Origin of the sequence: Marinitoga piezophila KA3 (genome assembly GCF_000255135.1) — a bacterium.
Lineage (GTDB): Bacteria > Thermotogota > Thermotogae > Petrotogales > Petrotogaceae > Marinitoga > Marinitoga piezophila.
In genome coordinates this window covers 1-115,343 of the sequence record NC_016751.1, presented here as the reverse complement: position 1 = coordinate 115,343, position 115,343 = coordinate 1, and the positions used below count along the sequence as shown (strand labels likewise).

112 protein-coding genes, 3 tRNA genes, 1 other RNA gene and 2 pseudogenes (1 of these 118 running past the window's edge) are annotated in these 115,343 nt (G+C 28.5%); 30 read left to right on the top strand and 88 right to left on the bottom strand.

The window, feature by feature from the left end; genetic code table 11:
- The 4 genes from MARPI_RS00595 to MARPI_RS11275 all read right to left on the bottom strand — a co-directional run.
- Positions 1–371, bottom strand: the 5' end (the start) of a protein-coding gene (locus tag MARPI_RS00595) for an ABC transporter permease (RefSeq protein ID WP_014295647.1). 376 nt of this gene lie to the left of the window's left edge; only the first 371 of its 747 coding nucleotides appear in the window; its start codon is at positions 369–371; its stop codon lies beyond the left edge, outside the window.
- A complete protein-coding gene (locus MARPI_RS00590) occupies positions 371–1,384 on the bottom strand; it encodes an ATP-binding cassette domain-containing protein (protein ID WP_014295646.1) in 1,014 nt (337 codons plus the stop codon). Before MARPI_RS00590 ends, MARPI_RS00595 begins: the two co-directional genes overlap by 1 nt.
- Entirely contained in the window at positions 1,323–2,054 is a 732-nt protein-coding gene (locus MARPI_RS00585; protein ID WP_014295645.1) for a hypothetical protein, read from the bottom strand. The genes MARPI_RS00590 and MARPI_RS00585 overlap by 62 nt, the downstream gene beginning before the upstream one ends.
- A 219-nt stretch (positions 2,055–2,273) precedes the next feature.
- Complete coding sequence (locus tag MARPI_RS11275) at positions 2,274–2,405, bottom strand: hypothetical protein (RefSeq protein WP_014295644.1); 132 nt, start codon at positions 2,403–2,405, stop codon at positions 2,274–2,276.
- A 272-nt stretch (positions 2,406–2,677) separates the two neighbouring features.
- Between MARPI_RS11275 and MARPI_RS11370 the strand changes: the two are divergent.
- Positions 2,678–4,269, top strand: a pseudogene (locus MARPI_RS11370) (hypothetical protein).
- Between the two features lie 42 nt (positions 4,270–4,311).
- On the opposite strand, the gene tpiA reads toward MARPI_RS11370, so the two are convergent.
- From tpiA to MARPI_RS00465, 23 genes are all read right to left on the bottom strand, one after another.
- Entirely contained in the window at positions 4,312–6,279 is a 1,968-nt protein-coding gene (gene tpiA / locus MARPI_RS00570; protein WP_014295641.1) for a triose-phosphate isomerase, read from the bottom strand.
- A gap of 66 nt (positions 6,280–6,345) precedes the next feature.
- Complete coding sequence (gene gap, locus MARPI_RS00565; protein WP_014295640.1) at positions 6,346–7,350, bottom strand: type I glyceraldehyde-3-phosphate dehydrogenase; 1,005 nt, start codon at positions 7,348–7,350, stop codon at positions 6,346–6,348.
- Between the two features lie 135 nt (positions 7,351–7,485).
- Positions 7,486–7,869, bottom strand: a complete 384-nt coding sequence (locus tag MARPI_RS00560; RefSeq protein ID WP_014295639.1) for a YbaB/EbfC family nucleoid-associated protein — start codon at positions 7,867–7,869, stop codon at positions 7,486–7,488.
- Positions 7,870–8,011: 142 nt separating this feature from the next.
- A complete protein-coding gene (locus MARPI_RS00555) occupies positions 8,012–8,950 on the bottom strand; it encodes a radical SAM protein (protein WP_014295638.1) in 939 nt (312 codons plus the stop codon).
- Positions 8,951–9,051: 101 nt separating this feature from the next.
- Positions 9,052–9,489, bottom strand: coding sequence for a hypothetical protein (locus MARPI_RS00550; RefSeq protein WP_014295637.1), 438 nt, complete (start codon positions 9,487–9,489; stop codon positions 9,052–9,054).
- A gap of 108 nt (positions 9,490–9,597) precedes the next feature.
- Positions 9,598–10,974, bottom strand: a complete 1,377-nt coding sequence (locus MARPI_RS00545; protein ID WP_014295636.1) for an aspartate ammonia-lyase — start codon at positions 10,972–10,974, stop codon at positions 9,598–9,600.
- 14 nt (positions 10,975–10,988) lie between these two features.
- Positions 10,989–12,230 (bottom strand): [FeFe] hydrogenase H-cluster maturation GTPase HydF, encoded by a 1,242-nt coding sequence (hydF, locus tag MARPI_RS00540; protein WP_014295635.1) that lies wholly within the window; start codon positions 12,228–12,230, stop codon positions 10,989–10,991.
- Positions 12,205–13,329 (bottom strand): [FeFe] hydrogenase H-cluster radical SAM maturase HydE, encoded by a 1,125-nt coding sequence (gene hydE / locus MARPI_RS00535; RefSeq protein ID WP_014295634.1) that lies wholly within the window; start codon positions 13,327–13,329, stop codon positions 12,205–12,207. Before hydE ends, hydF begins: the two co-directional genes overlap by 26 nt.
- Positions 13,330–13,332: 3 nt before the next feature.
- On the bottom strand, positions 13,333–14,748 hold the full coding sequence (gene hydG, locus MARPI_RS00530; protein ID WP_014295633.1) for a [FeFe] hydrogenase H-cluster radical SAM maturase HydG: 1,416 nt from the start codon (positions 14,746–14,748) through the stop codon (positions 13,333–13,335).
- A gap of 20 nt (positions 14,749–14,768) precedes the next feature.
- The gene (locus MARPI_RS00525; RefSeq protein ID WP_014295632.1) at positions 14,769–15,017 is read right to left on the bottom strand and encodes a TM1266 family iron-only hydrogenase system putative regulator; all 249 of its coding nucleotides are present in this window, start codon (positions 15,015–15,017) and stop codon (positions 14,769–14,771) included.
- A 198-nt stretch (positions 15,018–15,215) separates the two neighbouring features.
- The gene (locus tag MARPI_RS00520; RefSeq protein ID WP_014295631.1) at positions 15,216–15,572 is read right to left on the bottom strand and encodes a class II SORL domain-containing protein; all 357 of its coding nucleotides are present in this window, start codon (positions 15,570–15,572) and stop codon (positions 15,216–15,218) included.
- 12 nt (positions 15,573–15,584) lie between these two features.
- A complete protein-coding gene (locus MARPI_RS00515) occupies positions 15,585–16,097 on the bottom strand; it encodes a rubrerythrin family protein (protein ID WP_041638405.1) in 513 nt (170 codons plus the stop codon).
- 118 nt (positions 16,098–16,215) lie between these two features.
- Positions 16,216–16,542: RNase P RNA component class A (gene rnpB / locus MARPI_RS10890), an RNA gene on the bottom strand.
- Between the two features lie 8 nt (positions 16,543–16,550).
- Positions 16,551–17,462, bottom strand: coding sequence for a tRNA modification radical SAM protein MnmL/YtqA (gene mnmL, locus MARPI_RS00510; protein WP_014295629.1), 912 nt, complete (start codon positions 17,460–17,462; stop codon positions 16,551–16,553).
- A 52-nt stretch (positions 17,463–17,514) separates the two neighbouring features.
- Positions 17,515–18,786, bottom strand: a complete 1,272-nt coding sequence (locus MARPI_RS00505; RefSeq protein WP_014295628.1) for an amidohydrolase — start codon at positions 18,784–18,786, stop codon at positions 17,515–17,517.
- A 24-nt stretch (positions 18,787–18,810) separates the two neighbouring features.
- Positions 18,811–21,015 (bottom strand): methyl-accepting chemotaxis protein, encoded by a 2,205-nt coding sequence (locus MARPI_RS10560; protein WP_014295627.1) that lies wholly within the window; start codon positions 21,013–21,015, stop codon positions 18,811–18,813.
- A gap of 33 nt (positions 21,016–21,048) precedes the next feature.
- Complete coding sequence (locus tag MARPI_RS00495; RefSeq protein WP_014295626.1) at positions 21,049–21,792, bottom strand: alpha/beta hydrolase; 744 nt, start codon at positions 21,790–21,792, stop codon at positions 21,049–21,051.
- A 21-nt stretch (positions 21,793–21,813) separates the two neighbouring features.
- Positions 21,814–23,133, bottom strand: a complete 1,320-nt coding sequence (rho, locus tag MARPI_RS00490; RefSeq protein ID WP_014295625.1) for a transcription termination factor Rho — start codon at positions 23,131–23,133, stop codon at positions 21,814–21,816.
- Between the two features lie 188 nt (positions 23,134–23,321).
- Positions 23,322–24,017, bottom strand: coding sequence for a hypothetical protein (locus MARPI_RS00485; RefSeq protein WP_014295624.1), 696 nt, complete (start codon positions 24,015–24,017; stop codon positions 23,322–23,324).
- A 10-nt stretch (positions 24,018–24,027) separates the two neighbouring features.
- The gene (gene polA / locus MARPI_RS00480; RefSeq protein WP_014295623.1) at positions 24,028–26,712 is read right to left on the bottom strand and encodes a DNA polymerase I; all 2,685 of its coding nucleotides are present in this window, start codon (positions 26,710–26,712) and stop codon (positions 24,028–24,030) included.
- 7 nt (positions 26,713–26,719) lie between these two features.
- Positions 26,720–26,917, bottom strand: coding sequence for a hypothetical protein (locus MARPI_RS00475; RefSeq protein WP_014295622.1), 198 nt, complete (start codon positions 26,915–26,917; stop codon positions 26,720–26,722).
- A 21-nt stretch (positions 26,918–26,938) separates the two neighbouring features.
- Positions 26,939–27,391 carry a D-aminoacyl-tRNA deacylase gene (gene dtd / locus MARPI_RS00470; RefSeq protein WP_014295621.1) on the bottom strand — a complete coding sequence of 151 codons (453 nt, stop codon included), beginning with the start codon at positions 27,389–27,391 and terminating at the stop codon, positions 26,939–26,941.
- A gap of 2 nt (positions 27,392–27,393) precedes the next feature.
- Entirely contained in the window at positions 27,394–29,547 is a 2,154-nt protein-coding gene (locus MARPI_RS00465) for a RelA/SpoT family protein (RefSeq protein WP_014295620.1), read from the bottom strand.
- 114 nt (positions 29,548–29,661) lie between these two features.
- Here MARPI_RS00465 and fabG point away from each other — a divergent pair, with 114 nt between their 5' ends.
- The 8 genes from fabG (at position 29,662) to MARPI_RS00420 (ending at position 36,309) form a co-directional block, all read left to right on the top strand.
- Positions 29,662–30,411 (top strand): 3-oxoacyl-[acyl-carrier-protein] reductase, encoded by a 750-nt coding sequence (fabG, locus tag MARPI_RS00460; protein WP_014295619.1) that lies wholly within the window; start codon positions 29,662–29,664, stop codon positions 30,409–30,411.
- A complete protein-coding gene (locus MARPI_RS00455; RefSeq protein ID WP_014295618.1) occupies positions 30,411–31,343 on the top strand; it encodes a radical SAM protein in 933 nt (310 codons plus the stop codon). Before fabG ends, MARPI_RS00455 begins: the two co-directional genes overlap by 1 nt.
- 1 nt (position 31,344) lies before the next feature.
- Complete coding sequence (locus MARPI_RS00450) at positions 31,345–32,994, top strand: sigma-54-dependent Fis family transcriptional regulator (protein ID WP_014295617.1); 1,650 nt, start codon at positions 31,345–31,347, stop codon at positions 32,992–32,994.
- Positions 32,995–33,003: 9 nt separating this feature from the next.
- On the top strand, positions 33,004–33,453 hold the full coding sequence (gene fliJ, locus MARPI_RS00445; protein WP_014295616.1) for a flagellar export protein FliJ: 450 nt from the start codon (positions 33,004–33,006) through the stop codon (positions 33,451–33,453).
- 69 nt (positions 33,454–33,522) lie between these two features.
- Positions 33,523–33,599: transfer RNA gene (locus MARPI_RS00440), tRNA-Cys, on the top strand.
- Between the two features lie 289 nt (positions 33,600–33,888).
- Positions 33,889–34,680 (top strand): MetQ/NlpA family ABC transporter substrate-binding protein, encoded by a 792-nt coding sequence (locus MARPI_RS00430; RefSeq protein ID WP_014295615.1) that lies wholly within the window; start codon positions 33,889–33,891, stop codon positions 34,678–34,680.
- Positions 34,681–34,685: 5 nt separating this feature from the next.
- Positions 34,686–35,663 (top strand): methionine ABC transporter ATP-binding protein, encoded by a 978-nt coding sequence (locus MARPI_RS00425; protein WP_238528148.1) that lies wholly within the window; start codon positions 34,686–34,688, stop codon positions 35,661–35,663.
- A gap of 1 nt (position 35,664) precedes the next feature.
- Positions 35,665–36,309 carry a methionine ABC transporter permease gene (locus tag MARPI_RS00420; RefSeq protein ID WP_014295613.1) on the top strand — a complete coding sequence of 215 codons (645 nt, stop codon included), beginning with the start codon at positions 35,665–35,667 and terminating at the stop codon, positions 36,307–36,309.
- 33 nt (positions 36,310–36,342) lie between these two features.
- Here the strand turns inward: MARPI_RS00420 and MARPI_RS00415 are convergent, their stop codons facing one another.
- The 26 genes from MARPI_RS00415 to MARPI_RS00290 all read right to left on the bottom strand — a co-directional run bounded on the left by MARPI_RS00415 (position 36,343) and on the right by MARPI_RS00290 (position 65,553).
- The gene (locus MARPI_RS00415) at positions 36,343–37,596 is read right to left on the bottom strand and encodes a hypothetical protein (RefSeq protein WP_041638401.1); all 1,254 of its coding nucleotides are present in this window, start codon (positions 37,594–37,596) and stop codon (positions 36,343–36,345) included.
- Entirely contained in the window at positions 37,491–38,225 is a 735-nt protein-coding gene (gene truA, locus MARPI_RS00410; RefSeq protein WP_014295611.1) for a tRNA pseudouridine(38-40) synthase TruA, read from the bottom strand. The genes MARPI_RS00415 and truA overlap by 106 nt, the downstream gene beginning before the upstream one ends.
- Before the next feature lie 13 nt (positions 38,226–38,238).
- On the bottom strand, positions 38,239–38,832 hold the full coding sequence (locus MARPI_RS00405) for a hypothetical protein (RefSeq protein WP_014295610.1): 594 nt from the start codon (positions 38,830–38,832) through the stop codon (positions 38,239–38,241).
- 17 nt (positions 38,833–38,849) lie between these two features.
- On the bottom strand, positions 38,850–40,529 hold the full coding sequence (locus MARPI_RS00400; RefSeq protein ID WP_014295609.1) for a phospho-sugar mutase: 1,680 nt from the start codon (positions 40,527–40,529) through the stop codon (positions 38,850–38,852).
- An 80-nt stretch (positions 40,530–40,609) separates the two neighbouring features.
- The gene (locus MARPI_RS00395) at positions 40,610–40,948 is read right to left on the bottom strand and encodes a YraN family protein (RefSeq protein ID WP_014295608.1); all 339 of its coding nucleotides are present in this window, start codon (positions 40,946–40,948) and stop codon (positions 40,610–40,612) included.
- A 2-nt stretch (positions 40,949–40,950) separates the two neighbouring features.
- A complete protein-coding gene (gatC, locus tag MARPI_RS00390; protein WP_014295607.1) occupies positions 40,951–41,250 on the bottom strand; it encodes an Asp-tRNA(Asn)/Glu-tRNA(Gln) amidotransferase subunit GatC in 300 nt (99 codons plus the stop codon).
- Positions 41,251–41,259: 9 nt separating this feature from the next.
- Positions 41,260–42,543 (bottom strand): ArsB/NhaD family transporter, encoded by a 1,284-nt coding sequence (locus MARPI_RS00385; RefSeq protein WP_014295606.1) that lies wholly within the window; start codon positions 42,541–42,543, stop codon positions 41,260–41,262.
- Between the two features lie 14 nt (positions 42,544–42,557).
- Positions 42,558–45,164, bottom strand: a complete 2,607-nt coding sequence (gene alaS / locus MARPI_RS00380) for an alanine--tRNA ligase (protein ID WP_014295605.1) — start codon at positions 45,162–45,164, stop codon at positions 42,558–42,560.
- Positions 45,165–45,179: 15 nt separating this feature from the next.
- A complete protein-coding gene (locus MARPI_RS00375) occupies positions 45,180–46,043 on the bottom strand; it encodes a phosphatidate cytidylyltransferase (RefSeq protein ID WP_014295604.1) in 864 nt (287 codons plus the stop codon).
- Positions 46,012–46,740 carry an isoprenyl transferase gene (locus tag MARPI_RS00370; protein ID WP_014295603.1) on the bottom strand — a complete coding sequence of 243 codons (729 nt, stop codon included), beginning with the start codon at positions 46,738–46,740 and terminating at the stop codon, positions 46,012–46,014. Before MARPI_RS00370 ends, MARPI_RS00375 begins: the two co-directional genes overlap by 32 nt.
- A complete protein-coding gene (gene frr, locus MARPI_RS00365; protein WP_050899172.1) occupies positions 46,737–47,258 on the bottom strand; it encodes a ribosome recycling factor in 522 nt (173 codons plus the stop codon). The genes MARPI_RS00370 and frr overlap by 4 nt, the downstream gene beginning before the upstream one ends.
- Positions 47,259–47,344: 86 nt before the next feature.
- Entirely contained in the window at positions 47,345–49,948 is a 2,604-nt protein-coding gene (locus MARPI_RS10555) for a glycosyltransferase (protein ID WP_014295601.1), read from the bottom strand.
- A 17-nt stretch (positions 49,949–49,965) separates the two neighbouring features.
- Positions 49,966–51,339, bottom strand: a complete 1,374-nt coding sequence (dnaX, locus tag MARPI_RS00355; RefSeq protein ID WP_014295600.1) for a DNA polymerase III subunit gamma/tau — start codon at positions 51,337–51,339, stop codon at positions 49,966–49,968.
- A 97-nt stretch (positions 51,340–51,436) separates the two neighbouring features.
- Positions 51,437–52,705 (bottom strand): HD-GYP domain-containing protein, encoded by a 1,269-nt coding sequence (locus MARPI_RS00350; RefSeq protein ID WP_014295599.1) that lies wholly within the window; start codon positions 52,703–52,705, stop codon positions 51,437–51,439.
- A gap of 9 nt (positions 52,706–52,714) precedes the next feature.
- Positions 52,715–54,862 (bottom strand): FecR family protein, encoded by a 2,148-nt coding sequence (locus tag MARPI_RS00345; protein WP_014295598.1) that lies wholly within the window; start codon positions 54,860–54,862, stop codon positions 52,715–52,717.
- A gap of 4 nt (positions 54,863–54,866) precedes the next feature.
- Entirely contained in the window at positions 54,867–55,520 is a 654-nt protein-coding gene (locus MARPI_RS00340) for a DUF3307 domain-containing protein (protein WP_014295597.1), read from the bottom strand.
- A complete protein-coding gene (locus MARPI_RS10550; RefSeq protein ID WP_014295596.1) occupies positions 55,513–56,712 on the bottom strand; it encodes an HD-GYP domain-containing protein in 1,200 nt (399 codons plus the stop codon). Before MARPI_RS10550 ends, MARPI_RS00340 begins: the two co-directional genes overlap by 8 nt.
- Entirely contained in the window at positions 56,684–58,693 is a 2,010-nt protein-coding gene (locus MARPI_RS00330) for a CHASE2 domain-containing protein (RefSeq protein ID WP_014295595.1), read from the bottom strand. The genes MARPI_RS10550 and MARPI_RS00330 overlap by 29 nt, the downstream gene beginning before the upstream one ends.
- Before the next feature lie 147 nt (positions 58,694–58,840).
- Positions 58,841–59,485 carry a TIGR00153 family protein gene (locus MARPI_RS00325; protein WP_014295594.1) on the bottom strand — a complete coding sequence of 215 codons (645 nt, stop codon included), beginning with the start codon at positions 59,483–59,485 and terminating at the stop codon, positions 58,841–58,843.
- Positions 59,486–59,532: 47 nt separating this feature from the next.
- A complete protein-coding gene (locus tag MARPI_RS00320) occupies positions 59,533–60,471 on the bottom strand; it encodes an inorganic phosphate transporter (RefSeq protein WP_014295593.1) in 939 nt (312 codons plus the stop codon).
- Between the two features lie 171 nt (positions 60,472–60,642).
- Positions 60,643–61,215 (bottom strand): TetR/AcrR family transcriptional regulator, encoded by a 573-nt coding sequence (locus tag MARPI_RS00315; protein WP_014295592.1) that lies wholly within the window; start codon positions 61,213–61,215, stop codon positions 60,643–60,645.
- A 158-nt stretch (positions 61,216–61,373) separates the two neighbouring features.
- Complete coding sequence (locus MARPI_RS00310; RefSeq protein ID WP_014295591.1) at positions 61,374–62,669, bottom strand: ABC transporter substrate-binding protein; 1,296 nt, start codon at positions 62,667–62,669, stop codon at positions 61,374–61,376.
- Between the two features lie 75 nt (positions 62,670–62,744).
- Complete coding sequence (gene coaE / locus MARPI_RS00305) at positions 62,745–63,317, bottom strand: dephospho-CoA kinase (RefSeq protein WP_014295590.1); 573 nt, start codon at positions 63,315–63,317, stop codon at positions 62,745–62,747.
- Entirely contained in the window at positions 63,314–64,681 is a 1,368-nt protein-coding gene (locus tag MARPI_RS00300) for a glucose-6-phosphate isomerase (RefSeq protein WP_014295589.1), read from the bottom strand. Before MARPI_RS00300 ends, coaE begins: the two co-directional genes overlap by 4 nt.
- Positions 64,682–64,714: 33 nt before the next feature.
- Positions 64,715–65,227 carry an adenine phosphoribosyltransferase gene (locus tag MARPI_RS00295; RefSeq protein WP_014295588.1) on the bottom strand — a complete coding sequence of 171 codons (513 nt, stop codon included), beginning with the start codon at positions 65,225–65,227 and terminating at the stop codon, positions 64,715–64,717.
- Between the two features lie 116 nt (positions 65,228–65,343).
- Positions 65,344–65,553 carry a hypothetical protein gene (locus MARPI_RS00290; RefSeq protein ID WP_014295587.1) on the bottom strand — a complete coding sequence of 70 codons (210 nt, stop codon included), beginning with the start codon at positions 65,551–65,553 and terminating at the stop codon, positions 65,344–65,346.
- Positions 65,554–65,631: 78 nt separating this feature from the next.
- Between MARPI_RS00290 and MARPI_RS00285 the strand changes: the two genes are divergently transcribed.
- Both MARPI_RS00285 and MARPI_RS00280 read left to right on the top strand, forming a co-directional pair.
- A tRNA-Ile gene (locus tag MARPI_RS00285) sits at positions 65,632–65,708 on the top strand.
- Positions 65,709–65,976: 268 nt separating this feature from the next.
- Positions 65,977–67,776, top strand: coding sequence for an outer membrane protein assembly factor BamB family protein (locus MARPI_RS00280; RefSeq protein ID WP_014295586.1), 1,800 nt, complete (start codon positions 65,977–65,979; stop codon positions 67,774–67,776).
- 31 nt (positions 67,777–67,807) lie between these two features.
- Here the strand turns inward: MARPI_RS00280 and MARPI_RS00275 are convergent, their stop codons facing one another.
- The 13 genes from MARPI_RS00275 to MARPI_RS00215 form a co-directional block, all read right to left on the bottom strand.
- Entirely contained in the window at positions 67,808–70,606 is a 2,799-nt protein-coding gene (locus MARPI_RS00275) for an AAA family ATPase (protein WP_014295585.1), read from the bottom strand.
- Positions 70,593–71,750: a metallophosphoesterase family protein gene (locus MARPI_RS00270; protein WP_014295584.1), complete on the bottom strand. Its 1,158-nt coding sequence runs from the start codon at positions 71,748–71,750 to the stop codon at positions 70,593–70,595. Before MARPI_RS00270 ends, MARPI_RS00275 begins: the two co-directional genes overlap by 14 nt.
- A 12-nt stretch (positions 71,751–71,762) precedes the next feature.
- Positions 71,763–73,031: a 3-phosphoshikimate 1-carboxyvinyltransferase gene (gene aroA, locus MARPI_RS00265; RefSeq protein WP_014295583.1), complete on the bottom strand. Its 1,269-nt coding sequence runs from the start codon at positions 73,029–73,031 to the stop codon at positions 71,763–71,765.
- On the bottom strand, positions 73,028–73,849 hold the full coding sequence (gene aroF / locus MARPI_RS00260) for a 3-deoxy-7-phosphoheptulonate synthase (protein WP_014295582.1): 822 nt from the start codon (positions 73,847–73,849) through the stop codon (positions 73,028–73,030). Before aroF ends, aroA begins: the two co-directional genes overlap by 4 nt.
- A gap of 139 nt (positions 73,850–73,988) precedes the next feature.
- Positions 73,989–75,059, bottom strand: coding sequence for an Rpn family recombination-promoting nuclease/putative transposase (locus MARPI_RS00255; RefSeq protein ID WP_014295581.1), 1,071 nt, complete (start codon positions 75,057–75,059; stop codon positions 73,989–73,991).
- A 65-nt stretch (positions 75,060–75,124) separates the two neighbouring features.
- Positions 75,125–75,742, bottom strand: coding sequence for a pyroglutamyl-peptidase I (gene pcp / locus MARPI_RS00250; RefSeq protein ID WP_014295580.1), 618 nt, complete (start codon positions 75,740–75,742; stop codon positions 75,125–75,127).
- A 113-nt stretch (positions 75,743–75,855) separates the two neighbouring features.
- Positions 75,856–76,746, bottom strand: coding sequence for an ACP S-malonyltransferase (fabD, locus tag MARPI_RS00245; RefSeq protein ID WP_014295579.1), 891 nt, complete (start codon positions 76,744–76,746; stop codon positions 75,856–75,858).
- Entirely contained in the window at positions 76,743–77,672 is a 930-nt protein-coding gene (locus tag MARPI_RS00240; RefSeq protein ID WP_014295578.1) for a nitronate monooxygenase, read from the bottom strand. Before MARPI_RS00240 ends, fabD begins: the two co-directional genes overlap by 4 nt.
- A complete protein-coding gene (locus MARPI_RS00235) occupies positions 77,665–78,546 on the bottom strand; it encodes a 3-oxoacyl-ACP synthase III family protein (protein ID WP_014295577.1) in 882 nt (293 codons plus the stop codon). The genes MARPI_RS00240 and MARPI_RS00235 overlap by 8 nt, the downstream gene beginning before the upstream one ends.
- 1 nt (position 78,547) lies before the next feature.
- Positions 78,548–78,967 (bottom strand): 3-hydroxyacyl-ACP dehydratase FabZ, encoded by a 420-nt coding sequence (gene fabZ / locus MARPI_RS00230; protein ID WP_041638659.1) that lies wholly within the window; start codon positions 78,965–78,967, stop codon positions 78,548–78,550.
- Positions 78,967–79,812 carry a DegV family protein gene (locus MARPI_RS00225; RefSeq protein WP_014295575.1) on the bottom strand — a complete coding sequence of 282 codons (846 nt, stop codon included), beginning with the start codon at positions 79,810–79,812 and terminating at the stop codon, positions 78,967–78,969. The genes fabZ and MARPI_RS00225 overlap by 1 nt, the downstream gene beginning before the upstream one ends.
- A 15-nt stretch (positions 79,813–79,827) precedes the next feature.
- Complete coding sequence (gene fabF, locus MARPI_RS00220; protein WP_014295574.1) at positions 79,828–81,057, bottom strand: beta-ketoacyl-ACP synthase II; 1,230 nt, start codon at positions 81,055–81,057, stop codon at positions 79,828–79,830.
- 192 nt (positions 81,058–81,249) lie between these two features.
- A complete protein-coding gene (locus MARPI_RS00215) occupies positions 81,250–83,199 on the bottom strand; it encodes an IGHMBP2 family helicase (protein WP_014295573.1) in 1,950 nt (649 codons plus the stop codon).
- 76 nt (positions 83,200–83,275) lie between these two features.
- On the opposite strand from MARPI_RS00215, the gene MARPI_RS10545 reads away from it, so the two are divergent.
- The 10 genes from MARPI_RS10545 to MARPI_RS00165 all read left to right on the top strand — a co-directional run bounded on the left by MARPI_RS10545 (position 83,276) and on the right by MARPI_RS00165 (position 92,070).
- Entirely contained in the window at positions 83,276–84,214 is a 939-nt protein-coding gene (locus MARPI_RS10545; protein ID WP_014295572.1) for a PD-(D/E)XK nuclease family protein, read from the top strand.
- A 51-nt stretch (positions 84,215–84,265) separates the two neighbouring features.
- Positions 84,266–84,341, top strand: a tRNA-Ala gene (locus MARPI_RS00205).
- A 72-nt stretch (positions 84,342–84,413) separates the two neighbouring features.
- Positions 84,414–85,241: a Cof-type HAD-IIB family hydrolase gene (locus tag MARPI_RS00200; RefSeq protein WP_014295571.1), complete on the top strand. Its 828-nt coding sequence runs from the start codon at positions 84,414–84,416 to the stop codon at positions 85,239–85,241.
- On the top strand, positions 85,204–86,016 hold the full coding sequence (locus MARPI_RS00195) for a hypothetical protein (protein ID WP_148265113.1): 813 nt from the start codon (positions 85,204–85,206) through the stop codon (positions 86,014–86,016). Before MARPI_RS00200 ends, MARPI_RS00195 begins: the two co-directional genes overlap by 38 nt.
- 19 nt (positions 86,017–86,035) lie before the next feature.
- Positions 86,036–86,626, top strand: coding sequence for a diguanylate cyclase domain-containing protein (locus MARPI_RS00190; protein WP_014295569.1), 591 nt, complete (start codon positions 86,036–86,038; stop codon positions 86,624–86,626).
- A 28-nt stretch (positions 86,627–86,654) separates the two neighbouring features.
- Positions 86,655–87,953: a UDP-N-acetylglucosamine 1-carboxyvinyltransferase gene (gene murA / locus MARPI_RS00185; RefSeq protein ID WP_014295568.1), complete on the top strand. Its 1,299-nt coding sequence runs from the start codon at positions 86,655–86,657 to the stop codon at positions 87,951–87,953.
- 176 nt (positions 87,954–88,129) lie between these two features.
- Positions 88,130–89,275: an aspartate aminotransferase gene (gene aspC, locus MARPI_RS00180; RefSeq protein ID WP_014295567.1), complete on the top strand. Its 1,146-nt coding sequence runs from the start codon at positions 88,130–88,132 to the stop codon at positions 89,273–89,275.
- Positions 89,275–90,642 carry a GlmL-related ornithine degradation protein gene (locus tag MARPI_RS00175; protein ID WP_014295566.1) on the top strand — a complete coding sequence of 456 codons (1,368 nt, stop codon included), beginning with the start codon at positions 89,275–89,277 and terminating at the stop codon, positions 90,640–90,642. Before aspC ends, MARPI_RS00175 begins: the two co-directional genes overlap by 1 nt.
- A 61-nt stretch (positions 90,643–90,703) precedes the next feature.
- On the top strand, positions 90,704–91,459 hold the full coding sequence (locus tag MARPI_RS00170) for a hypothetical protein (protein ID WP_014295565.1): 756 nt from the start codon (positions 90,704–90,706) through the stop codon (positions 91,457–91,459).
- Between the two features lie 59 nt (positions 91,460–91,518).
- Entirely contained in the window at positions 91,519–92,070 is a 552-nt protein-coding gene (locus MARPI_RS00165) for an NUDIX domain-containing protein (protein WP_014295564.1), read from the top strand.
- Positions 92,071–92,091: 21 nt separating this feature from the next.
- On the opposite strand, the gene MARPI_RS00160 is transcribed toward MARPI_RS00165, so the two are convergent.
- Genes MARPI_RS00160 through ltaE form a run of 3 tightly spaced genes read right to left on the bottom strand, consistent with a single transcriptional unit; the run spans position 92,092 to position 94,113 of the window.
- Entirely contained in the window at positions 92,092–92,592 is a 501-nt protein-coding gene (locus tag MARPI_RS00160; RefSeq protein ID WP_014295563.1) for a hypothetical protein, read from the bottom strand.
- Positions 92,589–93,080, bottom strand: a complete 492-nt coding sequence (locus MARPI_RS10540) for a permease (protein ID WP_014295562.1) — start codon at positions 93,078–93,080, stop codon at positions 92,589–92,591. The genes MARPI_RS00160 and MARPI_RS10540 overlap by 4 nt, the downstream gene beginning before the upstream one ends.
- A 4-nt stretch (positions 93,081–93,084) precedes the next feature.
- Complete coding sequence (gene ltaE / locus MARPI_RS00150) at positions 93,085–94,113, bottom strand: low-specificity L-threonine aldolase (protein ID WP_014295561.1); 1,029 nt, start codon at positions 94,111–94,113, stop codon at positions 93,085–93,087.
- Between the two features lie 85 nt (positions 94,114–94,198).
- Here ltaE and MARPI_RS00145 point away from each other — a divergent pair, with 85 nt between their 5' ends.
- Complete coding sequence (locus MARPI_RS00145; RefSeq protein ID WP_014295560.1) at positions 94,199–94,642, top strand: SRPBCC family protein; 444 nt, start codon at positions 94,199–94,201, stop codon at positions 94,640–94,642.
- A gap of 31 nt (positions 94,643–94,673) precedes the next feature.
- Here the strand turns inward: MARPI_RS00145 and MARPI_RS00140 are convergent, their stop codons facing one another.
- Entirely contained in the window at positions 94,674–95,249 is a 576-nt protein-coding gene (locus tag MARPI_RS00140; RefSeq protein WP_014295559.1) for an HD domain-containing protein, read from the bottom strand.
- Positions 95,237–95,917, bottom strand: coding sequence for a DNA/RNA nuclease SfsA (sfsA, locus tag MARPI_RS00135; protein ID WP_014295558.1), 681 nt, complete (start codon positions 95,915–95,917; stop codon positions 95,237–95,239). Before sfsA ends, MARPI_RS00140 begins: the two co-directional genes overlap by 13 nt.
- A 172-nt stretch (positions 95,918–96,089) precedes the next feature.
- Here sfsA and MARPI_RS00130 point away from each other — a divergent pair, with 172 nt between their 5' ends.
- On the top strand, positions 96,090–96,662 hold the full coding sequence (locus tag MARPI_RS00130; protein ID WP_014295557.1) for a sulfurtransferase TusA family protein: 573 nt from the start codon (positions 96,090–96,092) through the stop codon (positions 96,660–96,662).
- Between the two features lie 43 nt (positions 96,663–96,705).
- Here MARPI_RS00130 and lpdA read toward each other — a convergent pair whose 3' ends face one another.
- From lpdA to MARPI_RS00095, 7 genes are all read right to left on the bottom strand, one after another.
- Positions 96,706–98,067: a dihydrolipoyl dehydrogenase gene (gene lpdA / locus MARPI_RS00125; protein ID WP_014295556.1), complete on the bottom strand. Its 1,362-nt coding sequence runs from the start codon at positions 98,065–98,067 to the stop codon at positions 96,706–96,708.
- 135 nt (positions 98,068–98,202) lie between these two features.
- Positions 98,203–98,472: a sulfurtransferase complex subunit TusB gene (gene tusB / locus MARPI_RS00120; protein ID WP_014295555.1), complete on the bottom strand. Its 270-nt coding sequence runs from the start codon at positions 98,470–98,472 to the stop codon at positions 98,203–98,205.
- A 10-nt stretch (positions 98,473–98,482) separates the two neighbouring features.
- The gene (locus MARPI_RS00115) at positions 98,483–98,839 is read right to left on the bottom strand and encodes an intracellular sulfur oxidation protein (RefSeq protein WP_014295554.1); all 357 of its coding nucleotides are present in this window, start codon (positions 98,837–98,839) and stop codon (positions 98,483–98,485) included.
- 10 nt (positions 98,840–98,849) lie between these two features.
- A complete protein-coding gene (locus tag MARPI_RS00110) occupies positions 98,850–99,203 on the bottom strand; it encodes a DsrE/DsrF/TusD sulfur relay family protein (RefSeq protein WP_041638396.1) in 354 nt (117 codons plus the stop codon).
- A gap of 31 nt (positions 99,204–99,234) precedes the next feature.
- Complete coding sequence (locus MARPI_RS00105) at positions 99,235–99,705, bottom strand: rhodanese-like domain-containing protein (RefSeq protein WP_014295552.1); 471 nt, start codon at positions 99,703–99,705, stop codon at positions 99,235–99,237.
- A 40-nt stretch (positions 99,706–99,745) separates the two neighbouring features.
- Positions 99,746–100,765 carry a thiosulfate transporter TsuA gene (tsuA, locus tag MARPI_RS00100; RefSeq protein ID WP_014295551.1) on the bottom strand — a complete coding sequence of 340 codons (1,020 nt, stop codon included), beginning with the start codon at positions 100,763–100,765 and terminating at the stop codon, positions 99,746–99,748.
- Positions 100,766–100,789: 24 nt separating this feature from the next.
- Entirely contained in the window at positions 100,790–101,029 is a 240-nt protein-coding gene (locus tag MARPI_RS00095) for a sulfurtransferase TusA family protein (protein ID WP_014295550.1), read from the bottom strand.
- A 281-nt stretch (positions 101,030–101,310) separates the two neighbouring features.
- On the opposite strand from MARPI_RS00095, the gene MARPI_RS00090 reads away from it, so the two are divergent.
- Together MARPI_RS00090 and MARPI_RS00085 are read left to right on the top strand one after the other, a co-directional pair.
- Complete coding sequence (locus tag MARPI_RS00090; protein WP_014295549.1) at positions 101,311–101,640, top strand: ArsR/SmtB family transcription factor; 330 nt, start codon at positions 101,311–101,313, stop codon at positions 101,638–101,640.
- A gap of 20 nt (positions 101,641–101,660) precedes the next feature.
- Positions 101,661–102,665 (top strand): TDT family transporter, encoded by a 1,005-nt coding sequence (locus MARPI_RS00085; protein WP_014295548.1) that lies wholly within the window; start codon positions 101,661–101,663, stop codon positions 102,663–102,665.
- A 20-nt stretch (positions 102,666–102,685) separates the two neighbouring features.
- On the opposite strand, the gene MARPI_RS00080 is transcribed toward MARPI_RS00085, so the two are convergent.
- The 8 genes from MARPI_RS00080 to MARPI_RS00045 form a co-directional block, all read right to left on the bottom strand.
- Positions 102,686–103,930: a DUF1015 domain-containing protein gene (locus tag MARPI_RS00080; RefSeq protein WP_014295547.1), complete on the bottom strand. Its 1,245-nt coding sequence runs from the start codon at positions 103,928–103,930 to the stop codon at positions 102,686–102,688.
- 164 nt (positions 103,931–104,094) lie between these two features.
- A complete protein-coding gene (gene ybeY / locus MARPI_RS00075; RefSeq protein ID WP_014295546.1) occupies positions 104,095–104,526 on the bottom strand; it encodes an rRNA maturation RNase YbeY in 432 nt (143 codons plus the stop codon).
- On the bottom strand, positions 104,516–105,883 hold the full coding sequence (locus MARPI_RS00070; RefSeq protein WP_014295545.1) for an HDIG domain-containing metalloprotein: 1,368 nt from the start codon (positions 105,881–105,883) through the stop codon (positions 104,516–104,518). Before MARPI_RS00070 ends, ybeY begins: the two co-directional genes overlap by 11 nt.
- A complete protein-coding gene (locus MARPI_RS00065; protein WP_014295544.1) occupies positions 105,870–106,856 on the bottom strand; it encodes a PhoH family protein in 987 nt (328 codons plus the stop codon). Before MARPI_RS00065 ends, MARPI_RS00070 begins: the two co-directional genes overlap by 14 nt.
- A 22-nt stretch (positions 106,857–106,878) precedes the next feature.
- Positions 106,879–107,859, bottom strand: coding sequence for a 2-hydroxyacid dehydrogenase (locus tag MARPI_RS00060; RefSeq protein WP_014295543.1), 981 nt, complete (start codon positions 107,857–107,859; stop codon positions 106,879–106,881).
- Positions 107,860–107,875: 16 nt separating this feature from the next.
- Entirely contained in the window at positions 107,876–108,322 is a 447-nt protein-coding gene (locus MARPI_RS00055; protein ID WP_014295542.1) for an LPP20 family lipoprotein, read from the bottom strand.
- A 92-nt stretch (positions 108,323–108,414) separates the two neighbouring features.
- On the bottom strand, positions 108,415–108,720 hold the full coding sequence (locus MARPI_RS00050; RefSeq protein WP_014295541.1) for a ferritin family protein: 306 nt from the start codon (positions 108,718–108,720) through the stop codon (positions 108,415–108,417).
- 46 nt (positions 108,721–108,766) lie between these two features.
- Positions 108,767–109,630 carry a glycerophosphodiester phosphodiesterase family protein gene (locus tag MARPI_RS00045; protein ID WP_014295540.1) on the bottom strand — a complete coding sequence of 288 codons (864 nt, stop codon included), beginning with the start codon at positions 109,628–109,630 and terminating at the stop codon, positions 108,767–108,769.
- A gap of 127 nt (positions 109,631–109,757) precedes the next feature.
- On the opposite strand from MARPI_RS00045, the gene dnaN reads away from it, so the two are divergent.
- From dnaN to MARPI_RS00025, 4 genes are read left to right on the top strand one after another with little or no spacing between them, the layout of a single operon-like run.
- Complete coding sequence (gene dnaN / locus MARPI_RS00040) at positions 109,758–111,026, top strand: DNA polymerase III subunit beta (protein ID WP_014295539.1); 1,269 nt, start codon at positions 109,758–109,760, stop codon at positions 111,024–111,026.
- Positions 111,026–111,496 (top strand): 2-C-methyl-D-erythritol 2,4-cyclodiphosphate synthase, encoded by a 471-nt coding sequence (ispF, locus tag MARPI_RS00035; protein ID WP_014295538.1) that lies wholly within the window; start codon positions 111,026–111,028, stop codon positions 111,494–111,496. The genes dnaN and ispF overlap by 1 nt, the downstream gene beginning before the upstream one ends.
- A gap of 1 nt (position 111,497) precedes the next feature.
- Positions 111,498–112,199: an endonuclease V gene (gene nfi, locus MARPI_RS00030; protein ID WP_041638394.1), complete on the top strand. Its 702-nt coding sequence runs from the start codon at positions 111,498–111,500 to the stop codon at positions 112,197–112,199.
- A complete protein-coding gene (locus tag MARPI_RS00025) occupies positions 112,186–112,443 on the top strand; it encodes a hypothetical protein (RefSeq protein WP_014295536.1) in 258 nt (85 codons plus the stop codon). Before nfi ends, MARPI_RS00025 begins: the two co-directional genes overlap by 14 nt.
- Positions 112,444–112,468: 25 nt before the next feature.
- On the opposite strand, the gene MARPI_RS00020 is transcribed toward MARPI_RS00025, so the two are convergent.
- Positions 112,469–113,200 carry a SagB/ThcOx family dehydrogenase gene (locus MARPI_RS00020; RefSeq protein WP_014295535.1) on the bottom strand — a complete coding sequence of 244 codons (732 nt, stop codon included), beginning with the start codon at positions 113,198–113,200 and terminating at the stop codon, positions 112,469–112,471.
- Between the two features lie 142 nt (positions 113,201–113,342).
- Here MARPI_RS00020 and msrA point away from each other — a divergent pair.
- Positions 113,343–113,831: pseudogene (msrA, locus tag MARPI_RS00015) on the top strand (peptide-methionine (S)-S-oxide reductase MsrA); the annotation flags it as partial.
- Positions 113,832–113,865: 34 nt separating this feature from the next.
- Here the strand turns inward: msrA and dnaA are convergent.
- A complete protein-coding gene (gene dnaA, locus MARPI_RS00010; protein WP_014295533.1) occupies positions 113,866–115,230 on the bottom strand; it encodes a chromosomal replication initiator protein DnaA in 1,365 nt (454 codons plus the stop codon).
- Positions 115,231–115,343: the final 113 nt, after the last annotated feature.

The following is a 115,343-nucleotide window of genomic DNA, read 5'->3' as shown; positions in this document are numbered from 1 at the left end:
TGTAAGTGCAAATATAATACATTTACTAAAATTAATGTATATAACAATATCATTGTATTTAAAAGTCCCATCCTAAAAAATTTTCCGAATATTAATGTACTGATATTTAACGGAAGGCTTAATTCAAAATATATCTTTTTCTTTGTTACAAACTCTATCCCAAGCTCAATCCCACCAATTATCGATACAATAATCATCGCAAGAGATATTAACCCTATTGACAACGCCTGGGAATATGCTTCCATATTCGAAATTTTATTTAATCCATATGGTAATATAGTTATAGAAATAGTTTGGGATATTAACAATGAAAAAATTTTGGATTTTTCATAAAATAAATATTTAGCTTCATATTTATAATATTCAAGCATTAAATTACCTCCATATGCAATACCTGAACATTATTATCAATAAAGGTTTTTAAAATTAAATTTTGAATAGTTTCATGATCTTCTTTTAAAAATACTTTAATTATATATTCTACATTATTATTTTCTATTGCCACAGTTTGAACTTTTTCAACACCCAATTTTTCCAAAACATCATCTACGGTTATATCTGTATTTGATAAATCTATTATTTTCATATTCGCATTTCCGAATTTTTCCTGAATATTCTCTTTTACCTTCTCTATTTCAGCTTTAACTTCAACTTTTTCTACACCTTTAATTTCTTCTATAATTTCCTTTATATGCTTTTTCCAATTTTTCACTTTAAATTCCAATGTTTTCATTACTTTTACCCCCTCTATATCCTTAATTTCGCCATCTATTATTATTTTTCTTATCGTAGATAATTCTTTCATTTCCTGTTCAATGTTGGTTACCAATATTATTATTTTTCCTTCTTTTTTCAAATATTTTATATAATTCCATGCTTTACTTTGAGAATCCGGATCAAATCCTATTGTAGGTTCATCAAATAAATAAAGTTGAGCATCATTATTTATTACAGATTTCAAAAATTCTATCTTCTTCTTTGTTCCTCCAGAAAGTTGCGATATCTTTTTCTTTAAATCCTCATTTTTTATTCCAAAGTCTTTTGCAAAATCCATTATTTCATTTTTTTTATAATTACTTTTTACTATTTTAGAATAAAAAAGCAAAAAATCAATAGCTTTGAAATCTGATGGAATAAGATTTTCCTGAAATACAGAACATATTCTTTTCTTTACACTATTATTTTTAAATAAATCTTTTCCATTTAATAAAATTTTGCCTTTATCTGGCATCATTATTCCACTTAAAATCTTTAATAATGTACTTTTCCCACTTGCATTATGACCAAAAAGGCTAAAGATTTCTCCTTCTTTCACCTCAAAATTAATATTTCTCAGTACAATTTGTTTTTTTAAACTTTTCTGCAAATTTTTTACTTTCAGCATTAAAATTTACCTCCAATAATATTTCAATTAATTGGTCATGGTCATTTATATTCTCTAACTTTTTTATTATTTTTTCAAATATATTCGCATTAATCCCCATTTTATAGAATAACAAAAAAGAGTAATAATAGTTTTCTTTTTCTATTTCAGTTTCATGATATTCAAAAATATAATACTTTAAAGTTTTTAAAATATCATTTATATTATCACTTGGTATATTATTTATTATATCAAAAGCATTTTTCCAATTTTTCAATTGACAAATTTTTTTATTGTTAATTTTTTTTGAATTTCCATAATATTGATTTACTATTTCAAATGCTTTGTCTAAAGAATATAAATTTTTTATCATTTCAAAGCCATTAATTTGTGCAAATCCTTCATAAAACCATCTTTTGATATATCCATATCTTTTTAAGATAAAAAATTCCGTAATTTCATGTGTAATATACCATAAGATCCTTTCAACTGGATACATTAAGTATATGGGAATAGCAAATTCATCTCTTATAAGTAATGGTTTTTTTTCGTTAAGCGGAATTAAATATATATTTCTTTTATACTCCAAAAAATCTGTATTATAATACCATGACTTATAAATTTTTTCTAATTTTAAAATATCATCCTTTAAAATTTTGTTGATTTTTTCCGAATTATAAAAGACAAACATATTCTACCTCCAATACTAAACGGGGCCCCTAATATAAGTTTAGGCTAAATATTATTCTGATGCAACTATAACAGTTACACTTCCATCAGCATCAACAAAGATAATTATCATTCCACCCATTTTTTCACCTCACTTTATTTTTTCACCAGCCGGCTGAAAAATTTAAATTTTTGATATAATATCTACGTAGATATAAAATAGAAAATAGATTTTAGTTGATTACTCAGAAAATTCAATTTGGATTTGAGGATTGATTGAATTTGTTGAAGAGTAATCTTCCTCATCTCCTGCAAATACAATACCCGTTAATAATGAAACTATAATTAATGTTATTACCAGAAATTTTTTCATTTATGCCACCTCCGATATGAATTTTACTATTTCTAACATGATTTTCAAGTGTTACCACAAAGTTAACAGGTTGCTGTTTATCAGGATTTATTTTAAATATTAGATTTAATTATTATTACCATATAATTTGTAACATTACTTGTGAAGTATAAAATATCTTTAAATAATTTATTTTATCTTGTTTTTATTTTTATTTCACATTTTGATAATTAACAATATTTCTAAAGTTAAGAAAAGGTAAATATTGTAACAGTTTATAAAGGTGATTAATTATGAATATTAATAAATTGTTTCTCAAAAACATTGTAGAGATAATTGAATATGGAAAATTTTCTATACCTATTATTAATTATTTTGAAAATAATAATAAAGATATTTCTTTAAAATATTATTTTCACTTATTAAAATCAAAATGGAAAAAAGATTATTATTCTGCTATTGAATATGCAAATAAAGTTATTTCAACAACAACAACAACAATATTGAGGGAACTTGCAAGATATGAACTCGTATTAATTTATTCAAGAATGAAGAATTTTGATAAATCAAAAAAAATTTTTGTTTTGTTAAAAAACAATATAAGCAATATTTCTCCCTATGTAAGAAAAATAATTATACCTGGATTAAAAGCTTTAGCTGAAAAGTTAAATCAAGATTTTGAAGTTCTGAAATGTTATGGTGATTTATATGAGGAAAGTTATGTTCAAAAAGCAATAATTGAATATTCAAAAGCCAGGAAGTTATTAAATGAAAATAAATATAATAAAGCTTATAACTATTTTATTAATGGTTTTTTATATGCCAAAAAATTTAATCATCCTTCAATGATATGTGCAGGTTTAAATTCTGCTACCTGGTGGATAAGAAAGAATAATAAGAAAAAAGCATTATATACTGCAAATTTGTTGGAGTATTATACTGGTTATTATTTTGAGGATTTTAATTATATGTATAATTGGTTCGATACTATTATGAATATAAAAATATTGAATAATGATATAAGAATATATGAAATTGAAAATATTTATAGATATTCAAAGAAAAGTTCGAATGTAAAAGCATCTCTTGAAAATAATCAATACCCTGACTTTAAAATTGAGAAATATACATTAAATAAAAATTTGAGTTATTTTATATATAAAAAGAGCAAAAAAGATTGAAAACTAAAGATATAAATTCAAAAAATCTAAAGGATTTCATTCATAAATATAAATTATCATATAAGAAAACATATCCAATTGAAATAAAAAATGAGTTGTATAAGATGCATATAAATAAAACCTTTAAGGAAAATACAATTAAATTTAGAAAACAAAAAGAAGTAAATATTCCTGTATTATTTTTTTCAACATATACAGCATTAATAGAAAAACCATTTTTTACAAAGAGTCATATTTTAAAATTGATTTTTGAAGGAGATAAAGATAAAATCATTAAATACCTCTCAAGAGATTATGAGAAAATGTATTTTTTTAACTTAATACTTTCTGAGTTTAATGTTAAAGAAGCTGAGAAAAGGTTAATGAATCCTGTGGATTTTGAGGAAATAAAATCTGATGTATCTCCATTTTTTATAGCGAGAAAAAAACTCATCACTGAGCTTTTTAAGAAAACAAAGAACTTTAAGGAATTTGTTTTTAATTATTTTAAGCTCAGTGATGAGGAAATGAAAGTTTTTGATGTGTTTTTAAGAAATTGCGTTCGATACGATATTAAATGGCCCATTACTCCTTATCCAAAAGGAAAGGTTCGCGATTTTGCAATTAAATATGGTCTCGGTCAAAAACGTGTTGCTCTTGGTTATTACTCTTTTGAAGATGATGAAAGAGTTTTGATTGATGAGATTATTGAGAGGTTTTTATAACAAAATCCCCGTGAATAACACGGGGATTTTGTTATACTACTATTAAACTATTATTGTTCTCATAATATCTGCTAAGTCTATAAATGATTCTTTTAATGATGCGCCTCCAACAAGACCACCATCGATATTTGGTTTTGTAAATAATCCAAAGTAATTTTCTGGTTTTACACTACCTCCATATAATATTGTTACTGATTCTGCAACATCTTCATCAAACATTTCGCTTAATAATTTTCTTATATATGCATGAACTTCTTCAGCCTGTTCTGGTGTTGCTACTTTTCCAGTTCCAATTGCCCATACTGGTTCATATGCAATAACTATTTTTTTGACATCTTCTTTTTCTATTCCATATAATCCTTCTTTAACCTGTTTTTCTATTACATTAAAAGTTAAGTCTTTTTCTCTTTCTTCTAATTTTTCGCCAATACAGAATATAGGTGTTAAATCTTTTTCAAGAGCTTTCTTGATTTTTTTGTTTATTATTTCATCTGTTTCACCAAAAATATTTCTTCTTTCTGAATGTCCAAGAATTACATAGTTTACACCTAATGACTTTAACATGTCAGCTGATACTTCTCCAGTAAATGCACCTTTATCTTCAAAGTGCATATTTTGAGCTGCAACATTTATATTTGTGCTTGCTGTTAAATCCACAGCCTTTTCTAATGCAAGGAATGTTGGAGCTATTACAACTTCAAATTTCTTTTCCTTACCTATTTTTGCTGTTAATTTGGAAATGAATTCTGCTGCTTCAAGATTTGTTTTATTCATTTTCCAGTTTCCAGCAAGAATATATTTTCTTTTATTTATTTTTTTTTTAGATGCAATACTTGCTATACCTGGTAATTCTTTTCCTTCGAGGAATTCCAATGAAGCTCCTCCACCTGTTGAAACATGTGAAACCTTTCTTTCAAGACCGAATTTTTCTATGGCTGCTGCACTGTCTCCACCACCAATAATTGTTATTGCACCTTCATCTGTGATTTCAGCAACCATATTTGCAACTTCTTTTGTTCCTGTTGCAAAATCATCTATTTCAAATACACCCATTGGTCCATTCCATACAACAGTTTTTGCTCCAGCTAATTTTGACTTGAATAATTCTATGCTTTCAGGTCCAATGTCAAGTCCCATCCAGCCATCTTCAATGCCGTCTTCAATTTTTACTACTTTCTTTTCAACACCAGCTTCTAATTTCTGTGCAATAACTGCATCAACTGGCAATACTAATTCTACACCTTTTTCATTTGCTTTTTCCAATAATTCTTTTGCTAAGTCAACTTTATCTTCTTCAAATTTTGATGAACCTATTTCTTTACCTAATGCCTTGAGGAATGTAAACATCATAGCTCCACCAATTAATATTTTATCTGCAACTTCAAGTAAGTTTGTAATAACGCCTATTTTATCTGAAACTTTAGCTCCGCCAAGTATCACTACATATGGCTTTTCAGGATTAGCTGTAGCTTTTGAAAGGAATTTTATTTCTTTTTCCATTAAGAATCCTGCTACACTTGGTATATATTGTGCAATTCCAACATTTGAAGCATGTGCTCTATGTGCTGTTCCAAATGCATCATTAACATGAATATCTGCTAATTCTGCCCATTGTTTTGCAAGTTCAGGATCATTTTTTGTTTCGCCTTTCATATATCTTGTATTTTCAAGAACTAATACTTCACCTTCTTTTAATTCATCAACAGCTTTTTTAACTTCGTCTCCTACTACTTCTGGAACAAATTTTACTTCCTGCCCTAATAATTCTGCCAATCTTTCTGCTACTGGTTTTAATGAGAATTCTGGTTTTGGTTCTCCCTTTGGTCTTCCTAAATGTGATAATAATATCACTTTTGCGCCTTCATTTAAAGCATGTTTTATTGTTGGCAATGCAGCTTTTATTCTTTTATCGTTTGTAATTACTCCATCTTTCATTGGAACGTTAAAATCAACTCTCATAATAACCTTTTTACCTTTTAATTCAATATCTTTAATTGTCATTTTATCCATTTATTCTCCCTCCCTTGTGTATAATCAGTAAAGGGGACTAATTAAAGTCCCCCTATTAAACTTATATTATATTAATTCTGCCATTCTTTCTGCTAAATCTACAACTCTTGTTGAGTAACCGTATTCGTTGTCATACCATGAAGCAACTTTAACTAATGTGCCGTCCATAACCTTTGTTAATGTTGCATCAAAGATTCCTGAGAATGTTGTTCCGATTATATCTGAAGAAACAATCATATCTTCATTGTATCCTAAAATGCCTTTTAAATATGTTTCTGCTGCTTCTTTCATAACAGCATTTACTTCTTCTGCAGTTGTAGCTTTTTCAACAACAACTGTTAAGTCTGTAATTGATCCATCTGGTGTTGGAACTCTCATTGCAATACCATCTAATTTACCTTTTAATTCAGGAATAACTACCCCAACAGCTTTTGCAGCACCTGTTGTTGTTGGAATAATATTAACTGCAGCTGCTCTTGCCCTTCTTAAATCGCTATGTGGTAAGTCTAATACTCTCTGGTCATTTGTAAATGAATGTACAGTTGTTAATAATCCTGTTTTTACACCAAATTTATCGTTTAATACTTTAATTACTGGTGCAATTGAGTTTGTTGTACATGATGCGTTTGAAACTACAACATGTTCTTTCTTTAATAATTCATCGTTTACACCTAAAACAACTGTTAAATCAACTTCACCTTTTGCTGGTGCAGTGATTATAACCTTTTTTGCACCTGCTTCAATGTGTGGCATAGCTTTTTCTTTGCTTCTAAATACACCTGTTGATTCAATAACAATATCTACTCCTAAATCTCCCCAAGGTAAGTTTGCAGGATTCTTTTCAGCAAATACCTTTATTTTTTTACCATTTACTACAAATCCATCTTCTACAACTTCTACTGTACCGTCAAATTTTCCATGTACACTATCGTATTTTAATAAGTGAGCTAATGTTTTTGGATCTGTTAAATCGTTGATAGCAACAACTTCAAAATTATCCCTTTTCATCATTTCTCTAAATACAACTCTCCCAATTCTCCCAAAACCGTTAATAGCAATCTTAATAGCCATTAATAAACACCTCCTGATATGTAATGTGAATTTACTTTGTTATTTTTTTCTCTAATATCATTATATCCCTTATTTTTAAAATTTATATTTTGCAATTATAAATTTTTGAAGTTGATTATATTTAATTAATGTTAATTACATTCCTAAATTTAATCCACCGATGTATTTTTGAGTAATTTTTTCTGTTTCTTCTTCTTTAAATTGTTTTGCTTTATCAATAGCTTCATTTGTAGCAGCAATAATCATATCTTTTATAATTTCAAATTCTTCATCTGCTAATTCTTCTGATATTTCAATATCTTTTACCCTTAAATCTCCAGTAACTATTACTTTTACAACTCCTCCACCACTTGTTGCTTCAAATTCCTTTATAGCTAATTCATTTTCAAAATTTTTAAGTTCCTGTTCCATTAATTCCTGAGTTTTTTGAGCTTCCTGCATTAATTTCATTAAATCGTTTTTCTTTCCACCTGATGATTTTAAGCTTCTTCCACCAAGTCCTCTGATTTTTTTAGCCATAATAACCTCCTTTGTCACTCTATTATTCTTTATGCTGAATTATCAGTTATATTATACCATAAATCTCAAATTTTAATGATTATGTTTAAATAAATTAAAAATTCTCATTTTTTGTATGAAATTTTTTTCATTGTTATTATGACTATTTTTTTAGTTTTTTCAACAAATATTTATATCCATCATATTCTACTATTTTTATGCTTTTTTCTAACTCCTGAAACACCTTTTCTTTTTCATCGTTAAAATGATTTATTATTTTTTCAGCCTGATCATATCTCAAAGGATGTTTTTCTGTGATATCCAGTATCGCATCTAATGAATTGGTATATCTACTTACATCAAAATCGCCATCTTCCCTATATGCAATTGAGTATGCATTTGGTATTACAGATTGAGCATATTTTATTGCTTCTTCAGAAGGTATTTTCACCCATTTTTCAACCGGCGGTCTAACAGGTGTATTTATATATACCCTTTCCGGCAATGGATTAATAGAACCTATTATTTCAGCTAATTTATCTATATCTTTTCTGCTATCGTTTATTTCTTTCATTAACATTATTTCTATCCATATTTTTCCTGTATACTCTTTTGCAAATATCTTTAATCCTTCAATGATTTTTCCATATGAGATATTTTCAATAGGCCTATTTATTAACTTAAATTTTTTTTCATCTGGAGCATCAATACTCGGCAAAATAAGATCAGCAAGTTTTAATTCTTCTCTTACTTTTTCATCATACATTAAAAATCCATTTGTTACTACAGCTATTTTAAATTTTTCTTTATGTTGTTCCTTTATCCATTTTATTATTTCACCTAATCCCGAATGTAATGTTGGTTCTCCGTCACCAATAAAGGTAATATAGTCAATTGGCAATTCTGTATTTTCTATTGCATATTTAAGTTCTTTGATAATTTCTTCGGTTTTTATATATTCTTTCCTTTGATTTGTAAAGTTTGTTGTTTTTCCTAATTGACAATAGATACATGCATAATTACAGGTTTTTAATGGTGTTAGATTAATTCCAAGAGAATTTCCCAATCTTCTTGAAGGTACTGGACCAAATACATTACCCATATTTTCATCTCCTTATAATTATATATATATTACATATATAATTATATCACTATTTTGTAAAAAAATCCCCGACATTTTCATGTCGGGGATTGATGTTATTCTTAAAAAATTAATCCTCCATTGTTTCCGCCTTTTGGTGTTTTTTTCATCTGGTCAAGCTGATTAAGCAAGTCTGCTGGTGCAACACTAATATCTGGTGTATTCATAGCTTCTTGCTGCATTAAACTCTTTAATTGTTCTTCATATTCCTGCATTTTCTTTTTCATTTCTTCTAAATCATTTTTTACCCAGTTTAATATGTCATTTGACATTTCTTTTGCTTTGTCATCTGGAAGCTCAACTTTTTTACCTTCTAATTCTGTGTGTGCTTTAAATTCATCCTTAATTGCTTCTACTAAGTTTTCCTCTGTTAAGATTTCATTTTTGTATAATACCCTTAAAGCAATATTTGTTCTAAATTTTAAATCTTCCATTGACATTTCAATAGCTTCAAGTCTTGCCATAATGATGTTTATTAATTGATCTAATGATACCTGCATTTTAATACCTCCCTGATTTTCAAAAAGTTCATCTTTCTGCTAATAAATTATATAAATTCTTTTTTAAATTATTATTTCTTTTTATTTCAAAAGAAATAATTTTATATATCATTTTAGGTTGTATCCAAGCCCTGTCATTTTTTCTGGATTTATCATTTTTTTTAGTTCTTTAATATTTTTGTTGTATTTTTCAGAGAGGTATTTAATGACGTTTTCAACTTCATAATCGTTTTTTTCAAGTGCTTCTGATACTATTTCATATCCAAATAATTCTATTAATGGAGTAATAAAGGTATAAGAATTTATCAAATTTTTTTGACATTGCTTTTCATTGGCTTCTATTAGTTCTATATATCCTTTCAAAGCTGTAAGAGAATTATTAAGATATTCCATTGACTTCAATGTATAATGAATTATTAAAGGAGCAAGGTGGTTTAATTCAAGATTACCATTATAAGTTGCTGTTGTAATGAGGTTGTCAAACGAGATAACGCTTAGTGATAATTGAATTACATATTCTGGAATTACTGGATTAACTTTACCAGGCATTATTGAGCTTCCAGCTTGAATTTTGGGTAAAATTAATTCGTTATACCCTGATCTTCCTGATCCCAATAATCTTATATCATTTGATATTTTTATTAAATTTACAGCTAATGATTTTAATAATCCACTAATTTCCGAAAATACATCCCAATTTTGAGTGGCGTCAATAAGGTTTTCCGCTTTTGCAATTCCTATTTTTGTTATTTCTCTTACTACATTTACTATTTTTAAAACATACTCTTTTGGTGCCGCTATTCCTGTTCCTATTGCGGTTCCTCCAATGTTGACACTTCTTATTCTCTCTTCAACTTTGTACAATCGCCACCTGTCTCTACTCAATGCATCAGCCCATGCACCAAATTCCTGTCCAAGCATTATTGGTACAGCATCCATTAATTGAGTTCTCCCTATTTTTTTTATTTTCATAAACTCTTTTTCTTTATTTTGAATTATATCCTGTAATTTTATTACATTACTTACAACTTCTCTCAATTCTTTAATTATAGCTATTTTTCCTGCTGTTGGAAACACATCATTGGTTGATTGATGTAGATTTACATGATTCAATGGATTTACTATATATTCTCCCTTTTCTCCATTTAATATCTCTGTTGCTCGATTAGCAATTACTTCATTAAAATTCATATTAATAGATGTTCCAGCTCCTCCGGATAGAGGTTCAACAACTATATAATTTTTAAGGTTTTTCCATTCATCGCAGGCTTTTACAATTGCCTTTGCAATATCTTTTTCTAAATATCCAAGTTCATAATTTAAAATTGCAGCGGCTTTTTTTATCATGAAAAAAGCCCAGATAAAATTCTCATTGTATTTTTCACCTGTAATCGGAAAATTTTTTAATGCTCTTGCTGTGTGTATACCATAATAAACATTATCAGGTATTTCCAACTCGCCAATAAAATCTCTTTCAACACGCATTTGACCACCTCATATTAATCCAATAACAATGATTCATATCCTTTATGTTTATTTCTTGATATTTCGGGGAATATTTCCAACGCTCTATCTATTGCTCCATGTAAATATGAAATTAATACACCATAATTTACTATTGGTATATTATACATAGTGGCAATATTTATACGTCTTAACATTGCTTTTCTCGTTAATGTACAACCTCCACAATGAATAATAAGCTTTGCATTTTTAACTTTTTCATATTCAGGAAATTCTGTTCCAGCAATAAATTCAAAATTTATATTTATACCAAGATGATTTGTAAGCCAACGTGGAATTTTCACTCTTCCTATATCCTCTGTAAGTGGTCTATGAGAACAACCTTCCATTATTATCACAGTATCTCCATCTTTTAATTTTTCAATGGCTTCCACGCTTTTTGATAATATTTCAAGATCTCCTTTATGACGAGCTTCTAAAATGGAAAATGTTGTAAGAGGAATATCGCTATCTATATCCGAAACAACTTTCATTACACTTTGAGAATCTGTAACTACAAGATCAGGTTTCCTTTGCAAATTTTCTAAGGTATGTTTTAATTCTCTTTCTTTTGTTACTATAGCTATTGCTTCACGATCAAGAATTTCTCTAATGGCTGTAACCTGTGGCATTATTAAGCGTCCTTTTGGTGCGCCAAGATCTATGGGAACAACTAAAACTATTAATTGTCCTGGTTCTATTAAATCTGCTATTAAAGGTATTTCCTCTTCTTTCGGTAATACTTTCGCTATTAATTCTTTTAAATCTTCAATCCCTTCTTTTTTTAATGCTGAAATTGAAATTACATTTTTTGTGTATTGTTTATAACTATTTTCTATTTCTATTATATTTTTTATTATATCCTTTTTGTTTATTACAACGATAAATGGAATTTTTAAATCTTTAAATATCTCAATAAGTTTTTTTTCATATTTGCTAACTTTATCATTTGTTACTATTAATCCAATGTCCGCTTTATATAATGCTTTATACGCTTTTTTTACCCTAAATTCTCCTATTTTACCTTCATCATCTATTCCAGGTGTATCAATAATAGTAACAGGACCTATTGGCTGCAATTCCATTGTTTTGAATACAGGATCAGTAGTGGTACCGGGAATATCGCTCGTAATAGCAATTTCTTGATCAAAAAGTGCATTAATAAGCGTAGATTTACCAGCATTTCTTCTACCAGCAATTGCTATATATTTTCTATATCCTTTCATAGGAGTAGCCATTTCTTTTCGCCTCCAAAATCCTTCTATATGTATACGGACTTAATTTTAAACCTTCTTCAAGAATTCTTTCCGCAGTTTCATAAAACTCAACTTTTATTTTTTCATCATATATATTGTAATTTTTCCTATATTTATCAGGAGTAATGTTTACCATTATTACATTACAACCACTTCTCAAAGCCTTAAATTGATAATCTCTTTTTAAAGTTCCCAAAGCTGTTGTTGCAGGCATTAATGCATATGGAATTGTTAATCTTGTTGCTGCATATGCATTTAACGTTAAATCAGCAGAACCATCTGGATATCCTTCTAATGGCGTATTATGCGTTGATATAAATGGTCCCATGCCAATCATTTTTATTCTATGATCTCTCATAAATATGATGTCATCAGCTATGTCTTTTTCTGTTTGCCCTGGAAGACCAATTATATTACCTGAACCTGTAATATATCCCAGGTATACAAGATAATCTAACAATTCTATTCTATATTCATAATCTTTATCTGGATGTATCTCATTAAATATTTTTTTGTTTATTGTTTCATGTTTTAGTAAAACCTTTGAAGCACCAGCTTCTTTAAATCTTTTATATGCTTCCTTGCTTCTTTCACCAATTGAAAGGGAAACAGATGTTTTATATTCATGATGAATTTTATATATTATTCTTTCCAGTGTTTCATCAGAAAAATACTCATCTTCTCCTCCCTGTAAAATTATGGTTGTTAAACCCATATCTACTCCGTTTTTTGCTATTTTTAATATTTCTTCTTCTGGTATTCTATATCTTTTTATACAATTATTTTGTACTCTAATTCCACAATAATTACAACTTTTATTACAATAATTGGTAAATTCAATTATTCCTTTTAATGTAATAAAGTCTGTAGTCAATGTTCTTGTTACTATATCTGCTACTTTATATATTTCTTCTTTTTTATTTTCGTTTTCTAACCTTAAAATCCATAATATTTTTTCATAATCCAATGTGAAGTATTTCAAAAAATAGTTTATTATTTCACTTACTTCTGAAGAAACATCATTTTGAATTTTTTTTAATTTCTCAATTAATCTTTCAAACCGTTTTGAAATATAAATCACCCCTTAGAAATATAAATCTCTTTCTCCAGCTTTTATTTTTTCTATTTTTTGAAGTAATTCTTTTTTTAACGGGGAATCTTGCATATTTTTAATTTCTTCTTCTATTCTTTTTGCACCAATTTTCTTTGTTGATTCTGGTGCATAGTCTTCTAAATATTCAAGAAATGTCAAAACAGCATTAGGAGTACAAAATCTCTTTACAAATCCCGGTATAGCAAATTCCATAAAATGTTCTCCTGTTCTTCCCAATCTATAGCATCCTGTACAGAATGAAGGCAAGTAACCTTCTTCACAAAGTTCTTCAATAATTTGATCTAATGTTCTATTATCTCCAAGCAGGAATTGACTTTTCTTTATCTTTTCTTCATCGGTTTCAGAATAACTTCCTACGCCTATACTTGAACCACCATCTATTTGGGAAACTCCAAACTTTAATACTTCATTTCTTATTTCCACAGGTTCTCTTGCTGTTAGTATTAATCCTGTATATGGTACTGCTAATCTTAAAATAGCTACCAGCTTTTTAAAATTTTTATCATCCAGTGCATATGGCGGTCTTTCTGCAATTGGTGTATCAAGTGCTGGTTCTATTCGAGGAAATGATATTGTATGAGGCCCAACATTAAATCTTTCTTCAAAATGTATAGTATGATATAATAATCCCATTGCTTCAAATTTCCAATCATATAATCCAAATAATGCACCAATTCCAACATCATCTAATCCTGCTTGAAATGCTCTGTCAAGACCATATAATCGCCATAAATAATTGGATTTTGGACCACTTATATGATATTTTTTATATGTTTCTCTATGATAGGTTTCCTGAAATATCTGAAAAGTTCCAATTCCAACCTCTTTAAATAATTTATAATCTTCAACAGTCTGTGGAGCTGCATTTACGTTTACTCTTCTTATTTCACCTTTTCCTTTTTTTGTATTATATATTGTTCTAATAGTTTCTGTCATAAATTTTGCATTATACTTCGGATGTTCACCAAAAACTACTATTAATCGTTTATGTCCTTTATCTTCAAGAGCTTCTACTTCTTTTTTTACTTCTTCAATACTTAAAGAACGTCTTACAATATTTTTATTAGTTACTCTAAATCCACAATACTGACAATTGTTTATACACTCATTTCCAATATACAAAGGTGCAAATAATACTATTCTATTTCCATATATTCTTCTTTTTAATTCTCTTGCACCTTCAAATATTTCTTCAAGCAACTCTTCATCTTCAACATTTAATAATGTTGCCATTTCCTCCGGATCTAATCGATTTTTATTAAGTGATTTTTGAATTATTTCACGAACTTTAAATTTGTCAGGATTTTTTGTAGTTTCTAAATATTCAAAGATTTTTTCTTCTGGAATAAAGGATTTTAAATTGTCTCTATCTTTTATATATAACATTATAAACACCTCCAGATAATTTAAATTTTTAAAGTTGTACTTTTAACCTTTACAGAATCAATTTGCCCTAATTTTCCAGATAATGCACCAAGCTCATCTGTTGTCATTTCCACCACAAGAAATATTATCGCTATTCCTTTTTCCTTCATTGGATAACCCACTCTCAAAAGAATTTTTTCACCATAATTGTGTAATAAATCACTTACTTTTTGATAAGCTAAGTCACGGTTATAAATTATTATGGACAATGTGCTTATCTTCTTTTCCATAAAAAAACACCCCTTCCTTTGGTATTTTCTATACACCAAGGAAGGGGAATATTGTATCCCTTATTTCCCCTCCCTTGATGTCAGGAATACTCCCTTCATCTCAGGAGAAAAATTTCACTTTTATATTTCGAGAAAATTATAACATACTTTTTTTACATAAATATTAACATATTAAAAAAATAAGGAGCATAAAGCTCCTTATTCTACTTCTATAACCTTTTCTGATTCCCATAAACCATGGAGGTTACAATATGAATGTGCTATTAAAGTTCCTTTTTTATCTAATTTTATATGTGTTAATACATGTGGTTCAGTTACTCCTGCACCAAATTCAAATCTTCCAAGATGAATGGTATTTGGATTATCCTCATAATGAACATATAAATCTATCCACGCAATATGATGTTCCACTGTATTTGGATGAGCTATATCTTTTCCAACCTGTACCTCAACTTTAAATGTCTCTCCTGCCTTTACCTTTTCAGGTGCATCTATAACTGGTACATGCTTTTCATTTTTGAAATCTGCTGATTTAATTACATCTCCTAATTTCATTTTTTCCCCTCCTTAAAACTCTTCAAATTGTGATGAGGTTGCACCACAAACTGGACATTTTTCTGGTATTTCATCAAATGTTGTATATCCACAAATCTTACATACATAAACCTTTTTATCTTCTAAATCTTCATTGGTTTCAAGATGCTTTTTTGCTTCTTTATACATTTCTTCATGTATTTTTTCAGCTTCTAATGCATAATGAGCACTTCTTACAGCTTCTTTTTCTTCCTGGAATTCTGAAGCATTTTTATATACTGGATACATTTCTTCAATTTCAAAGTGTTCTCCAGCCGCTGAATCTTCTAAATTATCTCCTACGCTTCCTAAATAGCCCAATGCTTTAAAATGATTTCGAGCATGTACAAACTCTGCATATGCAATTGCTCTCCATAATCTTGCAAGATTTTTTTTGCCCTGAGCTTCAGCATCTTCAGCATAAATTGTATACTTCATATGAGCTTTTGATTCACCACAAAAAGCATCTTCTAAAAATTTTCTTGTCATTTCTTTTTTTACCATAATTACATCCCCCTTATAGTTAAATTTTCAAATAAAAACAAATTTAAAATAATTACAAATATATTCTATACCGTTTATTTTACTTAAAAATTACAAAATTTTTACAGTTTGATTAGCTAACAAAAAAAGTGGGACGGTAAGCCGGATTCTGTTTTGTCGGTCATTTATCTAAGCGGTCTACCTGGAAGGCGCCATAAAAGGCAAGCCGGGCAAGCTTAACCTTCCTATTTGACCTTGCTCAGGATGGGGGTTACCAGGCCATCAGGTTACCCTGATGCCGGTGAGCTCTTACCTCACCTTTCCACCCTTGCCATATTCGGCGGTTTTCGTTTCTATGGCCCTTTCCGAGGATCACTCCTCCCGGCAGTTAACCGGCATCCCGCCCTCAGAGTCCGGACTTTCCTCATGGCATGCGAGTATGCTGCCACGCGACCGATCGTCCCACTTTATAATATATTATCTATTTAAGTAATTAAATAATCTTCCCTGATAGGTATTTCTATTTTTCATTTCTTTTTCAAGTAAATTTATTATTTTAATTTTGGACATTCCCCAATTCCCATGCAAAACACCTTCTCTTGGTGGATCAGCTGCTAAACGATGAATTACAATTTCTGGATCAAGATATTCTAAAAATAATATATTTCTATTAATAAATTCTTCTAAACTTAAAGGCTTTACTTCACCATTTTTATACATTTTTCCAAGTACAGTATCTTCAGTTATATAAAGGGAATGCAATTTTACACCATCTACTTTTAATGCTGATAATATTTTTGCTCCTTCAATAATATCTTCTTCACTATCCCAGGGCAAATCCACTATCATATGTACTATCACTTCAAGGTTTCTTTGTTTTGCTCTATTAACAGCATCTATAAACTCTGCAAGTGAATGGCCTCTATTTAAAATTTTTAATGTGTTTATATTAACGCTTTGAAGTCCATATTCTATATAAACATCCATTTTTTCTTTATACGATGCAATTAAATCCAAAACATCGTCTGGCACTGTATCAGGTCGTGTTGAAATATCAAGAATTATTATTCTTTCATCTATTAACGCCGAATCATAAATTTTTTTTAAAACATGTGCCGGTGCATATGTATTTGTATTTGATTGAAAATATGCCATAAATTTGTTTGCTCTACCTTCATATCTTTTCATCATTATTTGTATCTGTTCTGCAATAGGTGTTTTAGGAGATAATGCTGCAAACCCGCTCCCACTTTCTTCACAGTAGATACATCCACCAGTTCCTCTTACACCGGTTTTATTTGGACAGGTAAAACCAGCGTTTATAGGTAAACGCTGGACTCTTTCTCCATATCTTTTTTTTAAGTAATCACTTAATTTATTGTATAACACCTTCTCTGCTCCTTTTTTATCTTTTCGTTTCTCTAATATTATAAACGTTTATTTATTCTTTTTCTTTAATTTTATTTTCGAGATTAGTGTATAATTCATGAAATTTTTCGTAATAATTATTTTCTTTTAATTTTGGAAATTCACCATTGTAATAAACCCATTCGCCATTTACCATAGTTGCATAGACTCTATTGGATGGTGCTGAATATACTATATGAGATTTTAATCTATTTAAATCTACAGGATAGAATTCTATGTTATTTATATCAATAACTGCAAAATCCGCTTTGTAACCTTCTTCTATTCTTCCAATTTTTTCGTTTAGTGCATATCCTCCATTTTCCCATACCATTCTTAATGCTTCTTCTGTTTTAAACTTTTCAGGACCATATGATTTTTGTAATAATGCTGCTAATCTCATTTCTTCCCAGAGATTTAAAGTATTATTACTTGCTGCCCCATCTGTTCCAAGAGTTACATTGATTTCATGTTCCAGCATTTTTATTATAGGAGCAATTCCATTACCTAACTTTAAATTACTTGAAGGGTTATGCGCAACTGTTATCTCGTTTCTTGCCAGAATTTTCATATCTTTATCGTCTACATGAACACAATGTGCAGCAATTACGTTATTTTTAAATAATCCAGTTTTTTCTAAGTCTTCAAAGGAATACATATCCCTTTCATGTTTCGCCTCATATAAATGGATTGTAGCAAACGTATCGTATTTTTCCGTTAATTCAGCTATTTCTTCAAGTTTATTCATTGGACATGTATATGGAGCATGTGGTCCAAATCCCACTTTTATATTATATTTGTTATGATATTTTTCAAATAGCTCTATTGTTTCATCTATTCTTCTTTTCCATCCTTCATCATTATCATATCCCAATCCTCTTGTTAAATACGCTCTTACTCCTAAATCCTTTACTGCTTCTGCTGTTCCATTCATAAATAAATACATATCTACAATTGTTGTTGTTCCTTTGGATAACATTTCCATTGTTGATATTAAAGAACCATAATATGTGAGTTCATCTGTTAATAATTCTTCTCGAGGAAACATAACGTCAAACAGCCATTCTTTTAAGGTTAAATCATCACCTATTCCTCTGAACAAACTCATTGCAAGATGTGTATGTGTATTTATAAATCCAGGAAGTATGAGTTTATCTTTTAAATCTATTAATTCCACAGTATTGTCTTCATTTTCTATATTTTCTTCAATTTCTATTATAATTCCATTTTCAATTAAAATGTCCATTTTTTTTATTTCTGCATCCGCACTCATTAACACATATGCATTTTTTAATATTTTTTTCATTTTTTCACCTCTATACTATTGACATTATATTTTGAAATTATCCAATTTATTGTTCAACTCTTCTACTAATTTTTTTAATTCTTCTGCTTTTTCATTTACATTGCTTATTTCTTCGCTTTCTATCTGGATATCTCTTGTTATTTCGGATATTTCTTCAGAAATTTGATTTACCATTTGTGAAGTTTTTTCAGCTGCTGCCGCCATCTCTTCTGTTGAAGCACTTTGCTCTTCAGCACTTGAGGTTAACCCTTCGACTCGTTTATTTATATTTTCTATTTTTTCAAGGATTACTCCAAATTTTTCTTTTACATCATTAGCCTGATTTTCAACTTCATTTATTACTTCTACAGTTTCCTCTGTAGCTTTATTTGCCTGAATCGTACCATTTTTTATTTCTGTTAAGATTTTAGCAATTTCTTCTGTTGCATTTTTACTTTCTTCTGCTAATTTTCTTATTTCATCTGCAACTACAGCAAATCCTTTCCCGGCTTCTCCAGCCCTTGCCGCCTCTATTGCTGCATTTAATGCAAGTAAATTGGTCTGTTCTGTAATTGTTGTTATTGTATCAACAATTTCACCAATATTTTCAGCTTTTTCTGATAAGGTTTCAACTGCTTTTTCTGTTTCAGTTGATTTTTCTACTGCTTTTTGTATTATTTCATTAATTTGAATTATTGATTTTTCACCTTTTTCAGTTATTTCTGTAGCTTCATTTACTTCTTTTGATATTTCTGATGTATCGCTTGAAACCTTTTGAGCAGCAATTGAAACTTCATTTACACCTGTAGTTAGCATTTCTGTATATGATGCTGCATTTTCAGCATTTTCTTCTATATCCATGGCTTTTGATAATGATTCTTCATTTGCTCGCATTGTTTTGTTTGATATTTCCGTTAGTGTTTCTGCTGAATTTTCAATCTTATCTCCTGCTATTAGTATCCATTTTATTGTATCTTTAAGATTATTTGCCATATTTTGCAATGATTTTGCTATTAATGCTGTTTCATCTTTACTTTTTACTTTAAAATCTACTGTAAAGTCGCCAAGTGCAAATTTATCAACTTTTTTACTCAATTCAATTAGTGGACTTGATATTTTTTGTGAAAAGAATATTGATATGACTATTGAAATTATTAATATAATTACAGAGGTTATAGATAATATATTTCTGATTTTAACTGAATCTTCATAAGCCTCTTTTAATGAAACTTCTGCCACAAATATCCAGTTTATATCTTTAAAATTAAACAATGAATAGGCTACAATCACATCTTCATTGTTTATGTTTTTAGAAATCTCCCATCCAGAATTTCCTTTTAAAGCTTCTACAATATAGTCTGTATCAACTTTTTGTTTTAATAATGTATTTTTGTCTGGCAAATTACTTCTCATTATTTTATCTTTACCTACTATGTATGTAATTCCAGTTTTCCCCATTCCACTTCTATCCATAAAGATTTTTTCAAAATTTTCCACATTTAATCTAATTATTAAATAACCTATGTTTTGATTGTCATATATTAATTTCTTACCGGCAAAAAAAGCATATTTGCTGTCGCCTATATTATATTCTTCGATATCTGAAAAATGAACTTTATTTTCTTTATCTTCACTTAAAATTTTATATATCTTCGCCAAACTGGTATTTTTTAATTTTGACGAATTAATACTTTCTGCAAAATCATCGTTTTTCTTAACGGAATATAGTACGTATCCATCTGAAGATATGTAATAAATATCATAATATAAATTTTTAGTATTTATCAATTTTCTCAACAATGGATTTATTTTCTCATGAACTGAATTATATTGATATACTTCATCTAAAACATCTGAGGATATTTTATTTTGATCAAAATTGTCATCATAAAAGAAATTGTCAAGTTTTTCTTTTTCTTTATAAGGATTATTCTCATAATATATAAGTTTTAAATCTTTTAATAATGTATCAAAGTCATCTAAGCTTTTATAAAAATCTTCTTCGTCATAAAATCCTTTTAAATTTTCAACTATAGCATTCATATCGCTAAAGTAATCTAAATCATTTGAAACTTCCATCAATGTCTTTTGTAACAACATTATTTTTGAGTCCCGGGCTACTATTAATTTATTAACAAAACTCTTTTTTAAGGAATCCTGAGATTGCGTTAAACTTATCATAAAAAATACCAGAAATGATATAAACAACAAAGAAAATGTCAAAATCAATATTTTGGATTTTATTTTCATATTATCTCCCCCCAAAAATTTTTTTAATATTTTTTATTCAATAAATTCAAAGATGGCTTCATAAAATTTATCTTTGTATTTTGGTTCATTAAATACTTCATGTTTGGCATATTTATGTTTTTTTAAGTATAAGGTATTTATTTTTTGAGATAATTTTTCAAGCTCATTGATATTCACAATTTTATCTTCTTCACCATATTGAAGTAATACTGGAATATCCAATTTTTCAGCACTATTCAAGGCTTTTTCTGCTTCAGAAAAAAGTTGTTTGGCAGTTTTCATTGAAATTCTATTGTGTACTAACGGATCATTTATATATTTTTCAACTGCTTCTTCGCTATAACATAATGCTGATGGAGATATTCCGTTACTTATTGTTAAACTTCCAAAAATACCTACTGTTGATAATAAAATTTTATGAAAAGAATTATATAATTTCCCAACTGCAGGTGAAGATAATATTAATTTTTCTGGTTTTTTCTCTGAAACTTCTGCATATCTTAAAGATATAAGCCCTCCTAAGCTATGTCCAAATAATATAAATTTATCAGGTGTTATTTCTTCTATATATTCATAAATTTTATAAAAATCCTTTATATGCCCTCTTTTACCTTCGCTTAAACCATGACCCGGTAAATCAAATGTAATTACCTGAAAATTTCTTTCTAACAACATTTCTATAAATGGTTTATACCTTCCTGAATGTTCTCCAAGTCCATGTACAATAACAAATGTAGCTTTTGGCTTAGAATCCTTTATAAATCTCTTTAAATACATATTATCCCCCCTGAAATTAAACTAATTTATAAATTTTTGCTTTTCAATTTCTTTGAACATTTTTTTATTTGTTTCATACTTTCTCATTAATCTGAATATCTCCATTATTGCTTCTTCTTTAGTAAGGTTATTTAGCCAATTTCTTAAAATCCATGAATATTTTAATTCTTCTTTTGAGAATAATAATTCTTCTTTTCTTGTTCCTGAAAGCTTTATGTCTATAGACGGGAATATTCGTTTATTTGCTAATTCTCTTGATAGAATCAATTCCATATTTCCTGTTCCCTTAAATTCTTCAAATATTACCTCATCCATTTTTGAACCTGTTTCAACTAAGGCCGTTGCAATTATTGTTAAACTTCCGCCTTCTCTAATTCTTCTAGCTGCTCCAAAGAATTTTTTAGGAAAGGTTAATGCCGATGGATCAACACCACCGCTTAATAATTTTCCGCTTGGGGGAACATACAAATTATATGCTCTGGCCAATCTTGTTAATGAATCCATTAAGATTATTACATCATGTCCAAATTCAACGAGCCTTTTTGCCATATTTAATGTCATTTCTGCAACTTTTATTTGGTTTTGCGGATCCATATCAAAAGGTGCAGCTATTACTTCTGCATCAACCGTTTCTCTAATATCTGTTACTTCTTCAGGTCTCTCATCTATTAATAAAACTATCCTTTTGGTTTCCGGATTATTTTTAGCAATTGAATTAGCCATATCTTTTAATAATGTTGTTTTACCTGCCTTAGGTGGTGCAACAATTAATCCCCTTTGACCTTTACCAATTGGTGAAAAAATATCTATTATTCTGGAACTTAAAGGACCATTTTCATATTCTAATATCAATCGTTCATTTGGATAAACTGGTGTTAAATTCTCAAATGAAACCCTATCTTTTGCTGTTTCAGGATCCTGGTAGTTTACAGCTTCAACACGTAATAATGCAAAGAATTTTTCTCCTTCTTTTGGAGGCCTAACCTGACCTGCAACTACATCACCTGTAGAAAGGTTAAATCTTCTAATTTGCGATTGTGAAACATATACATCGTCATTCCCTGTAAGCAAAGAATTATGGGTATTTCTTAAAAATCCATATCCATCTGGAAGAATTTCAAGGATTCCTTCGTGGAAGAAATATCCGAAAGATTCCGTTTGTTTGCTCAAAATTTTAAACTTTAATTCGTGATCTGTAAGAGTGGAATAATTTTCAATTCCGTATTTTCTTGCAAGATTGTATAATTGTCTCCGGCTCATTTGATTAAGTTTCCCCATATCTATTTCGACAGGGATAATTTCATCTTTTTGCTTTGATGCCTCTTTATTGTTTTCACTCATTTTCACACCTCTTTTGAAAGATTTTTGAAGTTTCTACCGAAGCTTCGATGGAGAGTTTTGAAAGAATATAACATTTAATTATATCATAATAAAACATTTTATTTTCAAAAATATAAATAATTTCCTTAGTTATTATAACATACTATAAAGATATAAAGGGCTTATAGATAAATAGCCCTTTATATTGATTATTTTATTGAATTGAGTATTATTATACTTATAACTGCTGTAAATATTGAAATTACTATATATTTAGTCAATGTTTTTTTAGTTCTATCAATTTTTATATTTATTTTCTTAGTTTGAATACCTTCTCCATTAAAAATAGTTAATGGTAAATTATATAACCCATCTTTTAATTCTTTCAAATTTATATATATAACATTTTTTCCTGGATTAATTTGTTTTATTATATTTAAAAATCCTATTTTCAAACTCGCTTTAGTATTGGAATACAGGATTATTTCTAAATCATCATTATACCAGTCATTATTTGGAGATATTTCTTTTGTATATTTATGAATAATCACTCTTGGCTGAATTTCTTTCTCAAAAGATATTTGAATGTTTTCTTTATTAAAATAGAACTCATATTCTTTTTCATGATATATTATTTTATTTTTACCAGAAGGAACTATAAATTTTTGTTCAGGAGAATATACTCTAATCTTTTCCCCGTCTATTATAACTTCTTCTGGATATTTACTTAATAAAAAAGTAACTGTGGAGATAATAGAATCTTCTATATATTTTATTTTTACTGTGTTTTCATAACTGGTTCCAGTACTTCCAATAGTAATTAAAAAACTAAAATTTATCTTTGTATATGCGAATAAAGAAATACTTAATAAAAGTATACATAATAATACTATTAATTTTCTCACTATAATCGCCTCACTTTGACCACCTTTCGGATACTGCAATATCCACTTTTAGAGGCACATCTAACTTAACAGCATTTTCCATAGTTTCCTTTACAATTAAACTAACTTCTTCAATCCTATCTTCAGGTAATTCTATTACAATTTCATCATGAACCTGAAGAATCATCTTAGCATATTCTGGCAAAACTTTATCTAATTTTATCATTGCCAATTTCATAATATCTGACGCTGTTCCTTGAATTGGAGTATTTACTGCAATTCTTCTTAAATCATTTTTGTTAAGATTCAACTTACTTAAAAATCTTTTTCTTCCAAATAATGTTTCGACATATCCATTTTTATTTAAATTGGATAATATTTCTTTCTGATATTTTTCTACATTCTTATATAGCTCAAAATACTTTTTTATGAATATTCCTGCTTCTTCTATAGAAATCCCTGTTCTTTCAGCTAAACCATATGAGGAAACACCATATATTATAGAAAAGTTTATCATTTTTCCAATTTGCCTCATTTTATTATCAACATTTTCTTCAGGAACATCAAACAATTTCGCTGCTGTAATTTTATGAATATCAAGGTTTTTATTGAATGAATCTATTAAAATTGGATCCTGACTCATATGAGCTAAAACACGTAATTCTATTTGAGAGTAATCCGCACTCATTAAAACATAATTTTCTTTTTCAGCTTTGACAGCTTTTCTTATCTTTTCCCCTTCCACTTCTCTAATTGGTAGATTTTGTAGATTTGGATCACTGCTGCTTAATCTTCCCGTGGCTGCCCCTGTTTGATTAAATGATGTATGAACTCTTCCCGTTACTGGATTTACTAATTTTGGTATTGCTTGAATATATGTTGATAAAAGCTTTTGGTATTTTCTATATTCTAATATAAGCTTAATTACAGGATGTTCATTTTTCAACTCTTCCAGAACCTGTGCATTTGTTGAATATTGACCGCCTTTTGTTTTCTTTTTCGGCTTTATTCCAAGTTTTTCAAATAACAATTCACGGATTTGTTTTGGAGAATTTGGATTAACACTATATCCTGCAATTTCCTGAATTTCATTTAAAATATTTTTGGTAATATTTTTATACTCTTTTTCAAGCTCTTTCAAATATGGAATATCAAAGAAAACTCCATTTAATTCCATTTTGGCTAGAACAGGAATTAGGGGATTTTCTATTTCTTCCATTACCTTTTCAAGTTGAAATTCATAGATTCGAGGTTTTAATACATAAAAAAGACGTAAAGTTATATCTGCATCTTCACCTGAATATTCCGCAACCTTTTCAGGATCTACATCTTTTAATGTATTGGCAAATAAGGTATCTTTTTTTACTATATCATCATATTTTATTGTTTCATAATCGAGATATTTTTTAGCTAAATCATCCATATTGAATCGTCGAGAATCTGGAAAAACAAGATATGCAGCAATCATTGTATCAAAATAAGGATTCTTTATCTCAAACCCATTAACCTTCATTATTGATAAATCGTATTTAAGATTTTGTCCAATTAAATCTTTTTCTTTGAGAATTAACCATATTTTTTTTAATATTTCAAGTTTTTCTTTTTTTTCAAGTTTTGATATATCGATGTAATACCCTATCCCTGGTTCTGTAGATAAAGCTATGCCAAGAATTTCTGCACGATACGGATCTACTGCGGTTGTCTCTAAATCAAATGATACAGGATTTGCATCCTTTATTTTCGATATTATTTCATCGATTTTATCAGGACTTATTAAATGATATTTTCCCTTTTTAGATAGATCTTCAAATTCCGGGATTTCAGGTGAGACTATTACTTTTTTTTCTTCCTTTAATCCTAATTCTCTAATTATTGATTTAAATTCAAATTCATTTAATAATTTCTCAAGTTCCTCTGTATAACCCCTATATATATAATCTTCCCAATTTATATCCAACTCAACATCTGTAATTAATTGAACCAATTTTTTACTTAAAAATGCCATATCTTTTCCTTCTGTTAATTTTTTCTGTATGGATTTAGTTGTATTTCTAACATTTTTATATATTTCTTCAAGAGTCCCATACTCTTTTATAAGCTTTGTAGCCGTTTTTTCTCCAATTCCTTTTACACCAGGAATATTATCCGCAGTGTCTCCAGTTAATGCAAGAAAATCTTGAATTTTTTTAGGTTCAAATCCATATCTCTCTTTAACTTTTTCTATATCATATTCTATTAAATCGGTAATACCTCTGCCAATTCTTAACATTTTTATTTTCTCATCTATTAACTGCATTAAATCTTTATCGGAAGAAAGAATATAAATATTTTTAAATTTTTCCTTTCCTTTTAAAGCCAATGTTGCTATAACATCATCTGCCTCAACACCTTCTTCAGCAATTGTCTTTATTCCAAGTGCATTAACCATTTCAAGTATATAAGGTATTTGCTCTTTGAATATTTTAGGTGTTTCAGGTCTGTTAGCTTTATACTGTTCTAATAATTTGTGCCTATAGGTTACAGTTTTTTTATCCATTACGAAAATAACTGCATCTTCATTTGTTTTTATATATTTTTTTAAGATTTTTATAAGCATTTTGGTAACACCATAGATTGCATTAGTTGGAATTCCTGTTGATGTTTGCAATTCCTGATCCAATGCAAAAAATGCTCTATATGCTACTCCGCTTCCATCTATAAGATATAAATTACTCATATTTTCTTTATTCCCCTCTTACATATTTTTTTGTTCCATCTGGTAATTTAAATTTCACAACAACACCTTTAGCAGGTTTTTCTTCACCTCTATATATTTTATGCACATTTTGAGGAGTTACTCCATATTGAGCTCCTTCACTGCTAATATGTACATCAAAAGGTTGTTCAGAATATACGAATACTGTAATTTCAACTTCTTTCATAATAACACCTCCAAATTTTTTTTAAAATGTTTTTTCTGAATCTAATAACAAAGTTACTGGGCCGTCATTTATTAACTCAACTTCCATTTCTGCTTGAAAAATCCCTCTTTCAACCTTTATATTATAATTGTCTTCAATATATTTCATAAACTTCTCATAATATTCATTAGCTTTATCGGGTTTCGCTGCATTTGAATACGAAGGTCTTCTGCCTTTTCTACAATCTCCATATAATGTAAATTGAGATACAACAAGTATTTCTCCCTTTATATCAAGCAAGGACAAATTCATCTTATCATTTTCATCTTCAAAAATCCTTAAATTCATTATTTTATCTGCTAACCACTTTATATCGTTTTCTGTATCGTTATGCCCTACTCCAAGTAGAACTAAAATTCCCTTTCCAATTTTTCCAACTATTTCATTTTCAACTACCACAGAAGCTTTTTTTACTCTTTGCAATACAGCTCTCAACTTTAACTCCTCCTTACACTATATACTCCCTTTATATTTTTTATTGCCGTTAACACTCTCATTAGATGTTGTACATCTTTTACAGCTAATCGCATCTTTAGATCTATTCTATCAGTTTTTCTTGTGGTTTCATACATTTCTATATTAGCTTTTTCATTTTTTATTTTTCTTCTTATATCATCAAGAACAGATTTGTTTTCCATTTCTATTAAAAGATGTGTAACGAATTTTGTATTTTCTGCATCTTCTGTTACCCAACTAACTTTTATTACTCTATTTGGTGGAACTTCACGTATATTCATACAATTTCTTCTATGAATACCTATACCTCTTCTACTAACAATACCTATAATGTCATCACCAAGAACAGGATTACAACATTTTGCAAAATAAACATCTATACCTTCCTGACCATCTACTATAACTCCTACTCCTTTTCGCTTATAGGTAATGTGATGTACTTCTTCTTTCTTTTCTTCTATTCTTGGTTCTTCTTTCTTCTCAAATAATTTGTATATCTCCCTTGGGTTTAAATCTCCAAAACCAAGACGAATATATAATTCTTCTTCATTTTTTATCTTGTGTTTTTCACAAAAAATCTCATTATTTCTTATTTCGTGAATTAGATTATCTATGGACATATCAAGGTCTTTAGCAATTTCACGAATCTTGTCTCTTCCTTTTTCTTCAAGATTCTTTTCATTTTTTAATCTGTAATATCTTTTTATTTTATGCTTTGTTCTTGAAGATTTTGCATATTTCAACCAATCTATACTTGGACCAGAAGAGTTTCTGTTAACTATTATTTCTACAATATCTCCATTTTGAAGCTCATAACTTATAGGAACTATTCTTCCATTAACCTTTGCACCGGCAAAATGATTTCCAACGTTAGTATGAATGGCGTATGCAAAATCAATTGGAGTTGCGCCATATGGCAAATGCAAAATCTCACCTTTTGGTGTAAATACAAAAACTTCATGCGCCTGAAGTTCCTCTTCTATTTCACTCATATTAAATGCAGATTGGGCTATTTCTTTATGTAAATCCATTAATCTTTTTACGAAATACATTTTTTTAGCGTCTACACCCTGTTTGTATGCCCAATGTGCTGCAAGACCATATTCACTTTCTTCATGCATTTCCCAATCTCTAATTTGAATTTCAAGCGTTTCACCTTTATTTGTAATAACAGTAGTGTGAATTGACCTATAACCATTTGATTTTGGAACGGCTATATAATCTTTTATTCTTCCGGGCACAGGTCTCCAAACAGAATGAACAACACCTAAAGCTGCATAACATGCTGTAGGAGACTCCGTTATAATTCTTAAAGCAATAAAATCATAAATATCTTCAAAACTTTTGTTTTTTCTTAGCATTTTTTCCCATATACTATATAGATGTTTTGTTCTTCCTTGCAACGTAGCTTTTATATTGTGTTTTTCTAATTGTTCTTTTATTGTTGTTTTATATTCTTCCATCCTGTCATGAACATTTGATACACGTTCTTCCAACTTTCTTTTTAAATCTTCATAGGCTTCTGGATACAGATATTTAAAAGATAAATCCTCTAATTCTGCTTTTATTTTATGAATACCAAGTCTATGGGCAATCGGGGCATAAATTTTTAATGTTTCTTGAGACTTTATCACCTGTTTTTTATATGGAACATACTGTAAAGTTCTCATATTATGTAGTCTATCTGCTAATTTAACAATAATAACCCTTATATCATTTGACATTGCTAACAACATTTTCCTGATAGTCTCTATTTTCTCAAGCGATTTCATATCTACTTTATTTAATTTTTCATTTAATTTTAAATTACTAATTTTGGTAACTCCATCAACTATTCTACTTATTTCCGGTCCAAATTCATTGGTAATCTTTTCAATAGGAACATCACAATCTTCAACAACATCATGCAATAAGGCAGAAGCTATACTTTCAACATCCATCTTCAATTCAGCAAGAATTTTAGATACAGCTTTAGGATGTTCGAAAAAAGGCTCCCCAGAAGCTCTCATCTGACCATTATGAGCTTCCTTAGCAAGATAATATGCTTTCCTCAATATTTCGATTGATTCATCAGGTAGTTTTTTTTCAAGAATATTCTCTATTTCAGTAATATATTCCCTGAATTCCTGTTCCATTTATCCACTCCCTTTCATATGTAAATTATATCATACAATAGATTGTATTACAAAAAATATGCTATAATATAATGTGATTTGATTTTTATTAAAAAGTTCAAAGGAGGAAAAAGAATGAAATTAGAAAATAAAATATGTGTAGTAACTGGTGCAAACAGAGGTATTGGCAAAAAAATAAGTGAAGTTTTTGTAAGCGAAGGAGCTACCGTTTTGGGGTTTGCAAGAAACCTGGATGCTTTGAAAAAAGTAGAAGAAGAATTAAATGAAAAAGGGCCTGGAAAGTTCATCGGATACAAAGTCGATGTTTCAAATAGTGATGAAATTAATAATACAGTTAAGACAATTGCTAAAGAATTTAAAAGAATTGATGTTCTTGTCAATAATGCAGGTGTAACTAAAGATATGTTGTTATTATTAATGAAGGAAGAAGATTTTGATTTTGTTATCAATGTAAACTTAAAAGGTGTATTTCTTGTTACCAAAGCGGTTGCAAAAGTTATGAGAAAACAAAAAGAAGGATCTATAATAAATATTTCCAGTGTTGTTGGGCTTGAAGGTAATATTGGACAAACCAATTATTCTGCAAGTAAAGCAGGAGTTATTGGAATGACAAAAACATGGGCAAAAGAATTGACAATGAAAGGAGAACAAATTAGAGTAAATGCTGTGGCTCCAGGATTTATCGAAACAGATATGACTAAAGAATTAAATGAAGACTTTAAAAAAGCTGCTCTTGAAAGAATATTATTAAAAAGAATGGGAAGCGCAGAAGAAGTCGCAAAAGTCGTTTTATTCCTTGCATCAGATGATTCATCATATATTACAGGACAGGTTATACGAGTTGATGGAGGTATTGCACTGTAATGGCATATGTTCCTTCTTACATAAAACTTTATGAATCAGGCGAATTACAAAAGAGACGAGATATTTTATATGAAAAACTTTTTTCATGTAATTTATGTCCAAAGCAATGTCAAATAAATCGACATAAGCATGTTGGTGTATGTGGTGTAAGTAATAAGATTAAAGTTTCTGAATTTGTACTTTACAAAGGAGAAGAACCTCCTTTGGTTGGAGATACTGGTGCAGGAGGCGTTTTCTTTAGTAATTGTGTAATGAAATGTGTTTATTGTCAGAATTTTAATTTTTCTCAAAAAGGCTTTGGTAAAGAATTTAACGTTGAAGAATTGGCAGAAAAATTTCTCTGGTTACAAAACGAAAAAAAGGTTAAAAATATAGATTTAGTTACCGCCACGCCCTATCTCCCGTTTATTTTTGACGCATTAATCATCGCTATTGAAAATGGATTAAATATTCCTTTATTATGGAACACTTCGTCTTATGAAACAGTTGAAACTTTAAAATTTTTAGACGGCGTTATAGATATTTACCTTGCAGATATTAGATATACAACTGAATATGCTGCTAATCGATATTCTAAAACTCCAGATTACTGGAAATTTGCACAAGATGCTGTAAAAGAAATGTATAGACAAGTTGGAAGTAATTATATCTTTGAAAATAACCTTTTAAAAAGAGGATTGATTATAAGAATACTTGTATTACCTAATAACATTGATGAGGCACAGGGGGCTCTTAAATTTGTTGCAAAACTGGATAAAAATATATTGGTTAGTTTGATGGATCAATATGTTCCTGTATATAAAACCAAAGAATACCCGGAAATAAATCGTATATTAAAATACTCAGAATATAACAAAGTTATTGATACAATGGTTGAATTGGATTTGGACGGATGGATTCAGGAACATAAATTGTTAGAGGGGGAATTGTGACATGACTAATGCAGAGATGATTATGAGTATTTTAGAAGATATTCAAGAAGCAGTTATTTTAATTAATGATAAAGAAGAAATTATATTTTTAAATAATTCTGCTGCTAAAATACTCAGTGTTCCAAAAGAAAAGGTATTACATACAAAGGTTACTGATAGTATAACTGATACAAGACTTCATATCGTTTTAAAAACTGGCATTCCAGAACTTGATAGAATACAGAATCTCGGTAAAAAGATTATTGTTACCTCAAGATTTCCAATAAGAGATGAAAATGGGGAAATCATTGGTGCTGCAGCAGTATTTAGAGATGTAACGAGTATTCAAAAATTAGCTGAAGAAGTTACAAATTTAAGGGAATTAGATTCTTTGTTACGAGCCATAATTGATTCTACATATGATGCAATTTCTGTTGCCGATGAAGAAGGTAGAATTGTAATGGTTAATAAAGCTTATACAAAAGTAACTGGTCTTTCAGCAAAAGAAGTTATTGGAAAATTGGCTACTTACGATATTGCTGAAGGGCAGGAAAGTATGCATATTAAATGTTCAAGAGAACAAAAACCTATATTAAATGTTAGAACTAAGCTTGCTACTAATAAGAAAGAAGTTATAATAAACGTTAATCCAATTTTTGTAAAAGGAGAATTTAAAGGTAGCGTTGGTGTTATTCATGATATTTCAGAAATTGAAAGATTATTGAGAGAATTAGAAGCAACTAAGAGATTATTAAAAAAGGAAGAAGCAAGATATACCTTTGAAGATATTGTTAGCGAATCAGAAATAATGAAAAATGTAGTTACTCAAGCTAAAAAGGCTGCAAATACAAAAGTTAATGTATTATTAAACGGAGAACCAGGCGTTGGCAAAGAAATATTAGCTCAAGCTATACATAATTTCAGCGAAAGAAGAAATTATTCATTTGTTGCAACTAATCTATTATTATATGATGAAAAGAAACAATTAGAAATATTTTTCGGAAATGAAAATAACTTTTTTGAAAAGGCACACAAGGGAACTTTGTTTATAGATAATACACATTTAATGGGTCCAGATGTTCAGGAATTATTTTTCGAATTTTTAAATACTGGAAAGGTTATTTTTAACGATAAAGAGATTAAATCTGATGTAAGAATTATATTTGCTACACCGGAAAATTTAAAAGAGCTTATGTCACTTGGAAAATTTTCAAGAAGATTATACTACAAAATCTCTGTAGTGACTATTGACGTACCTCCTCTTAGAGAAAGAAAAGAAGATATTCCAAAAATGGCAAAACAGATTTTGCATATTTTAAATCAAAAACATGAAAAAGTTGTTTATGGATTGTCAGAAGATGCCGTTAATATTTTAAAAAGTTATGATTGGCCTGGAAATATTAGAGAACTTGAAAATGTGCTTGATAGAGCTTTAATGAATATGACACAAACTGAAACCATGATAACCTCCATGCATCTACCAGAATTAAAAAATGAAGACCTTGAAAAGAAATTAGATGGCACTTTAAAAGAGTTACTCTCAGAATATGAAAAATATATTATAATAGAAACATTAAAAAGTTGTCAGGGAAATAAAACAGCTGCGGCTAAAAAATTGGGTTTAACCGTGAGAAATTTATATTATAAACTTGAAAAACTCGGAATAAAGTAGTTGATTTAAATGAGGTTTAGATTTAATCTTGAAAGACTTAAAAATTTAAGAGAAAGACTTGAAGAAGATGCAAAAAGAATATTCCTTGAAGCAACTGCCAATCGAATAAAGGCAGAAGAAGATTTGATTGCTATAAATGAAAAAATAAAAAATGAAAACGAAAAATTCATAAAAATGCTTTCAGAGAAAACTTTAACTATTCAAGAGGTAATACAATGGAGAAGTTATTTAGAAGCACTTGAAGAAGAAAAAATAAAATTAGGAGAAATTTACAGACAAAAAGTTGCACTTGAAGAAGAAAAAAGACAGATTTATTTAGAAAAAAGAAAAGATAGGATAATCCTCGAAAAACTGAAAGAAAGGAAATTTGAAGAATTTAAGGTTGAATTTCAAAGGGAAGAAAATAGAATGATGGACGAAATAGGAATTCAAATGTTTTATAGAAACAGAGAAAAATAAATTTAAGTAAATTTTATGTTTTCTTCTATATAACTTAATAATATTTGTGGTATAATTATTCACGGTTAAGGCAACGTAGCCAAGGGGTCTAAGGCGGCGGTCTGCAAAATCGCTATTCGTGGGTTCAAATCCCACCGTTGCCTCCAAAAAACTCCCGACTTATGTCGGGAGTTTTTATTTTTGTATTAAAAAAAGTCTTGACATTTGACTTTATTTATGTTAAAATCGTAAAAAATTACAGAGGTGATTTTATGAAAAATTTTTCAACATTTGAATTTTTATATAAAGTAAATATGATGATGATGTGGCATTTGCGGTCTTCTCTAATGAAGATTAATGCCACACTGTTTTCGTGCTGAGTGGTTTTAATTGAGAAGGCCGATTAGAAATAATCGGCCTTCTTTTTTTTAATATTTTTTATGGAGGTGGTTTTTTATGAAAAAAGTGGTATTTATTCTGGTAGGAATTTTATTGGTATTGATGGGATGTAGTGAAAAAGAGAAAGTTTTTAAAATCGGAGCTACAGCTATTCCGCACGCTGAAATTCTAGAATTTGTTAAAAATGATTTTGAAAAGGAAACGGGATATAAATTAGATATTGTTGTTTTTAATGATTATGTACAGCCTAATATCGCGTTAGAAGAAGAACAGATTGATGCTAATTATTTTCAACATATTCCCTATTTAGAAGAATTTTCAAAAAATAAAGGATATACCGATTTAATTGCCGTTGCTAAAATTCATGTTGAACCAATGGGTTTTTATTCTAAAAAACAATTATCAGAATTTAAATCCGGTGATAAGGTTGTTATTCCTAATGATGCAACTAATGAAGGAAGAGCTTTATTATTACTTGCAAAAAATGGTTTAATCACCCTTAAATCAACAAATTCATTGAAAGTAACAATAACGGATATTAAAGATAATAAATATAATTTAAATTTTGTAGAATTGGACGCTGCATATCTTCCAAGAACTTACAAAGAAGATAATACTGTTGTTGGTGCAGTTATTAATACAAATTATGCTATTGAAAATGGTTTAAATCCTTTGCAGGATGCTATTTTTATTGAAGATGCAAATTCACCATATGCAAATATTATTGCAGTAAAAGAAAAAAATAAAAATAATAAACAATTAAAAAAGTTAATTGAATTATTGCAAAGTCAGAAGGTAAAGGAGTTTATATTAGAAAAATATAATGGGGCTGTTGTTCCAGTATTTTAAGGAGTGTGAATGTTTTGCTTGAAGTTAAAAACTTGAATCTTACATATGATGGATTAAATTACATTTTAAAAGATATTAATTTTAATATAAAAAAAGGCGAAATCGTTGGGATAATAGGACTTTCCGGAGCCGGAAAGTCCTCCTTATTGAGAGCTTTAACTCTTTTAAAAAGACCTGAGGGAAAAATTCTATTTAACAATATTGATTTAACCTCATTATCAGGTAGAGATTTAAGAAAAATTCGAAAAAAAATAGGCGTTGCATTTCAACATTATAATTTGTTATCAAGAAAAAATGTTTTTGATAATATTGCTTTGCCTCTTATTCTTAATAAAGAAAGAAATATTGAAAAAAGAGTCATTGATATTATAAAAAAAATTGGTCTTGATCACCGAATTAAAGCTTTTCCATCACAATTATCAGGTGGAGAAAAACAAAGAGTGTCAATTGCAAGAGCAATTGTCTCAAATCCTGATATTTTGTTCCTTGATGAACCTACATCTGCGCTTGATCCAAAAACTACTGAAAAAATACTTGAATTAATATTAAAAATAAATATAGAAATGGCCATTTCAACTATTATTATCACTCATGAAATGGATGTAATAAAAAGAATTTGCGATAAAATACTATATTTGAAAAACGGAAGAGTTTATTATTATGGAGAAGTTTATAAATTCTTCTCAGAATTTGAAAATGAATTAAATAATGAATTCTATAAGGATGTTAATTTTAATTATAATAAATTAAAAGAAAGAACTGGCAAGATTATAAAAATTATCTTTTATGGAAACAATGTTGAAAAACCTATTCTTTATAACATTGCAAAAAAATATAATATTACTTTTAATATTTTATACGGAAAAATAGAAGAATTTAAAAATGCACCTTTTGGAAAACTTATAATTGAAATTGAGGGAAACGGAGCAAAGGAATTTATATATGATTTACAAAAACACGTTTATTCCCTGGAGGTGTTATAAGATGCATATTTATAATGAATTACTAAAAGCTACGTTAGAAACCCTTTATATGACATTTTTTTCAGGTTTTCTAAGCGTTGTTTTTGGAATTCCAATTGGAATATTATTGTATTTAACTTCTATTAATAATGATACAATTTCAAGAATTATTTATAGAATTCTTGATGGATTTATAAATATTTTTAGATCTATACCTTTTATAATTTTAATTGTGCTTGTTATTCCTTTAACTAAATTAATAGCCGGAACAATTATAGGTCCAAAATCAGCAGTTGTTTCACTAACTATAGCTGCTATTCCTTTTATGGCCAGATTAAGTGAAAATACATTTAATTCTCTTCCTAAAGAAATGCTTGATACCGCACATACTCTTGGAATGAATAATACAGAATTTATATTAAAAATGTTGTTGCCTGAAACTTTACCAAAAATAGTTTCTGATATAACTTTATTATTAATTAATCTTATAACCTATACCGCAATTGCCGGTGCTGTTGGTGCTGGAGGTCTTGGTGCTATGGCTATAAATTACGGCTATCAACGATTTAGATTTGATGTTTTAATTTATGATATTATTATTTTAATATCTATTACACAATTAATACAGGCTATAGGAAAAAATATTGAAAAAAAATTGTTATTATAAAAAATTCCCTGGGCTAAATACCAGGGAATTTTTTTATTTGTTATATGTTTTTTCTTTTATCTTTATTATTTTTATTGCATTATTCTTTATTATTACTTTCTTATCTTTTATTTCAAACACTCCTGAAGTATTTAAATTTATATTATACATAATTTTTGAAGTAATTCCTTTATAATACAATCCTCCTGTTTTTAGATCTATACTATACATTTTCCCGCCAAATGTTGTAATTTCTATAATATTATTTTTTACTTTTATACTTGCTGGACTTCTTTCCATATCTCTAATTATATTTCTTAATCCAACAGTTAAAATTTCTCCGTATGAGGTTATTATGTAAACTGTGTAATTATATTCATATAAAAATATGGGCTTTCCATGATATTGAATACCATGTTTTTTATCAAGCATCCCATATGGCGATATAAAATCCACATTTTCAACATCAAGAATTTTATCCCCATTTTTCGGTATCCATATGCTTCTTTTTTCTCCAAGTATCGATATACCAGATTCCAATTCAAAAATTGCATAAATATTTTCCATTTTAATTTCTTTTTCTACAACCTCTTTTATAAGAGAAAGAGTATAATTATTTTCACTTTCTGTCGTATCAAAATTTACTTTTTCGTATGGAGTTATTAATTCATATTTCGCAGGTGGGATTTCCATATTTTCATCCAACTGAATAGGTATGTTATTTAAAGTAGCTGGACCCGTATATCCAACAATTTTTAAATTTACCCATTTATCAGGAACTCTTTTTATACTTTCCCCTATCGGCATAGATACAGGTACATTAAAAATATTACCATTTTTGTATATGTTTATATATACTTCATTTTCCCAATTTATAAATGTTGATTTTACCCTATCTCCATCGTTCAATACTATTTCACAATCATTAGCCATAACATATATTCTTCTTGGATAATAATCTTTTAATATTTTTCTTATTAATATTTTATAATTATCAAACTTATCGATATATTCATTTCCTTTAAAATCGATTTTTATTTCTGGAAGATTGACAACAACCTCCATTCTTTCAGATAGAGTAGACGGTGGCGTTTCAATATCAGCATATTTATATATTTCATAATATATTTTAGAAAATAAAGAAGTAGGGCCTTTATAAATAAGCCCTATTTTTTCTTTAGCAAATATATTTGAGGATATTATTAAAATAATACTGAATAAAAGTATAATCCTTGTGGTGGTGCTGAAGCCGGTGCCTTTGACCTGCTTTTGGCCTCTAATATCTCTTTTATATATTCTGGTTCCCAATTTTCTGTCCCTACCTTTACAAGTGCTCCTACTATATTCCTGACCATTCTTCTTAAGAACGAATGGCCTTCTACCCTTATTAATATAATATTATTTCTCATTTTTAAAATTCTTATTCTATATATTGTTCTTACTGGATTTCTATCATCGTTTCCAGTTTTAAATGTCGTAAAATCATGTTCTCCTTCAAGATATTTTGCAGCTTTTCTCATTTTTTCAATATTTAAATCATATGGAAACCACCAAACTCTATCTCTTAAAAAGATGTTTGGTTCATCATTTTGATATATAAAATAATGATATATTCTTTTTGTTGCTTCATGCCTTGGAGAAAATTTATCTCTTACTTTAAGAACTTTTCTAACATATATATCTTCTGGTAGATTTGCATTTAAAGCATCTTTTATATTTTCAAGTGTCATTCTTTCATTTGGAACATCAAAAGCTATAACCTGTCCATATCCATGAACACCTGTATCTGTTCTTCCTGCTCCCCATGAAATTACTTTTTGTTTAAATATTCTTTTTAAAACTTTTTCAAATTCTCCTTGAACTGTTCTTACTTTTGGTTGTCCTTGAAATCCATTGAATTTTGTTCCGTCATACGCTACTATTGCTGCTACTCTCATTTATTTACCTCCATTATTTAAATACTCCCTTTTCTTTCAAAACACCTGTTTCCAATATTTTATAAGCAATCTCCTTTTCTTCTTTTTCAAGTAATTCTAGATTTTTTGAAAACATATTTTCATAAACACGAATTAAATAAAGGTTTGCAAATTTTGAAATGTGCATTCCAAGCGTATCAATATGTTCATCAGGAACATCTTTTAATTGATTGTCAAGCCACTGTTCATAATTTTCACGAATATTCCCAAGGTTTATTAATCTATTTAATTCATGAATTATATTATATAATCCTACAAATTCAGAAATTACTTCAATATAATCACCGTATAGTTCCCTTATTTCATCAGGTATAAAATCAACAAAGGTTACTTTTAAGTAATTATTAATTCTCTTATCTATTTTCAGGAATCTTTTCATTCCAACAAGATTCCCTACTTTTTCTTTTATTACAAAGTATCCGAGTATTCCATCGTTTTTTTGTTTTATATTTTCAATATCCTCTTCACCATATAGTTCTATTTTTAATGTTTTTAAATCAATAAATTCACATTTTTTTGGAACATAAAAATCTCCATTATTACACACTAATAAAAGATTAGGTTCCATAATTTCACCTCAAATAATTATTCCATTATTAAATTCACTGCATCTTTTGCCATTTTTATCAAACTTTCTACTTCGTTTAAATTTTCTCCCTTTGCCATCAAATAAAACTTGATTTTAGGTTCTGTACCTGAAGGTCTACCTATAATCTTTATTTTATTATCATAATTCAATTCTACAACATTTGATTTAGGTAAATTATTTATCCCTTTTTTATAATCTATAGTTTCTATTAAGTTATATTCTCCTATTTTTACTGGTGGTTCATTTCTTAATTTTTCCATAGTATCGTTTATCTTTTGCATTCCTTTTATTCCTTCTAAGGTATATGAAACATTTTCTTCAAGATAATAGCCATATCTTTCATACAATTCATTTAAATATTTTTTTAAAGATTTATTTTCTTTTTGTAAATGAGAAAATAAAACAGAAACTAATCCAGCTGCAATCACAGCATCTTTATCTCGTGCATGATCATTTGCAAGATAACCATAACTTTCTTCAAATCCAAAAATAAACTTTTTTTGACCATTTTCAGTATAATATTCTATTTTTTCACCAATGAATTTAAATCCTGTTAAAGTTTCTTCCAATGAAACATTAAACTCTTTTATAATGGGTTTTATCATGTCTGTTGTAACTATTGTTTTTACTATTAATCCATTATCTGGTAACATATTTAATGCCTGCAATCTTGTCAAAATAAAGTGGGCAAGCATAACTCCTATTTGATTACCTGTAAAAGTTATATATTCTCCATTCTCTTTAGCGTATATTCCCAATCTATCTGAATCAGGATCTGTTGCCATTATAAGATCAGCATCATTTTGTTTAGCCGCTTCTATAGCTAATTTAAATGCATCTTTTTCTTCTGGATTAGGGACTTTCACAGTGGAAAAATTTGAATCAGGAACTGCCTGTTTTTCAACTATAATTGTTTCAAATCCTAATCTTCCCAATAATTCTTTTACTGGTTTTAAACCTGTTCCATGTAAAGGTGTATATACTATCTTTAAATTATTTTCAAGTGAAGGTTCAAGAGATCTTAAAAAGCTTTCAAGCGTATCTATGTAATCATCAAATAATTCATCAGATACCCAATTTATTATTCCTTCTTCCAGACCATCTTCAAATTTCATAGTTTTTATGCCTTCAAAATAGTCCAATTTTTTTATTTCTTCAATTACTTTTTCTGCTATATGAGGTACTGCTTGAGTACCATCTGAGGTGTATATTTTATAACCATTATATTGCGGTGGATTATGACTTGCTGTAATTACTATTCCACCTGTAGCTTTTAATTGTCTCACTGCAAATGAAAGAATAGGCGTAGCTGTAACTTCTTTAAATATATAAACATTTATATTATTTGCAGCAAGAACAGAAGCTGCTGCTTTAGCAAATTCAAATGAAAATTTTCTTGTATCATATGCAATTACTACTGATGGAAATCTGCATATGCTTTTCAAATAATTTGCAAATCCCTGTGTTGCTTTGGATATAGTATGAATATTTATTCTATTTGTACCAGCTCCTATCTTCCCTCTTAATCCTCCTGTTCCAAACTCAAGATCCTTAAAGAATCTATCTATTATTTCATCTTCATTATCCTTAATTTCTTCAAGTTCTTTTTTTAGCATTTTATCGCTTTTTTCAAGCCATATATTTAATTTTTTATATGAAATTTCTTTTAAATCCATTATCTTCTCCTCCTTTTACTGCGAGCTTTCCACATATATTATACCATAATATAAACAAATAAAAAAAGGGCATTACGCCCTTATATTAATCTTTGGTCAGGAAAATATGAGATTTCAAATTTATCGTTAATCCCAATTACATCTATCCTTGTTTCTTCAAAGTTTGGTTTAAACTTATTAATATATATATTTGCTACTCTAATTATTTTGTTTATTTTAGAAATATTAACCCTATAGGCAGGATTTCCATAATAATCCTTCCCGCCTTTTACTTCAACAAAAACCAATGTATTTCCATCTTTTGCAATTATATCTATTTCGCCTATACGGGTAGTAAAATTTCTTTTTAAAATCTTAAAACCTTTCTTTTTAAGAAATTTTACAGCAATATCTTCATATATTTTTCCTTTGTTGTTCATGATTAATTCTGAATTCCAGGCACCTTCAAGAGATTATCCTTTTTATTTGGATATTCTTTTATTATATTTTCTATATATTCAGAAACTTTTTCTTTATCTTCATGAAATACATTTTTTAATATATTTTCAACAGGTGAAAACATGGGTTCAATATTTTCTGTAATTACTTCATCTATTTGATTCATATAATTTAATATTTCCTCTAAATCTTTTTTTATTATCTCTTTTTCTTCTTCACTTAATTTTATCATTGATAATTTTTCTAATTTGGTAATTAATTCATCATTTACTTCTATTTTCATTCTCTCACCTCATATTAATATAAATTCTATATATATTGCTGAAATTATTAAATTAACAGACACTATTAAAGCTGCATATTTAAAGAAATTTATAAAACTAATCTCTTCATTTTTAAATTGTTTTAGCATTGCAAGAGCTATAATATTTGCCGATGCACCTATAGGTGTAAAATTTCCACCTAAACATGCTCCAAGAGATAATGCATACCACAATGGGTTTAAATTCCCAAATGTTTCCGGATTAATATTTTGAAGATTTTTTATTACAGGGATCATTGTCGCCGTAAATGGAATATTATCTACAACACCTGATACTGTACCTGAAACACCTATAAGCATCATCGCAAAGCTTCTCATAGAATCTCCTGCAATTTTTGCAAGAAAATAAGTAAAGTCTTTTAAAATTCCTGTTTCTACAAGACCTCCCGTAATTATAAATAGTCCAAAAAAGAACAAAATTGTTCCCCATTCTACTTCTTTCAATATTTCTTCAACTTCATCTTTATCCAGTATCAAAAGTGCTAAGAAACCTATGAATAAAGCAATTGTCGAACTTTCCATTTCAAGTTGATGCTGAAAAATAAACATTAAAAGCGTTAATATAAGTAAAAACCATGATATTATAAAATCCTTTTTATTTCCTATTGCAGAATGTGGATCAAATGATTTTACTTTTTCCTGATCAATTTTAAAATTCAATGTTTTTTTAAACATTATCATTGTTATTATTTGCATTGTAAATAGGTTTATAAAAGATATTGGACCATTTGTTAGAAAAAATTCTGTGAAATTTAATCCGGCTGCACTTGCAATCATAATATTCGGTGGATCACCAATAATGGTTGCAGTACCTCCAATATTAGATGCCATTATTTCACCAAATATAAAAGGTAACGGATCTACATCTAATGAATCTGTAATTGCTAAGGTAATCGGTATAAATACCAATACAGTAGTAACGTTATCAATAATAGCAGACATCAATGCAACCATAAACGTTAAACCAAAATAGAGCAAAAATCCATTTTTCTTAAATATTTTCAGGGTTACTATTCCAAGATATTCAAATAATCCCTTCTTTCTTATAACCGAAACAAAGATCATCATACCCATTAAAAGATATATAGTATTTACATCAACATAATTTTTTATTGCTTCGATATGATTATCAAATATTCCAAATATCATCATGATAGTGGCGCCAAGAATCGCCACTATCGTTCTATTTACTTTTTCGGTAATAAGTAATGTATATGAAAAAAGAAATATAATGAGGGCTATAATTCTATCCATTTAAGAACACCAGCTTACTTTATATAATTTTGAATGTTATTCATCACTTCGTTAATTTTAACGGCATTTTTACCTCCAGCTTGTGCAAAGTCTGGTCTTCCACCACCGCCACCACCAAGTTCTTTCGCTATTTTTCTTGCGATATTTCCTGCATGATATTTTCCAACTATATCTTTTGTTACTTTAACAACAAAATTTACTTTTTCACCATTTTTGTTGAATAATATTATTATTCCGCTTCCAACTTTATTTACAGCAATATCAGTAACATTTCTCAAAACATCATTGTCAACCTTTTCAAATACTTTCATGTAGATCTTTGTATCTTCAAATTCTTTTACATTAAATGCATCTATAGATTGTGAAGTCATTTTTTCTTGAAGCCTTTTGATTTCTTTTTCCTGTTCCCTGATTTTTTCAAGAAGTCCCAATATTCTTGGAACCACAATTTCCTGCGCAGCTTCCAGATGTTCTGAAATTACATTTATTTTATCTTCTAGATCATTTAAATATTCAAGTGATTTCATTCCGGTAATAGCTTCTATTCTTCTTACACCTGCAGAAACTGCTGTTTCTGTTGTTATTTTAAATAATCCTATTTCTCCTGTGTAAGAAACATGTGTTCCTCCACACAATTCAGAACTAAAGTCTGAAATCTTTACAACTCTTACTTTATCACCGTATTTTTCTTCAAATAATGCCATTGCATTTTCACTTTTTGCTTCATCAAGACTCTTTATTTCTGTAATAACCTTTATATTTTCAAGTATTTTTTCATTTACAAGCTTTTCTACTGCTTTTATTTCTTCTGGTTTCATTGCTTCGTAATGTGAAAAGTCAAATCTAAGTTTTTCGTCTGTTACCAACGAACCAGCCTGTTTTACATGTGTTCCTAATACTTCTCTTAATGCTTTATGTAATAAATGTGTAGCTGTATGGTTTCTTTTTATATTTTGTCGTCTTTCTTTATTAATTATCAATTTAGCTTTTTCATTGCGTTTAATAATCCCTAATTTTACAACACCAAAGTGTCCTATTACTTCATTATTTATTATTTTAGTATCTTTTACTTCAAATTCAAATCCAGCCCCTTTTATTATTCCTGTATCTCCAATTTGTCCGCCTTTTTCAGCATAAAATGGTGTTTTATTTGTAATTACTACTACTTCTTCACCTTCACCAGCACTATCGATTATTTCTTCTTCTTTTATAATATATAATATTTCTCCTTCATCTTCTATTTTTTCATAACCTGTAAAATCTGTAGTTTTTATTTCATCACCAACAAATTTATATGCCGGATTCATTTTCGCATATTCCTTTTCACCAGCGGCTTCTCTTGCACGTTTTTTCTGAAGCTCCATTTGCTTATTAAATCCTTCTTCATCAATTCCAAAACCATTTTCTTCGGCTATTTCTTTCGTTATATCAAGCGGGAAACCATATGTATCATATAATTCAAATGCAAACTCACCATCTATTATTTTATTTTCAGTATTTTTCATGTAATTTATTAATTTTTCTGTTCCTTTATCCAATGTTTCAAGGAATCTTTTTTCTTCAGTTTCAACTATTTTCTTTATGAAATCTTTTTTCTCTATAATCTCTGGATATATATCGCCATACTTTTCAAATACAGCATCTATTATTTTATTAATAAATGGTTCTTTCTTCCCAAGTAATGCCCCATGTCTTAAAGCCCTTCTTAATATTCTTCTTAATACATAACCTCTACCTTCATTTGAAGGTAGTATTCCTTCTGATACAAGGAATGTAACTGCTCTCGAATGATCAGCAATTACTTTTATTGAAACGTCTGTTTTTTCATTTTCTTTAAATTTTACATTAAATACAGATTCTATTTTATTAATAATAGGCATAAATAAATCTGTTTCAAAATTCTGATATACCCCTTGTACAGCTGCAACAACCCTTTCAAGACCTGCACCGGTATCAATATTTTTTCTTGGTAATGGTTCAAGATTTCCCTTTTCATCCTGGTAATATTCTGTAAATACAAGATTCCATATTTCAACATATCTTCCACAATCATCATATGGAGTGCAATTATCAGGATTTGGACAAAGTTCAACCATTCCTGTATCAAAATATATTTCGGAGGATGGACCACATGGACCGGTTGGGCCAACAGGACCCCACCAATTATCCTCTTTACCCATTTTTAATATTTTGTTTTCTGGTACACCTATTATATCTTTCCAGATATTATAAGCTTCTTCATCGTCTTTATAAACAGAAACCCATAATTTTTCTTCTGGAAGTTTTAATACTTTTGTTAAAAATTCCCATGCATATTTAATTGCACCTTCTTTAAAATAATCTCCAAAAGAAAAATTACCAAGCATTTCAAAAAATGTTTGATGTCTTGCGGTTCTTCCAACGTTTTCAATATCATTGGTTCTAATACATTTTTGACACGTAGCTATCCTCGTATAAGTTGGTTCCACTTTTCCCCAAAATATTGGTTTAAATGGTACCATACCTGCAACTGTAAACAATAATTGCGGATCTGAAGGAATTAATGGAAAACTTTTCATTACTTTATGACCATTTTTTTCGAAATATTCCAAAAATGATTTTCTAATCTCTTCTGATGTCATATATTTATACCTCCATTATACTCTTAATATTTTCATTAAAAAATAAAACGTAGGTGCAAGGTATAATACTCCATCTATTCTATCATACATTCCACCATGTCCAGGTAAAATTTCTCCTGAATCTTTTAAATTATATGTTCTTTTTAGAGCTGATTCTGTCAAATCGCCAACAGTATCAACTATACCTATAGCAATTGCAAATATTATCGCTCTTAACGGGTCTATCATATTTAAATCAAAAATTTCTCTAATATATTCAAATATTATTATATATACGTACGTAAAAATTATTCCTCCAATGAATCCTTCTATACTTTTTTTAGGTGAATATACAGGTGCTAATTTATGTTTTCCTATATTTAACCCAACAAAATATGCTCCTATGTCATATACCCAAACAGAGGTTAGGGCTAATAATCCTGTAGTAAAACCGTAATTTAAAATAATATGATAAAAATACGATAAAAATAATGATATTGCCATTAATGCATATGTATAGCTGGTTATTACATTTTTATATTTAATATTATCTTTTAAAATAAATAAACTAATTAATGCAACTATTACTATTGACATTACGTATATTGTAATTGGATCAAAAAATATCAATCCTGCATAATATGTTCTTAATGTAAATCCGTATACCGCACTTGTAAAAGCTGCCATTAAAGATAAAAAGATCTTAATTTTATGATCAATATTATCCAGAGTCATTTCAAAATATTCCATAGCTGTTAATAATACTATGGTTGTTACTAAACCAATTGTTGTTGGAAAAGTAAATACAGAAAAAACTACTACCGGACCAAGTATGAAGCCAGATAGAGTTCTGATAAATAAATTTTTCTTATTTACTGCCAATATTGCCACTTCCCTCATCTGATGAAATACCACCAAATCTTCTATCCCTATTAGAATAATCTATTAATGCCTTTTCTAAATCATTTTTGGTAAAATCCGGCCAGAGAATATCTGTAAAATATAGTTCTGAATACGCTAATTGCCATAATAAAAAATTACTTATTCTTATTTCACCAGATGTTCTTATTATTAATTCAGGATCAGGAACATCAGGCAAATATAAGTTAGTTGAAATATCATCTATTGATATTTCTTTTTTTCCTGAAGATATTAATTTGTTGACAGAATCAACTATTTCCTGTCTTCCACCATAATTAACTGCAAGAATTACCTGAATTTTTGTATTGTTTTTGCTTTTTTCTTCTATTTTTTTACAGACTTTATATACATTTTCAGGTAATTCTTCAATTCTTCCGAGAAATCTCACTCTAACATTTTCCCTAACTATTTTATTTAATCGAGATTCTAAATATCTAACCATTAAAGAAAAAAGATATTTTACTTCTTCAGGAGGTCTTTTCCAATTTTCAGTGGAAAATGAGTATAAGGTTAAATATTTAATGCCAAAATCAGAAGCCCATTGTATTACATCTTCTGCAACTTTAGCACCTTTTTCATGCCCCATTGTTCTTTTTAACCCGCGTTGTTTAGCCCATCTTCCATTACCATCCATAATAATCCCCACATGAGTGGGGATTTTTCTTATTGCTGTCAAGAGTCCATTATCTCCTTTTCTTTTTTATGGAATACTTCATCTATTTTTCCTTCATGTTCTTTTAATATTTTTTGTATTTCATCTTCTAATTTCCTTGCATCATCTTCTGGAATTTCTCCATTTTTCTGTTTTTCTTTTACTATTTTCATATCTTCTCTTCTTATATTCCTTAATGCGATTTTAAATTCTTCTGCCAATTCTTTAGCATGTTTTACCCATTTTTTTCTATCTTCTACAGTTGGATTTGGAAATTTAACTCTTACGACATTTCCATCTGTAGATGCCATCATACCTAAATTCGCTGCATTTATGGCTTTTTCAATTTTTGCACACAAACTCTTATCCCATGGAGTAATTACAACTGTTCTATCTTCCCCAACTGTTAATGTCGCAGTTTGATTTATTGGCGTAGGAGTTCCATAATAGTCAACCATTATTTCTTCAAACATAGCAGGAGAAGGTCTTCCTGTTCTTAATTTTTTATATTCATCTTCAAGATGTTTTACTGTTTTATCCATTTTGTTTTTAGCTTCTTTTAAAATAGGATCTTTTAATGACACTACATCCACCTCCAATTAATTTTTTATTTTCTTATTTTATTATATCATTTTTTATAATGAATATAAAGGTATTTATCAGCTATTATTTTTGATTCATATGGTTTACCAATTGTTTCGATAAATTTATCTAATTTCATTATATTTATTATGTTTAAAACACGCGGATCTCGATCTAATAGATTTTTATCAAGATTGAATACAAGTATCAAATTTTCTTTAAATTTTTCTTTTAAATATTTTATATCTTCAAATATATTTCTTGAATATTCCGGATTTAAATATATGATACTATCATATATCTCTTTTATCTTTCTATCTTCTATATATTCATTGTTTTCTATTGTTATTCTTTCACCAACAAATATTTTTTCTTTTGTATTTATTTCAAGAGTTTTTCCTTTGATAGCTCTGGAAATATTATATTTTAATTCATTAGAATTGAGCGGATTCTGAAAAATTGTATCAAAATAATTTGTAAATTTCTTTAAGAATTTGTCAAGCGCATAAATAGAATTGTATTCTGGTTGAGGAGAAACATAAAAAATACCTTTATTTTCTGATTCATACCAACATCTAACCGGATTAACCACAGGTAATAATGACATTATTTCACCAAGATTTACTACATCAATAATTTTATCTTCTGTTTCTTCTATATTTTTCTCATAATAGAAACCTGTATAATTATAATGACCTCCTTTTAAATCAGCAATTATAGGATTTAATTCCAATGCACTAAGTAGATATTTTTTTGCATTTTTAAATTTTTTATTTTTTCTATAATAATGATATAGTCTTAATCCTATAAAAGCTTTAAATTTTTTATTATCTTTTATAGAATCAAAAATTTGTAATAGTATTTTTTCGTAGGCTTCATCAAATTCTTTGTTATAACTAATTTTTAGTGCATAATTAAATTTTAAAGGTATAAACACTTTTCCAAGATAATAATCATATATGGATAATTCATTTTTATTGAAACTTTTTAATTCAAATATCATTTCTATTTTTTGATTCATTTCATCTCTTAAATCTATATATGCTGGAATTATTTCTTCTGGATTCATTTGAGTTAATATATCTTCTATTAAAACCTGCACAAATTTTGCCAATGATTTTTCAAATTCTACAGCTTTTTTGTATTTATTTTTCGCTTCATTAAACCTTCCCATCTTTACAAGAGCATCACCAATTAATAATTCTATCACACCTTTTTCTTTGTCAGATGCTTCACGTCTCAATCTTCTAATTTTTAAAAATGTTTTTAATACTTTTTCATAATCCCTTAGTTCAAATAAATTGTCTCCATATGAAAGGAGTAACCCTACTATATTTTTTTCATTTTCAAAATTTTCAACTAAAAATATCAAAAATTCATATGGATCATTTTTTAGATTATCAAAAAATGTTTTTATTCTTTTTATCCATTTAATATGATTTTCAGGATAGTATTGAATGTTATTGGGAATTCCCTCTATTAATTTTTCAAGTATATATAATATTATTTCCTTTTCTTTCATAGTTTTTGCAGATATGAAGGTGTCAAACGTAATTTCCAATAACGTCAAAATTTTGTTTGTATTTTTTTGATAATCTATTTCTTCTATAATTTTTTCTATTTTATTAAAATCACTTTCTTTTATTTTAGATAAAGCTAAGTATATAATTCCTTCGTTTTTCTTAAATAATGACTGCATTGACCAGGTTATTTCACTTTTTCTATTTTCAAAAATATTTAAGTATTTTATAAATTCTAAAGAAACTTGCTTTAAATTTTTCCAATCCCTTTTATTATAATAAACATTCATCAGACCATAATAACAATCCAGATTCCATTTGGTTCCAATATTAAACCATTTTATCGCATCTTCCCAATACCCTTTATTCATTAATTCTACTCCCCATAGAAACATAAACTCTACTTCCATGGGAATTGGTTTATAATTTCCTTTTCTTAATTTTTCAGATAGCATTTCTGCCACTTTTTTTCCTATTTTCATTTTTTCAATATATTTATTGGCAATGGAAAGTGTTTTCATGTATTGTATTAAGTAGTATATATCATTTGGATTTTCTTTAAGATATTTTTCAATTAGAGCTAAAGTTCTTTCTGTTTTTTGTTTTCTTCTTAATCTAGTCCATATATAACCATAATGATATAATGGGAAATCGACTTTTACCTGTTTTCCTTTATAAATTGGTTGATTATGTACTATATTTTCATATTTCACTTTTCCATTTCTGAAAAATCTTGCTGTACTTGCTATTTCCGTAGTTTTTTTATCAAAATCCATATAATTAATTGTAGGTATATATACAGCTACAATATCTTTTTCTAAGTTTTCCAAAAAACTTCTTATGTTATTTTTTAACTTTTCAGAAGCTTCTTCATCTGCATCTACTATAAACACCCATTCTGATGTAGCATATTTCAAAGTTTCATTTCTTGCATCAGAAAAATTACCATTCCATGGAAAGAAATATATTTTATCTGTGTATTTTTTTGCTATTTCAACTGTATTATCTGTTGAGCCAGTATCTACAAATATTATCTCATCACAAAAATCTTTTATACTTTCAAGACATCTGGTAATATTTTGTTCTTCGTTTTTTGCCATTATACATGCACTTATTAATCCTTTTTTCATATAATCCCCCCATAATTTTAAAAGAGTTTTATAATGTTATTTTTTTTAGCTTCGCTATTTTCATTTCCTTTATATATAATATCAATTTTTATTAAATGTTTTGATTCATTTGAAAGCAATAATTCCAATTTTGTTGCTTTTAATTTTAAAATTTGATATTCCAATAAATTGTTTTCGTTAAACTCTATTTTTATATAATCTTCCGATTCTGTTATTTCAGCATGTTTTAAAGCAAAATACATGGAAAGATCCATTTTTTCCTTTGAATTTAATAATATATTTAACACTTTATTTATTTTTGAATCTTCTGTAATTACATCTCTTGTTTCATCGTGATCCAAAATTTCAACTTTTTCATCTTTAACTTCTGTTTTCATATTTAATTCATATCCAATATTTAAAATATGTATATCAAATAAGATTTTTTTATTCTCTGAATATTTTAATTCTTTTAATAAATCTGAAAGTTTTCTGGTTAGTTTTATATAGATATTTAATCTCTTTTTATCTTCAATCTTTTCATCTAAAATATATTCAAGTACTTCTTCAAGAAATACCTCTATTTCTTTTCCTTCTTCAAATATCTCTCGAGATATTTGAAGTAATAATTCAGAATCACCTTTTAATATTGCATTTATGAATTTATCCAAAATACTTTTATCAAATAATCCTAAAACATCTATCACAATCTGCTCAGTTATTACTTCTTCAGATGAAAATTTTAATACTTGTTCAAGCAGTGATAAAGAATCCCTAACTCCACCCTTTGCTTTTTTAGCTATAATCCCTGCCGCTTCTTCTGTAATTTTTTTATTTTCTTTTTCTGCTATTGAAATTATATGTTTTTTTAAATCTTTTTCTGTGATATTTTTAAACTGCAATACTTGAGCTCTCGAAACAATAGTTTCAGGAACTTTTTCAAGATTTGTTGTAGCTAAAATAAATATTACATGTTCCGGTGGTTCTTCTAAAGTTTTCAATAACGCATTAAAAGCTTCTTTAGTAAGCATATGAAATTCATCTATAATATATACTTTATATTTTCCATGGACAGGCCTAAAATTAGCTGAATCTCTTATTTTTCTAATTTCATCTATCCCTCTATTTGAAGCCGCATCAAGCTCTATAACATCCATAAATCTTCCTTCATTTATGGCTATACAATTATCACATTTATTACACGGATTATCATCAACCGGATTTGAACAATTTAAAATTTTACTAAGAATACGTGCTGTAGTTGTTTTTCCAGTTCCCCTTGGACCAGAGAATATATATGCATGTGAAAATTCATTATTACGCACTGTATTTTTGAAATATTTTTTTATATGTTCCTGACCTATTAGCTCATCAAAGGTTAAAGGTCTATATTTCCTATACAAGGTTATCATAAATAAAAATACCTCCCAAAAACGTATTATTATAAAATTCTATCTCTTCAATTATACCATATCACTATAAAAATAAAAAGGGGGAAAATCCCCCTTTTTATGCCATTACAGTTTCTTTTAAAGCTTCTACTATTTCACAATCAAATTTTTTTGGACAATCTTTTTCTAAGATTTTTAATACCTTTTCTTTAGGCCATGGTTCTTTATATATTCTTTTTGCTGTTAATGCGTCATATATATCAACTACAGCTAATATTTTACCAAATAACGAAATTTCATTACCTTTCTTACCAGTTGGATAACCACTTCCATCATTTTTTTCATGATGTTCCAGTGCTCCTAAAGGTATATTTTTAGATAAAAAGTCTATATCAGATAATAGATTGGCACCTATTATTGTGTGAGATTTTATAATTTCATACTCTTCATCTGTTAATTTAGATGGTTTATTTAAAATATTATCCGGAATTCCAATTTTTCCAACATCATGTAATAATCCAGCAATTTCAAGCTCTTCAATAAATGAGTCATTATATCCAAGCTTTTTAGCTATTTCAACTGCCAAAACAGAAACATTTTTTGAATGTGTATGGGTATAATTATCCCTCAAATCAATTGCAGTTGCAACAGCCTGAATTAATCCTTTTATTGTGCTACTTAAATCATCATATACTTTTGAGTTTTTTAACTTATTTGATATTAATGATGAAAATATTTCCATAATTTCTTTATCTTGATCTGTATATTTCCCTTTTTTCTTATTTACAGCTTCTAAAACTCCTATTACTTCGTTTTCAAAAAATAATGGTGTTGCAATTAAGTTTCTTGTATGATATTTTGATTTTTCATCTGTTTTTTTAAAATGTTTTTTGCTTTTGGTTGTGTCATTAATTATAATTGTTTCTTTCTTTAAAAAACATTCTCCGGCTATTGAATCATCTATTGGAACGTCAATGGTTTCAATTTTACCACTTGCGCCACCAGAAGTTACATAGAAATTTAAGACATCTTTTTCTTCATTATACAATAATATAGCTGCTCCATCTGAGTTTAAGAGATTCCTTATAGTTTCTTCTATTGATTTTAATATGCTTTCTAATTTAAAGTTTTCAGTAATTAGATTAACAGATTCCAAAATATTTTTATTATGACATTTTGTACTAAATATTTCTTCAGCTTTATCTTGAGAAATATTATAAAACATATTTTTCAAAGTTAAAATTTTTTCTAAATCTTTTATTTCTATTTCTGTATATATTTTTATATTATCATCTATGGTTATAGCTTTTTCATTTTTTTCTCCATATACTTCTTGTTTTATTTGTAGTCCTACAATTTTCATTTCTTTCATTAAACAGTTGATCATACAATCACCTTAGAATTCAATCGTTTCAAAGTTAATTGTATATTCAAATTCATCTTTTTCTACATCATAACTTATTGAATAAATAATTCCTGAATTTTCTAATACTGGATAATATATGAATCCTTGAACCCATGTATTTTTATTGAGGAATATACTATCAACTGTATCATCTTCAAGGAATTTCCACTGGATATAACTAAATCCTGCCGTTAATTCGGGAAGTCCTCCTAATGCCGGGATTTTAACAGTCATATTCCCTTTTAACAATCCATCTCTTGCATTGCTAAACGGCCTATTATAATCAAGAGTAATATTTAAATATGGAGCTATTGTTAAATATGATTTTCCTATTAAACCCATAGATTTTTCCTGATTTAAGTCCATATATTTCCCATTTGCAACATTATATTCGTAATATGGTCCGACATATTCCATATTAAAACCATCTGATAAGTAATCAAATCCAAACATAAACTGGAAATATGGAGGAAAATCTATCATAGGACCTATAAGCAATCCATAAGTTAGTGTATCATCACCTGAATAAACAACATCAGTTTCTACACCAAATTTTATAAAGAATATCTTTTTATATAATGTTGCTAATATAGCTTGTTTTAATTCATTGTCTTTAAGATCTTCTTCTGACATATTATAAATACCTGTTATTTCTGTATTAAATAATCCCAAATCCATATCAACATAGCCAAACATAAGATTTGATGTTTTTTGATAATTAAATGGCATTAATGATGTAACTTCATAAGGAATATGCATTCCTAACTTTAATCCTCCAAATCTTAATTCAGTATCAAAAACTCTTGAATAAGGTATTGAATAATTATTCATAAATAACCCTAATCCCTTTGTATATGAAGGACTTACACCGTATCTTATATAAAACATTGGGAAATCAAGTTTTAAATAATTAATTGATATTGCACTCCATAAATCCTGGGAAGTTGCTTCTTTTGAAGGTATTCCATAATATAATGGACCGTCTATGCTTTCCTGGTATGCATTGAAACCTATTCCTATTCCAAATGGACCTATATCAAAATTAGGTGCAAATGAATATACTAAATATGTACTATTACCCTTTGTTTGTTTCCCGAAGGATATGTTTCCTAAATTTGCTTTTGTTTTTACAGGTGCGGCAGCAGGTTCTTCTGCAACAGGTGTTTCCCTTTTTTCTTCAGCAACTTTTTCTTCTTTTTTCTCTTCAACTTTGGTTTCAGGTTTCTGTTCTTCCTGCTTTTTTTCAGGCATTAAATTTTTCTCATAATCTTCTATAGGCATGTCTAATTTTTCAAGTTGTGGATTTGGATTTTGTGGAGAATAATTAAACATATTTCCAGCTTTTACAGGGAATAGTTTATTATTTACCATTGTGTAAACTGTACCTTCAAATGTTCTTATATTTGTATTGTTACCCTTTTTTTCAAAACCAAATTCTGTACCTCTTACACCAGCAACTACTGAACCAGAACCCACTAAATATTTGGAACCTGGAGCTAAAATTTCGTTTATTTTATTTACTGTTGCACCTTTTTTAAGTTCATATTCAATATCAATATCTCCACTTTCTGAAGCTCTTAACTTTTTTATGTATAACTGTGTTTCAGGTGAAACTTTTATTTCTATATTTAATTCAGGTTCTTTTAGATGTATATATCCATCTTTTAAAGTTAATAATTCCGAATTTTCTTTTATAACCGTATCACTGTTTATAGAATCCCAAACATCTGAATCTGCTTCTTTATAAAGAACATTACCTTCTTTTTCAAGAATTATAAGCGATGTTTCTGGCATTTCTATTTTTTCTTCTAAAATGTCAAATTCTATCTTTTTCTCAAGTGTTTTATCTTCATTATAAAATACTAATTCTGCTTTTCCAGGCATTAATGGAGCTAAAAACACAAGATTTGCTGTTCCATCCACTAAATCAAAACCATCAAAAAGAATAAAAGGATCATCAAAACCACCATTGGTTACATCTACATATAAATGAGTTACTGCTGAATCATCTACACTTACTGTAATGTTAACACTTTCACCAACATAAATAGTTTGTGTTTCTGTTGTTACAGTAATTTCAGAAAAGAATGTAATTGACAACAACATAAACAAAAGAAATACTCCCCACTTTTTAAACATAACATCACCTCCATATGGATAAATAAGTTATAATTATACTTAAAGCTAAAGGTCCACTCTCTGATTTTATATTTTCTGTATTATTTCTTAAAAATATTACTATGGAAAACGTTATAAATATAATTGAAGCTATTAAGAAGTACATATCCCCATAATATTTTATAAAGGGTAACGAAAACCGAAAAAAGTATCCAAGATAATCTCTTGTATAAGGTTTTGAAAATCCATCAATCATATAGAACAATAAACTAACAAAATATGCATTAAATAATCCTACAGCTATGAGTTTTACATATTGTTGAGAGATGAGAAAATGATCAGTTTCGTAAAAAAAACTCGCCATTAATAAGGAAGAAAAATGCATAACTTGATCTATAATATAATATGTATGGGTATTAAATACTTTTTTAGTTCTATTTTTAAATTTTATTGTATCAATAGCAAAATGAATTATTGTCAAGGTTATAATTACTATCAAATTATTTATTTTCAATGAACTTGGATACATTAGAATAATCATTGATAAGAATATTATACAAACATGAAGTATTAAAACTTTAAGTTTAGAATTTTTATATTTTGCAATATATCCATTTTGAAAAACATAATCGCCTACAAGATGCGTCAGCAAAAAATAGAAAAATATCTCTTTATTCATATGATTCCACCTCTTTTAATAGCTCGACCAATTGTGAATTAAAAAATACGCCACTATAATCTTCAATTAATTCAATAGCTTTGGATTTCGGAATTTTAGTTCTATACGGTCTATCCTCTAACATCGAATAATACGCATCTAAAAGTCCTATTATCTGTGCTAGAATAGGTATTTCATCTCCTTTTAACCCATACGGATACCCTTCTCCATTCCATTTTTCATGATGATATAAAACTATTTCTTTTACTCCATCAGGAATTGTTGGAATTTTAGAAACTAATTCGTACCCATATATTACATGTTTTCTTATTTCTTCTTTTTCAGAATTGGTTAATTCTTCTTTTTTTAACAATATTTTTTCAGGAATACCTATTTTTCCTATATCAAAAATCATACTACCAAATTTTAAATCTTTGAGTTCTTTGGTGGTTAAATTCAATTTTTCGCCAATTTTTATTGCAGCTTTATAAACACTTTCACAATGTTTTTCTGCACCAGGCACTCTTGCCTCTAAAATCCTCGTTAAAACCTTTAAAGATTTATCCAATATTTTTTCAAATCTGGTTTCTAAATATGAGGTTTCTATGGTTTTTGATATATATTCATTTATATTCTTTACAACAATGTAATCGATAATATCATAAGATTTTTCTCTGGATTTTATCAATTCAAATAACAAAAAGTTCTTCCCATCGACTTTAAATGGAATATTCATTATATTATTATTTATTATGATTCCATCTTCTTTAAATTCTTCAATATATTTTATATTTAATGCTCTTTTTAATTCATCTACATTATTATTATCTTTGAATAAATAAATCTCGGTTTTTTTTAACTGGAATATATTTTCAAATATTCTTTTTAATTCCTCTATAGTATCTTTTAAATCTATCTCGGTTTTTACATATTTTAAGATTTCAAATATTATTTCTTCACTATCTTTAGAAGGTATTCCTGTATATTCCCTTAACAATTTATCAAAACTAATTAAAAAAGTATCTTTTAAATTATCTATATTATCATAAAATTCTATTAAGATATCACTTCCATAATGAACTTCAAAAATCTTTTTTGCATTTTTATTATTTAAATTTTCAAATATATCATTGTCTATTTTTATTTTATAATTAATATTTCTTGTTTTCAAAAAATTAATATTCTCAAGAATCAGATTCTTTATTGACGTCATCTAAATCTCCTTCCTTAATCTTGTATAATTTTAAAGGTTTTTCCTTACCTTTTACTTTAAAATCTCCAATGTATTCAAATTTATATTTTTTAGATCGCTTTACTATTTCTTCTGTTACTATTAACCATTCATTTAAATCTCTTGTTAAATGTTCTATACGCGAGGTTGTATTTACAGTATCTCCAATACATGTATAATCCATCCTGAAATCCGCTCCTATATTTCCGATAACTACTTCACCATAATGCATACCAATACCTGCATTTACTTCAAAATCAAATCCCATATTTTTTAATTCTTTATTTATATCTTTTAATTTTCTTCTCATATCTATTGCACAGGCTATAGCCCTATCAACTTCATCGCCAAATTCAATAGGAGCACCAAAAATTGCCATAATTAAATCACCAATGAATTTATCAATTGTTCCATAATATTTATTTCTTATGATATCTGCCATTTGTGATAAATAAAAATTGAGAAACTTAACAACTTCTTCTGGAGAAAGCTTTTCTGATTTTTCAGTAAATCCTACTATATCAGACATTATTAAAACTACATTCTTTTTCTCTCCACCAAGCTCCGTTTTTCCCTGTTCTAATAATTTCTGTGCAACAAAATCTGGTACATATTTAAAGAAGAATGATTTTATTTTTTTCTTTTCTCTTGATTCTTTTAAGAATGATTGTGCATTATCTACAACCGCTATAATCAAACTCGACATTACTGGATAAAATGTATCAACCCATATATGCTGTTTAAATAAGTAATACGAGATAAATATATAAGCAATTGGAATCATAAAGGATAATAACTTGGTGTATATCTTATTAAAAGATAATAATATTAGGGTTACTAATAAAATAGAAGTCAAAATAATCAAAGTATAAAAATAATTAACTCTTGTCATTCTTTCATTGTTTATCAAATTTTGAACAGCAGTCGCATGTAAATATACACCTGGTTCATCGTTGGAAAATGGTGTAACTCGCAAATCATATAATCCTTTTGCAGTGGCTGAATAACCTAAAATGGCAACCTTATCTTTAAAATCATAATTGTCATATTTATTGGTATACACTAAATCATAAAAAGAAATAGTATCAAAAACTTGAGGACCTTTTCCATAAAAACTTAAAAGAAAAAAACCATTTTTATCTGTTTTAATCTTTTCATTTTCAATTTCAATTGTATAATTTTTTGGATCATAAATAAAATTTTGAAGATTATAACCTTTATAATTTGCGTACAACATTAGATCCATATGCGGAAATAATCCTGTATTAAACCCATTATCTGCAGCCCATTCTTCTTTAAATAATAATGGAAGACTTCTTGCAACTCCGTCAGGATCGAGCTGCCCAATTTCATATGTTGAAGCAGGTACCAATGAAGAAAATTCTGGAATAGGAGGTATTATCTTATATGCAGTTAACGGAAAAAACAATGATAAATACTCTGGATTTTTTAATTTAAATGAATATTTTAAATAAAATTTATTTTCTTCTAATTGCTTTTTAAATTCAGGATTATATTCATCAAAATTGCTTTTTTCTACCGTTAAATACGTTCCTAAAACAACTTTATTGTATCTTCTTAAGATTGCTGCAAGCAACATATCGTCCTTAGATTTTCCATTACTCATTATATTACTTTCTGAAGGAGTAGTAAAAGACACATCAAATCCTATAGTTTTTATTCCAAGTTTAAAAAGTTTAGCTATCATTCTTGCATAATGTTCTCTATTCCAGGGCCATTCATCATTAAATCTTGTAGACATATTTACAAGAGAATTTTCATCTATAGCTATTACAACAACCTTTGGAGTTGTTTTTTCAATTCCTCTTATTCTATATCTTAAATCTAATGTTTTTAGTTCAAAAATTTCTATCCAGGGATTGTTTAAACTGTATGTAATAAAATATATCGCCAGAAAAAACAGTACTAATAAAAAGGTAATTCTTATTTTTATTTTTTTCATTGTATTAATCACCTTCATAAAAATAGTTTATTTATAGTTTAATTATAACATATTTTCATCATTTTTTACAACCAAATTAATAATAAACAAACAACTATGTTAATAAAAACTCCCTTCAAGAATTGAAGGGAGTTTTATGTTTGATGACTATACCCGTCTTTTATATATAATTATTTGTATTCTATCGGAAACATCTTCGGATGTATCGGATATATCAGCTATTCTGTGAACTAATTTTTTTAACTGCATTTTATGCGCTAGGCTAATATCAAGATCATAAATCTTCCTTATTGTATCTCTTTCTATTTCATCAGTTTCATGCTCAAAATGCTCTGTTTGAATTATTAAATCATTGGCCTTTTCAAAATTTTCAAACATTTCTTTTGCTGCACCTTTTACAGCAAGATAGGTATTATATGCCTTTTCACATAATCTAACAAGATTTTCTCTTATTTCTTCTGGCACTTCAAGACGCTGCAATTCAATTTCATCAGCTACACTTTCCGCTTTGTTTGCTATTCTATCCATAGCTTCTACCGTTCCCAATAAATCACCTCTAAAATTTGGTAAAAAAGCTCCTGAATACATTTCGGATTCAACATTTCTTCTTATGTTGTCTGCATAAGATTCTGAATTTCTTACATCATCTGCCAATTTTAAAACAATTGATGTATCTTTATCAAGATTTTTTATTAATTCTTTTAGTTTCTGGATAGTTGTATCCACAGCATCCAGATGTTGATTAAATAATTCTATTATTTTCTTTTCTTTTCTTCCAAAAAAAAGACCCATATTTTCACCCCCATTATATTAATTATACTATAAAATTATTATTATTTTTAAAGATTTATTTTAAATATCCCCTTTAAAATAAAATATATTAAAGCTGTTATTATTCCTGAGGAAACAGGGGTGTTTACCCATGCGCCAACTATTTTAAATAAAATTTTTTTATTAGTTAATCTTGAGCCTCTTGCATATCCTGCCCCTATAACCGCTCCAACTATAGCCTGAGATGTAGAAACAGGAATTCCTAATATTGCATAAATCCATACTGTTATAGATTCACCTAAAACAGCAATTGCAGCTGAAAAATAATCTAATTCCATTATTTGAGTACCAACAGTCATCATAACCTTATAACTATATGTTAATACACCAAATGATATGGCCAATCCTCCAACCAATGCCGCTGTATTTACTCCTATTGTACTTGCAAATACTCCTGTAATATTTGCAACATTATTTGCTCCTAATGAATAAGCTCCATAAGCTCCAATTAAAAGCGTTGCAATTTGGACCGTTCTTTCTTTTGCATAAATAGAATTAATTTTATTAAAAGGTATTGCTAACAATTTATAAGATAAAAAGCCAAATATTGCACCGCCAATAGGCGTTCCAACCCATGCTAAAACTAATTTTAAAATTATTGCCCAATTAACTCCCCCTTCTATTAATCCCACAGCCATAATTGAACCAACTATGGCCTGCGAAGAAGATACCGGAACTCCTAAATATGTCATAACAGTCATTGTTAAAGCCGCTGAAAAAACGGAAATAGAACCTGAAATTAAACTTTGCGCAGTTACGCTACTTATAGTCTCAATTCCTTTTGCTCCACCAGTTAAAGCACCTATTAAAATGAAAATAGCTGAAATAATTGTCGCGGTTCTGTATTTTACTATCCTATTTGAAACAGCAGTACCAAAAATATTAGCAGCATCATTTGCACCAAGAGACCACCCAAAGAATATAGCTGGCAACAAGTATATAAACATATAACCCCTCCACTACTATAATATAATAAAAAAGACGTATCATTGATTGTACTACAAAATACGTCTTTTTTAAAATTCAATAATATGTAATCTAAAATAATTAAATTGTAATAGATTTAATTACTTTCTATTATTGCTTTAAATTAAAAAAAAGAGGATTTAAATCCTCTTTTAAAAACCTTTTATATCCGGAAGATCTTCTTTTCTATTGAAAAATTCTTTTAAATTTCTTAATTCGCTGTCTATAACATCGGGATTTGCAGCAACTTTAAAACTTAATCCTATTAAGAATGTTTTCATTAATTCTGCAGTGTTATCAATATTATTCATTCCAATTTCGTGCAATTTAAGAAATTCTTTTATAGTATTGGTAAACTGCATATCCAAAAATCTAGCTTTTTTTGATACCTCTTTTTGTCTATACGGATATGTCAAAATCTGTGAAAAGGCTATCATATATTTTGGAGGTGTAAAAATTTTTCTTATTTTTTCTTCTGCAGTCATTGTTTTCTTTTTAAATATTTCATTTATCCATTCTTCCAATATCCCTTCGCCTGTAGCAACAAGCGCTTCATCTTTAGATCCAAAGTAATAATGCAAAGAAGCAATAGTTAAATTTGACATTTCACATATATGTCTTGTTGTTGCTTCAGAAATAGATTCTTCATTAATTATTTTTATTATAGAATCCATTAAATTTTCTTTTCTTTTTGCTCTTAAGGTTGGATTCGGTCTTCTTGCCATAAAATTTAACCTCCTTTTTATCAACTCATACTTGAATTATATCATCATTTTACCTTATTGTCAAATCATTGATATAATAAAAAGGTTAATTTTTTGTAAAGCACATTTGTGTATAAAAAAGGTGGGCGATTTTAAATCACCCACCCTTAAAATTTTAATTATTTTGAATATTCTTCATTTTCCATTAAGAGATTTTTCATTTCATTAACCATTCTATTATATGCTTCTTCTGCTGTTATTTTATCGTATAAGAAATCAGCTGTTATAGTTCCTAATGCTTTTCTTATATCATACCATGCTGCTGGTTTTGGATCAGGAACAGCTGTTTTTAATGAATCTAATGCAATTGCCGGTTTATCATCATTTGCAACATATGCTTTCCATTGTGCTGTTTCAACTACGTCTTTTCTAACAGGTACATATCCTGTATTTACTGCCCAATATGCCTGATTTACTTTTGTTAATAAGAAGTTCATGAACATCCATGCTGCCTGCTTTTGTGCTGGTGATGCCCAAGCAAACATAATTAAATCAGTACCAGCAATTGGTGAATGTGGAACACCATCTACTGAAGGTAATGGAGCCCATGACCATTCATATTTTCCTTTAATTGATTTTTCTACATATGGTTTTCCTGCAATTGTTCCCATATACATTGCAATTTGTCCATTTCCAAATGGATCATTTAAGTATCCACCCTGAACAAATGCAACTTCATCTGATTTTAATTTATGCATATATTCTAAAGTTTTTATTGTTAAATCTTTGTCGAGAACAATTTTCCATTTTCCATTTCCAGCATAATCAAGAATTTTACCATTCATTGCATATAAGAATACCTGGAAATCATCTACTGTAGTTCTATAACCCAATCCATACTGATCAATCTGACCGTCACCATCAATATCATCTGTTAATTCTTTTGCTACTTCTGATAATTCATCTAATGTTTTTGGTGGTTCTACACCGTATAAATCAAATATATCTACATTGTAATATGTTGTATATACACTTTTGTTGAAAGGAATTGAGTAAATTTTATCTCCCCATGTACATAATTTCTTGAAAACATCATATATTTGATTATCCCAAACATTTTTAAATTCTGGATCACCGTAGATAAATTTGTTTAAAGGTTCAACTATTCCCTCACTCTGTAAGTACTTTGATGTCCAGTTTGAGTATGCCTGTGCTAATACAGGAAGATTATCTCTTGTACCTTCGTTGTATGCAACAACTGTACTCAATAATTTTCTTGATAATGCACCATAATTACCTACATATACAGGAACTACTTCAATTTCGGGATTTTCCCTGTTAAATGCAGCTACTAATTCTTCTAATGCCTTTCCATGGCCCCCACCCATAGCATGCCAGAATTCAACTTTGATCTTTTCACCAAAAGAAAAAACCATAAGTGATAATACCAATAATACTAATAAAAGCTTTTTCACAAAAGACACCTCCCATTAAGATTATTAAAAAACTTCAGCATTACATTATACTATAATTCACTTAGAAAAATCAAATTAAAAAATTTTAAGTATTTGAAATAATTCGTCTTTAATTGCATTTAGTTCCTTTTCTGTGTTGATTTTGTAATGATAATTTAATTTTAAACTTTTTTGAGCATTAATAATATTTTTAGCTTTTTCTGGATCCATTTTTCGAAATTCAGTTAATCTTTTAAAGCGTTCTTTATCAGAAGCTTCTACTAATAAAATTATATCACATATTTCATTTAAACCTATTTGATCAATTAAAGCACCATCTATTATTACATATTCATACTTATCCTTTTTATATTTCTCTATTAATTCTGAAACAAATTCTTTAATTTTTGGATGAACCACAGAATTTAAATAATCTAAATTTTTTTTATTTGTAAAAACTATTTGAGCTAATTTGCTCCTTTGAATTTCATTATTTTCTAAAATTTTATCACCAAATTTTTTTACCAGTTTTTCTTTTATATCTTTTTCAAACAACGCTTTATGACCAAGCTTGTCAAGATCAATTATTGGATATCCCTTTTCCTTTAAAAGACTGGCAATGGTACTTTTACCACTGCCAGCCAATCCTGTAATTCCTATTATTTTCATAATTCGAATTTTTCCTTTTTTGAAACTTTTTCATTTACTTCTTTTGCAAATTCTTCATATCCTTCTCTACCCATTAATGCGTATGTAACCTTCTTACCAAGTTCAACCCCTGGTTGATCATATGCGTTTATTTCAAGTAATTTTGCCATAATTGCTGTTTGGAATTCATAAAGGAAGAAGAATTCACCAACATTAAATGAATTTATTTCAGGGAATATAACCTTCATATTTGGTTTTCCATGTTCTGTTAACGCATATTCAGTTCCAAATAATTCTGTATTCAACAATTCTGATAATGTTTTCCCACCTAAATAGGATAATGCGGAATATTCTTCATGCACTTTTGGTATTTTTATATCTCTTTCAAACTTTTCAAGTTTTAAGAATGTTACTACTTTATCATCTGGGCCTTCATTATATAATTGAACCTGTGAATGCTGATCAGTTGCTCCCAATGCCTTTACAGGAGTTTGACCAACATTTACAATTTCCCCATTTATATTATATTTCTTTCCCAAACTTTCTGCCCAGAGCTGTCTATACCAATCAGCAAGTAATAGTAGTTTATTTGAATATGGCATCATAACAGAAATATTATATCCTTTTTTATAATATAAGAAGTGTAAAAGTGCATTTAACGCTGCTGGATTTTCTTTTAAATTTTTATTTATCACTTTATCCAGCATGGATTTTGCACCATTTAATAAATCTATAATATCAATACCACCCGCTAATGCTGAAAGCAATCCAACTGGTGTTAATACACTAAATCTTCCGCCAACTTCCGGTGGAATTTCCAATGTTTTTATACCTTCTTCTTTGGAAATTTTTCTTAAAATTCCATTTTCAGGATCTGTTGTAAATATTATATGTTCTTTAGGATCAAGCCCATAACTCTCTATTATTCCTCTTGCTATAAGATAATTTGACATTGCTTCAGCTGTTGTTCCGGATTTTGATATAACATTAAATAATGTTGTATGAGGATCTATTTGATCTAAAATAGATGCAACAAAATCGGGATCTACATTATCAATAATAAATATTTTTGGTGTTTTTCTATTTTTCATATAATTATAATTTAATGGATTTAATGTTGTTTGTAAAGCAATATTTCCTAATGCTGAACCACCTATCCCAAGAACCACAAAACTTTCAAATGATTGTATCCAATCCTGTAAATCAAGAATTTTATCAAGAAATTTGGTATCCTGAGGAAGTTTTACAAACCCTGGCTTTTCATTTAATATCTCATCTATGATTTCAGCTATTTTTCCCTCATATTCAATCAACTCTTCTTGTTTTATACCTTTTTCAATATTAGGAAAAAACATATTTGTAAAATCAAATTTTAATCCTTTCATTTTACCCCTCCCATAATAAAATTTATAAAGATTTTAATATTTCAAAATACTTTCTACTCTAACATTATCTAACTTTTCTCTTGGATTTAAAAATTCTAATTCAATTAAACAAATAATCCCTGAAACTTCAGCTTCTAATTTTTCTACCAATGTTTGAATTGCTTTTATTGTTCCGCCAGTTGCTAAAACATCATCAACAATTAAAACCTTTTCTCCTTTTTCAAGTGCATCTTTATGCATTTGAATCTTAGCTTCACCATATTCTAACGCATATGAAACTTCAACTACTTCATAAGGTAATTTCCCAGGTTTTCTAACAGGAACTAATTTTTTTCCTAATTTATATGCTAATGCTGAACCAAATAAAAATCCTCTTGCTTCTGGAACAAGAATTGCATCAAATTCTATATCTTTAACTTTTTCAGCCATTTCATCTATTACACCTTTAAAAGCTTCTGGGTCTGCCAATAATGGTGTAATATCTTTAAAAATTATCCCCGGCTTTGGAAAATCTGGAATGTCTCTAATAAATTTTTCAAAGTTCATAATCAATTCCTCCTTAATTAATATAAAATATTGACAGCATTATTTTACCATATTTTTTTTAAAATACAACATCATTTTTTATATAAAATTAATCATGCCCCTTTTATGGGGCATGATTATTGTTTATACCTACTATTATATTTATATGAATAATTTAATAATATTGATATTTTCTTTTCTAATTCTATCAAAGTAACTTTATTTCCTTCTTTTAGAGTTTCAAACGCCGCTTTTATTACAAGAATTCTTGGATATTTATCTAAAGTGACCTTAATCGGGTCAACAATTTTAAAGTTTTTTTTACTTTCAACATCTAATGTTTTCATTTTTTTATCACTCCCTTCAAAAAAAATACTTGACAAAAATAATTTTAGATGTTATAATCTAAACGCATTAAGTGAGAAGGGCTCGTAGCTCAGTTGGTGAGAGCTTCCGGCTCATAACCGGGAGGTCGGTGGTTCGAATCCACCCGAGCCCACCAGATGCGAGGTTTTTAACCTCGCTTTTTTTTATACCTATATTAATTTTAATATATTTTATTTTTTTTGTCAAGTTTTTTTGTTTTTCAGGTTAATTTTTTAATCTTCCAATTTTCTTTTATATACATCGTTCCAGAACGTTACTTTTTGTTAATGAATTCTTATCATTTTCTTTTCACTTTTTTGATATTTTTTATTTTTTGTAATGAGTACTTTTATGATATAATAATTAATGTATCACTTGATATATTAATAGAATGAGGTGTTTTTATGAAAAAAATGTTAACTTTTTTATTTCTTATGTTTTATTCCCTGATATTTTCCATTACAATTGATACACTTGATAATCAAAATTATACAGGTACATTTCTTTCTATGAATCGGGCTCTTGTTTTTATAAAAGATCATAATAATAAGATTCAAAAAATTTCATTATCCATGATTAAAGATATGAATTTCACACGCGAAGAAAAAGAAAATATGTATTTTTCCCTTAATAACACCTATACTTTTAAGGGTGCTTTTGAAAGAATCGATGGGGATTATTTTATTTTTAAAAATGATAATGCTATTTTTTATATAAAGAACAGCGATTTAAAAATCGTCGTCGTTAAAAAAAGAGTTTTATCTTCTTATGTTGCCACGATATTCGGTGAATTTAGATTTAATTCTATAAAGATCATTTCTGATAAATTATGGAAGGTTTCTACAAATTATGGAATTATTGAAATTCCTTCAAATTATATTCTTTCTTATTTCAGACCCAATTTAAGTAGCAAAAATAAAAATATTGTATATTTTAAAAACGGGGATTTTCTTTTTTATGAAAATATAGAAATAAAAAATGGTCTTTTCATTTTTAAAGCTCTTGATTTTTCTTTTTATGCCTCTGCAGAAGATATTATTTTTCTAAAATCTAAGAATTACATTCCTCAAATTGATTCTTTTAAAGAGATGTATAAATTAACTATTAATGAAAAAGAGTTTTACACAAAAAGCTTTAAGATAGTGAATAATTCTCTGGTTTTTGATAATTATTCTTTTAAAAATCCAAAGATTGATTTTATTTCCAGGTCTATAGTTAATTTATTTGTTTCAGAAGATTCTTTTATTGGTGGTATTTCAGTAAACAATAACAGGATTTATGTTTCTGCACAATCAGGTTTATTTTATATTTTCGATTTTTATGGTAATTTAATTAAGAAATTTTCTTTAAAATCCTTTGCAGTTGATCCTCCAGTAATCTATAAAAATAAGGTTTTTGTTTCAACAATTAGAAAAAGTTTGTATGTTATATCCAATGATTCAACCATAACTAAATTTGATTTTGATACAATTAGTGCAGGAGTATCTATAAAATCTCAAAATACATTATTATTACCAACGTGGTACAGAGGTTTTTTTATATTGGATCAAAATCTCAAAGTGTTAAAATCTTTTGATACTAAAATGTCAAAATTTTCATCTATTATTGATCATGAAGGAAATATTATTTTTCTTGATGCTTATTCTAATATTATGAAATTGGATAAAGGTTTTAATATCCTTTTTTCAAAACAATTTGGCGACGAAGCATTAACAACATATTTTAATATTGATAAAGATAATAATATTTATGTTAACGGTCCATATGTCACTTTTACTGTATTTGACAAAAACGGCAATATTTTATGGAAAGTTGATTTGGATGATTTACCTTATTCATATCCATTAATTGATAAAGATAAAACCGTTTATGTTTCAAGTAAAGGAAAATATTTATATGCTTTAAAAAATGGAAAAATTTTATGGAAGAAATATATTGGTTATATTCCCGGAACAGGAATTCTAACAAAAAATATGATTATTCTAAATGCTCTTGATCATAATGTATATTTTATTGACAAAAAAACAGGAAATATTATTAAAAAATATCATTTAGGGTATTCAAAAATGCTATGTTCTGATGATAATAATAATATTTTCTTTGCCGGTTCAAATGGAGTTATTGCAATTTTATATTTAAATGAAGATATAATTTCACAATACAAGTTTTCTTGCAAACATACTAATAATCCTTATATAAAATAATTAAAAGCCCTGATTTTCAGGGCTTTTGTATTTACAAATTAATAATATTTTCTGCCATTTCAGAAAAAGTGCCATCATGTGTAACTATAAAAGCTTGCTCAATATTTTTTAACATTTTCTTCAAATTCTCTGCTAATAGATTTTTTCTTTCCTCATCTAAATTACTTGTAGGTTCGTCTAATATATAGAAATTTGCATTTGACAAAAAGGTTGCCAATGCTATCCTGATTGAAATAGCTACACTTACCTGTTCTCCGCCTGATAATATTGAAAAATCTCTATCTCCTTTTATCTCGTCACGTAATATGACTAAATAATCCCTCGATGAATCCCAGATTATTACTTCATTTTTTCCAGTAATTTCTCTATAGTTATTAGTTGCATATGTAGAGATAATATTTGTAACCCTCTCACTAACATACTTTCCCATAGCTTTTATATTTTCTCTAAATTCCTTTGTTAATTTTAATTTTTTCTTAAAATACTGAACTTTATCTATATATTCCTTTCTTTCTTTTTCTTTTTTATTCAACTCGTTTAAAATATTTATTAGATTTTCTCTTTCATTTCTTTTTCCACCAAGTATTTTATTCATTTCCGATATATCAGTATATAATATTTTTATTTTTTGATTTAACTCTTTTAATTCCGCTTCTAACTTCTCATCTTTTTCAAAAGATAGTATTTTTTCTTTTACTTCTTGTATTGTATTTTTTAAATTTTCTAAATTTTCTTCTTCTATTTGTTTTGCTACTTTTAATTCTTCAATTTTATTTGATAATTCTTTATTCTTCAAATAATTATCATAATCTATTTTGTATCTTTTTCTCTCTGTTTTTAATCTCTCTATTATTTCCCTAATTTCTTCTATTTCTATTTCAATATCACCATATGCTTTCAATTCGTCTATCAATGAAATCCTTTTTGATTTTATATTTAATATTTTACTTTTATACTCTTCTGTTTTTCTAGTTATTTCCAGTATAAAATTCTGTTTTTCATTAATTTCATTTCTATATTTTTTTATATTTTTAAAAATGTTATTGAGTTCATTTTTTAATTCCGCATTTTTAGCTGAAATTTCATTTATTTCAGCAGTAATTTTTCCTCTTTTTTCACGTATATCGCCATATTTTTCCTTTATTTCATTTATCTGATTTTCTATTGTTTTGTTTTCTAATTCAATATTTTCAATATTTTCAATCTCTTTTTTTATTGCAGAAATATTCGATTTTATTTCTATTACATTACCATCATTTTCAGCTATTTCATTTTCTATATTTTTATGTAATTCTAATTGTTTAACATATTCATTCACTGTTTTATTTAATCTTTCAATTTCAACATCAAAATAATTATTACCTTCTTTTTTTTGTTCCAAATTTAGACACTTTTCATTTAATATTGGACAAATTCCATCTTTCAATTCTTCTTTTGAATTTTTTAGATTTTCAATTTTTATTTGAATTTCCCTAATTTTATTTTTTAGTTCTTCCTTTTCTTTTAGCTTATTTGACAGATATTCTTTATTTTTTTCATATTCTAATAATTTTACTTTTAACTCTTCTAATTTTTGTAATTTCTTTTCCTTCTCAGTAATAATTTCTAAATTATTCTTTCTTTTTTCCAATAATATATTGTAACTATCATATTCATTATCTATTTTTTCCTTTATGTTCATTTGTTCCTTTAATTGTTTCTCTGTTTCTACCAACTCAACATTTATCTTTTGATATATTTCATTTAATTTTTCTAATTCATCTTTTTTATTATTAATGATCTCTTTTTCTTCTCCAACTCTTTTTTCTGCAGTTTTTAATTTTTCAGATAACAGCTCTTCAGAACTTTCCAACCTTTTTATTTTCTCTTGAATTTCTCTTTTTTTCTTTTCTCTCAGTATTAACTCTTTTTCCTTTTGTGAGTTATTTTCTATTTCATATTCTAATTCTTTATACTTCCTATAGCCTTCTTCACTTTTCATTACTATTTCCTTTGCTTTTAAAGATTGATCAATATCTTTTTCCAACTTTAAAATTTTTTCTTGCAAAACTTCTTCTTTTAATTTTAATGAATCTAACTTATGTTCATATTCTTTCAGTCTGTTGATTTTTTCTTCAAGAGATTTCTTTTTTTCGTCATATCGAGCCGCTTTTTCTTTCAATTTTGATAATTCATTTTCCAAATTTTCTATTTCCTTTTTTACTTTTTCCAATTCCAAATCTTTTCCTGCATATTCTTCTATTTGCTTTTCCAATATTTCTACTTTACTTTCAAAAGACAATATTTGTTCATTATATTTTTTTTCTGAAAGCTGCAAAATCGAATACAATTGCTCATAAACTTCCGTATCAAAGATTTTATTAAACAACTCCTTTCTCGATGATGGTGTTTCATTAAAAACTCCTATAATATCATTTTGATTTGCACTAATTACATTTCTGAATATCTCTTTTATATTTTTACCTTTTATTCCTGCAAGAACACCTATTTTTCTAATTACATCATCTTTTCTTTCCGAAAGAACCGTCCCATTTTTCTCTTTCAAAATCACTTTGCTTTGTCCGCCTATCTTGCGTTCTACAATATATTCATTATCATCATTACCAATAAATTCAACTGTAATTGTAGCTGTTTTAGCCCCTTTATTTACCGCATTTTTAAGACTTTTATCCCTCGGTTCTATATCAAACATAGCTATTCCCAATGCTTCAAATATTGAACTTTTTCCCGTTCCATTTTTACCCAACAATAGATTTATTCCTTCCCTGAACTCAACGATTTTTTCTCTATGATTTCTATAATTTTTTAATTGTATTCTATTTATTTTCATTATTTTCACCTTCTAAAATACCACTTAAAAAATTATCAAATATTTCGTTTATAAATTCCGGATTACCTAAATTTTCTTTCATTAAACCTATATTTTTAATCACCTTATCGCTATTTGAAGAAAAAATATTCCCCCAGGATTCTATAACCCTTTTTTCTATTTCCTCTTTGTTTATATTTTTTATATTATTTACTCCACTGATATAAGATGTATATTCAACATTTATAAATACCTTTAAAACGCCCTTGTTTTCAAGTATTTTCTCTATTTTTTCGGTATCCACTATTTTATTGTTCAAATTCTTGATCTTTAATTTTACAATATCTCCCTCATTTATTTGAATATTTTCTAATTCATCATATATTTCATCTGACATATCAAATGCATATGTTTTAACTTCACGCTTATTGGAAGGAAAAAATTCATATTTATTTGTTTCAGTATCAAATATAATAAATCCTTTTTCATCTCCTTCTCCAAAATCCCAGTATTCTGGTGAACCAGGAACAAAGAAATATGGATTTTCTTTTGGAAACTTTCTATATGTATGCAAATGCCCACCAGCCATATACAATACTTTTCCTTTAAACTTTTCTATTGTTTCAGCTTTTACACAACCAGGAAGTATCTCTCCACCTATTCCAGTATGAACAATCACTATATTTTTTTTGTTGCTATCAAGCTTTTGGGCTAAATCATCTAAAATTTCATCTATTATAACTCCTTGATATGGAATACCATAAAAATTAATATCTTCAATTGTTATGGGATTACATATACATTCTCCATCTTTTCTTTCAAATTCCGGAATTTTTACCAATTTTCTCTTTTCAAAATATTTTATCCATGAATCATTATCGGAATATATCCTGTCGTGATTACCCTCTATTAAAAAAGTAACTATATTATTTTCTTTCAATTTTTCTAATAACTTTTCAGTTCTATATAAAATATCCGGTAATAAAGAACTTCTATCAAAAATATCTCCAGCTATTATAAATACATCAACATTTTTTTCTATTCCCTGTTCTATTATATATTCTGCTGCTTTAAAATAATCATCATACCTAACCTTTGAAAAATTTCCAATTCCTCCTGCCGGTCTTCTTCCAAGATGCCAATCAGCTGTGTGTAATATTTTCATATTCCATTCCCCCTAAAACTCTTTGCTTAATTGATTTATAAGTTGAAAAAATTCTGGAAAAGATATTTCAACATCTTTTTCATTTTCAATGTATATACCCTCTTCGCTAATTAATCCCGCTATACCAAACATCATAGCTATTCTGTGGTCGCCAAATGTTTCAATCTTTCCACCTTTTATTCTCTGTTTTCCAGATATTTCAAAACCGTCAGGATATTCTTTAATTCTAATTCCTAAATTCTTGAAATTATCAACTATTGATTTTATCCTATCGCTTTCTTTTACCCTCAACTCTGTTGCATTTCTTAAAATTATTTTCCCATCAACATTTGTTCCAACTAAAGCTAAAAGTGGCAATTCATCTATTGCCGCAGGAATTAGATTCTCAGGAATCTCAATTCCATGTAAATCTTTTGATGTTTCAACATAAATATTTCCATATGGTTCCGGTTCATTTTCAATAATTTCATATTCAATATTAGCCCCCATTGATTTTAATATTTCAATATATCCCATTCTTGTATTATTTAATCCAACATTTTCTATTGTGATTTTAGCATTTTCATGCAATATTCCAAGGGTTATAAAAAATGCTGCTGAAGATATATCACCAGGAATATAAAAATTTTTTAATGGATATAATTCCGATTTTTGAATTTCTACATAATTCTTACTAACCTTTATATTAGCTCCCATATATTCTAACATTCTTTCAGTATGATCCCTTGAACTCTTATCTCCTCTAATTATTGTTTTTCCTTCCGCATCTAATCCTGCTATTATTATCGCTGATTTAACCTGAGCGCTTGAAATAGGTAAAGTATAATCTATCCCTTTTAATTTTCCTCCTATTATTTTTAATGGCAATTTATTATTCCGAGTCTCAATATTCGCTCCCATTTGTCTTAATGGTTCTACAACTCGTTTCATAGGCCTTTTGGAAAGGGATTGATCCCCAGTTAACAAAAACAGCCCGTTTTTTGACGTAAAGTATCCACTCAGCAAACGGGCTGTTGTTCCTGAATTACCACAATATAATTCATATTTATCTTCTTTTATTTTTTGAGGTATTATCTTAAGTTTATTAAAATCTCCTGAAAAACGCATTCCTATTTTCTTCAATATTTCAAATGTCCTTTTTGTATCCTCTGATAATAATAAATTATTGATAATACTTTCATCTTTTGCCAGTGAAGATAATATCAACGCTCTATGTGTAATGGACTTATCAGCTGGCATACTCAATTTAGCCCTTATCTTTTTTATTGGCATTATCCTCATATAATTTCAACTCCGAAAGCCTTTGATAATTCTCTTAATTCTTTCACAACCTCTTCAAATTCTTTGAAAGTTAAACTTTGCTTCCCATCGGAAAGGGCTTTTTCTGGTTTAGGATGTACTTCAACCATTATTCCCATTGCTCCAACAGCAAGTGAAGCTCTTATGAGATCAGGAATTATATCCCTTCTTCCAGCCGCATGGCTTGGATCAATTATAATTGGTAAAAAAGTTTCGTTTTTCAATACTGGCACAGCAGATATATCCAGAGTATTTCTTGTCTGTGTTTCAAAGGTTCTAATACCTCTTTCGCACAATATTATATTTTTATTTCCTTCAAGGGCTATATATTCCGCAGAATATAGAAACTCTTTAATTGTCATCATAAAACCACGTTTTAACAACACCGGCTTAGACATTTGACCAACTTTTTTTAAAAGTCCATAATTCTGAGAATTTCTTGAGCCTATTTGAATTATATCTGCGCATTTATTTACAATTTCAAGACTCTCTTCCTCAAGAGCTTCTGTTATTATTTTCAAATTATATTTTTCAGAGGCAGACTTTAAATATTCCAATCCTTTTTTGCCAAGCCCCTGAAAAGAATATGGAGAAGTCCTTGGTTTGAAAACTCCTCCACGCATTATTTTTATTTCCAGTTCTGAAAGGAAATGCGCAGTTTCTTCAACAATCTCCTTGCTTTCTACAGAACATGGTCCAGCAATTATTGTAAAATAACCTTTTCCAAAAAATACATCTTCTGATATATTTACTTTATAATCATCCAAGATATTCTCTTTTGAAATTATTTTTATGTCCATATCTTCCTCCTGGAATCTATTTAATACTGCTTATAATTAATTATAACATTTTTTGTTGAATTTTCTGATATATTGCGTATTAAAAATCTTTCATAATACTTAATATATTAATTTAAAAAAGGGCATATTTAAATGCCCTTTACTTATTTTTGAGAATATCAATTACTTCATCTAATGTTATATCAAATATATTTTCAGCCAGATTATTTAATTCATCTAGATTCATGTTTTCAAGTTTATCCAGATAAATTTTTATATCTTCTCCAAATTTTTTTAACAATTGAACCCGTAATAGCGTTATCGCTTTTCTTCTTTCACCTTCTAATATTCCCTGTTGAATTCCCTGTTGAATTCCTTCTTGAATTCCTTCTTGAATTCCTTGTTGAAATCCATCTTTTTTACCTTTTTCCATTCCTTCTTTATATCCCTTTTCTAGAGCATCATGAATCGCTTCATTTACCGCTTTTACAAAATTCTCAAACATATTTTCCACCTCCTCTTCAAAAACTTCTTCAGGAAGTTCCAATTCCCCATTCCTTTTGACGAGAGTTTTTATCACTCCGTTCACATAATTTCTAAATTTTTCCTTTTCTTTATCAGGCAATTTTTCCAACTCTTCTTTTATTTCATATATTATTTTCTGAATTTTATTTCGTTCTGCTTTATTTAAAGCTAATAATAAACCTAATGCATTTTTTATATTTATTAATTGTTCCTCAGAAATTTGGCTTAAATCAATTACTTCATATTTAAATTTTGGTGTATATTCATCAAACATTTCCCAATTTTCTACTTTTTTCATAAACCAATTTTCAGCCGTCCATTTTCTTTTTCCTGTATAAAATACTATCGGCATTATTGGTATTAATTTAAACCCTTTTGTTCTCGATTCTTTTTTATGTTCATTTATATAATTTTTCCATATTCGTACCATATATTCGAGTATTCTAAATTGCATTAAATAATCTACAGTTGATTGATGTTCTATCAATAAATATAGATATACTTCATTTTCAAAATATTTTACTTTAAATAGTAAATCACTTTCCTTATCTCCATATTTTATATCTGTAAATTTTGTATGTTCTATTGTTATATCTTCTGCTGAAATCCCATAACTTTTTAATTTAGGAATAAACATATTTATAAATTCAAGTACCATTTCTTTATCGGAAAATATTTCCTTGAATAATTGATCGTATATTCCCATCTTTCCTTTTCCCCCTTATTCTTTCATATATATTATATCATAATCAGATTTTTGGATTAAATTTATTATGTTATAGATTCCTTAATGCTTGTTTTTATAATTTGTTCAAGTGCCTTTACTATATTTTCCAATGACATACTTGGAAGATTTCCTTTTTTATCAATAATTTGTTCAGGAAGATAAGGAACATGAATAAATCCACCTAAAGTTTTTTTAAAATCCCTTTCAATATAATACATCAATCCATACAATAAATGGTTGCAAACAAAGGTTCCTGCGCTGTTTGATATCTCTGCTGGAATACCTATACCTTCCAACTCCTTTTTTATCTTTTTTATAGGAAGATTGGAAAAATATGCATTTTCACCATCAAAGAATATAGGCTTATCCTCTGGTTTTTGCCCTTCATTATCCGGAATTTTGGCATCATCGATATTTATTGCCACTCTTTCTATTGATATTCTTGCCCTTCCACCAGCTTGACCAACACATATTACTATATCCGGTTGCTCCTCACACATTTTACTTCTTAATGTTTCTATGGATTTATAAAATACCGTTGGGATTTCTAACCTTATTATCTCACCACCATAAATACTGCTTGATAATCGCTTTACCGCTTCAAAAGATGGATTAATCTTTTCACCATCAAATGGTTCAAAACCTGTCACTAATACTTTCATTATTTCACCCTTCCTTTAAATTATTCATTAAATTATATCATAACAATATCCCCTTCCAGAAAAACGGAAGGGGATATTAACTAAAAATGGCTGTCTTGTGGTATTTTAAATATTTATTTTACCTTTAATATACTTTGAGGTTGTAATGTTTTGTCTATTCTTTTTACAAGGCCTGTCAAAACCTTTCCAGGTCCAACTTCATATACTTTTTCAACACCTATTTCCTTCATCTTCTTTATTGATTCAACCCATCTTACAGTACCGGTTATCTGTTTTATGAGATTCTCCTTTATTTTTTCCGGATCTTCCTCAACCTCTGCGGAATAATTCTGAATCACCTTATACTTTGGTGTTTTGAACTCTATTTTTGCCAATTCATCTGCCATTTTTTCCTGGGCTGGTGCAACTAATTTTGAATGGAAAGGGCCACTAACATTTAATTCAACTACCTTTTTCGCACCTTTTTCTTTCATTACTTCTAAAGCCTTTTGTACTTCCTTTTTATCTCCGCTTATTACTATCTGTTCAGGAGAATTATGATTTGCTACATTTATATTTTCAAATTCCTTTAAAACTTCATTTATTTTTTCTATATCAAGTCCTATTATTGCCCCCATACCTCCTACACCTGGAGGACATGCTTCACTCATGTATTTTCCTCTCAACCTAACCAATTTTACTGCATCTTCAAAAGATAATACTCCAGCTCCTGCTAACGCTGTCCATTCCCCTAACGAATGTCCAGCTACTACATCTGGAACAATATTTAATTTTTCAATTGCATATAAATACATTATATAAGATATAGTTAATAATGAAGGTTGAGTATTTTCTGTCAAAGTTAATAATTGTTCATCATCACCAAATATTATCCCTTTTAAATCAACACTTATGCTTTCTGATGCTATATCTAAATATTTCTCATATTCAGGATATTTTTCAAGTATTTCTTTTCCCATTCCAAGTGTTTGTGAACCCTGGCCAGGAAATACAAATGCTATCATTTTTCAGCACCTCTCTCTTTTAAAATTTTCTCAAATTCCATACCAAATTCTTCTACAATTTCTTTTACACTTCTTATTTCATTTATTAATCCAGCACTTTGCCCAGCCATGAAAGAACCATTTTCTAAATCACCATCAACAAATGCTTTTCTTAAACTACCAACCATCAATTCTTCTGCTTCCTCCGGTGATGCAACTTCAAGTTTCTTTATTTTCTTTGCAAACTTTGTTTTTAAAACTCTTGCTGGATGTCCCATTGTCGCACCTGTTACAATAGCATCTCTAATTCCAGCTTTTAAAATAAGATTTTTGTAATTTTCATGTGCCTCACATTCATGAGTAGCGACAAAACGTGTCCCCATTTGTATTCCTTCGGCACCAAGTTCTATTACGGCCTTCATTCCCCTAATATCCGCTATTCCGCCAGCTGCAACTACAGGAATATCAAGAACTTCAACTAATTTTGGTATAAGAACCATCGTAGTAACATCACCTATATGGCCACCACATTCCATTCCTTCTCCAATTATTATGTCCACACCAGCTTTTTGAAGTCTCAAAGCGAGGTTTTCAGAAGAAACTACAGCCATAACCTTTATATTGTTTTCTTTTAATTCTGGAATATATTTCCCTGGATTTCCAGCACCGAAAACCAATACAGGTACTTTCTTTTTTATTGCTATTTCAACTAATTGATCAGCATATGGATTAACGAGAATTATATTAACCGCATATGTTTTATCGGTTAATGTATTTATTTCATCTATTGCTTTTTCCAATATTTCCGGTGTCATACTTCCTGCACCAATAGTTCCCAAACCACCTGCATTTGATACAGCTGCTGCAAGTTTTGGCGTTCCTACCCAGGCCATACCGCCTTCAAAAATTGGATATTTTATATTTAGTATTTCTGTAACTCTATTCATTACCACACCTCCATGCAATTCCTGATGCCGTCATCCCACCACCAACCGATATAAATAAATAATCCTTTAACGATATTTCATTATTGCCATATTTTACAAATAAAGATACCGGTATACTGGCTGCTCCCGTATTTCCATAACCTTCTATTATATCTATAAATTCAGTGTTTTTATAATATTTTTTTACACTTTCCAGTATCCTTTTGTTTGCCTGATGAGGAACTACTATCTTTTCTCCATATTCCTTAAAATACGCATCTATCATTTTTCTCATATTATTGACTGCAAATTTATATACCCTTTTACCATCCATTTTTATCTTTTTATTTTCATTTATATTTAATGCATCAAGATATTCTGGATCATAATGAACCCTATGATCACATACACAATTGTCATGATTTTCCAAAATCATGGCTACAGCCGCATCAGAAAATAAGATAGCAGTATTTATATCATCAGGTTCAACAAGATCCGATAATTTTTCCGATATAATCATCAATATTTTATTGGCTATATTTTCTCTAAACATTGAATTTGCAATATGCAAAGAAGTAATGAAACCAACAAATCCGTTTGATATATCTATTCCGTATCTTGGCGTTGCTATTTTCAATTCTTCAAATGCTCTTACATAATAAGGAACATAATGTGCTCCTACTGAAGATACAAATAATACAGTATCAACACCATTTAAATTTAAACCTTCTGTTGCCTTCATTCCCATTTGAAATATATCCAGTTCGGATACAAACCTTTTTTTTATTCCTGTTCTTTTATATATCCATTCTTCAGAAACATTAAACCTTTCTGCAAGTTCTTTATTATCCAACACTCTTTCAGGAATATATGCATTAATTTCTTTAATTTTCATGTTATCCCTTCTTTATTCCAACAAGTATTTCAGCACTTGTTACTACTTTTCCATTCACCTTTCCTTTTCCACTTAATTTATACATACCCATTTTCTCCTGAATCAATTCAACTTCATATACAAGCTTATCTCCAGGACGAACCTCTTTTTTAAATCTTGCCTTGTCTATACCTAAAAACAATGGTATTGCATCATCTTTTAAATCCTTCATCAATAATAATCCGGCAGTTTGTGCGAGGCCTTCTATAATAAGTACCCCCGGCATTATTGGATATTGTGGAAAATGCCCCTGAAAAAACGGTTCATTTACCGACACATTTTTATATGCAATTATTTTATTTTCTGAAACTTCTTCCACACCATCAACCAACAAAAAAGGATATCTATGTGGTAATATTTTCATTATTTCATCAATATTCATTACTCCCATTGTGTTATCACCCCTACCGCTTCAGGTCCTAAATGAGTTCCTATTACTGTATCCAACATTGAATAAACTATATCTTCATCTTTTATTCCTCTACTTCTTAATTCTTCTAACAATTGGCCACCATATTTTAAATTGCCAGTATGAATCACTGCCAATCTCTTTAATCTCATGGAATCAATTCTTTCAAGTCCTAAATTTGCCAATTCCTTTACCATCTTACCAATACCTCTCACATTTTTTACAGGTATAATTTCCCCTTCAGTCAATGAAAGGACTGGCTTCATATTAAGCAATCCACCCATTAATGCCTTTGCTTTACCAATTCTACCACCCTTGTATAAATAATCTAAATTGGTAACGCTAAAATATATTCTTGTAGACTTGTAAAATTCCCTTGCATATTCAACAAGTTGTTCGACGCTATACATTCCACTTTTTATTCTTTCCATTAATTCCAAAACAAGAAAACCTAAACCGTAACTGGTTAATTTTGAATCCAGTAAAAATATTCTTTTTTCATCAACCATAGAAGCTGCTAATCTTGCAGAATTTAATGTCCCGCTTAATTTTTCAGAAATTGTAACTGTAATAAGATAATCATATCTTTTTAGCATATCCCTGTATACCTCTTCAAAATCCTTTACAGAAGGTTGAGAGGTTAAAGGTACGTATGATCCAACTTTTAAGTCCTCATAAAAAGTTGTCTGGCATAAATCAATTGCTTTTACATGATTTCCGTTTCTTAAAATATATAATGAAGCATATCCAATATCGTTTTTTTCCATAAATTCCTGTGTTAAATTACACGTATTATCGGTAACTATACCTATTTTCATATAAAATCACTCCTCTTACAAACTTTTATACACTATCGATGCATTATGTCCTCCAAATCCAAATGAATTCTTTATGGCATATTCTACCTTTTCTTCTATAGTTTCTTTTGGGAAATTCAAATCTTTTAATTCATCATTGGGTTCAAATAAACTTGGCATTCCATGAATAAATCCTTCTTTCATCTGCAATACCATACCTATAAATTCTATTGCTGCTGCTGCACCTAATCCATGTCCTACCAATGATTTTGTTCCCTGGATATATATTTTTTTAGCATGTTCTCCAAATGCACTTCTTAGAGCTCGTGTTTCAGCAATATCTCCAGCAGGTGTTGAAGTAGCATGACAATTTGCAAGTTTTACCTTTTCTGGATCAACCTTTGCATCTTCAAGAGCTAATTCCACAGCTTTAGCTGCACCAGTCCCATTTTCATCAGGAGCACTTATATGATAAGCATCACCTGTCATACCAAATCCTTCTACATATCCATAAATATTTGCATTTCTCTTTTTAGCGTGTTCTTCAGATTCAAGCACAATAACCCCTGCACCTTCAGCCATTACAAAACCATCTCTATCTTTATCAAATGGTCTTGATGCAGTCTTAGGATCATCATTTCTTGTTGATAATGCCATCATATTAGCAAATGCAGCTATTGGCATTGGATCTATTGTTGCTTCAGTTCCTCCAACTATTGCAACATCTACATAACCATGTCTTATTAACATACTTCCCATAATTATTGCATGTAATGATGATGCACAGGCACTTACTGTATTAAAATTAGGACCTTTTAATCCAAATTCTATTGAAACAACACCTGAAGCCATATCAGAAATCATCATTGGTATCAAGAAAGGACTAACAACTCTTGGACCTTTCTTTTCCATTTTCAAAAATTCCTTATATAATGTTTTAAATCCACCTATTCCTGATGCAACAATTACTGCTGCATTTTCCTTCCAATCTTCTCCTTCAAGATTACTATCTTCCAATGCTTCTTTTGTTGCTGCAATTGCAAACTGTAAAAATCTGTCATATCTTCTTGCAAGCTTTTTATCCATATATAACGTTGGTTCAAAATCTTTAACCTCTGCTGCAATCTTTACCTTATGATCTGTTGTGTCAAATTGAGTTATGTGATCAATACCTATAGTCATCTTTTTTAATTCTTCCTTAAATTCCTTTGTGTTTTTTGCTATTGAATTAATAGTTCCTAATCCTGTTACTGCTACTTTTCTCATTTTCATACCTCCCACTGTATTTTTTATTCCATTATTATTATTAGCAACACCGTGCCAACTTATTTTTATACGAACATTTGTTTGCAGTTTTAAAAATTTTTATACCCTGAATACATAAACTATATAAAACATATACAAATCTTATACCCTTTTATAAACAAATCCCTTCCGAAAAATTCGGAAGGGATTTGTTCATATACTAATTATTTTCCCATGTAAGGAAATGTAGTTTATAAGTTCATCAAATAGTGGATAATTTTTCAGTGTTGAGATATCACCTATTATTATCAGTTTTTTACGGGCTCTGGTTATTGCTACATTTAATCTTCTTTCGTCTTTTAAGAATCCTATTGTTCCTTCATCGTTGCTTCTGGTTAACGAAAGGATTATTACGTCATTTTCTCTTCCCTGAAAACCATCGACGGTATTGACATAAAAATCTGTCTTTTCTTTTAAATATTTCATCTGGTCTTTGTAAGGTGTGATTATTCCAAAATCGACATTTTGTTCTTTTAATATGGTTGCCAGTTCAATTACTATTTTTGCTTCCAATGGATTGTATTTTGATTTTGAACCTTTTTTGTATATTTCAAACCTTTCTGGATTTGCTGAGGTATCTACAAAAACAATTGGTGTTGTATCAAGAATTTCCTTTGTTTTTTCGTCATTTACTTCTGAAAGATCAAGAGTTAAGGTTTGATTATAGACATTATCTGCACTTCTTAATATTCCGTTGTAGAACTTTTGATTTGAGAATTGCATTATTTTGTCATTCATCCTATATTGAACCTTTAATATTGCGGAATGCGATGGATATTTGTTAATCATTCTTTCAAAAAGCGTTTTTGAAAGAATATTTTCTACATCTTTATTTAATATTGTTGGTGGCAATTGTCTGTGGTCTCCACCCATAATTATCTTTTTGCCATGTGTAATTGGTATATAACATGAAGGTTCTGTCGATTGGGATGCTTCATCTATTACCACAACATCAAAGGTTATATTTTCTAACTCATCTATTCCTGATGTACTGTTTGTGCTTACTATAATTTGATATTCTTCAATTATTTTTTTTATTAACTCTTCTTCCATTTCCCTGGCTTTGTCAAAGAGTTTTTGAACTTCATTGTTTATTTTTATCCATTCATACATTTTTTTCATTACATCTGGGAATATTCCTCTTGTTCCTCTGTCTTTTAAAGCATATTTTTCAATTTGTTCGTCTGTTAACCCTCTTCTATTTTGCGGGGTTGGCTTTATTCCTATTTTGTCTCTTTTTTCAGATAACTGCATGGCTTCATCTCTGATTTTTACAATTTCTTTGTATTCTTCATGGTTTTCTGCTATGTAATATAATGAATGTTTTTTTAAGTCTTCGTCTACACGCCCAGGATGTCCAAGCCGGCAGATTTTAAAGGTTTCATATTTTATTAGATTTCCAAGTATATTATCTGTTGCAGCGTTTGAGTCAGCAGTTACAAGCACTTTCTTTTCTTTTTTAGCTTCCTGGATTATAATTTCTGTTAATGTTCTTGTTTTTCCTGTTCCAGGTGGTCCATGAATTAAAAATATTTCTTTGCTTCCAATTGCTTTTTCTACTGCTTCTTTCTGAGATTTGTTCAATGAGTTATCAAAAAACTTTATTTTTTCTTTTTTAATGGGTGTTGGTTTATATTTCCCGGTAAATATGTTTTTTAATATTTTTAATTCATTTTCAGCATAATTCATTTTTAAAATGGCTTTTTGCATTCTTTTAAAGGTTATTTCATTTAAGAATAAATCAAGTCTTATGTTTTTGCTTTTATATACCCAAACAGGAATTTTTTCAGAAAAGGATACGATAATATACTTTTTCCCAACTTCTGTAACCGTCGCTGTTAAATCACTTTTTAATGGATCGCCTTTACTTACCAATACAATATCTCCAGAAGAAATCTCTGTTTTTATATCCTTTTTTCTGCCAAATTTTACTATGTATAAGTTACCTATTTCCCTTCCAAGATATTTTCCAGAAAGGCCTGTTATAGCCCTTCCCATTTTTTCCCTTTCTTTTTTGTACAATTTTATTTCATTTTTCATAGCCTGTATTTCTGCTTCTTTTTCCAGTTCTATTGCTTCATACAGTTTTTCAAAAAAGTTCATCGCATCACCTCATAATTGATTATATATTTAAATTTTATGTTATAATATTTCTGAAAAAAATAAAGGAGTTGAAATTTTGATTGGTGAATATCCTGAAAAGTCATGGTCTCTTTCAAAACATAAAATTTTGAATAAATGCCCTCGTGAATTCTACTTCACAAAGTTTTATAAATGGCGTGGTTGGGAAGATACTGTTGAGTACAGAAAAAAACTTGCGTATAGGCTGGATAAAATCACTACAATTGAAAAATATCTTGGTAATGTAGTTCATGATTTTATCACAATAAATATTACTACATCTTCTTTAAATAACAAAAGAGATGCTGTTAATTTCATAGGAAATAAATTTAATATTGCCATAAAAGATTCGTATAAACATAAAAAGCAATGGTTTGAAAGACCTAAGGATTATGTTATGTTCCATTCTGTTTATTATAACACGAGAAAATTATTTGATGATAATTTTGGAAGAAATTTAAAAGAAAAAACTGAAAAAATAATTAATAATTACTTTTCTTCTGATACTTATCAGCGATTAAAAGAGGAACATATTAAATATGAAGTTGATGAAACTAATTTCCCTCATTTTTTTATAAATGATTATAAGATTTACAGCATTATCGATTTAATGTTCGAACAAAATGGAAAGATTTATATTGTTGATTGGAAAACAGGAAAACCTTCTAAAGATGATGAATTTCAATTAAGGTTATATGCATTATATGCTTCTTTAAAGTATGGATTCCCACTTGAGGACATTATCTTGATTAATGAATATCTTCTTTATGGTTATGCAGAAGAAAGAGTATTTAAAAATGAGGATATTATAGAAGTTGAAGAGTTTATAAAAGAACAGATAAAGGTTTTAGAAGGTTATCTTAAGGATTCATATTTAAATATTCCAAAAGATGAAGAATATTTTGTAGCAAATCCATCTATAAATAATTGTAAATGGTGTAATTTCAAAGAAATATGTCCTGCATATAAGGAAATGAGGGAAAAGAACAAAATTTAAAATGGATTTCTTGACAATTTAAACTTTATATTATATAATAATTTGTGATGTGGGGTCGTGGCGCAGCTGGGAGCGCGCTACCATGGCACGGTAGAGGTCGTGGGTTCAAGTCCCATCGACTCCACCAGAAAATGGGGAATTTATCCCCATTTTTTTGTTTTTTTGTTAAATGTATGATATAATTTAAGGGGTGAGAAACTTGCATAATAAAACATTTATCTTCGATCTTGATGGAACATTATTAAATTCAAATGAGTCCATTTCCCAAAGAACTGTTGAAAGTATTAAAAAAATATTTGAAATGGGAAGTTTTATAATTATTGCAAGTGGTCGAATGTATAAATCTACAAGATTAATTGTAGAAAAATATATGCCTTTTTTACATAATAACATCCCTATTGTTTCATATAATGGTGCATATGTTGTAAGTCATACAGGGGAAGTTGTTTTTGAATCTGATATTTTAAAGGATTTAGCTATTAAGGTTATTGAGGATTTAAAAAAACACGATACACATGTGCAAATATATTTAAATGATGATTTAATTACCGATAAAGACAATGATGAAATAAAACAATATGCCAAACATTCAGGTGTTGAATATAAGATTGTAAAAGATATTGTTGAGCATATAAAACAACATGGAGAACCAACAAAAATTCTCGCTATAAATCAACCAGAGAAACTTGATATTATTCAAAAATCCATGACAGAAAAATATGGAAATACCTTAAATATAGTTAGATCATTTAGTATTTATCTTGATTTTTTAAATAAGGATTCATCCAAAGGTCTTGCTTTAAAGAAATTAAAGGAAATTTACAGATTTAATCTGGAAGAAGCATATATATTCGGAGATAGTGAAAATGATATATCTATGCTTTCTCTGTCAAAGAATTCTTATGCAATGGCCAATGCAAATGAACATGTTAAAGAATCTGCAAGAAATATAACCCTATCAAATGATGAAGAGGGTGTTGCTATTGTCCTTGAAAAGATTATTTCTAATTTTAGTAATAGTAATTAATTTTATTTATGTTTTTTCTGAAAAAATACCAATTGAAAAAGAAAAAGTAATAATAGGTTATTTAAATACCTCTTTAGAAGATTCAGTCAATAAAGAGGCTTTTTATGGTTATTTGCTAAATTTACATGAATTGGATAAAGAATTGGATTATTTTGTTTTAGGCACATTAAACTCTTATGACTTGATATTTGAATTTTCAAAAAGTATAGGCTCTTTTTTAAAAAGAAAAGGATATGATTTTGTTGTATTTGGTAATTTAGCCACATTAAAAAAAGGAACAGAAAATTTTTTAGAATATATTGCAAGCTCCCCATATATAGTATCCCAGGTTCTTTATACTATGATACGCGGGTTTGAAACATCAGGCATTTTTCCTGTTATCTACCTCAGACAGGATTTTGATTCAGATGTAAAGAATTCCTTAGAACAAAAGGCTGGAAAAGTTTTTTATTATTCTAATACATATGATAAAACCTTTATGTTTTATGATAAAATAGAAAAAAAGGTATTTTTAAATAATGATATTTATCCAGAATTAAACTGGGAAATTTTTAATTCTGAAAATTATAAAGAAATAATAAAAGAAATATATGAAAATTCTATTATTGTTACAGGCTGGATAGGAAAAAACTATAAAAAATACTATAGAAAACTTCCTGAAAACAGTAAAGAAAAAAGTATAGTTTATTTTTCAAAAAGCGTTGAAAATCTTATAAACGATTTTATCAACAATAAAACTCCTATATATTCTGCAAAGAAAAATTGGAGTTGGTAAAAAATAAGGGGGGAATAAAATGGATTTTGAAAATAAGGTAAATCAATTAGAAAAAGAGAATAATCAATTGAAGGAAAAAGTTGATCAACTTGAAAGTACAATTGATAATATGAATAAACTTATTGAAGAATATAATACTTTTACTAAAGAAGAGATAGATGCATATAGTGATTTTGTAGATGATATTATCACACGTGATTTTATTGATCCATCAACAAGGGTATATTCAAGAAAATTTTTTGATAAGATTTTTTACCTGTTACTTGAAAAGGCTTTCGAAAGCCAGAAAAATTATGGTCTTATTATTCTAAAATTACCGGAATTAGCTGAAATAAAATACGAAGGTGAATTGTATAAAGGTCCTGAAATGGAAATAGGAAAAATATTAAGAAGCAATGTAAGATTGCCGTTGGACTTAGTGTTGAGATATTCAAAAACAACATTTGCCATAATTATACCAGACATTACAGAAGATGTATTGTTTAAAGTTTCCGACAGAATAAAAAGTCAAATTGAAAAACTTGATTTTATAAACAATTTAGAGATATACAAATTTTATTTACCTCAAGATTTAACATCTACGGGAGATTTAATAAAATATTTTGAATAGCGCTATTCATATGAATGGAGGAAATAGAATGAAACATAGATTGGAGATTGAAACCATGGGTAAAATGAAAGTTGCCGGACCTCAATATGCAAACGGTGAAATCACCATATCCGGTTCAAAAAATTCGGCATTACCTATATTAGCTGCAACAATTCTAACCGATGAAAAGGTTATATTGCATAATATACCAAATCTTGCTGACGTTAATACAATGATTGAAATATTAGAAAACACAGGTAAAAAGGTTACGTGGGAAAACTCAACATTAGTTATAGAAAAAGGCGAAGAAAAAATCAATTCTATTTTACCCTATGGTCCTGTAAGAAAAATGCGAGCTTCATTTAACGTACTTGGCCCACTTACCATAAGAAATGGTTATGCAAAAGTTGCATTACCTGGAGGTTGTTCAATAGGTGTAAGACCTGTTAATTTTCATTTAGAAGGTTTAAAAAAATTAGGAATTGAATCAAAAATCGAACATGGTTATACAAATTCAAAATTTACAGAAAATAATCATCAGAAAAAAATACATATTTCATTGCCTTTCCCAAGTGTTGGTGCAACTGAACATTTAATTACAACAGCAGTAATGTTAAAAGATACTGAAACAATATTGACCAATTGTGCCCAAGAACCCGAAATTGTAGATTTATGTAATTTCCTAATTTCAATGGGAGCTAGAATCGAAGGTCAGGGATCATCTAATATCAAAATTTATGGCACCGATAGATTATACGGAACAGAATATACTATTATTCCAGATAGAATTGAAGCTGGAACTTATGCTATATTAGGAGCTATACTCGGGGGAAAAGTTACTTTAAACAATGTAATAGAAGATCATCTTTTCTCCTTACTTGATATTTTTGAAAAACTCGGAATTCATTATGAATTTAAAAATAATACGTTAATTGTTAGCGGTATTTCAAAAATGGAATTAACTCCTGTTGATGTTGAAACCTCGACATTCCCTGGATTTCCAACAGATTTACAACCTCAACTAATGGTATTGCTTAGCTTAATTCCTGGAAGATCATCTATAACAGAAAATGTTTTTAAAACAAGATTTAATCATGTTGATGAACTTAACAGAATGGGTGCAAAAATTTTTGTTGAAAGTAATACGGCAATTATTACAGGAGTAACAAAGTTATCAGGCGCTCCACTTGAAGCAACAGATTTAAGAGCATCAGCAGCATTATTAATTGCTGCGTTAGCAGCTGAAGGGGAAACTGTAATTAATAACGTTGATCATATATTTAGAGGATATGAAAAATTATTTGACAAATTAGAAAAACTAAATTTAAGTGTTGAATACTTTGAATAAGGCAGTTCTTTTAAAGAACTGCCTTATTTTTAATTTATAAGATTAATGGAAAATAAATGAGTATAATTATCATCTTGCCATTTTCTTAACATAAATACAGCATAATTGATATTGAAATTTTTTTCATAAAGCGTTAGAATACAAATGACACAATATTTTATTTTGGAGGGATTATTTTGATATCAAAAATTATAAAAAGTATTCAACCATCTATTACTCTAGAATTAAATGCAAAAGCTATAGAGCTTGAAAAAAGTGGAGAAGATGTAGTTAAATTAACTGCTGGAGAACCGGATTTTATAACTCCTAAAGAAATTATTGAAAGTGCTTATAAAGCTATGCTTGAAGGAAAAACAAAATATACTGACTCAGCTGGTATTTTGGAATTGAGAGAAAAAATTGCTGATTTTATTAATAGTAGAAGAAACACAACATATACTCCAGATAATATTGTAGTATCCAATGGCGGAAAACAGGCATTGTACAATACGTTATTGGCATTATTAAACCCTGCAGATGAAGTTATAATGCTTGATCCTGCATGGGTAAGTTATGAAGCTCAAATAAAAATGGCCCGTGGAATTCCTGTTCATGTTCCATTAAAATTCAAAAATAATTTTATTCCAAAAGCTTCTGATATAGAACCTTATTTAAGCGAAAGAACAAAAGCTATAATTATTAATTCTCCAAATAATCCAACTGGCGCCGTATATCCCGAAGAAACATTTAAAGAAATTTATGAATTAATAAAAGATAGAGAAATTTATATTATAAGTGATGAAGTATATGAAAAATTAGTATTTGAAGGTGATTTTTTCTCACCTACACAATTAGAAGAATTAAGAGAAAGAACTATAATAATTAATGCTTTTTCAAAAACATGGTCAATGACAGGGTGGAGAGTTGGTTACTCAGTAGCTCCAAAAGAAATTTCAAAAGAAATTAAGAAAATACAGAGTCATCTTTCTTCAAATATCAATACTCCTGCTCAATATGGTGCATTATCAGCATTTGATGTAGATATTGATTATTATATAGAAAAATTTGATGAAAGAAGAAAATTTGTTTTGAACAAATTCAATCAAACAGATTTACCTTATGTTTATCCAAAAGGAGCATTTTATCTATTTATAGATGTTTCAAAATACGATACTAATGACTTAAATTTCTGTAATCAACTATTAAAAACAAAAAAATTAGCTGTTATACCTGGTAGTGGTTTTGGAGCTAAAGGGTTCATAAGAATTTCTTATGCAAACTCTATAGAAAATCTTGAAAAAGGAATCAATAGACTTATTGAATATATCAATGAGGTGAGATAATGAAAATTGATTTAGTTACTGCAGAAATTGGCAGTACAACAACTATAGTAACCTTATTTGATAAAATAGATACTAAAAAGCCTATTATTCTTTCTCAAGGAGAACATTACACAACTATTAATGAAGGGGATATAACAATAGGTATAGAACGAGCATTGAAAATTGCCGAGGAGCGTTTAGGAGAAAAGGTTGAATGGAATAAATTCCTTGCAACGTCCTCAGCCGCCGGCGGTTTGAAGATGACTGTTCATGGACTTGTATATGATATGACTGTAAAAGCTTCAAGAGAAGCTGCTCTTGGCGCTGGTGGTGTAATAAAATATATCACCGCTGGCAAAATGAGAAAATCCCATTTAAAAAAGATTCTTGAAATAAAACCAAATGTAATTTTTCTTGCTGGTGGTGTTGATTATGGTGAAGAAGAAACTGTATTACATAATGCCGAATTATTAAGGAATTTACCTATAAATGTTCCTGTAATTTACGCAGGAAATGTTGCTGTTGTTGATGAAATTAGAGAAATTTTTGAAGATAGTGGAAAAAAATTATATATTACCGAAAACGTATATCCAAAGGTTGATCAATTAAATGTTGAACCGGCAAGAAAGGTAATTCAAGAGGTTTTTTCTGAACATATTATCCACGCGCCAGGAATGGAAAAAATAGAAGAATATGTTGATGAAAAAATTATTCCTACACCTGCAGCTGTAATGAGAACTACACAACTATTAAGTGAATTATATAAAGATGTTTTAACAGTAGATATTGGAGGAGCAACTACAGACGTTGACTCTGTTACTGAAGGCGATCCAGAAATTCAAAGTATTATGATTAATCCTGAACCAGTTGCCAAAAGAACCGTAGAAGGGGATATGGGAGTATTTGTGAATGCACATACAGTAATAGAACTTATTGGCGAAAAAGAATTAAGAAAAAGATTTGAAAATTTTGATAAACTTGTTGAAGAAATTTCTCCATACCCCAAAACCATTGAAAATGAAAAGTTTATGGCAGCATTAGCTGAATATTGTTTTGTTGAAGGAATAAGAAGACACGCTGGAAGGAAAAAACATATCTATACACCTTTAGGGAGAAAAACTATTGCTCAGGGAAAGGATTTAACAGCTATAAAATATATTTTTGGAACTGGTGGTGTTCTTACAAGATCAAAATTCAATAAAACTATAATAAAATCAATTATCGGCCAACATAAACATCATCCTGATGAATTGTTGCCAAAAGAAATCAAAAAAATTGGTTATGATAAAAATTATATTTTCGCTCCTATTGGAGTAATTTCAACTATTGACAAAGAAATTGCTATTAATATATTAAAAGAAGATATAGAATTTTTTAATATTGATTGAAAAAACGCAAATACCCTGATATAATATAAATATAATAAAAATTCTATCAGGGGGCGAAATTATGAAAAAATTTCTTTTCTTATTTCTTGTTTTTGTATTATCGTTATTAGTATTTTCCGAAAAATTCTATCTTTTAAATGGTAAAGTTATTGAAGGTAAATTAGTACACTATTACAATGGTATATACGATGTGCAATTGAAAGATTCTTTAATTCAACTTAATGAGAAAGATATCGTAAAAATTATAATTCCAAAGCACATTGAAAAATATGTTTATCCTTTTATTGAAAAATCAAATGAATGGAAAATAGGAGGAAGAAGACAGGGCGGTAGCTTAATATATGTAGATACTGTGGATGGTAAAAAATGGTTAAGAATACATAAAGACGGTTTTTCTGAAAACAATTTATATAAAGATTTTAAACTTCCATATGGAAATAGAACACATGTTAATTTATCTGTTGATATGATGGGATTCACTTCAAGTACAAAAAGTACTGATGAAAAAGAATATTCTTTAGCAGGATTATTAATTGTTTTTATGGATAAAGATGGATATGAAGTTGGAAAAACATCATATGTATGGGGAAATAATTCCTATCCTTTTGAAAAACATAAATGGATTAATCGATTATATGCTACAATGTATACGCCATTTGAATTAAACTTTGATGTATCTAAATTTGCAAATGAAAAAGCTGATAAAATGAGAATTGTATTCTGGACATATTGTAGTAGTAATAAAAAGGATTTGGTTGCCGATTTATGGATTAAAAATTTCAACTTGATTTTATCGTATCCAACATTTGAAAAATAATCTCAAGTCTCCCTAACGGGAGGCTTTATTTTTAGAATATTATATTGAAGGGGGATAATATGAAAAATATCGAAAAATTTTTTAACACTATAAAAATTAACTTTGACATTAATAGATTACTTAAAAATGAAAATCAAAAAATAGCTGTAATGTGTTATGCTGAAAATGAATATGGTGAAGTTTTAATGCTTGAAAGATATAAAGAACCATTTGCAGGAAAATTAGTTCCGCCTGGTGGAAAAGTAAAGGATAATGAAGAGATTATTGAAGCAATGAAAAGAGAGTATATGGAAGAAACAGGTTTTAATTTAGAAAATATTGAACTAAAAGCATTTACTTCCGAAGAAGGTCCAGAACATTATAACTGGATATTATTTATATTTTTAGCGAAAATAAAGAAAGAACCTCTGCCAGAATGTAATGAAGGTATTTTAAAATGGATAAATAAAAAGCATTTTCAAAAAGAAAACTTAACGGATATAGATAAAAAGATTATTCCATATCTTTATGATGAAAAAGACTTTATTTATTTCTTTGAAATCAATTATGATGAAAATAAAAAAGCTCAAATAATAAATATTCAGGAAATAAAAAAGCCTTATTCTCCTTAGCTCTGGAATAAGGCTTTTTTTTTATTTTCCATATTTTTTAAATAAATAATTCATTATTATCCCGCTAAAAAACGCAAATAATATTATAAAGAAGTTTAACAACAAGACATATTTTACATCTAATAAGCTCAATGCAAGCGGCATCCATTGAATCTTAACTGACCATGCAGCAATTGTTGCTGCAACTACCCCAACACTTGCTCCTTCTCTTATTAGTTCAGCAAAGAAAGGATAAAATGCAAATGCTGGTCCAACCATCATTGTTCCAAAAACTACTCCTAATGACATTCCTTTTAATCCACTTTCATGGCCAATAAACTTTGATATAGTTTTCTTGGTTACTACTTCTGAAATGTATCCAGTTAAAAATGCAACACCAATTATTACCAATGAAAGATTTAATAATGTTTTTAATGCATAAATAACTCCATTTATCGCTTTATCTGGATTAATTATTATAAGAACAATTGCAATTATTAAAAGAATAAATTCCATCATGAAATTTTTTATAAATTGCTTCATATTATCATCTCCATAATAATGGAAATTATAATAATAGAAATAACTGCAAGAGTATTTCTAATCAATGTAAATTTTTTACCCAAATATTGAAATTCATAAGTTATAAACATTATCCCAAGCATAACCCAGGATAATAAAAACGCTGTTACAAGAGATACAGTTGCATTATTCTGGAAAAGATATTGGGCTATTGGATAGCCGCTGGCAGGTGGCCCCATCATAATTGAACCTGTAATTAATCCTGCTACTACTCCTTTTATACCTGAAAAATTCAATAAAAATTGTCCAACTTTGTCTGGAGCAAGAAAATTCTGCAACATTCCTATAATCAAAAATATTATGAATAACCTTAAAACATTTTGAATTAAGTTCTTCTTACCTTTCTTCAATGCCTTTTTAAACTTTTGTTTTTCATTTTTCCTCAATAAAGAAATATATAACCCCATAACAAATAAAACAAAAATTCCACCACTAATTATTGTACTCATACTATCATAACCCCTTAAAATATTTATTTATTATATCTATAGTTTTATCTATATCCTCTTTTTTAATCCAATAATGGGTTACAAACCTCCATATTCCCTCTTCTGGAGGATTAATTTTTATACCGTTTTTTCTCATATAATCAATAAAATCTATATTTTCAAAATCCCTGTTAATTTTAAAAAAGACCATGTTAATATGAACCTCTTCAACTATATTGATAAAATCAAATTCTTCAAGCTTTGATTTTAAATATTTGGCATTTTCATGATCTTCATCCAGTCTTAATCGCATTTTTTCAAGTGCAACAATTCCTGCTGCAGCAAGAATCCCCGCCTGTCTTAATCCACCACCCATAATTTTTCTTCTTTTTTTAGCTTTTTCAATAAAATCTTTGCTTCCAACTACTACAGATCCAACTGGAGCACATAATCCTTTAGAAAGGCAAAAGCTAACAGAATCGGCATATTTGGCAATTTCTGACGCTTCGACTTTTAAATAGGTCGCTGCATTAAAAATCCTTGCACCATCAAGATGAATGGGAATACTATATTCATCAGCTATTTTCCTTATTTCTTTAAAATTTTCCAGAAGTATTACTCTTCCATTGGAATGTGCATTCTCAAGACATATTAAACCCGTTTTTGGATAATGTATATCTTCTTCTTTTCTAATCTTTCTTAAAACCTCTTCAGGTGGTAAAGCACCTTTATCAGAATTCACAGTTCTTAACTGAACTCCTGCTATTATAGATGCTGCACCTGCTTCGTGCTGAACAATATGACAATCATCACCAACAATTACTTCATTACCGCGTTCACAATGTGTAAATAAAGAAAGTTGATTTCCAAAAGTACCGCTTGGCACAAAAAGCCCTGCTTCTTTTCCTAATATATGCGCTGCCATTTCTTCTAATTTTTTTATTGTAGGATCTTCTTCGTAAACATCGTCACCAACCTCAGCTTTACACATTGCTTCTCTCATTTCTTCTGTTGGTTCAGTTACTGTATCGCTCCTTAAATCTATAAACTTCACAAAAATTCCCCCTCAAAGTTATAAATGATTAACTAAATTATACTATAATTCTTATTGAAATGTCAAAAAATGGAGGTAATGGATTATGGTCGAAACACCGCCAATTGAAATAATTGAATATTTTAATGCTCCAATAGAAAAAGTATGGAATGTTTTTGTTAATGAAAATGGTTGGAGTCCATGGTTTACTGATAAAATGTATATGGAATTAAGAAATGAAGGTAAAATCACATTTTTATGGAAGCAATTAACCCTTGGTGAAATTGTGGAAGATGAAGGATATATTGAAGAAATAATAGATAAGCGGTTAATAATATTCTGGTGGTATAAAGAAGAAAGAGGATATCGTTCAAAGGTTGAAATGTCTTTTTCTAAAGACGAAAATAACGGAACCTGGCTTAAAATAATTGATTATACACAGGTATATACTCTCGATGAATTACAAATAAAATATGGTTGTGCATTAGGTTGGGGGCAAATGCTAAACCTTGCAAAATTATGGATAGAAAAAGGAATTACAATTATATAAGAAATTCCAGCTGAATTCTCAGCCAGAATTATTAAATTTTAAATATTAAGTTTAATTCCCTTTCCAGTCCTTCCACAAAATTTTTAATAATTTTATTTTTTTCTTCTGCCATTTTTTTAGCGGTTTTCGTATGCATTAAATCTCCTAATTTCAGTATTTTTTCATAAAAATGGTTTAGTCTTTCTTTTATATCACCACCATTTTTATGCATAAATACCCTTGCTATTCCAATATTTCCTAAAGCGTCAAGCCTATCTGCATCCTGTAAAATCTTTGCTTCAAGTGTTTCAGGAATTAAACCCTTGCTAAATCTGTGAACTTCTATACAATATTTCACTTCATTAACATATGGATAATTTATTTCTTTTAAAAATCTTTCTGCCCTCAAGGCCCCTTCTATTGCATGATCTTCAATTAATCCTTTTAATTCATCTGCTCTTGCAATATCATGTAAAAGAGCAGAAATTATCACAATTTCTTTATTGGCATTTTCATTTTCTGCTATAATTTCAGCATTTTTCGTTACCCTTAATATATGCCCAAAATCATGCGAATGTTCGTGCTCTAAGTTTAATACATATTCATATATCTTTTTTATATAATCCATTTATCTTCCTCCATAATATCTAACTCTTTTTTATAGATTATCCATTCATCTTGAAATTCAAACAATAACGGATGAACTTTTACCCCTTTATTAATTGCTTTATAGAATGTTTTAGCAAATAATTTATCGGTTTTAAAATTTGGAGAAAAAACTTCTGCTTTTGAAAATACTAAAATATAAACTTCTGTTTCATAACCTTTTTCTTTTAATTCAATTAATTCATTTAGATGTTTAGTTCCTCTTTTTGTTGGAGCATCTGGGAATAATGCAATTCCATTTATAGATAAAGTACATCCTTTTACTTCAATCCATGTTTTCTCATTACCTAAAAAATCTATTCTGCTATTATTGTACTTTACTTCTGCCTGTAATTTCTCAAACCTTTTTTCAAGCATTTTTTGAGCAATATATCTATGATACATTGAATTAACAAGTACATATTTATTATCTTTTTTAGCAGCAATTAAATCCCACTTTGTTTTTCTTTTTTTATTTGAGACAGATTTTATCAAAACCTCATTTCCAGAATATAATAACTCCTTTAATCTTCCTGGATCATGAACGTGAACTTCATGAATTTCATTGTTAATTTCAATTTTTGCAAGATACCTATTTGGTCTGTCAATAAAAGTTCCTGTTTGAAGACTTTCTATTTTTATTACTTTCATAAATTCCTCCTAACCGCTTTTTATAATATTATATCAAGAAAATATTTTTGTCCAAAATTAATATATTCATATTAATAAAAAAACACTATTTTATTAATAATCAAGAAAAGAAATTTTTTTATTATTATTGTAGAATGAATATGAAAACATATAGAAAGTGAGATGATTAAAAATGTCTAAAAAATTAACTCTTCACGAACTCTTTAAAACTATTTCAAATCAAACAAGAATTGAAATATTAATATCTATCCTTGATAATCATTTAACTACTTCAGATATAGCCAATAGGTTAGGCTATGATATTTCGACAGTGTATAGACATCTCACACATATGAAAAAAATTGGAATTCTAACTTCTTCAAGAAAAAAAGGTATTGAATATTTTGATTTTGCATCAACTAAAATATTTCGTATTTTAGAGTATGCCATTGAATTTGTTTCCGAAATAAATGGAACGGGAATAATTGATTGTTCTGATTCTACAATATGTCCATTTGATCAAAATAAATTAAATATAAAACCTGATATTATTCTTGATATGCGTGGAGAAATATGCCCTATCCCTGACATAAAAACAAGAAAAGTGCTTGAAAATATGGATAAAGATAAAATCTTATTGGTAATTGTAGATTATCCATTATCTGCAGAAAGGATTCCTATTTCGGTAACTAAAGAGGGCAATACTGTTTTGGGAAAAATTAGTGAATTTCCTGGTGAAATAAAGATATATATAAAAAAGTCCTGACAACCTTTAAATATATGTCAGGACTTTTTATTATTGGATATCTTTAAATATGTAAAGCCATTCCTTCAGCGTCTTCAAATGCTCCAAGTATTGTTTCTGTCAAAGTTGGATGTGGATGTATATCATTTGCAATTTCTTCAACAGTCAATCCATGTTTAACAGCAAGTACTCCTTCCATTATCATATCGGTTGCCGATGGTGATACTACTGCAAAACCAAGTACTTTACCTGTTTCTTTATCAGCAATAACCTTTGCAAATCCTTCCCTTTCTTCCATTGTTCTTGCTCTTCCATTTGCAGAAACAGGAAATTTCCCTATAACGATTTTTTCTGGATCGAGATCTTTTTCTTTTAAACCTGTTGAGGCTACTTCTGGTGATGAGAAAATTATTGATGGAACTGCTGAATAATCCATTTTCATTTCTTCGCCAGCTATATTATGAGCAGCAACAATTCCTTCAAACATTGCAACATGTGCAAGCATTATCTGTGCTCTTATATCTCCAATTGCATATACATTTTCTATATTTGTTCTCATTCTTTTGTCTGTAACAACACCTTTTTCTATTTTAACTCCAAGTGCTTTTACATCTTCTGGAATATATGGTCTTCTTCCAACTGCAAGTAATACTTTTTCACCTTCGATGATTTCCTCGCCTTTTTCTGATTCTATTGTTACTTTATATATTTCTTCTTTTGAAACTCCCTTTACCTTTGTCTTTTCAAGAACTTTTACACCTTTTTTGGTTAAAGCTTTTTTTACTTCCTGTGCAATATCTGCATCTTCAAATGGCAATATATGGTCTGCAAGTTCAACAATATATACCTTTTTTCCAAGCGAAGAGAAGAATGTAGCAAATTCAACACCAATGACTCCTCCACCAACAATAACTATACTTTCTGGCAATTCTTTCATATTATTAAATACATCATCACTTGTCCATATTCCTTCAACTTCGCTAAATGGTGGAAATATAGCTGGTACTGAACCATGGGCTAATACTAAATTTTTTCCTTCAATAACTTCTCCACTTTCTTCGATTTCTACATGATTTTTATCTTTTATAATAGCATTTCCTTTCATTACATCTATATTATTCTTTTTCATAAGATATTCTATACCTTTTCTTGACATTGTAATGGATTTATTCATGTGTTTTAGAATTCCTGCAAGATCATAAGACACATTATCTACTTTTATACCAAACTTTTTTGATTTACCTATAATATCTGAATAAAGATGTGCAGCAGTCAATATAGCTTTTGTAGGAATACACCCCTGATTTGTACATGTTCCCCCAAGATTATTTTTCTCAATAAGGGCAACCTTTTTCTCAAGTTGTGCCAATCTAATTGCTGCAACATATCCTCCTGGTCCTCCACCTATTACAATTGCATCATACATCCTTACCCCTCCTAACCTTTTATATTCAGATATAATTTTATCCTTTTAAAAAAAATACTTATTAACCTTTAGATTAACAAAAAATAAACTCTTAAAAAAATAGGGGAGTTATTAGCTCCCCAAAAATTACTTTACTTATCCAATAAACTTTTCCTGTTTTTCTATAACTTCAATCAAACCGTTATAATCTACCAGCTTTACATTTGCATCTTCATCAGAATATCCTCTCGCATTAAAATCTTCTTTTAATAATACTACTTCTGCATCTGTTAATTTTTTTAAATTTTCAAAATTCCAGTATATTCCGTTTTGTATTAAAACTATTGTATCATCGTTTTTTGCACTTTGAATCTTAAGTCTTTCTACAGGATGATCTATACCATATTTAACCATAATTAAGGCCACAATAACCACCTCACATAAATATTACGTAATCAAAATCATGAAGGAAATCAGATAAATCTTCTTCTGATATCATTTGAACCTGATAATTTTCATCTATATTTTTCACATGATATCTTTCAACATCTTCTTTTAATGCATATACAGGTGTTTCATATCTTTTTATAAATCGTTGAACAATTTTTATTGGCAATAACCCCAGTGATTCTGGTTTAGTGTCGGCAGATATACCTGTTACTGCTTCTTTCATAACCATTACAGCTGGTTCTATATCTTCACCATACATACCAAATGCTGTTCTAAATGCTTCGTTTATCCATATACTTCCTACAGGAGATTGATAGACTACAAACAATACTTTTTTATCCATTATTTTCACCTCACGCCATAAAGCTTATGAATCTATCGCTTTCATATATTAATTCAGCAAGTTCTGGCAATCCACTTGGATTAGAACCTTCAACAATCATATCCTTTGTAATGCCTCTATAATCCATACAAATTCCACAAATTTCAACTCTTCCACCCATATCTACAACTTCTTTTAATAATGAAGGTATTTTCCTATCACTTCTAACGGGTTTTATTTTATCGTTTGAAGCTATTGCAGAATCACAGAATAAGAAAATTGTCACCTCATGCCCTTTATTCAAAGCAGCTTTTGCTATATTTATAGCAGAATCTATATCCTGATAAGTATATGGTTGAACCATAACCTGTATAGCTATTTTCATATTATTGCCTCCTATATCTATATTCTTATAATCAAGAGCAGCCTCCACCAGTTGTTCCAGGTAATCCTCTTCTAATTGGATATCTTTTGTTTTTCCATGCAGTAAATCCACCTGAAACGCTTAATACATTGTATCCCATTTCTTTCAATGTTTTAGCTGCTAAAATTGACCTTCCTCCGGATTTACAATATACAACTATAATCTTATCTTCTGTATTTTTCACAAGCGATGCAATTTTAAATTCCAATAATCCTCTAGGTATCCAATGTGCATTTGGAATATGTCCAGCTTCAACTTCATTTGCTTCTCTAACATCAAGGAATATATATTTTGAATCTTTTGATTTATATATCTTAAATGCTTCTTCAACACTTATTTCCTTTACAACAGCTTTTGCATCAGCAATAAAATCTTTAGCTGTTTTTACCTTAATTTCTGCTGTTAATGTTGTTATCAATAATATCAATACCAATAATGCCAATAAACCCTTTCTTAATTTCATAATTCCACCTCCATAGATTTATAATAATTTATAAAAATAATTAATCCCTTTCATAAAGCCAGTAATAACCAGCCCAGTTTCCAAGAAAAAAGAATATTGTTGTTAAAATAGAACCTATAGCAAGGTGTGAAAATCCTGTAAGGAAATGTCCAATATTACAGCCACCTGCCAAAACAGCTCCAAATCCCATTAAAATTCCACCAAGAGCTACCTGTCCAAACACTTTTGGATCTCTTGGTGCTCTAAATTTGAATTCTTTGCGAATTAATGCGCTTACTAAAGAACCAAAAATAATTCCAAGAATAAACATTCCAGACCAGCCTATATATTTACCGCCTATAAGATAATTCATTAAACTTACCCAGCCACCAGTAATTCCAAGACCATATGTTTGTTTTGTTAAATATCCTAATGCAGAAACAATTACTGTAAGGATACCCAACAATTTCCAGTTCCATGCTGAATCTGGCCTTTCAGTAGTTTTTGTTTTCCAGAGAATATACCATACAATTACCGCAAAAATTATTGCTGGTATCCATGGATTTACCTTTAAAACAGTTGCAATTGTTGGTCCAACAGCGTCATATGCATAATATTTCCCATCACCTTCAACAGTATATACCGGACCTTTTAATAACGAAATTAAAGGTTTTAAAAAGCTTGCTTTAGATGCTGATGCAAATATTGCATAAAATAATGCAGCAATCCACGCGCTTATCATTCCTTCTCCGGTTCTATATGTAACACCACTTGCACATCCACCTGCTAAAACCATTCCAAACCCAAAAATTAAACCTCCAAGTATATTTCCAAGTGGTGCAAATGCGAGCGGATGTAATTGTATTAAACCAAATTGAGCCATTGCAACAAACACAAGTGAATTAATAGAAATTGCCAAAAAAATAGCTTTCATCAAATAATTGTCACCAAAAAACTTAACATCTCTAATTGCTGAGTTAAAACATAAACGCCCTCTTTGTAAAATATAACCAAATAAAAGTCCTACTCCCAATCCAAAATAAATTTCATATTGATAAAGAATATCAAGGAATCCGTCCATTTTTAATCATCCTCCTATAAGGAATTATTTCACTTTTATGTAAATTTTCCATTCGCTATTACCAGCTTCTTTAACCTCTAATACTTCATGCCCTAGTTTTTTCACAGTTTCCGGAATCCTTTCAACTGACATTGCATAATCAATTAAAACCTCTAAAATTTCACCTGATTTCATTTTTTTTAATGCCCTTTTTGTTTCTACATCTGGCACCGGACAAACTTCTCCTCTTACATCAATTGTTTTTGTTACTTCATAATTTGCCATAGTAACTCCCTCCTTATTTTTAGTGATTTTATTCACTTTATATATAAAATACACTTTCATTTTTTACCAAATTTTAAAATTACTTTTTTCACATTTATTATATCTATTTATTGTTAAATAAAAATTTCTATTTTTTTACAAGTTGGTAATAATGAAAAATATTATTTAGATATCTTATTTATCCTTCCTAATTTTTTATTTTTATTTTTCCTTCATTTTACATTAACATTATTAATTTATAATATATCCGGATATCCGGATATTTAGAAAGAGGTGTTTTAATGTTAGAAGAGTTAATGAAAATTCTTGCCGATAAAACCCGTTTACGTATTTTAAATCTTTTATTTTATAGGCCACATTGCGTTTGTGAATTAACTAAAATTCTTGATTTACCTCAATCTACTGTTTCAAGGCATATTTCAAAGATGCGACTAATTGGAATTATTATGCCAAAAAAAATGGGAACTCTTACAAAGTATTCTATTAATGATAAAATAGCAAATAAATTCATTTTTTTTAATTACTTAAAACATGATCTTTTTAACGAATACTCTGAAGATATAGAAAGAAGTAAAGAATATGTTGTCTTAGATAATAATTGCAATCTTTAATATTTCAAGGAGGTAGTTATATGAATGCTAAAGAATTTCAACCATCATGGTTTGCTGGCATTATGGGAACAGGTATTTTTTCTATCACTTCTTTGATTTTTTCACAATACTTTTCCTTTCTAAGATCGTTTTCTTATTTCCTTTTCTATCTCAATATTCTCTTGTTTATCATTTTTTTATCTTTATGGATTGTGAAATTTTTTATTTTTAAAAAGGATTTTTTAAAAGATTTTTATCATCCGCTTGTTTCCAACTTTTTCTCAGCTTTTGGTGCTGCAATGCTTGTTATATCAGCAAATATACAAATGTTGTTTAATAATTCTTTTTCATTTTCGTTTGGATTCTGGATTGCAGGTACATTTTTTACTATTTTATTCGGCATCATAACTCCATTTATTATGTTTAAAGAAAACCATATAAAACTTGATCACATTTGTCCAGCGTTTTTTATTCCGCCAGTTGCTTTTATTGTTATTCCAATTCCAGGAAGTTTTTTTATTAATCATTTTCAGGGTTGGGTAAATGATTTTATTATTTTTATCAATTACTTTAGCTGGGGAACAGGTTTTTTTCTATTTTTAATAATGTCTGCAATTTCAATGTACAGATTTATTTTACATCATCCATTACCAAATATTATGGCACCAACTATATGGGTTAATCTTGGTCCTATCGGTGCTGGAACAACAGCGTTAATTAAACTAACAAAAGCATCTAATTTTATTATTTCAAAAGATGTTTTTTATGGATTTTCATTTTTATTGTGGGGTTACGGTATCTGGTGGTTGCTAATGGCTATTTCTTTAACTATATATTATTCTAAAAAAATGAAGATACCTTTTACTTTATCCTGGTTTGCTTTTATCTTCCCTACTGGGGCTTACATAACAGCAACTCATACAATATCATTAATATTTAAAATTAAATTTATAGATTATTTTGGATTTATTATTTATTTCCTTTTAGTATTTTTCTGGTTTGCAACTTTCTTTAATTTATTGAATAAAAAAACGGGCAATTCATAACGAATTGCCCGTTTTTTTTATTATATTTCGTGAATTAATAATCCTGATCTTAGTTTTGGTTCAAACCATGTTGATTTGGGTGGCATTGTTTTATTATCATCAGCAACAGCCATTAATTCTTCTATTGATGTTGGATACATGGAGAATGCAACTTTCCAATTTTTACCGTCAATCCAATCTTCTAAAGCTTTTACTCCTCTAATTCCACCAAGGAAGTGAATTCTTGGATCTTTTCTTGGATTTTCAATTCCAAGTATTGGATCTAATAAATAATTTTGAAGAATATAAACATCTAACTGTTCCACAGGATCATTTTCATTAACTATTTCTGGTTTTGCTTTTAATACATACCATTTTTTATTAATATACATTCCAAATTCGTGTCTTGATTTTGGTTTATATGGTGATTCTGGTGCTTCTGAAATTTCGAATTTTTCTTCTACTTTTTTCATAAATTCTTCGTCATTTAATCCGTTCAAATCTTTAACTACTCTATTATAATCAAGGATTTTTAATTCGTCATGCGGGAATACAACAGCCATAAAGAAGTTGTATTCTTCATTTCCTGTATGCGCAGGATTTTTTGATTTTAATATTTCCTTTGTTCTTGAAGCTGCAGCTGCTCTGTGATGACCGTCAGCAATATATAATGCTTCAACGCTTTCAAATGCTTTTTGTAATTTTTCTATTAATTCTTCATCTGTTAATACCCATAATTCATGATGAACTTCCTTTTCATCTGTAAAGTCATATATTTTTCTTGCTGCTTCAATCCCTTTGTTTATTAAATCCTTTATTTCTTCTTTTGATTTAAATGTAAGGAATACTGGACCTGTTTGTGCTTCTAAAATCATTATGTGCTTTGTTCTATCGTCTTCTTTATCCTGTCTTGTTAATTCATGCTTTTTAATTAAACCTTTTTGATATTCATCAACAGAAAATGTTGCAAAAATTCCTGTTTGAGAATGCCCCTGCCATGTTTCTCTGTATAAATATAATGCAGGTTTTTCTTCTTCCATTAAAACTCCTGTTTCTTTAAATTTATCAAGATTTTCTTTTGCTTTTTTATACACAACTTCACTGTGTGGATCTATATCTTCATTGAATTCTACTTCTGCCCTTGTAACTCTTAAAAAACTGTTTGGATGTTTTGAAACTATTTCTTTTACTTCTTCTTCTTCTAAAACATCATATGGGGGACAGGAAAATTCCTCTACCATATTTTCTACAGGTCTTAAACCTTTAAATGGTCTAATCACTGACATTTTGACTCCTCCTTTAATAAATTTTGTTTTAAAATCGTCTTTATTATAACAATTCTAATGATTATAAACAACCTGATTATTTTAAAAAACGCTATTTTAAAGAAGGAATATGGGGAATTATTAACTAAAATCTTTCAGTTGCATAAGTATGAAAAATTTTTCAATTAGATAATTCCTTTTTCTTTCAACTCTTGAAAATATTTATCCTGTTTTGGAAACATTATTTTTTTATCTTCTTCATTTATATGATCATATCCACATATGTGTAATATTCCATGAACTAAAATATAAAAAAATTCTTCTTCAAAGGTATTATTAAAGTCTGGAGCCTGTTCTTCAATCCTTTCAACAGATATCATTATATCTCCAATTATTTCTTCATCTAATCCATATTCAAAGGATAATACATCTGTTGGTCCTTTCTTGTTTCTATATTCTTCATTATACTTAGCAATTTCATTATTATCTGTAATTACTATATTTAATTCATAATCTCCTTCGCCTATTTCCTTTAATAATACATATTTTGACACTTCTTCAACTTTTTTTTCATCAATTTTTTTTAAATCTTGATTGTTAATTACATTAATTTTCATTTTTATTCCCTTCCTTCAATAATTCCTGCGGAATTTCCGGATAACTAATTCTGGAATGATTCATATTCAGTATTGTTTCTATCATTGAGTCCTTTATTTTGTTTATTTCAGACAAGGTTAAACCGCAATCATCAAGTTGCCCTTCAAAAAAGAGGTCCTGTATCAGTTTATCAAACCTTTCCGATAAAGTCTTTTTATTTAACTCTTTCATGCTTCTTGTAATTGCTTCTATATTATCCGCAATCATTAAAATAGCAGATTCTTTAAATTGTGGAATTGGTCCTGGATATCTGAACTCCTCTGCTGGAATATTCAATTCCTGTTCAAGATTCTTATGGAAGAAATATCTTTTTATTCTTGTTCCGTGATGTTGTGCTATTAAATCTTCAATGAGTATAGGTAATCTATATTTTCTTGCCAGTTCAATTCCATCTGTAACATGTTTATTCAAGATAATAGCACTAAGTTTCGGATTTATTTTATCATGCGGGTTTATACCTTTTTGATTTTCGGTAAAAAACAATGGTCTTAAAGATTTACCTATATCGTGAAAATATGATCCAACTCTTAACAAAACAGGATTTGCATTTATCGATTCAGAAGCACTTTCAACAAGATTTGCAATAATCAAACTATGATAATATGTTCCTGACGCATTAAATGATAATTTTCTTAATAATGGATGATTCAAATTCCCCAATTCCAACAATCCAATATCGGAATATATTCTTGTTATATATTCAAGATATGGCAACACTCCAAGAATTAATAACATTTGTATAAAATTAGAAAAACTTATTACAGGAATAGCCTCATAGTCAAATTGATAATATAACAGATAAGAAATGATCTGGACTATTATAGCCGAAAAAGCGGGAATTATAATCCTTACCCTCGAATAAAGATTTTTGCTAAAATATGCTGCTACATTCCCTGTAATAAATAGAATAATAAATAACTTAAACGATGAACCAAGTAAAAGTGCAAAATAAAAAGAAAAGCCTAAAGATATTAATAATCCCATATAAAAATCCATCATCAAGGTTATCATTACAGTAACAAAAACAGGTGAAATTGCCGGATCCGAATAATATTTTAAAGCTATTATATTTAACACTATACCTATATCAAGTACAGTTAAAAATGTTGCCCAATAATTTTTAGGATGTAATTTGAATTTTTTATTTTTATTCATAAAAAACTCTATTATCCCAAACCAGAAAGGGATAAGTATCAAAAGGGAATTATACAAAAATTCTATGGTTACATTTTTCCATAAAAATATTTCAGAAAATATAGATAATATTGAAAAATTAAGTACTATTATCACTATTTTTAACTTATTAAATTTTTTCATTTTTCTTCACCTTGATTTTCTCAAAATTATCATAGGCTTTTATAATTTCTTTAACCAATGGATTTCTAACAACATCATTTTCAGTTAATTCTATAAATGAAATCCCATTTATATTTTTTAATATTTTTTGAACAGCTAAAAGTCCTGAATCCTTTTTGTTTTCAAGATCTATTTGTGTAATATCTCCTGTAATAACAGTTTTTGAATTAAATCCTATCCTGGTCAAAAACATTTTCATTTGATAATATGTAGTATTCTGCGCTTCATCAAGAATAATATATGCATTATTCAAAGTTCTTCCTCTCATATATGCCAATGGTACCACTTCTATAATTCCTTTTTCTTTATATTCAACTATTCTATCTGCTGGCATAAAATCCATTAACGAATCATAAAGCGGCCTTAAATAAGGATCAACTTTTTCGTATAACGTTCCTGGCAAAAAACCTAATTTTTCACCTGCTTCAACTGCAGGTCTTGTTAATATAATTCTCTGTATTTGACCTGTTTTTAAAAATTCAACCGCCATAGCTACTGCAAGATATGTTTTCCCCGTTCCGGCTGGTCCTATACAAAAGACTATATCATTTTTTTTCATTGTGTTTATATATAACGACTGTCCGTGTGTTTTTGCCTGAACTCTCATTCCACTTACTGTAGTATTTACAACACTTTTATATGATTTAGATTCATTTTTTTGAATTGTATTTTTATTATTTTCATATAATGAAGTTATATATTGAAATTCTGTCCAATCAAGCAAATGTCCATTTGAGGTTATATCTATTATTTCCTTTAAAATGCTTTTTACCCTTTCAATATTGTTTTTTTTATTTCCTACTATAACAATTCGATTATTTAAATAGCTAATCTCAACATCAAATTTGTTCTTTAAATATTTTACCCTATTATTATAAGTACCGAAAAGTTCTATAATTTCTATGTCATCCGGTATATTAATAAACTCTTTAATAAAATATCACCTCACAATTAGCTTAATATTTATGTTCATAATCAACTATTGACAATGGTTTTCCTGTTTTCAAATATGATTTAATACTTTCAATAGTATAATCTATACCTGCTGTTGTTGCATGAAATGAATAGCCACCTACATGCGGAGATAAAACAACATTATCAAATTCCCATATAGGATATTTTGAAGGATACACATTTTTATTTTCTTTTGTTGGATAATTAAACCATACATCCAAAGCTACACCTTTTAAAATTCCTTCTTTAAGAGATAAATATAACCCTTCTTCATCAATTAATTTCCCTCTTCCAATATTTATTATATACTTATCTTTCATTTTCATAATCCGTTCCTTGCTCAAAATATTAAATGTTTTTTCAGTTAACGGAAGAGTTAAAAACAACATTTCGCTTTGTTCAATTATTTCATCAACATCATAATAAACTTTATCAACATTTTCTGGAATATAATCAATCTTTTTGTTTTTTAATATATGAATTTCAGTATCAAAAGGTTTTAAAAACCTGGCTATATTTTTACCAATTTCTCCAAATCCAAGTATTCCTATTTTCATTCCTTGAATTGAGTGCCATGATTCAAAAATCGATTCTCCAACTGTAAAACCATGCCATACTCCATTTTTTAAATCTTCATGAAATGGAATAACTTTTCCAAGAAGAGCTAAAGCTAAGGCTACAGCTCTTTCAGCGACATATTTCCCATTCCCATGAGCATTTGAAACAATAATATTCTTTTCTTTTAATATTTCCAAAGGTAATTGTTCAACACCAGCAAAAGGAACAAAAATTATTTTAAGCTTTTCTGCTATTTCTAATTCTGTTTCATTTATAAATCCACCTATTATTGCTTCAGCATTTTTTAATGATATTTCTTTATTTTTTTGAGGAAATATTATTTCTATTTCCGGGAATTCCTTTTTTAATTCTTTCAATTTTTCATCCCAGTAACTATTAAATTGATGCAAAAACAGGATTTTCAAAAGAATTCCTCCTTTTTTAGAAGTACTTTATTCTTTTTCCAATAATATTTTCTATATCCTTTTTATATATTCTTATAACAACCCATGCCATTCCTTCATTCATATCAAATCCCTGATTTATTTCCTGGGCACCTTTTATTAAACCATATAATTTTGATTCAATTTCTTTGTTTTGCATAACGAAATCTTTTACAGTTGTACTGGAATCAATATATGTCCCATAAACATATTCCACTGCTTTTGTATATGCATCCTGCCTTGCAGCCTCAAGAGCTGCAAGTTTTGCCTGTGCTTCATGAGGAAAAGTTTTGTAATCAATAATTCCAAATCCTTTAAAATCATGATATGAAGTATTCTTTTCCATATCAGGTTGAGCAAATATACCACTATTTGTAGCTCCACATGAATTAAATGTAATTACTATAATAAATAATGCCAGAATAAAATATAATCTTCTTTTCATACCAACACCTCCCATTTTCCATATACAGTACATATTATACCATATATTTTTCATATAAAAATGGCTAATCTCAGACGAGATTAGCCATTTTATTATTCTTTTAACTTTTCAATTTCCTCTTCAACCTCTTTGGCACCCTCTTCATAATACTTTTCTTCATCAGGTGCAAGTTCTTTCAATAACCTTAAAAATTCTCCTGCGTGTACTCTTTCTTCATTGGCAATATCAATAAGAACTTCTTTTGCCAATTTGTTATCCGTAGATTCTGCAAGTTGCATATACATTTGAACTGCCTCATATTCTGCTGCAACCATGAATCTAATAGCCCTTACCAATTCTTCATGAGATAATTTCTTATCCTTTTTTAATCCAGAAAATGGATTTGCAAATTCAGGCATATTATCCCCCCCATCATGTAATAACCCATAGATTTTTCTATAAAAATCATTTATAATAATTCACTATTTTTTCAATATCATCTGTAATTACAGCATCTATATAACCATCTAAATTTTCTAATGTTTTAATATCATTTAATGTCCATATTACAATATGCAACCCAATCTCAGAATATTTTGATATTAATGTTTTAAAATTATCTAACCCCAACATTTCAATTCCTTCAACTGGAAGGTTTAAAGAATAAAAATTAAGCTCTTTGTGTAAGCCCATTATTTTTTCTATTCTCTCTTTATCTTCAATTAATAGTCCAAGATCTATATCTTTATCAAGATTTCTTAAACGTCTCAAACTTTCAATTTCAAATGAAGAAAATAGAACTCTATCAAACGCATTAAAACTTTTAACAACATTATATGCAAGCTCAGAGGCATCTGGATCTTTTATTTCAACATTAATATATGCATATTCTGGTAATTTTACAAAAACCTCTTCAAGCGTAGGAACTGGCTCTCCGTCTATTTTTATTTTCATTATTTCTTTCGAAGTCATTTCTCTAATTTTTCTTTTATCACCTGTGATCTTTTCAAAGTTATCATCATGATGAATTATTAAAACATTATCTGAAGAAAGGTGAACATCAAGCTCCACACCATCTCCACCATATTCTATAGCTTTTAAATAAGCTAAAATTGTGTTTTCTGGATATTTACTCCTATATCCTCTATGACCAAGTATTACAGGTCTATCTTTCATCTTTCTTCCTCCTTTAATTTTATGTGTTGCTTTATATTTTTCAATATCTGAAAATATTTTATTATAATTAATTTCATCGTTAAATTTATCATATACCATTGATAATGAAATAATTATAGAAAAAACAATAGTTATGATCTTTAAAAATCTCACAATTTCACATCCTCATATATATTATACTATATATTACTTGATTTTTAATGAAGATTTATTGTAAAATAGAATATATAAATATTTTTATATGAAATAATCAAATAAAATAGATTGAGGAGGAATAAAAATGATTTATAAGCTAGAAGTTACAAGAAACAAGCTCTTAAACCTTATGGATATGGCATCAAAAGCTGTGGCTAAAAAAACAACAAACCCTGTATTATCTGGATTTAAGTTTTCTGTTAAGGATAACAATTTACACCTTTACGCAACAGATTTACAAACTTCTTTTCATGGTGTTTTAAGTAACATATTATTTGAAGAGGTTGAAAAAATAGACAATGAATTATTCGGAGAAGAAAGCGTTTCAGCTGATGCTGTTGAAAATGAAAATTTTGAAGTTATTGAAACCGAAGAAGAAAACAACACATTATTTTCCCCTGAAGAAATAAAGACTGATTCAACTTCTTTAAAACCTGAATTTGTAGTTGATGCTACAAACTTTGTAGATATTATAAGAAATTTAAATTATGAAAATATTAATATCTATATTGAAGGAAAAAACATTAAAATTATTGCTGGAAAATCTGAATTTGTAGTTCCAACAATGGATCCTGAAGATTTTCCGGAAATAGTACCAAATAAAGTTGAAGAAGGAATATTTACATTTGAAAAAACTAAATTATTAGCTATGATTGAAAAGGTTATTTTTTGTGCATTAAAAAGCTCTGAAAATATTTCAAAAAATTTAAATGGTGTTTATTGGGACTTTAGAGAAGGTGGTTATTTAACTCTTGTTGCTGCAGATGGTTATAGATTAGCACTTGCTGAACTTTCATTAGATACAGTAAATATGCCACCATCATTTTTATTATCTCTAAAAAGTATGGAAGAACTCGTAAATGTTTTAAAGAGCTCAAAAACCGAAAACATAGAACTTTTCTTTGATGGTTCCAGGGTTCTAATATTCCTAGAAGACGATAAGGTAGAAATAATCTTAAATGTCGTTGATGCACCTTTCCCGGATTATATAAATATAATTCCTCAGGCATTTAAAACAAAAGTTATTGCGTCAACAGATTTATTCCTTAATGTTTTAAAAAGAGTTTCAATTGCTGCAAAAAATGATCAGGTAAAAATAGAAATAAAAGATAGTATTATGGAATTATCAGCGAAATCACCTGATGTAGGTCTTGCTGTTGAAGAATTAGAAGTTGATAAAGAAGGTGAAGATATATTAATAGCTTATTCTCCAAAATATCTAAGAGAGGCTATTGACCATATTGCAACCGCTGAGGTTGAATTTAATATTACAAGTGAAAGCTCACAAACAATGATAAAACCTGTTGGCGATGATTCATACATGTATATAGTTATGCCAGTGAGGTTACAATAATGTTCAGAGTTGGTTTTGGATATGATGTACATCCTTTTGAAAAAGGCAAAAAATTATATCTTGGCGGCATTGAGGTAAATTCTGATTTAGGATTAAAAGGGCATTCCGATGGGGATGTCCTTATTCATTCTATAATTGATGCATTACTTGGGGCATGTGGATATGAAAATATAGGAGAGCTTTTCCCTGAAACTGAAGAATATAAAAATATAGACAGCAAAATTCTATTAAAAAAAACTATGGAAAAACTTTCAAATATCAAAATAATCAATATAGATACCACCGTTGTTACTTCTTATGTAAAGATAAACAAATATAAAACGGAAATGAAAGAGCTTTTATCAAAATTAATGAGAATTTCACCTTCCCAAGTTAATATAAAAGGAAAATCAGGAAATTCGCTTGGAATCGGCGGCAAAAATGAAGGTATAGAAGCTTATTGTGTTGTATTAATTGAGTGTGGTGAATAAATTGGATTATAATCATATTCATGATTTTATAGATTTAGATTATAAAAAGTGCATAAATATACAAAAATCTTTAATAAATCAAATTTCACTAATTCCTTTGTCAAAGGAAGTTAATGTGGTTGCAGGAGTCGATCTTTCGTTTTATAAAGAATTTGGATTGGCAATTATAGTAATAATAGATAAAAATTTCAATGAGTTAGAAGTAAAATATCATTATCAGGAAATTGAATTTCCATATATACCTGGATTATTGGCTTTTAGAGAATTACCTGTCTTTTTAAACGCATGGAAAAAAGTCACTATAAGACCTGATATTGTTTTTTTTGACGGTCATGGAATTGCTCATCCAAGAAAAATGGGAATTGCTACTCACGCTTCATTTTTTATAGAAATTCCGACTATTGGTATAGCAAAATCAAAATTATATGGTAACTTTGATGAACCTGGAAATAATAAAGGTGATTATTCATATATTTATGATAAAAAAGACAAAAAAATTGGCTGTGTTATTAGAACGCGTGAAAAAACAAAACCTGTTTTTGTTTCACCGGGGAATTTCATTACAATAGATGAAGCCAGATATTTTGCTTTAAAATTTTCTACAAGGTATAAACTCCCTGAACCAACAAGATTAGCACATTATTACTCTCAAAAAATTAAAAATGAAATCTTTCCAAGGAGGAATGCAAATGGAAAAATTTGAACTTGAAGTGCTTGAAGTAAAAGGTGAAAAAATTGAAACATGGAAATTCAAAGTTAATACTGACGATAAAGAGTCAATTTCTGCTTTAAAAGAAATTGTGAATTATATAAATGGAACTGATAAAAAAATGGTTATAGACCCTATTGATACAGTATGGACTTATATCTATTTATATCCAACCAATGTATTTACCGAAGAAGATAAAGACTTCTTTAAAGAAAAAATAAATGTAATAGTAAAATAGCAGCCATTTCAGGCTGCTATTTTTATTAAATTTTACCTATTGGTGCAAGATAAACCACAAACTCATCTTTACCATCTACTTCAATTAATTTATCCATTAAATCCTGATCATACGCAGCAACTGCACATGTCCCACAATTTATTGATTCAGCAAGTAAATATAAATTTTGACATACATGTCCTGCATCAATAGAAATTGTCTTATGAGCCTCGTTTTTGTACTTCCATTCTGTTCTATAAGGGATTGCACTCCAAACAAATACAACAGCACTCTCTCCTATAAACCTTTGGCCTAATGTAGCTTCTATAATCTCTTCTCTTAAGTTTTCAAATTTTATTGGGAGTAATTTATGTTCTGTGGATATATATCTATAAATTCCTTTTTCCAATCCTTTAACATTAAACACAACAATATATGTTTCAAGAGGATGTGTAGCTCCTGCAGATGGAACAGTTCTAAAGGTTACTTTATCCTTTACCACTTTTTTTACACCTTGCGTATAAAACAACATATAGGATAATTCTTCCAGACTAATAGGTTTATCTTTATATCTTCTGCGACTCTGCCTATTAAACAATAAAGAAATGAAATCATTATTTATCGGTTTAAAACCTTTTATGTCTGGTAAATTTATTAATTCCGTATCCTGAGGATATGGTTTTATATATGGAGGATTTTTAATTCCCTTTTTTCTATCTGGCAAATCCACTTCAAGATTCTTCCAATTCGATTTTAAAACCTCTCTTCCGCATTTCATCTTTCTTCCCTCCCTTAACAAATTCATTGTTGTTATTTATATTATATCAGATTATTATAATATAAAAAAGTTGTTTGTTTTCCTAATTTTATGGTAAAATAATATATATACATTTTCTGGAGGTGAAAATATGAAAAAAACAATTTATCTTGCTGCTGGTTGCTTTTGGGGAGTAGAAGATTTATTTAAAAAATTAGATGGTGTAATGGATACTGAGGTTGGATATATGGGTGGAAAAACAGAAAATCCCACATATGAAGAAGTATGTACAGGAAGAACAGGACATGCAGAAACTGTAAAAGTTATATATGATAATGAAATTATCTCAACAGAAGAATTATTAAAATATTTTTTTGAAATACATGATTTCACTGAAATAAATAGACAGGGACCTGACATCGGAACACAATATAGAAGTGTTATATTTTACACCGAAGATGAGCAAAGGGAATTGGCTGAAAAAATTATATCTATTTTACAGTCAAAATATGATGTAGCTACAAAAATAGAACAGGCGAAAGAATTTTATTCTGCTGAAGATTATCATCAGGACTATTATGAAAAAACAGGAAAAAAACCTTACTGCCATTACAGAAGAGAAGAAATTACAAAATTTTTTATTTCTTTATAATAAAAAACTGTACCCTGAAATATAAGGGTACAGTTTAACTTGCTGTTTGATCATGAATCTTTTCTGCTTCTTCAAAAACTCTTCTTATATCATCAATTCTTCTTTTTAAGACAAGATTCCCTGTAGTTAATTCCTTTTCTATTTTCTTTATAGCCTGACTTACAGTGGAATGATTCTTACCAACAAAAGACGAAATTTCCTTTACTTTCATCTTTCCATAATTTTTTAATAAAAAGGTTAAAACCTGACGCGCTTCAGAAATTTCCTTCTTTCTGGTAGTGCTAAACAATTGATCTCTTGTAAGATTATATTCTTTTAATACAGACTCCAAAATAAGATTTTTCTTTAATACAGCTAAACTCTCTTTATTTTCCATAGCAATTTTCTTATGTCTTTTTAATGAGCTATACAATTTCTTCACAGTTTCAACATTTATAGGCTCCCCAGTAACCTTGCTATGGAAAAAGAGATTTAAAATTAAACCTCTTAATTTTCTTAAATTATTATCTATGTTATCTACCAAATATGTAACAACATCATCGGAAATATATAAAGAACTCATCTCTGCCATTTTCTTAGCAATTCTTAACTTTGTTTTTTTATCAGGCTCATTTACATTAACAACCAATCCCATTTCAAATCTACTTATTAACCTTGGATGAAAGGTTGCCAATTCTTCAGGCGTTCTATCAGAACAGATAATAATTTGTTTTCCAAGATTAAATAATGTATTAAATGTATGGAAGAGTTCTCCCTGAGCCATGTCCTTTCCTATTAAAAATTGAACATCATCAATTAATAAGATATCAACCTTTTTTCTATAACGTTCTCTAAAATCATCCATCTGTTCTTCTCTTAAAGAACGCATCATATCATTCATAAACTCTTCTGCTGTTACATACATAACCTTTAAATTTGGAGATGTTTCCATAACTTTATTACCAATAGCATGTAATAAATGCGTTTTTCCTAAGGCAACATCGCCATATATAAACAATGGATTGTATTTCCCTGGATTATTCGCTACCTCTAACGCAGAATAATATGCCACTCTGTTAGATTCTCCAACAACAAAATTTTCAAATGTATATTCAGGATTAAAGTCGGATAATTTTAAAGGTCTTTCCTTGATTAATTTTCCAGCTGGTTTATTCTTATTTTGGTCAGCTGGTATAAATGTAAATTCAACCTTTACTTTTTTAGAAAGAATTTCAGAAAGCGTATCCGACACAAGATTACCATATTTCTTTGCTACGAAATCTTTTATAAAAAGATTTCCCATTCCTATTATTACCCTATCTCCCTGTATATCGAGAATCTTGGCAGAGGTAAACCATTGATCCCAGGTAAGTCTATTTATTTTCGATTTCAATTGCTCCAACAGTTCTTCCTTCGACACAACAATTACCCCCTGACCAAAAAATAAAAATAATAAAACGAGGTGCACTATATAGGATATCAGATTTAACATACTTAATCAAGAAAAAATTTCATGAACTTTGTTGAGATTTA

Excerpts from the sequence above, each read along its gene's own strand:
- MARPI_RS00590 (WP_014295646.1), bottom strand. The coding sequence starts at position 1,384 with ATGCTGAAAGTAAAAAATTTGCAGAAAAGTTTAAAAAAACAAATTGTA.
- MARPI_RS00375 (WP_014295604.1), bottom strand. The coding sequence starts at position 46,043 with ATGAGGGAAGTGGCAATATTGGCAGTAAATAAGAAAAATTTATTTATC.
- MARPI_RS00140 (WP_014295559.1), bottom strand. The coding sequence starts at position 95,249 with ATGGATTATATAAAAAAGATATATGAATATGTATTAAACTTAGAGCAC.
- MARPI_RS11275 (WP_014295644.1), bottom strand. The coding sequence starts at position 2,405 with ATGAAAAAATTTCTGGTAATAACATTAATTATAGTTTCATTATTAACG.
- fliJ (WP_014295616.1), top strand. The coding sequence starts at position 33,004 with ATGAGGTTTAGATTTAATCTTGAAAGACTTAAAAATTTAAGAGAAAGA.
- gatC (WP_014295607.1), bottom strand. The coding sequence starts at position 41,250 with ATGAAAATAGAAGTAAATGATGAATTAATTACCAAATTAGAAAAATTA.
- truA (WP_014295611.1), bottom strand. The coding sequence starts at position 38,225 with ATGAGAGTAGCAGCAATAGTAGCGTATGACGGAACAAAATTCAATGGA.
- MARPI_RS00240 (WP_014295578.1), bottom strand. The coding sequence starts at position 77,672 with ATGAATAGAGTTACAGAAATACTAAATATAAAATATCCAATTTTTGAA.
- MARPI_RS00350 (WP_014295599.1), bottom strand. The coding sequence starts at position 52,705 with ATGATCAACTGTTTAATGAAAGAAATGAAAATTGTAGGACTACAAATA.
- MARPI_RS00115 (WP_014295554.1), bottom strand. The coding sequence starts at position 98,839 with ATGGATAAAAAAGTATTGTTTGTAGTCTATCAATCTCCTGTAGGAAGT.
- MARPI_RS10555 (WP_014295601.1), bottom strand. The coding sequence starts at position 49,948 with ATGAAAAAAGGATTAATAAGTGCATGTATAATGGCAAAAAACGAAGAA.
- MARPI_RS00345 (WP_014295598.1), bottom strand. The coding sequence starts at position 54,862 with ATGTTTAAAAAGTGGGGAGTATTTCTTTTGTTTATGTTGTTGTCAATT.
- MARPI_RS00585 (WP_014295645.1), bottom strand. The coding sequence starts at position 2,054 with ATGTTTGTCTTTTATAATTCGGAAAAAATCAACAAAATTTTAAAGGAT.
- aroA (WP_014295583.1), bottom strand. The coding sequence starts at position 73,031 with ATGAGGATAATGCCAATAAAAAAGATAAGGGCTAAATTGAGTATGCCA.
- MARPI_RS00475 (WP_014295622.1), bottom strand. The coding sequence starts at position 26,917 with ATGAAAGAAGTTGAAATTACAGTATTCGTATATTCTGAACAACCTTTT.
- MARPI_RS00520 (WP_014295631.1), bottom strand. The coding sequence starts at position 15,572 with ATGAAATTAGGAGATGTAATTAAATCAGCAGATTTCAAAAATGAAAAG.
- MARPI_RS00190 (WP_014295569.1), top strand. The coding sequence starts at position 86,036 with ATGGATTTTGAAAATAAGGTAAATCAATTAGAAAAAGAGAATAATCAA.
- MARPI_RS00085 (WP_014295548.1), top strand. The coding sequence starts at position 101,661 with ATGAATGCTAAAGAATTTCAACCATCATGGTTTGCTGGCATTATGGGA.
- ispF (WP_014295538.1), top strand. The coding sequence starts at position 111,026 with ATGTTCAGAGTTGGTTTTGGATATGATGTACATCCTTTTGAAAAAGGC.
- MARPI_RS00050 (WP_014295541.1), bottom strand. The coding sequence starts at position 108,720 with ATGCCTGAATTTGCAAATCCATTTTCTGGATTAAAAAAGGATAAGAAA.
- alaS (WP_014295605.1), bottom strand. The coding sequence starts at position 45,164 with ATGACATCAGAAGAGATTAGAAAATCATTTTTGGAATATTTCGAAAAA.
- MARPI_RS00020 (WP_014295535.1), bottom strand. The coding sequence starts at position 113,200 with ATGAAATGCGGAAGAGAGGTTTTAAAATCGAATTGGAAGAATCTTGAA.
- MARPI_RS00395 (WP_014295608.1), bottom strand. The coding sequence starts at position 40,948 with ATGAACAACAAAGGAAAAATATATGAAGATATTGCTGTAAAATTTCTT.
- MARPI_RS00300 (WP_014295589.1), bottom strand. The coding sequence starts at position 64,681 with ATGAAAGGATTAAAATTTGATTTTACAAATATGTTTTTTCCTAATATT.
- MARPI_RS00405 (WP_014295610.1), bottom strand. The coding sequence starts at position 38,832 with ATGGAACCTAATCTTTTATTAGTGTGTAATAATGGAGATTTTTATGTT.
- MARPI_RS00330 (WP_014295595.1), bottom strand. The coding sequence starts at position 58,693 with ATGAAAAAAATAAAAATAAGAATTACCTTTTTATTAGTACTGTTTTTT.
- MARPI_RS00465 (WP_014295620.1), bottom strand. The coding sequence starts at position 29,547 with ATGGAACAGGAATTCAGGGAATATATTACTGAAATAGAGAATATTCTT.
- MARPI_RS00295 (WP_014295588.1), bottom strand. The coding sequence starts at position 65,227 with ATGAACTTTGAAAAATTTATTAGAGACATTCCAGATTTTCCAAAGCCG.
- ybeY (WP_014295546.1), bottom strand. The coding sequence starts at position 104,526 with ATGAAAATTAATGTAATTAACAATCAAGATTTAAAAAAAATTGATGAA.
- MARPI_RS00400 (WP_014295609.1), bottom strand. The coding sequence starts at position 40,529 with ATGGATTTAAAAGAAATTTCATATAAAAAATTAAATATATGGCTTGAA.
- MARPI_RS00320 (WP_014295593.1), bottom strand. The coding sequence starts at position 60,471 with ATGTTTATATACTTGTTGCCAGCTATATTCTTTGGGTGGTCTCTTGGT.
- MARPI_RS00105 (WP_014295552.1), bottom strand. The coding sequence starts at position 99,705 with ATGAAATTAAGAAAGGGTTTATTGGCATTATTGGTATTGATATTATTG.
- dnaN (WP_014295539.1), top strand. The coding sequence starts at position 109,758 with ATGATTTATAAGCTAGAAGTTACAAGAAACAAGCTCTTAAACCTTATG.
- MARPI_RS00215 (WP_014295573.1), bottom strand. The coding sequence starts at position 83,199 with ATGAACTTTTTTGAAAAACTGTATGAAGCAATAGAACTGGAAAAAGAA.
- MARPI_RS00450 (WP_014295617.1), top strand. The coding sequence starts at position 31,345 with ATGACTAATGCAGAGATGATTATGAGTATTTTAGAAGATATTCAAGAA.
- MARPI_RS00175 (WP_014295566.1), top strand. The coding sequence starts at position 89,275 with ATGAAAATTGATTTAGTTACTGCAGAAATTGGCAGTACAACAACTATA.
- tsuA (WP_014295551.1), bottom strand. The coding sequence starts at position 100,765 with ATGGACGGATTCCTTGATATTCTTTATCAATATGAAATTTATTTTGGA.
- MARPI_RS00495 (WP_014295626.1), bottom strand. The coding sequence starts at position 21,792 with ATGTATTTAAAGAGATTTATAAAGGATTCTAAGCCAAAAGCTACATTT.
- MARPI_RS00170 (WP_014295565.1), top strand. The coding sequence starts at position 90,704 with ATGAAAAAATTTCTTTTCTTATTTCTTGTTTTTGTATTATCGTTATTA.
- aroF (WP_014295582.1), bottom strand. The coding sequence starts at position 73,849 with ATGGACATAAAAATAATTTCAAAAGAGAATATCTTGGATGATTATAAA.
- fabD (WP_014295579.1), bottom strand. The coding sequence starts at position 76,746 with ATGATAGCATTTGTATTTCCTGGCCAGGGTTCACAAACACTTGGAATG.
- MARPI_RS00270 (WP_014295584.1), bottom strand. The coding sequence starts at position 71,750 with ATGAAAATATTACACACAGCTGATTGGCATCTTGGAAGAAGACCGGCA.
- lpdA (WP_014295556.1), bottom strand. The coding sequence starts at position 98,067 with ATGTATGATGCAATTGTAATAGGTGGAGGACCAGGAGGATATGTTGCA.
- MARPI_RS00235 (WP_014295577.1), bottom strand. The coding sequence starts at position 78,546 with ATGAAAATTAAAGAAATTAATGCATATATTCCTGAAAGAGTGTTGGAT.
- rho (WP_014295625.1), bottom strand. The coding sequence starts at position 23,133 with ATGAGTGAAAACAATAAAGAGGCATCAAAGCAAAAAGATGAAATTATC.
- MARPI_RS00315 (WP_014295592.1), bottom strand. The coding sequence starts at position 61,215 with ATGGCAAGAAGACCGAATCCAACCTTAAGAGCAAAAAGAAAAGAAAAT.
- MARPI_RS00165 (WP_014295564.1), top strand. The coding sequence starts at position 91,519 with ATGAAAAATATCGAAAAATTTTTTAACACTATAAAAATTAACTTTGAC.
- MARPI_RS00080 (WP_014295547.1), bottom strand. The coding sequence starts at position 103,930 with ATGTCAGTGATTAGACCATTTAAAGGTTTAAGACCTGTAGAAAATATG.
- MARPI_RS00095 (WP_014295550.1), bottom strand. The coding sequence starts at position 101,029 with ATGGCAAATTATGAAGTAACAAAAACAATTGATGTAAGAGGAGAAGTT.
- sfsA (WP_014295558.1), bottom strand. The coding sequence starts at position 95,917 with ATGAAAGTAATAAAAATAGAAAGTCTTCAAACAGGAACTTTTATTGAC.
- MARPI_RS00225 (WP_014295575.1), bottom strand. The coding sequence starts at position 79,812 with ATGAAAATAGGTATAGTTACCGATAATACGTGTAATTTAACACAGGAA.
- MARPI_RS00525 (WP_014295632.1), bottom strand. The coding sequence starts at position 15,017 with ATGGAAAAGAAGATAAGCACATTGTCCATAATAATTTATAACCGTGAC.
- coaE (WP_014295590.1), bottom strand. The coding sequence starts at position 63,317 with ATGAAAATAATAGGAATTACAGGATTGGCTGGCAGTGGTAAAAGTACC.
- MARPI_RS10550 (WP_014295596.1), bottom strand. The coding sequence starts at position 56,712 with ATGACGTCAATAAAGAATCTGATTCTTGAGAATATTAATTTTTTGAAA.
- MARPI_RS00385 (WP_014295606.1), bottom strand. The coding sequence starts at position 42,543 with ATGGATAGAATTATAGCCCTCATTATATTTCTTTTTTCATATACATTA.
- tpiA (WP_014295641.1), bottom strand. The coding sequence starts at position 6,279 with ATGGATAAAATGACAATTAAAGATATTGAATTAAAAGGTAAAAAGGTT.
- MARPI_RS10540 (WP_014295562.1), bottom strand. The coding sequence starts at position 93,080 with ATGAGTACAATAATTAGTGGTGGAATTTTTGTTTTATTTGTTATGGGG.
- gap (WP_014295640.1), bottom strand. The coding sequence starts at position 7,350 with ATGGCTATTAAGATTGCTATTAACGGTTTTGGGAGAATTGGGAGAGTT.
- pcp (WP_014295580.1), bottom strand. The coding sequence starts at position 75,742 with ATGAAAGTATTAGTGACAGGTTTTGAACCATTTGATGGTGAAAAGATT.
- MARPI_RS00055 (WP_014295542.1), bottom strand. The coding sequence starts at position 108,322 with ATGAAAAGAAGATTATATTTTATTCTGGCATTATTTATTATAGTAATT.
- frr (WP_050899172.1), bottom strand. The coding sequence starts at position 47,258 with ATGGATAAAACAGTAAAACATCTTGAAGATGAATATAAAAAATTAAGA.
- MARPI_RS00560 (WP_014295639.1), bottom strand. The coding sequence starts at position 7,869 with ATGGCTAAAAAAATCAGAGGACTTGGTGGAAGAAGCTTAAAATCATCA.
- MARPI_RS00325 (WP_014295594.1), bottom strand. The coding sequence starts at position 59,485 with ATGGGTCTTTTTTTTGGAAGAAAAGAAAAGAAAATAATAGAATTATTT.
- MARPI_RS00545 (WP_014295636.1), bottom strand. The coding sequence starts at position 10,974 with ATGCGTGTTGAAAGAGATTTTATTGGCGAGTTGGAAATACCTGATAAT.
- MARPI_RS00550 (WP_014295637.1), bottom strand. The coding sequence starts at position 9,489 with ATGCAGGTATCATTAGATCAATTAATAAACATCATTATGGCAAGACTT.
- MARPI_RS00145 (WP_014295560.1), top strand. The coding sequence starts at position 94,199 with ATGGTCGAAACACCGCCAATTGAAATAATTGAATATTTTAATGCTCCA.
- fabF (WP_014295574.1), bottom strand. The coding sequence starts at position 81,057 with ATGAGAAAAGTAGCAGTAACAGGATTAGGAACTATTAATTCAATAGCA.
- MARPI_RS00455 (WP_014295618.1), top strand. The coding sequence starts at position 30,411 with ATGGCATATGTTCCTTCTTACATAAAACTTTATGAATCAGGCGAATTA.
- murA (WP_014295568.1), top strand. The coding sequence starts at position 86,655 with ATGAAACATAGATTGGAGATTGAAACCATGGGTAAAATGAAAGTTGCC.
- MARPI_RS00280 (WP_014295586.1), top strand. The coding sequence starts at position 65,977 with ATGAAAAAAATGTTAACTTTTTTATTTCTTATGTTTTATTCCCTGATA.
- MARPI_RS00110 (WP_041638396.1), bottom strand. The coding sequence starts at position 99,203 with ATGAAAATAGCTATACAGGTTATGGTTCAACCATATACTTATCAGGAT.
- MARPI_RS10560 (WP_014295627.1), bottom strand. The coding sequence starts at position 21,015 with ATGAAAATAAAATCCAAAATATTGATTTTGACATTTTCTTTGTTGTTT.
- MARPI_RS00340 (WP_014295597.1), bottom strand. The coding sequence starts at position 55,520 with ATGAATAAAGAGATATTTTTCTATTTTTTGCTGACGCATCTTGTAGGC.
- MARPI_RS00555 (WP_014295638.1), bottom strand. The coding sequence starts at position 8,950 with ATGGGTAATGTATTTGGTCCAGTACCTTCAAGAAGATTGGGAAATTCT.
- MARPI_RS00505 (WP_014295628.1), bottom strand. The coding sequence starts at position 18,786 with ATGAAAAAAATATTAAAAAATGCATATGTGTTAATGAGTGCGGATGCA.
- MARPI_RS00290 (WP_014295587.1), bottom strand. The coding sequence starts at position 65,553 with ATGAAAACATTAGATGTTGAAAGTAAAAAAAACTTTAAAATTGTTGAC.
- MARPI_RS00090 (WP_014295549.1), top strand. The coding sequence starts at position 101,311 with ATGTTAGAAGAGTTAATGAAAATTCTTGCCGATAAAACCCGTTTACGT.
- fabZ (WP_041638659.1), bottom strand. The coding sequence starts at position 78,967 with ATGAATATTGATGAAATAATGAAAATATTACCACATAGATATCCTTTT.
- fabG (WP_014295619.1), top strand. The coding sequence starts at position 29,662 with ATGAAATTAGAAAATAAAATATGTGTAGTAACTGGTGCAAACAGAGGT.
- polA (WP_014295623.1), bottom strand. The coding sequence starts at position 26,712 with ATGAGTAATTTATATCTTATAGATGGAAGCGGAGTAGCATATAGAGCA.
- hydG (WP_014295633.1), bottom strand. The coding sequence starts at position 14,748 with ATGTTATATATAAAAGATAGAGACAATTTAAAATCCTTTATTCCAGAA.
- MARPI_RS00130 (WP_014295557.1), top strand. The coding sequence starts at position 96,090 with ATGTCTAAAAAATTAACTCTTCACGAACTCTTTAAAACTATTTCAAAT.
- MARPI_RS00420 (WP_014295613.1), top strand. The coding sequence starts at position 35,665 with ATGCATATTTATAATGAATTACTAAAAGCTACGTTAGAAACCCTTTAT.
- MARPI_RS00160 (WP_014295563.1), bottom strand. The coding sequence starts at position 92,592 with ATGAAGCAATTTATAAAAAATTTCATGATGGAATTTATTCTTTTAATA.
- dnaX (WP_014295600.1), bottom strand. The coding sequence starts at position 51,339 with ATGATAACCTTGTATAGGAAATATAGACCTTTAACCTTTGATGAGCTA.
- MARPI_RS00430 (WP_014295615.1), top strand. The coding sequence starts at position 33,889 with ATGAAAAAAGTGGTATTTATTCTGGTAGGAATTTTATTGGTATTGATG.
- MARPI_RS00275 (WP_014295585.1), bottom strand. The coding sequence starts at position 70,606 with ATGAAAATAAATAGAATACAATTAAAAAATTATAGAAATCATAGAGAA.
- MARPI_RS00255 (WP_014295581.1), bottom strand. The coding sequence starts at position 75,059 with ATGGGAATATACGATCAATTATTCAAGGAAATATTTTCCGATAAAGAA.
- hydF (WP_014295635.1), bottom strand. The coding sequence starts at position 12,230 with ATGGCTACTCCTATGAAAGGATATAGAAAATATATAGCAATTGCTGGT.
- MARPI_RS00070 (WP_014295545.1), bottom strand. The coding sequence starts at position 105,883 with ATGAAAAAATTTAATAAGTTAAAAATAGTGATAATAGTACTTAATTTT.
- MARPI_RS00025 (WP_014295536.1), top strand. The coding sequence starts at position 112,186 with ATGGAAAAATTTGAACTTGAAGTGCTTGAAGTAAAAGGTGAAAAAATT.